This is a genomic window from Mesorhizobium sp. M1328 (assembly GCF_040318075.1).
Classification (GTDB): Bacteria; Pseudomonadota; Alphaproteobacteria; order Rhizobiales; family Rhizobiaceae; genus Mesorhizobium.
In genome coordinates, this window is sequence record NZ_JAMYLO010000019.1 from 1 (window position 1) to 110,882 (window position 110,882).

A 110,882-nucleotide genomic window follows, 5' to 3' on the forward strand; every position below is an offset into this window, starting at 1 on the left:
GTCGCCGAGGCCGGGCGCTGCGAACCCTGACCACTCCGCGCCCGGCCTCGGCTCAAGCTTCAGCCCAGGACACCGTCTGTCAGATAAAGTTTAAACTTTTACAGCTGACGAAGCGAGGCGATCTCGCTGGCCAGAAGCTTGCGCGCCTCGAAACTCTGCCTTGCGATCAAAAGCGCGCTATAGACGCCGGCATTGCCGACCGGTTTCAGCAATTGGGCATCGGCCTTGTGCGACAGTGCCCATTCGACACGCCCCGGCGCCTCGGAGCCGATCAGCGCTATCAGCGGCATCGGTGCCTCGCCCGGCTTCCACGGAAATTGCTCGTCAAAGCCGAGGTCGACGTCGAAGAAAACGAAGTCCGCCGCCAAGGCTTCGGCCGGCAGTTCCGGCCAGAAGCCAATCGCCTCAAGGCCGATGGCCGACAATTGCCTTGTGATCGCCTGCACGGTCGGATGTGGACGATGCAGGACAAAAGCCCTGGCGCCTCCAAGGTTCGGGATACGCGCCATCTTGCTCACGACACCACCCGCAGGCGTGGCCGCCCGAACGTCTCCGTCCGGTCATAGCGGGAAAGGTAGGGATCGGGTGCCACGCCCTTCGTCAGCGTGACCGTTTTGAACGATGTTCCATCGATACGTCCGATCTGCACCGGCAAGGTAGCGTGCTGCGTTTGCGGGTCGATGGCGATGTCGCCCAGCGGTGTTCGAAATGATGTTCCGGCAAAGACCTTGGGAAGGTCCGTCCATTGCGCACCGGGGTTGCGGGTGAGGATCTCGGCGAGCGTGCGCACCGAGGCATAAGCCGCCGCCTCGAAGGATGAGGCAGGCATGACGGAAGACACTGAAGCCGCTCCGCGATCCGCCCCCGAGGTGTCGTGAAAATAGGGCCCAACGGAAAGATGACCATCGCCTGCCCCGTCGAGCGCCGGCAATTCGCATTCCGTGAGATTGCAGGACAGGATCGGGCAACGCTCCGGCCTGAAATGCGGGTCGCTCCGGCCAAGCTCGGCATAGGCGGCGATAAACGCATAGGAAGACGGGCCGATGAGATTGTTCAGAATGAAATCAGGTCTCGTCGCCTGTATCTCCGCGATCAGCCGCGCAACATCGACCTCGCCGAGCGGCAGATAGCGTTCGCCCAGCACCTTGCCGCCAGCGTCCGCAATCAGGTCGCGCGCCACGCGGTTGGTCTCCCAACCCCAGATGTAGTTGGAACCGAGCAGGAAGCCGTCGGCGCCGAAACGAGGCACGACATAGGCAAGCAGCGGTACGAGATGCTGATTGGGGCAGGCGTGCGTGTAGACGACATGCTCGTTGGCTTCGAAGCCCTCGTACGGGCAGGCGTACCACAGCGTGCCGCCTGCCCTTTCCAGGATTGGAATGACCTCCTTGCGGCTCCACGAGGTGACGCAGCCAATGATGTGACGCGCGCCGCTGTTGGCGAGAATGTCCGCGCAGCCGCTTGCATACCGATCGATGTTGCCCTGCGGGTCGCGCTCGACCGGGATAAATTCGAATGGGATAGCGGGATCGGCGTTGACGTCGGCGATGGCGTTCACCGCACCCGCACGGCAGGATTCGGACACCAGCCGGTAGTTGCCGGACCGCGAATAGAGAATGCCGATCTCGATATGCCGTTTCAAGCAAAGCCTCAAAATGACAATGCCCCGCAGCCACCGCCGCAAGGCGAGGCATACGAGGCATTCTTGCCGCCCGGCGGCCAGAGCCGGTATTTGTCCTCACCGTATTACGCCCGCGCCCCCAGTCAAGAGCCGCCACACGAAACTTTGGCCAGCCGAAACGGTTCGACGTGGAGCACGCAACTCATGCCGCTGGTCGTGTAGAGTCCGCCCGGAACCAAAATTGCTGATGTCCAGGTATGAGGCCGGACAACCTGGTTCGCTACCATTCAAAGCAACGACTTTAATATCGGTTTACCTGAATCTGCTAGCAGCAATGACGCCGGTTTTCGACGGTCAAGCAAAGGGTCCACCTTGCCGCAGCAATTCAGCACTCCGTTCAGTCACCGGGGCGATCGCAACTGGTCGAGGTTGCACGGCTTCATGGGCGTCGAGTTGGAACTCGCGTCCGATGTTCTCGTGCCTCGCGTCGCCTTGGCCCGGAAGCTCGGTGGACGGGACTTTGGTGGCGGGAGCCGGGTTTGAGCGTCATTCGCGCCTTGCAAGGCGCCGACCTCCCGGCAGTCGCGAACATGTTTCAGCGCGTGCTGTTGAAGGAAAGGACCGAAGCGCCGGCCTCTCTCGTGGAATACATGAAACGGTTTTATCTGGATGCGCCCGGTTGCGGAGACGACCTCCGGTCGCTTGTCCACGTCAACAACGCCGGTCGCGTCTCCGGATTTGTTGGTGTCCACGTGCTGCCGATGACGTTCAACGGCCGACAACTACGCGCCGCCATCTGTAGCTCGCTCATGGTCGAAGACCATGAGCACGATCCGCTGGCCGGCGCCCGCTTGCTGAAAGCTTACCTGGATGGTCCGCAGGACATCTCCTTCAGCGAGACGGCCAACGATATCTCCGTGAAATTGTGGACGCGGCTGCGCGGCGTGGTCCTGCCGCAATACAGCCTTGACTGGGTCCGCGTGATGCGCCCCGCGGCCTTCATGCTCAGCCTTTCCGCCAATCGCATGGCGCTTGCCCGAATGCTCAATCCGTTGGCGCGTGCAGTCGACCGATTTTATTGCAGGAGGATGACGTCCAGCGAACGACGCTGGTCGGGTGTGGCGGTGGATGGGGCAGGCCACGGAGCATTTCGTACATCCGAAATCGACGGCCACGCATTCGCCAAGCTCATCGAGCCGTTTACCGCTCAATTCGCCCTGCGGCCGGACTGGACGGAAGACCAACTCGACCACATCCTGACCGATGCGGCACAAAAGCCGGATCTGGGCGAGCTTGTCTACGTTTGTGTGACGTCGCCAGTCGGCACCAATGTCGGCGCTTTCGCCTATTACGCACGGAAGTATGAAATCGGTCGCGTGCTGCAGATCCTCGCCCTCCCCGGCCAGGCGGGCTCCGTGATAGATTGCCTGATCGATCATGCCGCCGCGCGCGGCGTCAGCGGCCTGCGCGGACGCATTCAACCTGCACTTCTGGAGGCGATGCTTGGACGACGCATCGCTTTCCTGACCGTTGCCTCAACGGTGGTGCATTCACGCGATCCAGAGCTTTTGGACGCCATGAAGAACTCGCACGTCTTCCTGAATGGGCTTGCGGGCGAGCAGTGGAGCCGGCTGATCGGCAGCCGTTTCAGCTAAAACGGGACGCGTTCAAATCGGACCGTGCCACACCGCCCTACCTGTTTGTCAGGTGCCGATTTCCTCGACGTCATCAACGAGTTGCGGACGCTGGTGCAGATAACGCGTCGCCTTGCGTTTGGCGATGATATCGGCCCAGACGCGTTCCACTTGTGTGGCGGCCAACCCCGCCGCCTGCCCCACCACCTCAGCCGCCACGCCGTTGTTGAGACCGTAAAGGCAAAGATCCATACGGTCATAAGGAAGCGAGAAGTAGAACTCCTCCTGGGTCTGCGCCAGCGAGTAGGTATCGGTTGTCGGAGGCCGGTTCAGGATTTCCTCCGGAACGCCGAGATGGGCCGCCAGCGCATAGACCTGCGTTTTGTAGAGGTGGGCAATCGGCTTGACGTCCGCGGCGCCGTCACCGTTCTTCACGAAGAAACCCTGATCGTATTCCAGCCGGTTCGGCGTTCCAAGAACGGCGAAGTTCAAGCGATCGGCATGATAGTATTCAATCTGCTTGCGGGTGCGCTGTTTCATATTGGTAGCGGCGACGACGCCGAGATAGACAGGCAGCGGCATTCTCAGTTTCGTCTGCTTGCCTTCCGGATCCTGCACCACCAGGGATGAGATATTGTAATCCCCGCCCTCAAGGACGTTCGCGATCACGATCTTCGAGGCCCAGCCTTCGCCGTATTCCGGGACCAATTCGCGGATGAAGGCGTCGCGACGCTTGTAGCACCCCATTGCGCGCAGGATCGGCCCGATATCCTCCGTCACAGCCTCGACACCAAAAGTTTCGGCGACGAGGCGGCCGAGCCGCAGACTTTCAGGATCGGAATCGCTTTCCGGCATGAACAGGCAAAGCACATTCTTGGGGCCGACGGCTCGTGCCGCCAACGCGACCGAGACGCTCGAATCGATCCCGCCCGAAAGACCGAGCACAAGGCCCCGCTTGCGAAGCCCGCGCAACTGCTGGCGCAAGGCCGTTACGATACGGTCCGTTTCGGTGGCCAGGTCGATCGCCAGAGCCTGCGCCAGAAAGGTCCGCGCATCCTCGGTCGGGCGAACATTCATTGCGCGGCCTCCATTGTTTCTGCCGCAAGCCGACGGCTGACCTTGCCGGTATCGGTCTTCGGCAGCTCGCGGCGGAACTCGATGACCTTGGGGACCATGAAGTCCTCAAGGTGGCGTGCGCAGTGACGTATGATATCCTTTTCGCTCAGCGCCGGGTCGGACCGTACGATAACTGCGCCGATCGCATGCCCGAGCACGGGATCCGGCACACCGACAACCACCGCTTCCGCGATGCCCGGATGAGCATGAAGCACGGCTTCCACTTCCTTGGGCGCCACCTTCTCTCCCCGCGACTTTATGATGTCGTCCTTGCGGCCGACGAAATAAAGAAAGCCTTCTTCATCGGCCCTGAATAGATCGCCGGTGTAGAGAACCTTCTCCCAAGGGTTCGGACCCGGGCGCAGGGCTCGTGCCGTCGCAGTTTCGTTTCGCCAATAACCCTGCATGACGTGCGGCCCGCGAATGACCAACTCACCTGCTACGCCCGACGGCACCCGTTGCCCGTGGTCGTCGACGACAAAGGCTTCGGTGTTCGGAATGGCTATTCCGACCGAACCCGGCCGGCGGTCGAGCTCCTCGGGCGGCAGATAGGTGCAGCGCTTGCATTCCGTCAGGCCATACATCGAATAGAGCCTGACACCGGGGAAAAGGAACCGAAGGCGTTCTATGTGAGGCGGCGGCAAGGCAGCCGCCGTGTTGGAAATATAGCGAAGGCTGGGCAGGAAGCCCGGCGCCAGGTCCCTCATCTGCAGGATCATCGCTGCCATCGTGGGCACGAGCGGAAGCCCGGTGACGCCTTCCTGGCGGATGCGTTCAAATATCGCTTGGGGAAAAGCGAAGGACTTCTCGAGCACGAGCGTGGCGCCGAGCCTGACAGCCATCAGCAGCTGATAGAGGCCGTAGTCGAAGGCGAGGGGCAGAACATTCAAGATGATGTCGTCTGGCGAGTTGCGCAGATAAGTGGTGATGGAGTTGGCCGCCGCGTCGCAATTGCGGTGCGTCATCATCACGCCCTTGGGCCGGCCGGTCGAGCCCGAGGTGTAGATCAACATCGCAAGATCGACGTCAATGCCGCGATGGTCAATCTCCCTGGCTTGGAACGTCAAGCAATCCGCCAGCGATGTGGCACCTGCCGGGCATTGATTATCGGCAGCAACGGTGGAAGCCACGAAGATGCCGGTCTTGCCGGAGGACGTCTTGCCGGAGGATCCAGACGCCTCGGCGACCACGGGCATCAGTTTTGCTTGCGTGAGGATCGCGGCCGCATCGCAATCGGCGATGATGTAGGCCAGCTTTTCGGCCTTGGTGGATGCGTTGATCGGACTGAACGTCGCGCCTGCTTTAAGAACCGCGAAAATCGAAACCGCAGCCTCCCAGCAATTGTCCATGAAGATCAGCACCCGGTCGTCGCGCCTGACGCCATTCATGAAAAGGGCGGCGGCCAGGCGGCTCGAGAGATCGTCCAGCTCTTCGTAGCACAGCCTTTTGTGCTCGGTGATCAATGCCGTTTTGGCTGGATGGGCAGCGGCCTTCGCCGTCAGAAAATGTTCGATCCGCACGGACGCTCCTCGCCGATGGCGCCTACGCTGCCAACGCTTCTGCTTTTGCCTCGATGAAGGCTGAGATGCGGTCAATCGAATCCAAATTGGCCGGTACGATGTCGGCATCGACCATCGCGATGCCGAAATCATCCTCTATGAATGCCACGAGCTCCAACACGGCCGTCGAGTCGATGATGCCGTTCTCGATCAGTGATGCGGTGTCTGCAAGCTCGTAGGACGTGTCGCCGAACAGGAAGTTGTCGACGATAAAGGTTTTGACCTTGTCCTTGATTGTTACCATGATGTTTCCTTCCCTCGATTTCTCAGGCCGCTCGTGCTGCACCGACCTTTTGGCCGGTGAAAATCTTCTGCCACAGTTGCGTCGATAAGATGCCGACGAAGGCCGCATTGTCGCGGAATCCGGACGCTGGCTGCAAGCGGCATTTCTCGTGCAGGTTCGCCACCGCCTTGGCGTTGAATAGTCCTCCGGCGGCGATGCTCGCCTCGCTGAGCGAGTCGCGCACGTAGTCCAGTTCTCCGGCTCCAACGAAGGAGCGGGCTTCCGGCGCTCGGTAAGGCTGTTTGGTGCGCTCCCGGATGGCCGTCGGAAGCAGGTGCTTGGCAACTTTGCGCAGTATGTGTTTTTCCACCAATCCCTTCAGCTTCATTTCCGGCGGAAGTCTCGCCGCAAACTCCACCAAGCGATGGTCAAGGAAGGGGAAACGCCCTTCGATACCGTGCGCCATGGCCATGCGATCGCCCTGGCTGGAGAGGATGTAGCCCGGCAGGAGAAAGCGGGTTTCGAGATATTGCGCCTGATGCAGCGGATGCCACCGGGAAAACGCCTCAGGCAACCGGCTGGCCAGGTCCTCGGCCGCGTCATACCCCCTCAATGTCGCGCGCAGGTCACCGGAAAAGAACATCTTCGCCGCTGATGTGGTCTTGAAACGCGGCCGATGGGAGAACAGCGGATCGTCCAGGGCAGCGCTGCCGGTGCCGAAAAACGCGGCCAGGTACTCTACGGACTGCTGTTGCAGACCCGGCAGATAGGGATAAAGCTTGCGGAAAAGCTGTGGCCTTATGCGCGATGCTGGCTGTCGTGCGCAGAAACGGCGAACCCGCGCTTCCTTGAAGACATCATAGCCGGCAAAGACCTCGTCGGCGCCTTCGCCTGTCAGCACTACTTTCAAACCGGCCTGGCGAACGAGGCCGGACAATTGATAAAGGGGCGCCGGGGCGGTGCGGATGATCGGCCGCTCGGTAAAGCGGATGACTTCGGGAAACACACCGGCGATATCGCCGGCACGGCAGGCTATGGTTCGATGGCGCGTGCCAAGTGCTGACGCCATTTCGGTCTGGAAGGCGCTTTCGTCATGCTCAGCACTGTCGAACGTCACGGAAAATGTCTGCAGCTTAAGAGGAGTCATGCCGGCCGCGAGTGCCGAAACGAGGGATGAATCGAGCCCGCCCGAAAGGTAAGAACCGACCGGCACGTCGGCGCGCATGCGAAGCCTCACCGCGTCGGTCAAAAGGGCCTGCAGTTCTTCGGCCGCGTCATCCTCATTGGTGATCTTCGATGGCGCATCTCGATGAGGATAGTCCAGATGCCAGTATGGTTTGACCGTCACTTGCCCCTGTGTCGCGATCATCACGCTTGCCGGCTCCAGCTCGTGGATATTGCGGAAAGCCGTGCGTGGAGCGATCGGCGCCCACAGCGTAAAGATCTGGTCGAGTGCAATCGGATCGATTTCGGCCGAGATGCCGGGTACCTTCAGCAGGGCTTTTATCTCCGACGCAAAGTAGAGCACTCCGTCGCTGCTGGTGTAGAACAGCGGCCTAACACCCATGCGGTCTCTTGCAAGCACCATCCGCCGCCGCCGGTTATCCCAAATCGCGAAGGCGAAATCACCCTTCAGGAGAGACAGGCAGTCTTCGCCCATCTCGTCATACAGCTGCAGGAGAACTTCTGTATCGCTCGACGTGCGGAAGCGTCGGCCCTTGGCCAGCAGCCCTTCGCGCAATTCCACGTAGTTGAAGATCTCGCCGTTGAACGCAATCGTCAAATTGCCGGTTTCGTCGGACATCGGCTGCTGGCCATCACCAATTCCAATCACCGACAGCCGCGCATGCCCAAGTCCTGCCTCGGGCGCTACGAATTTCCCTTGTTCATCCGGCCCGCGATGGGCGATCGCGGACGTCATGCGCGCAAGCAAAGCTTCCGCATCCCGGACTGAACCGAAATAGCCCCCGAATCCGCACATCTACACAGCTCATACTGAACAGCAAGCCACGAAACATAGCGGTCATAAGCGCCTCAAAGGTTAATCGGATACTTTTCAGCGAGCATGTGGTTAACAGGGTGTTAGGACAAAATGATGCTTTTGCGGACCGACTTGTGCCCCACTCCAGATGTCACGCTTGATGGCGAGCTACTGTTGCACGAGCACCATGGGCCAGGTTCTTCAAAGCTTCGCGCCGGATCAGTTGCGGATTTAGGCCGAATGCCAGTGACATCGGTTCGCATCGAGATGGAAGACGTCACGGCGAGCGGTGCAAATTACTGTTTCGAGTACGGCCGGTACCAATCGACAAACTTCTTCAGCCCGTCCTCTATCGAAACGCTAGGCCTGAAGCCGAAATCCCGCTCCAGCGCGGTCATGTCGGCGTAAGTCTTCTCGACGTCGCTCGTCTGCATCGGCTCGTTGTGGCGGATTGCCTTGACCTCGAGCAGCCTTTCCAGAATGTCGATGAAGTCGCCCAGGCGCACCGGCCGGTTGTTGCCGACATTGTAAAGCCTGTTCGGCGGAACGTCAGCCGCCGGCGGCTTGTCGAGCACGGCGACAACCGCCTTCACAACATCGTCTATGTAGGTGAAATCGCGCCACATTTCGCCATTGTTGAAGACCCGGATCGGCTTGCCCTCGAGCATCGCCCGGGTGAACATCCAATAGGCCATGTCGGGACGGCCCCAGGGGCCGTAGACCGTGAAAAACCGCAGGCCGGTCTGCGGTATGCCGAACAGATGGGCGTAGGTGTGGCTCATCAACTCATCGGTTTTCTTGGTGGCAGCGTAAAGCGAAACGGGCTTGTCGACCTGGTCGGCTTCGCTGAACGGCACGCTGCGGTTGCCGCCATACACCGAGCTCGACGAGGCATAGACCAGATGCTCGAATGCCGGTTCTGTGCGACAGAATTCGAGCACTTCAAGGTGGCCCATGACATTGGAGCGGATATAGAGCCGCGGATTGTCGAGTGAGTGGCGCACGCCCGCCTGCGCGGCGAGATGGACGATCCTGACGATGCCTTGCCCGGCCAAAGCGGCCGCAAGCGCGCCCTGTTCGGCAATATCGATCTGGTGGAACGAAAAATCCTTATGGGGCAGAAGCCCGGCAAGCCGCCCCTTTTTGAGCGCCAGGTCGTAATAGTCGTTCATGTTGTCGACGCCGACGACCGCTTCTCCCCGGTCGAGCAGATGGTGGCAAACGTGACTGCCAATGAACCCCGCGGCTCCGGTGACAAGTATAGGCAACAAGCTTCTCCACGCGCATAGCCGGACCGGTATCTGGAGCGGCAGATCCGGCCATTTCGTCGTGCTATAGTCGAAAGCCGAGGTGGAGACCACCATTAACCTGATGCGTCAGCTTGCCTCGCGCATGGCTTCGGCCGCCTGCAGGTCGACCGACACCAGCTGGCTGACGCCTTGCTCGGCCATGGTCACCCCGAACAGCCGGTCCATGCGCGCCATGGTGATCGGGTTGTGGGTGATGATGACGAAGCGTGTCTCGGTGGTTGCGGCCATTTCGTCCATCAAATTGCAGAAACGCTCGACGTTGTGATCGTCGAGCGGCGCGTCGACTTCGTCGAGCACGCAGATCGGCGCCGGGTTGGTCAGGAACACGGCGAAAATCAGCGACATCGCCGTCAACGCCTGCTCGCCGCCGGACAGCAGCGTCATCGTCTGCGGCTTCTTGCCGGGCGGTCGCGCCAGGATCTCGAGCCCGGCTTCGAGCGGATCGTCGGACTCGATCAGTTGCAGCTCGGCGGTGCCGCCGCCGAACAGATGCGAAAACAGCCGTTGAAAATGGCCGTTGACCACCTCGAAGGCGGCGAGCAGCCGCTCGCGGCCTTCGCGGTTCAGGCTGTGGATCGCCTGCCGCAGCTTGCGGATCGCCTCGATGATGTCGTCGCGCTCGGAAACGATGGTCTCCAGCCGGTCCGACAGTTCCTTCTGCTCTTCCTCGGCGCGCAAATTGACGGCGCCCAGCCGTTCGCGTTCGACCTTCAGCCGGTCGAGCTGACGCTCGATCTCGGCCATTTCGGGCATCGGGCTGTCGGGTTCGAGGCCGGTGTGGCGGATCACAAGATGCGGCGGCGTGTTCAGCGTTTCCTGGATGCGCGCTTCGACTTCCAGCCGCCGCTCGTCGGCGGCGGTCAGCCGCTCTTCGGCGCGAACACGCGTTTCGCGAGCTTCGGCGAGCGACTGGATGGCAGCGGTCGCAGCCTTGTCCATCTCGGACTGCCGGTTCTCCGCTTCCTGCAAGCGGTCGCCCGCAGCTTTTCGCAGGCTTTCGGCCTCGGCGAGCTGCGACAGCAAGGCGCGCCGCTTGGCGTCGATCTCGTCGGGTGCGTCGGCCAGTTGCTCGCGCTCGGCCTCCGCCTCGGCCTTACGTTCGCCGAGTGCCGCAATCTGCGTCGAGGCGTTTTCGGCGCGCTCTACCCAGTTGCGCCGTTCAGAGCCGATGGCATCGAGCCGGCGCGCACGTGCCTCGGCTTCCCGCCTCAGGCCCTCGTGAACGGCACGCGCATCGGCAAGGGCGGCGCGATCGCGGGCGACGTTGGCGGCCGACTGCTCGAGCTGCAACTGCAGATCGCCGAGATCGGGCGCGTCTTGCAGCAGCATTTCCGCCTCGATGAATGCCGCCGCCGTTTCCTCATGGCTGTCGACAATGCGTGCGCGCGCCTCGTCAAGTGCGGCACGCCGGCTCGACAGTTCGCCGCCGGCTTTTTCGGCCTCGGCCAGCGTGTTGCGGGCAGCGTCGAGCCCGTGCTGGGCGTCGCGCCCGGCCTGTCGGGCATTGCGTTCGGCCTCGCTCGCCTGGGCAAGCGCCTGTTCGGCCTGCGCAAGGGCCTGTTCAGCTTCGCGCAGGGTGCGCGTCGCTTGGACTGCTTCGGCATCGAGTTCGGCCAGCCGGTTTTTTTGCGCCAGCCGCTGCGCGGCGGCGGTCGGCGCATCGGCGCTCGCGGTGAAGCCGTCCCAACGCCACAGCGCGCCTTCGCGGCTGACCAGCCGTTGACCGGGAGCAAGCAGCGTCTGCAGCCTTCTTCCGGCGGCGGCCTCGACAATGCCGATCTGGGCCAGCCGGCGGGCCAGCTGCGCCGGCGCGCGCACAACGCTGGCGAGGCTCCTTATGCCTTCGGGCAATGCGGCGTCGGCGGGCTGGATTTCGCTCTGGCCCCAATGCACCGGCGCACTGCGGTCGAGCGGCACGTCGAGATCTTCGCCAAGCGCGGCACCCAGCGCCGTTTCGTAGCCGCGCTCGACGCTGATCTGCTCCAGCACCGAGGGAAATAGATCGCCGCTGGCGGCGTTGAGGATCTTGGCCAACGTGCGGGCCTCGGTTTCGATCCGCGCCAGCTCGGCCTTTGCGTCCTGAACCGGTGGGCGGGCAGCACTTTCGCCCGCGCGTGTCTCGGCGACCGCCTGTTCGGCGGTAATGGCGGCTGCCTCGGCCTCTTCGAGCAGCGCCAGCGCCTGATCGACCAGCAGCCGCTTCTCGGCGGGATCGGGCAGGCCGGCGACCCTGGAGACGATCTCCGACAATTCGCGGTCGACATCGGCAAGCTGGCGGGCAAAGCGGTCGCGGCGCTCAGCGGTGTCGCGCAGCGTCCGTTCGATCTGGTTGCGCGAGGCGGCGGCCTCCGCCCGTTCGGCGGTCAGCGCGGCGAGCCTGGCCTCGCTCAAGGCAAGCGTCGATGCCGCCTGCTCGAAGGCCGCGCGGGTGCTGGCCTCGCGCTCGGCGGCGCCGGCGTTTTCGGCGTTGAGCGCGGCTTCTTCGGCGGCGAGACGTTCGAGGATATCCGCATTGTCGCGGACCATGCGCTCCTCGCGGGCAAGGTCGCCATCAAGCTGTTGCAGTCGGCGGTCGAGCTCAGCCTGGCGGGCGCGGATGCGGCCTGCCTCTTCCTCGATCTGCGCCTTGGCGATCGACAGACGTTGGAAGGCTGCGGCGGCGGCGGCTTCCGCATCGCGCAGGTCCGGCAGCCGGTGGGCGTTGATACCTTGTTCCCTGGCGGCAGCCATCTGGGCGGCGGCACGGTCGCCGACCAGCGCGGTGGCAATCGCCAGCGCCGAACGCGCTTCGCCTTCCTGCGTCTTGGCCAGCGTCCAGCGCAGATGCAGCAGCGTCGCTTCGGCCTTGCGGATGTCGGCCGACAGGTTCTTGAAGCGCGAGGCCTGGCGGGCCTGGCGTTTCAGGCTTTCGATCTGGCTTTCCAGCTCGCCGACGACGTCGTCCAGCCGTTCGAGGTTCTGTTCGGCTGCCTTCAGCCGCAGCTCGGCTTCATGGCGCCGTGTGTGCAAGCCGGAAATGCCGGCGGCCTCTTCCAGCAGTGCGCGGCGCGCCTGCGGCTTTGCCTGGATCAGCTCGCCGATGCGGCCCTGGCCGACCATCGAGGGCGAGCGGGCGCCGGTCGACTGATCGGCGAACAGCAGCTGAACGTCCTTGGCGCGAGCCTCCTTGCCGTTGATGCGGTAGAGCGAGCCCGCCTCACGCTCGATGCGACGCGAGACCTGCAACTCATCGGCGTCGTTGAAGGCGGACGGCGCGGTGCGGTCGCTATTGTCGAGGAACAGCGTGACTTCGGCGGTGTTGCGGGCCGGACGCGTTCCCGAGCCGGAAAAGATGACGTCGTCCATGCCGGACGCACGCATGTTCTTGTAGGAGCTTTCGCCCATAACCCAGCGCAGCGCCTCGACCAGGTTCGACTTGCCGCAGCCATTCGGCCCGACGATGCCGGTCAGGCCGCGTTCGATGACGAACTCGCCGGGTTCTACGAAGGATTTGAAGCCGAGCAGGCGAAGGCGCGAGAACTTCATTCGCGCCTGCCCATCGCCAAGTTTCGCAAAACTGTTCCGCGGTTTTGCGAGGAGAACCCGCGGCAAGACAAAGAAGTGCGCACGCCGAAGCGACGCCGCTTCGGCGCTGCCGAAACGTCAGAGCAGAGGGTCGATGATGGCCGACATTTCCGCAATCGACATCGCCCCTTTGTAGGTCTTTCCGTTGATGAAAAAGGTCGGTGTGGAATCGACCTTGAATTCGTCGGCGCCGCGCTCCTGGACGGATCTCACATCGTCCAGAAGTTTCTGGTCCGTCAAGCAGGCCTCGAAGGACTCCTGTGTAAAACCGGCAAGCTTGGCGATTTGCAGCAGTGCGTCCTTGGTATTGTTCACACCAACCCAGTTTGCCTGCTGCCTGAACAGCACGTCGACCATCGGGAAATAATTGTCCTTTGAGCAGCGCGCCAGCATGAAACCGGCCTCGGCGCTGGGATCGAACGGAAATTCGCGCAGGATATAGCGGGCCTTGCCGGTATCGATATATTTCGTCTTCAGCTCCGGGAATGTGGTTTCGGCGAAATGCGCGCAGTGCGGGCAGGTCATCGAAGCATATTCGACGATGGTGACCTTTGCGTCGTCCTTGCCGAGTTGCATGTCGGGCAGCGCGCCGGGCTTCAACAAGGCTGCCATATCCACCGTGCCCTGAGCTTCAGGCGCTTTGGCGGCGGCCGGAGCGGCCGGCTTCGGAGGTTCCGCCGGAGCCGCAGGCTTCACATCCTGCGCCTCGGCTTTCTCGCCCGAGTCGCTGCAGGCGGCAAGCAGCGCCGCTGCTGGTATTGCGGCCAGCGAAGTCAAAAGGTTTCTGCGGGACAAGGAACGGATCATACGAATCACCTGGCAATAGTTGGATTTTGCAATGCAAAGGCTACAAAAAGCGAGAGTTGGCGCGAATTAAGGCATTACCGCGCCTATTCCAATCGCCAAATCCGGGCATGCCATCACGATAGCGCGAGATCACGGCTTCTTTTGCCCGAGAATGGTGGCGCCAAGCCGCTCCAACGAGGCGCGCAGCCCGCCGTCCTCGATCAAACCGACGGTGCCGGACAGCTTCGCTTTCTCGGCCGCAGTCAATGGCCGCAAACTGGGTTTCGGCTTGTCCTTGCCCGCCATTACAGGCTTCTGCACGATCCTGATCCGGCCGATCGCATTGAAACCGAGGAAGGCATTGACCCGGTTGATGATCTCGCCGGTCTCGTGCTGCAGATGCAGTGCCGCGACACCCTCGCAGGCAATCACCAGCACCGCCGGTTCGAACGGATCGTCCTCGTGCATGCGGCGCGGCCACTGGATCTTTTCCGGGCGCGAGCGGCCCGCAAGCCGCGGCCCGGCAATTTCTTCCCATGACTGGACCAGCCCGATCGACATGCCGGCCCGCTTGCGCAGCACCGGGTCGAGGATCTCGGTTGCGAGATCGCTCACCGGAACGGGATTGCCGAAGGGCCTTTTCCCTGCCATGTGCGTTCTCCAGTCACCAGCTTCAGCACCAATGGATTAGGGCCGACCCTCGATCAATGGCACTGCACGACCAGACCCGCAAGGCCGTATCCGGAGACAATGGCGAGATCGCATCCCGGCTGCTTGGCTGGTACGACGCGCATCACCGCGACCTGCCCTGGCGCGTTCCGCCGCGCGCGCTGGCGGGCGGGGCGCGGCCCGATCCCTATCTGGTCTGGCTTTCCGAGGTCATGCTGCAGCAAACCACGGTCGAGGCGGTAAAATCCTATTTTCGGGCTTTCGTGCAGAAATGGCCAACTGTCCAGGCACTGGCGGCGGCACCGACCGAAGACGTCATGAAGGCCTGGGCCGGGCTCGGCTATTATTCCCGCGCCCGTAACCTCAAAGCCTGTGCCGATCTCGTGGCGCGGCAAGGCGGTCGCTTTCCGGACAGCGAGTCCGGCTTGAGGGAACTGCCCGGCATCGGCGCCTATACGGCGGCGGCGATCGCAGCGATCGCTTTCGACCGACCAGCCGCGGTCGTCGACGGCAATGTCGAACGGGTGGTCTCACGGCTGTTTTCGATCGCCACGCCGCTGGGCGAAGCCAAGGGCGAGATACGCGGCCAGGTCGAACGCATGGTTCCCCGGACAAGGCCCGGCGACTTCGCGCAGGCGATGATGGACCTGGGCGCGACGATCTGCACGCCGCGCCGGCCCCGCTGCATGCTCTGCCCTGTTCGCGAGGATTGCAGCGCCACAATCTCGGGCGACCCCGAACGCTTTCCGGTCCGCCTACCGAAGGGCGAGAAACCATTGCGGCGCGGCGCCGCCTTCGTCGCGGTCAGGGCTGACGGCGCCATTCTTTTGCGAAAGCGTTCGGAAAAGGGCCTGCTCGGCGGCATGACCGAGGTGCCGACGACCGGCTGGACGGCGCGCATCGACGGCGCCACCACGGAAGCGGCAGCCCCGTTCCCCGGCAATTGGCGGCAGGCCGGACGAATCGGCCATGTCTTTACCCATTTTGCGCTTGAACTCGACGTGTTCAAGGCGGAGACCGACAGTGCCGCCCCGGCCGGGCATTTCTGGTCGCTGGTCCATGAAATTTCCGGGGAAGCGCTGCCGACTGTCATGAAAAAGGTAATCGAAGCGGCGATACCGGGCGCGACGAAGAAGCAGCACCCGCATTGAACGAGAGAAGAATGACTGAAATCCGCCACATCGTTTTCGACATCGGCAAAGTGCTGATCCACTATGATCCGGACCTGCCCTTCAGCCGCTTGATCCCCGATCCCGACGAACGGAAATGGTTCTTCGACAATGTCTGCACGCATGATTGGAACATCGAACAGGACCGCGGCCGCAGCTGGGAAGAGGCCGAAGCACTGGCGATCGCGCAATATCCCGAGCACGCCGAAAACATCCGTAATTTCCGCCGGCACTGGCACGAGATGGTGCCTCATGCCTATGAGGACAGCGTTGCCATCATGATCGGCCTGATCGAGAGCGGCCACGACGTGACGATGCTGACCAATTTCGCCGCGGATACGCTTGCCGAGGCCCGCGAGCGCTTCGATTTCCTCAATCGGCCGCGCGGCGTGACCGTGTCCGGCGACATCCGCCAGATCAAGCCGGATCGCGCCATCTATGATCACCACGTCGCCGCATTCGGCCTCGAACCGTCAGCCACGCTGTTCATCGACGACAGCCAGAAGAACGTCGACGGCGCCAAGGCGGCCGGCTGGCAGTCGGTGCTGTTCACCGATGCACAGACGCTCAGGGCGGACCTTGAGCGTCTTGGGATCAAAGTGTGACTTGAATCGCTTCCAGAGGTTGGTTGAGCCTTCGCATTTACCGATCTGTGGCAACTCGGAAGCCGTCAGGCCCCTGCCCGTTCGATGCCCAGGCGTGCAATGCGGCGAAGCTCGTCGATCGGGGTCAGGCCGCCGCTGCGCTCATAATGCCAGAAGGTCCAGCCGTTGCAGGCGTCCAGCCCCTGCACTTGTGCGCCGATCTTGTGGATCGACCCGGCGCTGTCGCCGATTGCCAGCGTGCCGTCGGCACGCACCTTTGCCGCCCAGCGCTTCTTGGCATCGTAGAGCGTGGCGCCGGGCGCCACCAGGCCATTGTCGAGAAGCGTGACGAAGGCGACGCGCGGCTCAGCCCGCTTGCCGGTTAGTACCGTCAAATTGGCGCCTTCCAGCGGCCGGACCGCATCGATACGTTCCATGGCGGCATCGATATAGGCCTGCTCACGCTCGATGCCGACGAAGTGACGGCCAAGCCGCTTGGCCACCGCACCGGTGGTACCTGAACCGAAGAAGGGGTCGAGCACGATGTCGCCCGGCCTGGTCGATGCCGTCACGACGCGGGCAAGCAACGCTTCCGGCTTCTGCGTCGGATGCAGTTTGTCACCATTGTCGTTCTTCAGGCGCTCGCCGCCGGTGCAGATCGGAAATAGCCAGTCTGAACGCATCTGAATATCATCATTAGACGCCTTCAGCGCCTCGTAGTTGAATGTGTAACCCTTACCCTTTTGGTCGCGCGATGCCCAGATCATCGTCTCATGCGCGTTCTGGAAACGGCGGCCACGGAAATTGGGCATTGGATTGGTCTTGCGCCAGACGACGTCGTTGAGGATCCAGAAGCCCAGGTCCTGCATCTTGGCGCCGACCCTGAAAATATTGTGGTAGGAGCCGATGACCCAGATCGTGCCGTTGGGCTTCAGCACGCGGCGTGCCGCCAGCAGCCAGGCGCGGGTGAAGGCGTCGTAGGCCTCAAAACTGTCGAACTGGTCCCAATGGTCGTCGACGGCATCGACCTTGGATTGGTCGGGCCGGTGCAGATCGCCATCGAGCTGCAGATTGTAGGGCGGATCGGCGAAGATCACGTCGATCGACTTTTCCGGCAGCCGTTCGAGCGCGGCGACGCAGTCGCCCTTCAGGATCGTATCCAGCCACTCGGATTGCTGGGGAGCATCGGAAAGCTCGTCGAGAAGACGCACGGCAGACATTGTGACACCCAAGGCACGCGTTACTGTTTACTGTCCGTTATGGTTACCGATCAGCGTAAATATTCAGTGAAGCAGACTGCCGAATTTGCGAAGCCCGGCCTGTTGGTGTATGCCGCGCCGCCTGAGCCGTTTGGACCAAAGGGCCCTCGGCATTCCCTTCATCCCGCTTTCCGGACCACCATGCCCCAGCCAGATCTTGTCATCTTCGATTGCGACGGCGTGCTCGTCGATTCCGAAATCATCGCCGCGCGTATCGATGCCGAGCTTTTGACCTCGGCCGGCTACGAGATATCGGCCGAGGAGATTTCCGAGGTCTATGCCGGGCTGACTTTCAAGGACATCATGATGCGGGTCGAGGAAAAGTCCCGGATCCCGTTCCAGGCCTCCCTGATCGACAAGGAGGAACAGCTCGTCGATCGCCGGCTGCGCAGCGACGTGCGTGCTATCGACGGGGCGCACGAGGCTGTCGCCGCGGTAGCAGTGGCGCGCTGCGTCTGTTCGAATTCGCGTTCGGAGCGGATCGAATTCATGCTGGAGAAGGTGCAGCTTTTGCCGTTCTTTGCCGACCGTATCTTTTCCTCGCTGGAAACACCGACCGGGAAAACCAAGCCGGCGCCGGACGTGTTTCGGTTCGCCGCGGAAAAGCTCAAGGCGAACCCCGCGAACACCTTCGTCATCGAGGATTCCGTGCATGGCGTCACCGGCGCTAAGACGGCGGGAATGCGCGTCATCGGCTTCACCGGCGCGGCGCACAGCTATCCCGGCCACGCCGATGCGCTGACCGAGGCCGGTGCGGAAACGGTCATCCGCCGCTGGGCGGAACTGAAAAGCGTGATCGCCGCGCTGTCGGAATGGTCGGCGGACGCCTGAGAGGCCGCCTCCAACCGCCGTGGCGCGAATGCACAGGCTCAGTTGGTCGCGGCGGCTTTCTTCTTCTTCGGCTTGTCTGTCGCTACTTTCGGAGCGCCCTCGTCATACCCGGCATATGCCTGGTAGTCCCGCGCCGTCGGCTCCGGAACGACGACGTTGGAATCGGTGTAGACGAACTGCGTGGCACTCGAAGGATCGGTGACCTGGACTTGATAGGAGTGAAGCTGCGAATAGAGAACTTCGGTGCCGTGCATCACCGCGATGCGGATCGGCATGGTGATGGTCCCGGGGGTGAACATCGGGCCAGGCACGACCTTGCCGGCGACGGCTATCTTCATCGACAAGGAGCCGTTGGCGCGGCTGCAGTCGCGGGTCACATCGGTGATCGAAGCCTGATAGATGATCTTGGCGGAATCGTCCGGCTGATCGACGCCTGCCGCGTCCGCTGCCGGCTGGGCGGCTTCCTCGGCGGCAACATCGGTTTTTTTCTTCGGCTTCGGACCGCTCTTGGCGTAGGTATTGAAGAAGGCGGTGCCGTCACGCAACGTCACTTTCGGGCAATAGGCCTGCAGCTGGCTGGAAAGCACCTTGGGATCGGGTGGCGGTGGCGGCGTCGTATCCTTCTTGCCGAAGCCGAGAATGCCATTGTCGCTCGATTGGCAGCCTGCGGCGGCAAGCATAAAGCCGGTGAGCGCCAGACCCGCGACAAAACGACCGTTGAATGAATGAAACGCCATGAACTGCACTTCCCTCTCGCAAAGCCGGTGACGTATATCAACCGCGCGGCAAAAATGCGACTGAGCCTGCGCAGAAATCCACCACCTCGCGGCGGGCGAAAATTCCCGGCAACAATGGAAACGTGACGATGCAATATGTGAGTACCCGCGGGGAAGCGCCCGCGCTTGGATTTTCCGACGCGGTGCTGGCCGGGCTGGCGCGCGACGGCGGGCTCTATCTGCCGAGCGCCTGGCCGCATTTTTCCGCAGCCGAGATCCGCGCCATGCGCGGTCTTGCCTATCCCGATCTTGCCATCCGCGTGCTGTCGCCGTTCCTCGGTGGCGAGATCGCGGCGCCGGTGTTCGAACGGCTGGTGCGCGAAGCCTATGCGACCTTCCGCCATGAGGCCGTCTGCCCGCTGGTGCAGACCGGGCCCAACAGCTTCGTGCTGGAGCTCTTCCACGGCCCGACGCTCGCGTTCAAGGACGTGGCGATGCAGCTTCTTGCACGGCTGATGGACCATGTGCTGGCCGAGCGTGACCAGCGCGCCACCATTGTCGGCGCCACCTCCGGCGACACCGGGGGGGCCGCCATCGATGCCTTTGCGGGGCGCAACCGCACCGACATCTTCGTGCTTTTCCCGCACGGCCGCGTCTCGCCGGTACAGCAGCGGCAGATGACGACCTCGATCGCGGCAAACGTCCATGCCTTGGCGATCGAAGGCAATTTCGACGACTGCCAGGGCCTGGTGAAGGACATGTTCAACGACCACGGTTTTCGCGACCGGGTATCGCTGTCCGGCGTCAACTCGATCAACTGGGCCCGCATCATGGCCCAGATCGTCTATTATTTCTCCTCCGCGCTGTCGCTGGGCGCGCCCGACAGGCCGGTTTCCTTCACCGTGCCGACCGGCAATTTCGGCGACATCTTCGCCGGCTATGCCGCCAAGAAGATGGGGCTGCCGATCGAACGGCTGATCATCGCCACCAACGACAACGATATTCTGGCGCGCACGCTGGCGACCGGCGAATACCGCATGAAGGGGGTCTTTTCGACCACGTCGCCCTCGATGGACATCCAGGTGTCTTCGAACTTCGAACGCTTGCTGTTCGAGGCAGCCGGCCGCGATGCCTCGACCGTGCGGCGCTACATGGACGGGCTCAAGCAGTCCGGCGCCTTCACCGTCGAGGCCGGCGAAATCGCCAGGATCCGCTCCGAATTCGACGCCGGCCGCGCCACCATGGACGAGGTCGCCGCCACCATCCGCACCACACTTGCGGCGAGCGGCTATCTGCTCGACCCGCATACGGCCGCAGCCGTGCATGTGGCCGCCGGCAAGGCTGCGGGTGAGGTGCCGATGGTGGTGCTGGGCACTGCGCACCCGGCAAAGTTTCCCGCCGCCGTCGAAGCCGCCAGCGGCGTGTCGCCTGCCCTGCCTGCATGGCTAGGCGGGTTGATGAGCGCCGAGGAAAAATACACGGTACTTCCATCCGACCTGAAAATGGTGGAAGATTATCTCGGCCGCCACACGCGGGCGGCGCGTTAGGGAGTAATTGCCATATGGGTGTTGAGGTAAGCCGTCTGTCGAACGGCCTGACAGTCGCCACCGAAACCCTTCCAAGCCTCGAATCTGTTGCCCTTGGCGCCTGGGTCAAGTCGGGCGCACGCAACGAGCGTGACGAAGAGCACGGAATGGCGCACTTGCTCGAGCACATGGCTTTCAAGGGCACCAGGCGGCGAAGCGCCTTCGAGATCGCCTCGGAGATCGAGGACGTCGGCGGCGAGATCAATGCCGCCACCAGCGTCGAGACGACCTCCTATTATGCAAGGGTTCTGAGCGACGACGTGCCGCTGGCGGTCGATATCCTTTCCGACATCCTGCAGGAATCCGAATTCGATCCGCAGGAGCTGGAGCGAGAGCAGCATGTGATTCTGCAGGAGATCGGCGCCGCGCACGATACGCCCGACGATGTCGTTTTCGATCACTTTACCGAGACCGCCTTTCGCCACCAGACTATCGGTCGCTCGATTCTCGGCACGCCGGAAACCGTCAAATCCTTCACTTCGAAGCAGTTGCACGACTTCATCGAACGGCAGTACGGCGCCGAGAACATGGTGATGGTGGCGGCCGGCGATATCAAGCACGATGATTTCGTGCGCGAGGTCGAAAAACGTCTCGGCGGCTTCCGCGGCAAGGCCGACGGCACCATTCCGCAATATGCGCAATATGTCGGCGGCGATTTTCGCGAAGACCGCGACCTGATGGACGCGCAGATCGTGCTGGGTTTCGAGGGCCGCGCCTATCACGTCCGCGATTTCTATGCCTCTCAGGTCCTGTCGATGATCCTTGGCGGCGGCATGTCGTCGCGACTTTTCCAGGAAGTCCGTGAAAAACGCGGCCTGTGCTATTCGGTCTATGCCTTCCATTGGGGTTTTTCCGACACCGGCGTCTTCGGGGTCCATGCGGCGACCGGACAAAGCGATATTGCCGAGCTGGTGCCTGTGATTATCGATGAGTTGCAAAAGGCCGGTGAAAACATCCTGCAGGAGGAGCTCGACCGGGCGCGTGCCCAATACCGCGCCGGGCTGATCATGTCGGCCGAGAGCCCGGCCAGCCGCGCCTCGCAGATCGCCAGGCAGTTACTTCTGTTCGGCAGGCCGATCGCCAAGGAAGAGCTGATGGAGCGGCTGTCGGCGTTGACTGTCGAGCGGCTGACGGATCTGTCGTCTCGGCTTTTTTCGACCAAGCCGACGCTTACAGCCGTCGGGCCGGTGGGTACGCTCGCGCCCTATGAAGCGATCCTCGATTCGCTTTCGGGCACGCAGATCACTGCCCGCAAGCTCGCCGTCTAAGCCTATTCGAGCGTCGTGTTCGCGCTCCCTTTCTTTCGCCGCGACCTGCCGGCGCTGAAGGGCGACCTTGTCACGCTGCGCGTACCGCTGACCAACGACTATCGCGAGTGGTCGGTGCTGCGCGGCGAAAGCCGCGCCTTTCTTGAGCCGTGGGAACCGCGATGGACCCCTGACGAGCTCGACCGCACGGCGTGGCGGCATCGTATCGGCCGCTACCGCGAGGACTACGCGCAGGGGACGGCGATCGCTTTCTTCATCTTCGAGAAAAGCAGCGGCAAGCTGGCCGGCGGTATCACCCTCGGCAATATCCGCCACGGGGTCGCCCAAAGCGGCCATATCGGCTACTGGATCGGCGAGCGCTTCAGCGGACGCGGCCTGATGACCGATTCCGTCAAGGTGGTGACGCGTTTCGCCTTCGAAACGCTGCGGTTGCACCGGATCGAAGCTGCCTGTATCCCCGATAACGCCCGGTCGATCCGCGTGCTTGAAAAAGCCGGATTCCGGCGCGAAGGACTGCTACGATCCTATCTGAGGATCAACGGCATCTGGCAGGACCATTACCTATACGCCCGAATCGCGGACGATCCGCCGGGCGTTGGAACAAAGGACTGATTTTTGACGAATTTTCTGCGCAACGGGTCGCTGCTTGCCTTTATGCTGGCGGCAATCGTCACGCTCTGCGCGGCATCCTCGGCGTTTGCGGTCGAACCGATCAAGATTGCCCGCGACGACGTGGCGCTCGACCTTTCGGGCGCCGTCGAAATCTACCGCAACCAGGGCGAGAATTTCCAGGTCTCGACGGCACCCGGCCCAGACGGCATCGTACGGCGCATCGAGGTCGAGGCCAATGACGCGCGCTCGACCGGCGACTGGGCGGTGTTCGCGCTCGCTAACACCACCGACCAGCAGCTCGACAGGCTGATTGTCGCACCGCATTTCCGGCTGGTGAATTCCGGCCTGTTCTGGCCGGACCTCGGCTCGACCCGTATCGCCGCGATCACGCCCAGCGAAGGCTTTGCGCTCGACCGCCAGACCAGCCCCGACGCCGACGTGTTCCGGGTGACGCTCAACCCCGGAACGGTGATTACCTTCATCGCCGAACTCGCCTCGCCCAAGCTGCCGCAGGTCTATCTGTGGGACCCTGAATCCTACAAGGACTCGGTCAATTCCTACACGCTGTTTCGTGGCATCGTCATCGGCATCGCCGGCCTGCTGGCGCTGTTCCTGACCATTCTTTTCGTCGTCAAGGGGACCTCGATGTTCCCGGCAACGGCGGCCCTGGCCTGGGCGGTGCTTGCCTATATCTGCGTCGATTTCGGCTTTCTCAACAAGATTATAGAAATCTCGCCGGGCAATGAGCAGATGTGGCGCGCCGGAACGGAGGTGGCGCTTGCGGCGACCTTCGTGGTGTTCCTGTTTGCCTATCTCAACCTCAACCGGTGGCACGGCCATTTCAGCTACGGCGCACTGGTCTGGATTCTCGGGCTGGTGCTGATCGCCGGCGTCGCCATCATCGATCCGGCGGTTGCCGCCGGCATTGCCAGGCTGTCCTTCGCCGCCACCGCGCTGACCGGGCTCGGCCTGATCATCTTCCTCGGCATCCGCGGTTACGACCGCGCCATCATGCTGGTGCCCAGTTGGGTGATGGTTCTGCTATGGCTATGCGGATCGTGGATGGCGATCACAGGCATGCTCGACAACGATATCGCCCAGCCGGCGCTGGGCGGTGGGCTGATCCTCATCATCCTGCTAATCGGCTTCACCGTGATGCAGCACGCTTTTGCCGGCGGCGCCCTGCATCAGGGCCTGTTCTCCGATCTCGAGCGCCAGGCGCTGGCGGTTGCCGGATCGGGCGATACTGTGTGGGACTGGGACGTGCTGCGCGACCGCGTCGTCACTCGTCCCGACGTAAGCATCCAGCTCGGCCTTGCGCCCAACAGCCTCGGCGGCCCAGCCCGCAACTGGCTGCCGGTGCTGCATGCCGACGACCGCGACACGTTTCGTACGACGCTCGACGTCGTGCTCGAGCACCGGCGCGGCCGGGTGTCGCAAAACTTCCGCCTGCGCGGCGCCGACGGGCATTATCACTGGTTTGCGCTGCGCGCCCGGCCGGTGATCGGCTCGGACGGCGAGGTCATCCGCTGCGTCGGCACCATGGTCGACGTGACGGAGCAGAAGAAGTCCGAGGAACGGCTGCTGCATGACGCCGTACATGACAATCTGACCGGCCTGCCTAACCGCGAGCTGTTCATGAACCGGCTGGAGGCGATCATTTCGATCGCCCGCACCGAAGAGAAGGTGCGCCCGACCGTCTTCGTCATCGACATCGACCGCTTCAAGCAGGTCAATGACGGGCTCGGCATCTCGGCCGGCGACACCATCCTTTTGACCATCGCGCGGCGGCTGCACCGGCTGCTCAAGCCGAAGGATTCGCTGTCGCGCTTTGCCGGCGACCAGTTCGCGCTGATGCTTTTGTCGGAGCAGGATCCGGCTCGCATCGCGGCCATTGCCGATGCCATCAAGCACGCCATCAACAACCCGATCACCTTCGCCAAGCGCGAGATCGTGCTGACCGCCTCGATCGGGCTGATCACCTGGACCTCAACCCAGACTTCGGCCGAGGACATGGTCAAGGATGCTGAGCTCGCCATGCATCAAGCCAAGCGCTTCGGCGGCGACAGGATCGAGCCTTTCCGGCCTGCCTTCCGCACGGTCGGCACCGACCGGCTGCAGTTCGAGTCCGACCTGCGGCGCGCCATCGAGCGACGCGAATTCACGCTTGCCTATCAGCCGATCGTACGGCTGGAGGACGGCAGCGTTGCCGGCTTTGAAGCCTTGCTGCGCTGGGACCATCCGCGACGCGGCATGATCCCGCCGGCGGATTTCATCCCGGTCGCCGAAAACTGCGGCCTGATCGTGCAGCTTGGGCTATTCGCCATGCAGCAGGCTGCCGAAGACCTGGCGGGATGGCAAAAGCAGATCGGCGATGCGCCGCTGTCGGTCTCGGTCAATCTGTCCAGCCGTCAGCTCATCCGCCGCGACCTGGTCAGCGACGTCCGCTCGGTGATCGCGCGGGCCAATCTGAAACCGCGCTGCTTCCGGCTCGAACTCACGGAATCGCTGGTGATGGACAATCCCGAGCAGACCGCTCATGTGCTGACCAAGCTAAAGCAGCTTGGCATCGGCCTGTCGCTGGACGATTTCGGCACCGGCTATTCATCGCTGGCCTATCTGACGCGCTTTCCGTTCGACACCATCAAGATCGACAAGAGCTTCGTCGACGACGCGACGCCGAAACGCGCGGTGCTGCTCAAATCCATGGTCAACATGGCGCATGAACTCGGCCTGTCGGTTGTCGCCGAAGGCATTTCGGACGAGAGCGATGCGCTGGAGTTGCGGCAGATGGGCTGCGAATACGTGCAGAGCTTCATGTTCGGCGCGCCGATGCCGGGCGACCAGGTGCTGAAGACGCTGAAGGAACAGTACCCGCTCACTCAAGCGTGACAAGTTTCGGGACGTGATGAGGCTCAGGCGTGACCGGCAGCCAGGCTGAGATGCGCGAGATCGATGCCGATCGAGGCAAGGATCCGGTCGTATTTGCGGTCGATGTCGGCGTCGAACAGAAGCTCGGCACTTGCCGGGCAAGTCAGCCAGCCATTCTCGACGATCTCGTTTTCAAGCTGGCCCGCACCCCAGCCGGCATAACCGAGCGCCATCAGCGCCCGCCGGGGTCCGCGGCCGGAGGAGATGGCGCGCAATATGTCGACGGTCGCGGTCAGGCAGACGTCGTCGGACACGGCGAGCGAGGATTCCACCCGGTAGTCGCCCGAATGCAGGACGAAGCCGCGGCTGCGATCCACCGGTCCGCCATTGCGCACGACGAAGTCGCGCGCCGGCGGTGGCAGGCGGATCGCCTCCATCTCATTCATGATGCCAAGTTGTACGAGCAGGTCCGGAAACAGCATCTGCTGCGTCTGGTTGATGATCAGCCCCATCGCGCCTTCGTCGCTGTGCGCGCAAATGTAGATGACAGAGCGCGTGAAGCGGTCGTCCTTCATGCCGGGCATGGCAATCAGGAACTGGTCGTCGAGAAAGCCGGGTCCTGCGGCCGTCCTTTTATGGCGCAACAAATCCATGGCCACAGCGTAACGCGTTTCCGAAGCGTCGAAAAGATGGGCGGCGCCCGATTTGATCAGGCTCGTAAATCGAAGGTCACGCAAATATGATGCCGGCCGCGTCATGAAATCATTGTGCGGCCATCAACGGACGATCAAATCACCGTCATGCAAAGCTTGAAAATCCTGCTGCTTAGTGTGGCCATTGGATCGGCGACCGGCCTCCCAGCCTCAGCCTCCTCGTCGGCCTGGTACAACAGCGAAGGCGGCAGGGTGCGACTGGTAACGAGCGGCAAAGCCGACGAGGCCGGACGTCTCCAGGGCGTCCTCGACATTGCGCTGAAGCCCGGCTGGAAAACCTATTGGCGCGATCCGGGCGATGCAGGCGTGCCGCCACAGATCGACGTCTCGGCCAGCACCAACATTGCCGACGCGACGCTTTCGTTTCCGCCGCCGCAGCGCCATGACGACGGCTATGGCAAATGGGCCGGCTACGACCACCCGGTTTCGTTGCCGGTGACGTTCACGCTTGCCGCGCCCGGCCAGCCGGCCGTCATCGATGCGGATATCTTCCTCGGCATTTGCGAAACCATCTGCATCCCGGTGCAGACGAGGCTGACCGTCGATCCCGGCGCCGATCCGGACAACGCCGTGGACGCGGCACTGGTCAAGGCAGGCCTTGCCACCCTGCCCGCCACGGCAACGCCCGATTTCGGCATAAACGTACTGCCGGGCGACCACGAAACGCTGATTGTCGAAGCGAGCTTTCCGGGCAGTCCCGAGGCCGCCGACTTCTTCGTTGCCGGCGAACGCGACTACATGTTCGGTGCCCCCGCGCGCAGCGAAAAGGATGGCAAGCTGATCTTTACTGTGCCGATCCTCGACAGGCCGTCGACAACGCCAACCGACGGCGGCCTGCACTACACACTGACAAGTGCCGCTGGCGCGGTCGAAGGCCTGCTGCCTTTTCCGTGATGCCAACGTCTGGACGGTTGCCGGGCGCGCCTTAGTTCGCTATCGCAAGGACACTCCCTTTCCATTCTCAAGCGAGGACCATCATGACGATCTCCGTTGGCGACAAACTGCCCGATGCGACCTTCAAGACAATGACCGCCGACGGTGCAAAGCCGATCACGACGGGCGAGATATTCTCAGGAAAGACGGTCGTGCTGTTTGGGGTTCCAGGCGCTTTCACGCCAACCTGCAGCAACAATCATCTGCCCGGCTACCTGGACAATTACGACGCCATCCTGGCGCGCGGCGTCGACACTATCGCCGTCGTCTCGGTCAACGATGTTCACGTCATGGGGGCTTGGGCCCGCTTCAGCGGCGGTGAAGGCAAAATCCTTTATCTTGCCGATGGCAATGGCGATTTCGCCAAATCGGTCGGCCTCGACGCCGACCTCTCCAGTGGCGGCATGGGGCTGCGCTCGAAGCGTTTTTCGATGATCGTCGACGACGGCAAGGTCACCGCGCTCAATGTCGAGACAAAGCCCGGCGTCGACGAATCCGGTGCGGCTCACATTCTCGGACAGCTTTCCGTCTTGGCGACAGCATAGGCCAGGGACGGCGGCGGGCGCCTTCGAGCGCTCAGCGTCCAAAGGACGCTGACTTTTTGCATTGGCGCATGATCCCTCCGAAAGCCGACCCGGTTTTCGGGGCCATGCGTCGGCGCTTCGGAACTGCTTGCTTTTGGGGACCTCGATTATGTCTGACATCGTCTGGCGCAGCGTCGCGATCGGCATCGGCGCAACCGCGCTTATGGATGTCTGGGCGATTTTCCTGAACAAGGCGTTTGCTCAACCGCGGCCGAACTGGGGGCTGGTCGGCCGCTGGGTCTGGCATCTCAGGGAAGGCAAGGTCTTCCATGACGACATTGGCGAGGCCTCGCCCTACGCGCATGAATCAGTACTTGGCTGGGCCTTTCATTATGCTGTCGGCATCGTCTACGGCATCATACTGGTCGTGCTGGCCGGAACGGCCTGGCTCACCGCGCCGACCTTCCTGCCGGCCTTTATCCTCAGCATGGTCACCGTCGGCGCCGGGTGGTTTCTGCTGGCGCCCGGCATGGGCGCCGGCTGGGCCGCTTCGAAGCGGCCCAATCCGATGCAGGTCCGCGCCCTGAATCTTGTGTCGCATACGGTGTTTGCAATCGGACTGTTCGGCACCGCCCTTCTAATCCGCTGACACGCCAGTTCAACCGGATCAATAACTCTGGGTCGAGCGCCGAACCTTCTTGGCCGCCGATTGCTTGGACTGGGTGCCTTCCTTCGGCGTTACGGACGCGAGCGCGGGTTTCGCCGACTTCGTCTTGAATGGCGCCATGCCGAGCCGCGCCAATTCGTCGGCACGCTCGTTCTCGGGATGGCCGGCATGGCCCTTGACCCAATGCCAGGTGACCTGATGGCGGTTACGCGCTGCGTCGAGCTGCTGCCACAGCTCGGCATTCTTCACCGGCTGCCTGGCGGCCGTCTTCCAGCCGTTGCGCTTCCAGCCGTCGATCCAGCTGAAAATACCGTCCTTGACATAGTTGCTGTCGGTATAAAGGTCGACGACGCAAGGTTCCTTGAGCGCATTGAGAGCCGAGATGGCGGCCAACAGCTCCATGCGGTTGTTGGTGGTCAGAGCCTCGCCACCGTGGAGTTCCTTGATGGCGCCGTTGAAGCGCAGGATTGCGCCCCAGCCGCCAGGCCCGGGATTGCCCGAACAGGCACCATCGGTGGAGATTTCAACGCGCTTGGTCATGTCAGTCCATATTCGGAAGGAGAGTTGATCGCCCGGTGGAAGCGCATCCGGCGAATATACTCGGTCGGGTCGCGTTTCATCACCAGCCCGCCGTCCGGAACCGTCAGCCAGTCGTAGAGCCGGGTCAGCATGAAGCGCAGCGCCGAGCCGCGCGCCAGCATCGGCAGCGCAGCTTTCTCGTCACCGCTCAACGGCCGCACGCCTTGGTAGCCGGCAAGCAGCGCCGTGCCCTTGGTCAGATTGAAGGAAAAATCCTTCTCGAAGCACCAGGCGTTCAGGCACGTGGCAACGTCATAAGCGTAGAGGTCGTTGCAGGCGAAATAGAAGTCGATCAGCCCGGACAGTTTCTCGCCGAGGAAGAACACATTGTCCGGGAAAAGATCGGCATGGATGATGCCCTGCGGCAGACCGTTCGGCCAGTTTCGCTCGAAATCGGCGAAATCGGCATCGACCTCGGCCGCCAGTCCCGGCTCGACCTCGTCGGCGCGGGCGCGGGCGGCATTCCACAGCTTGCGCCAGCCATCGATGGCAAGGGCGTTGGGGCGGGTCATCGGAAAATCCGCGCCGGCGAGATGCAGTGCCGCCAGCGCCTTGCCGACCTCGCCGCAATGCGCAGCCGTCGGCCGCCGCAGCGACAGGCCTTCGAGAAAGGTGATAATGACCGCCGGCCGGCCGGCAAGTGTTCCGATCACACCGCCATCATGTGCGGTGACCGGGAGCGGGCACGAAATGCCCTTTCTGGCGAGGTGGGCCATGAGGCCGAGAAAGAACGGCAGGTCAGCCTTGTCGACGCGCTTCTCGTAAAGCGTCAGGATGTAGGAGCCGCTGCTGGTGTGCAGTAAAAAATTCGAGTTTTCGGTGCCTTCGGCGATGCCCTTGTAGGACAAGAGATCGCCGACCGGATAGTTGCTGAGGAACGCGCCGAGCTCGCCCTCATTGACGTCGGTGTAGACCGCCATCGTGGCTACGCAGCCCCGTTGACGAAGGCCATGTCGGCAGCCGTCAGTTCGACATCGCGCAACACCCGCATCACCGGAAAATCCTCCGTCTCCGTCGCCGTCACGGCCAGCTCGATGGTCACGTCGAAGCGCTGCCTGAACGCATCGACGATCTCGTCGACGATGATCTCCGGCGCCGAAGCGCCCGCCGACAGGCCGAGCGTCGAGATGCCGACAATGTCATTCCACGGAATTTCGGAGGCGCGCTGCACGAGAAGCGACATCGAGGCGCCGGCGCGCTCGGCCACTTCGACCAGGCGCCGCGAGTTGGAGGAGTTAGGTGCGCCGACAACCAGGAAGAGATCGGCGCCGGCCGCTGTCTCCTTGACCGCTTCCTGGCGATTGGTGGTGGCATAACAGATCGATTCCGCCGCCGGCGCGTGCAGCTCGGGAAAACGTTGCTGCAGCGCGCGGATGATACCGGCGGTGTCCTCGACTGACAGCGTCGTCTGGGTCACGAAGCCGAGCGCTTGCGGGTCTGCAGGCACGAAGCTTGCGGCGTCGGCTTCGGTCTCGATCAGAGTGACCGCGCCGTCCGGCAACTGGCCCATTGTGCCGATCACCTCCGGATGCCCGGCATGGCCGATCAAAAGCACGTGGCGGCCCAGCCGCTGATGGCGCATTGCCTGCTTGTGGACTTTCGAGACCAGCGGGCAAGTCGCGTCGAGATAGAATAGGTTGCGGGACCGGGCGTCGGCCGGCACCGATTTCGGCACGCCATGCGCCGAAAAGACGACCGGGCTCTGGCGATGCTCGGGCGGGATCTCGGAGAGCTCCTCGATGAACACCGCGCCGAGGCTTTGCAGCCCTTCGACGACGTAGCGGTTGTGCACGATCTCGTGGCGGACATAAACCGGCGCGCCGTATTTCTTCAGCGCCAGCACGACGATCTGGATCGCACGGTCAACGCCCGCACAGAAACCGCGCGGCTGGCAGAGCCGGATGGTCAGCGGTGGCTTTGTGTGAAGCATGATTGCATCTTACGCTGATTGTAGGCCGGTTGATCGGACTATGACTTCTGAGCTCAAGGCGCGAAATGAGGTGTGCGGCCCTGCCCTGTCAAGGGTAGTGGCGGCGATCATTGGTCTTTCGCCGGGCGGCGGAGCCAGGAGATCAGGACGCCGGCAAGGGCGGCGGCAAGGCCGTACCAGGTTATCGCATATTGCAGATGGCTGTTCGGCAGGTCGATGACGGTGACACCGCCAACCGGCAGCCCGCCGGGGTTGGCCGTGGCGTTCGCATCGATGAAGATCGGCACCAGCGCCGCTCCTGCTGGCAAGCCGGCGCTCGAGGCCATCGCGTCACGATCTTTCCAGTAGAAGATGTTCTTCTGCGGATCATTGTCGGGAAGCATCATCGAGGGCTTGGCCGGCAGTGGGTTGCGGGCGAGCCCCGTCACCGTCACTTCGCCCGTTACCTGCCCCTGCGGCCGCTTGGCTGGGTCCTTGAAATCGTAAGGCACGAAGCCGCGGTTGATCAGTACGAAACGGCCATCGTCGAGCTGCAGCGGCGTGAAGACATCGAAACCGGACTGGCCTTCCCAGGTGGCGAGGAAATGCCGCTCGCCTTGATGCAGGAAAGTGCCGGTCACCGTTGCCGGCGTGTAGTCCACGTCGCTAGTGGCAGCAAACCGCTTTTCGACCTCGGCCAATGGCACAGGCGCCGAATGCGTCCGCTGGTCTATCGTCTGGAGAAGGCCCTCTTTCCAGTGCAGGCGCTGAACCTGCCAGGTGCCGAGCGCCAGCAGTATCAAAAACACGACGATACCCAGGCCGAGCGCCAATGCGCGCTTCGGCCGCGACCGGCCGGCCACCAAACCTGATGCCTCGCTCATTCGCCGCGGTCCAGCCGGCCCTCGGCCGCCTTGTTGCGGTATTGCAGCGTCAGCAGGACGCCCTTGATCAACCGGAGCGCCGCCAGGCAAAGCACCAGCGTCAGCGGAATCCACAGCAGCAGATGCAGCCAGAGCGGCGGATTGAGCGTCACCTCCATCCACAGCGCCAGACCGACGACGATGAAGCCGATGATCAGGATAACGAACACCGCCGGCCCGTCGCCGGCATCGGCGAAGGAATAATCGAGGCCGCAATTGGTGCAGCGATTGCCGACCGTGAGGAACCCAGAGAACAGTCTGCCCTCGCCGCAGCGGGGGCAGCGGCCATGCAGGCCGGCCGAGATCGGATCGATTGGTGGCCAGATCGCCTTGTCGTCGCTCATGAGGTCATCCTAGGAGCATTTGCCACAAAAGATAAGGCGGCCACGTCGCCGCAGCCGCCTTGTCGATTTCCTCAGCTCGATCTCAGTGTGGTTCGATCATCGCGCCGTTCGATGCCCAGACGTAGATCGAGGCAAACAGGAACAGCCACACCACGTCGACGAAGTGCCAGTACCAGGCGGCGGCCTCGAAGCCGAAATGCTGCTTGGGCGTGAAGTCGCCCTTCATGGCGCGGATCAGGCAGACCAGCAGGAAGATCGTGCCGATGATGACGTGGAAACCATGGAAGCCGGTCGCCATGAAGAAGGTGGCGCCGTAGATTGAATCCCTGAAGCCGAACGGCGCGTGCATGTACTCGTAGGCCTGCACCATGGTGAACAGCATGCCGAGGCCGACGGTCAGCACCAAGCCATTGATCAGACCTTTGCGGTCGCCGTGGATGAGCGAGTGGTGCGCCCAGGTCACCGTGGTGCCCGACAGAAGCAGGATGACGGTGTTGTAAAGCGGCAGATGGAAGGGGTCGAGAACTTCGAGGCCCTTGGGTGGCCAGACGCCGCCGGTGAAGGCGGTACGGGCGTATTGATGGACCTCGCCCGGAAACAGGCTGGCGTCGAAGAAGGCCCAGAACCAGGCGACGAAGAACATCACCTCGGAGGCGATGAACATGATCATGCCGTAGCGCAGATGCAGCGACACGACACGGGTGTGGTGTCCCTCATGCGCTTCCTTGATCGTATCCGACCACCAGGCGAACATCGTGTAGATGACGATCAGCAGGCCGATGAAGAACAGCCATGGGTTGGCGATGTTGAAACCGAAGATCGGGAAATCGCCGCCCTTGAGATATTGCATGTAACAGACACCGCCGAGCGCGGTCACCAGCGCCCCGACGGAGCCCAGGAAAGGCCACGGGCTCGGGTCGACGAGGTGGTAGTCATGTTGTGGTTTTGCGTGTGCGTCTGCCATATCAACCCCCGAGGCTTGCTTCGGTATCTGAAATCTTGTTGCGGCGGCCGTCGGCCGGCACCGATGATGCGACCGGCTTGGTCTTGTCGACCGGGAACATCGTGTAGGACAGGGTAATCGTCTTCAAATCCTTCAGTTCCGGCGCGTTGACGATGTCGGGATCGACATAGAACACGACCGGCATGTCCAGTGTCTCGCCCGGCTTCAGCGTCGTGTCGGTGAAGCAGAAACACTCGACCTTGTTGAAGTAAGGTCCGGCCAGTTCCGGCTGCACGTTGAAGGTGGCACGTCCGGTGATGGGCCGGCTGAATTTGTTGGTCGCGCTGAAATGCGCCTCGGCGGTCTCGCCGATCTTGATGGTGATCGAGCGGGCGACCGGCTGGAATTGCCAGGGAACGCCGACGGTGTTGGCATCGAAGCGGATGGTGATGTCGCGGTCGAGCACCCGATCGGCATATTGCTGGGTCGCCCGTTTGACGGTGCCGCCGTAGCCTGTCGCCTGGCAGAACATCGCATAAAGCGGCACCGCGGCGTAGGCCATGCCGATCATGCCACCGAAGAACGCGATGCAGACGCCGGCGACGACGCGGTTCGTATTTTTCTTCGTAGGATCGGTGACTGTTTGCCTGGTCATCGTCAGCTCACATCGAGCCGGGGAAACTGTGACCAAATTTCACGATGGTCGCGACGTAGAATATGACGACCAGCGCCGCCAGCGCGAAACCGATTGCGGCCGAGCGATTGCGGCGGGCCTTCTGCTGACGTTCGGTCAGCGTGACCAGTTCAAGCTTTTTTTCGGCCATGCTCACGCTCCACCGATGGTCAGCGCGCGCGCGACGACGCAATCGCCAAGGTAGGCGGCAAAGATGGCGAAGAGATAGAGCAGCGAATAGCCAAACAAGGCCTTGGCCGGCTTCATCGCCCGGTCGTCATCGGCCATTTGCAGCACCTTCCACGCATACCAGACGAAGCCGCCGCCGAGCAGCAATGCAACGACGCCATAGGCCGGCGTGGTGAAGCCGAGAACCCAGGGCAGCACGCCAACCGGCGCGAGGACCAGCGCATAGCCAAAGATCTGGCGCCTGGTCGAGGCCTGGCCGGCGACATTCGGCATCATCGGAATGCCTGCCTTCGCATAGTCCTCCGACTTGAAGAGCGCGAGCGCCCAGAAATGCGGCGGCGTCCACAGGAAAATGATCAGGAACAGCACCAAGCTTTCGAGGCTGACCGATCCGGTTACCGCCACCCAGCCGATGACCGGCGGAACGGCACCGGCAGCACCGCCGATGACGATGTTCTGCGGCGTCCAGCGCTTCAGCCACATCGTATAGATGACGGCATAGAAAAAGATGGTGAAGGCCAGCAGCGATGCGGCCAACCAGTTGACCAGCACGCCGAGCGTCATCACCGATAAAACCGACAGCACCAACCCGAAACTCAATGCCTCGCCTGGCCGGATGCGGCCGGCCGGCACGGGACGGCCGGCGGTGCGCGTCATCACCGCATCGATGTCTGCGTCGTACCACATGTTGAGCGCACCGGACGCGCCAGCACCAATGGCAATAGCCAGGATCGCGATCACCGCCAGCAGCGGATTGATGGTCACCGGGGCGGCGACCATGCCGACAAACGCGGTGAACACCACCAGCGACATGACGCGCGGCTTCAGCAGGGCGAAGAAATCGCCCGCCGTCGCTTCCGACATGCGGAAGCCCGGCTCGTCAATCAGTCTGTCTTCGGCAAGGGCCATGCGTACTTAAAGTCCATCATTCCGTTGGCCAAAACCGCCTGTCGGCCGGCGGTTCCGTATTAAGGAGGCAACCGCCTACTTGATCTTCGGCAACTGTTCCCACTGGTGGAACGGCGGCGGCGAAGGCAGCTGCCATTCCAGCGTGGTCGCACCCTCGCCCCAAGGATTGGCGCCGGCGACCCGCTTCTTCTGGAACGCCTCGAAGACGCCGAACAGGAAGATGACGACGCCGACAGCCGAGATGTACGAGCCGTAGGACGACACCATATTCCAGCCGGCGAAGGCATCGGGATAGTCGATATAGCGACGCGGCATACCGGAAAGGCCGAGGAAGTGCTGCGGGAAAAAGACCAGGTTGACGCCGACGAAAGTGACCCAGAAGTGGGTGTTCGCGATCACGGGTGAGTACATGTAGCCGGTCATTTTCGGGAACCAGTAGTACCAGCCGGCGAAGATCGCGAAGACCGCGCCCAGCGACAGCACGTAGTGGAAGTGCGCGACCACGAAGTAGGTGTCGTGCAGCGGGCGGTCGAGGCCGGCATTGGCCAGCTGCACGCCGGTGACGCCGCCAACAGTGAACAGGAAGATGAAGCCGATCGCCCACAGCATCGGGGTCTTGAGCGAAATCGACCCGCCCCACATAGTGGCGATCCACGAGAAGATCTTCACGCCCGTCGGCACCGCGATGACCATGGTGGCAAAGACGAAATAGCGCTGGGTGTCGAGCGACAGGCCCGTCGTGTACATGTGGTGGGCCCAGACGATGAAGCCCACCGCGCCGATGGCAACCATCGCATAGGCCATGCCGAGATAGCCGAACACCGGCTTCCTCGAAAAGGTCGAGATGATGTGGCTAATGATCCCGAAACCCGGCAGGATCAGAATGTAGACCTCCGGATGGCCGAAGAACCAGAACAGGTGCTGGAACAGGATCGGATCGCCGCCGCCGTCCGGGGCGAAGAACGTGGTGCCGAAATTGCGGTCGGTCAAAAGCATGGTGATGCCGCCGGCCAACACCGGAAGCGACAGAAGCAGCAGGAAGGCGGTGATCAACACCGACCAAGCGAACAGCGGCATCTTGTGCATGGTCATGCCGGGCGCGCGCATGTTGAAGATGGTGGTGATGAAGTTGATGGCGCCAAGAATCGAGGAGGCGCCGGCGATGTGGATTGAAAGGATCGCCAGGTCCATGGCCGGTCCGGGCTGGCCCGATGTCGACAGCGGCGGATAAAGCGTCCAGCCGCCGCCGACGCCGTAGGCGCCGGGCGCGCTCGGGACGAAGGCCGAGAAAATCAGCAGGATGAAAGCCGGCGGCAGCAGCCAGAACGACACGTTGTTCATGCGCGGGAACGCCATATCCGGCGCGCCGATCATGATCGGCACCATCCAGTTGGCAAAGCCGCCGATCAGCGCCGGCATTACCATGAAGAAGATCATGATCAGCGCATGCGCGGTGGTGAAAGCATTGTACATGCTCTTGCCGCCGTCGATGGCGGCGTCACCGTTCATGCCGTAGACCATCTGCGCCAAGCCAGTGAATATCTGGATGCCCGGCTCCTGCAATTCCATGCGCATGACGACCGACAAGGCGCCACCGATGCAGCCCGCCATGATCGCGAAGATCAGATAAAGCGTACCGATGTCCTTGTGGTTGGTCGAATACACCCACCGGACCCAGCCATGATACGGCTTGTGGTCGTGGTCGTCGTGAGCTGCAGCGTCTGCCATGGTCGGCTCCGTTCCCTGAATCTTTTCTGGTCGCGGCATCAGTTGCCGGCGGCCGCTACCTTGTTCGTGCCATCGACCTCGGCCATCAGCGCCTTGTTGGCGCCGGGAAGGTCGGTCTTGGCTGCCGCCAGCCAGGTCTTGTATCGCGCATCGGAGACGACGCGAATGGCGATCGGCATGAAGGCGTGGTCCTTGCCGCAGAGTTCCGAGCACTGGCCGTAATAGAGGCCTTCCTTGTCGGCCTTGAACCACACCTCGTTGATGCGGCCCGGCACCGCGTCGGTCTTGATGCCGAAGGAAGGCATGGCAAAGGCGTGAATGACGTCGGTCGCCGTCACCAGTACGCGGGTCATGGTGTTGACCGGCACCACCATCTCATTGTCGACGGCGAGCAGGCGCGGATAAGCGGCGCGATCTTCCTTGCCGGCAGCAGCCCTGTCGGCATCCTGAAGGATCGCGGAATTGAAGGAAAGCGTGTTGTCGACCTGATATTCGTAATCCCAGTTCCACTGATTGCCCGTCGCCTTGACGGTCAGCTTGGCTTCTTCCGGCGGCGTGTATTGCGCGGTCAGCAGCTGGAACGAGGGAATGGCGAGACAGAGCAGGATGACGACGGGACCGACAGTCCAGATGACCTCGATCAGCGTGTTGTGGCTGGTGCGCGACGGGGTCGGGTTGACGCTCGCCCGGAACCGCAAAATGCAGTAGGCGATCAGGAAAAGCACCAAGGCGGTGATCACAATGATGAACGCGAACGAGTAGTTCCCGAACCACTCGATCTGCCTCATAATGTCGGTCGCCGGAGGCTGAAAACTGGTTTCCCAAGGTTGGGGCTGGGCTGCATGAGCGGATGCAGCGGCAAACAACGTGGCGGCGGCACTAGCTACGATTTTGGCGGTTGCCAGGAATTTTCTCATCGCCCTCGTCATCTCCCAGTTCCTCGCGATCGGACCGCAAGAATGTCGAACAATGCCGGGACGGGAATCCCGGACAATTCAAGGCTGGTTCAAACCATACTCTATTTGCCTCCGCAAGAAAGGAGCGCCGGAACCCGTGCGGCATTTTTGCGCGCAAGCGTGGCGCTGGCATCCTGCGGTGACGGCTCGCCGCGAATCACCGAAGCGGCGTCCGGGTAGAATGAGCCGCGCGGCGCGCGGAACAGTCGCAATTAGGGCGAAATTCGCACTGAAAAGCGCATTGTCGCCTATGTCGGGGCAGATCGCCGGGGTCTCGTCCTTTACTTGGGTTTAGTGCGGCTTAAAGTGCCGTGATTCGCAATGGAGCCGTCATGAACCCTTGGCTTTCGAGAACCTTGGCGAAGGTCATCCTTGTTGCCGCCGCAATAGCCTTGTCCGGCGGCGGCCTGGCCAATGCCGCGCAGCCAAGCGGCACGGTGAAGTCGACGCATGGGGCGTGGTCGATCATCTGCGATACGCCGGCCGGTGCTACGTCCGAACAATGCGTGATGATGCAGAACGTCGTCGCCGAGGACCGCCCGGAAATGGGTCTTTCCGTCGTCGTGCTGCGCACAGCAGACAACAAGGCCGAAATCCTTCGTGTGCTGGCGCCGCTCGGTGTGCTGTTGCCCAACGGCCTCGGCCTCAATGTCGACGGCAAGGATATCGGCCGCGCCTACTTCGTGCGCTGCTTCCAGGACGGCTGCTATGCCGAGGTCATCCTGGAAAAGCCGCTGCTCGACACGCTGAAGACCGGTACGTCCGCCACCTTCATCGTCTTCCAGACACCGGAAGAGGGCATCGGCATTCCCGTCGACCTCAAGGGTTTCGCCGACGGCTTCGCCGCCCTGCCCTGAACGCGGTGTTGTAGCACGATCCAGTGATGTTGACCGGCCGCGGTCACGGCAAAATCTCATTTCAGATTGTCTGTGGGGGCCTTCGCGCCTACATCGTGGGAAACAATCCTCCTGCGAATGGATCTGCCATGAACAGCCTGATCGGCCAATTCGACATTTCCGACGATCGCATCAAGCAGATCGTTGCCGAGACTATTAACGGCGCCGACGACGGTGAACTGTTTCTCGAATACAGCGAGAGCGAATCGCTGATGTTCGACAATGGCAAGCTGAAGACCGCGAATTTCAACACCGACCAGGGTTTCGGCCTGCGTGCCGTCGCCGGCGAAGCCAGCGGCTACGCCCATTCCAGCGATCTCTCCGAAGCCTCGCTGCTGCGCGCAGCCGACGCCGTTTCGACGGTGAAAAGCGGCTATTCCGGCACGCTTGCAGCAGCGCCTGCCCGCACCAACCGCCATCTCTACGGCGACGGAAACCCTATCCCCTCGCCTTCCTTCGAGACCAAGGCCAAGCTGCTCCAGGAAATCGATGCATGGCTGCGGTCCGAGGATCCGCGCGTCAGGCAGGTGACGGCGTCGCTCGCCGCCTCCTGGCAGCATATCGAGATCGTGCGCGCCGACGGCCAGATGGTGCGCGACATCCGTCCGCTGGTCAGGATCAACGTGTCGGTGGTGGTCGGCGACGGCGACCGCCAGGAGAGCGGCTCCTACGGCATGGGAGGCCGCAAGGATTTTGGCGAATTCCTGGTCGAGGACAGCTGGCGGCACGCTGCCAAGGAGGCATTGCGGCAAGCGCTGGTCAATCTCGAAGCGGTTCCAGCGCCTGCCGGCACTTTCGACATCGTGCTGTCGAGCGGCTGGCCGGGCGTCATGTTGCACGAGGCGGTCGGCCACGGCCTGGAAGGCGATTTCAACCGCAAGAAGACGTCGGCCTTTGCCGGCCTGCTTGGCCAGCAGGTGGCGGCGAAAGGCGTCACCGTCGTTGATGACGGCAGCATGCCCGAGCGGCGAGGTTCGCTGACTGTCGACGATGAGGGCACGCCTTCGGCCCATAACGTTCTGATCAACGATGGCAAGCTGGTCGGCTACATGCAGGACCGCCAGAACGCCCGGCTAATGGGCATGAAAGCCACCGGCAACGGGCGACGCCAAGGTTACGCGCACGAGCCTATGCCGCGCATGACCAACACCTACATGACAGCAGGCGACATGGAGCCGGACGAGATCATCGCCTCCGTCAAGAACGGCATCTATGCCGTGTCGTTCGGTGGCGGCCAGGTCGACATCACTTCGGGCAAGTTCGTGTTCGGCTGCACCGAAGCCTACATGATCGAGAACGGCAAAGTGACGCAACCGATCAAGGGCGCCATGCTGATCGGCAACGGGCCGGATGCCATGCATCGCGTTTCGATGATCGGCAACGACATGAAGCTCGACACCGGCATCGGCATGTGCGGCAAGGCCGGACAGGGTGTGCCGGTCGGTGTCGGCCAGCCGCATCTCAGGATGAACCAGATGACGGTCGGCGGCACCAGGGTTTGATGGCGGCTGTCACCTGGTTTATGTCTTGCGTTCGCTAAAAGGATGCGCCGCGATGCCTACCATGAAAGGGCTCACGACCACAGTCTCGGCAGACGGAAGCATCGTGCTGCCCAGCGCGATCCGAGAGCAGAAGCAATGGGCCACCGGCACATGTCTGCTGGTCGAAGATACTCCGGAGGGCGTGCTGCTGAAACCAGCGCGGGTCTTCGCCGAGACACGGCCCGAGGACGTGTTTGGATCCCTGCCCCACAAAGGCAGGCCGAAGACGTTGGAAGAGATGGAGGCGGGTGTGCTCGCCGCAGCTCGAACTGCCCTAAAACCATGAAGCCGGTGTTTTCGGCAGGCGATGGTCGGGATCGATGATTTCGAGACCCGGAGCATCGTTTTCGTTCCACAGCGCGACGCATGTGCCGCCGGGCGACATGAAGGACGGGTAGATCACGCCGTGCAGCCCGTCGGCAAGCAAGCGGTTTCTCAGCTGGTGCGTCTCGGGCACAAAACCTCTATCCACGATGTCACGCCATTCGCATCGGTGAATGTCCGCCGTTACACCGAGCTTCGACAGCGTATCGGCGCCTGTCAGGTCGGCCAGCCGGGCGCCTGACAGTTTCAATTGTGCAATCAGCGCCGGGTGCTGGACAAAACCCTGATTGTACTCAGCCCAAGCCGTGGACAGTTCCCGGGCGGCGTAGATCGCCGGCGTGCCAATCGGATTCCAGCGGCCGCCGAAGCGGGCCGCGCCCTCACCGGAAAGCGGCAGATGGGCCCAGCGCGGCACAAAAGCGCACCATAGGATCAGCCTGGGTTCAGGCATAGATGCCGGAGCGGACTGCCTCCAGATAGGCAAGCACCTTGTCCGTCTTGCCTTCGCGAACGAGATCCTAGGCGGTCTTTCCGGCCCAACCGGGGATCGGCTGATGCTTGAACCAGATGGCCGCACGATGTTCATCACCGGCCATCTCGCCGGCCATCACCAGGATACGGACGATGGGACTCAATGCGGCGTCGACCTTGCGCGCGCAGGACTTGGCGGCAAGCGTGTTGCGCGCGAGACCCGTAGCCCCGCCAGTTCTGTCATATTGATCCCCAGCAGTTCAGCGACCCGCCTTGGCGAGAGAAACGGCGCCCGCTCCTCGCCGAAGCGCGATGCCGAAATCTCAAAGGCTTTGGTGCTCATTGCAATTTCCTAGCACATTTTGAACAACGCACGTTCAAATGCGCTTTGTTGGTGCGCATTTTCGCGCCCCATAAATGCTGCTATCGCCTTCGTCTCGGCTTCTCCAACAGCGCCACGGCCTCGACATGCGGCGACCACAGGAACTGGTCGATCGGCGTAACGCCTTTCAGGGCGTAGCCGCCATCGAGGAGGATGCGAAGATCCCGCGCCAGCGTTACCGGATTGCAGGACACTGCGGCGACGAGCGGCACGTCGGAGCGCGCGATCTGCTTCGACTGGTCCTCGGCGCCGGCGCGAGGCGGGTCGAAGACAACGCCGTCAAAGGCATTCAACTCCTTGAATGTGAGCGGCCGCCGGAACAGGTCGCGACGTTCGCCGGTCACCCGCTTCAGGCCGCTGGCGAAACGGAAGGCCCGGTCAAGCGCCGAGAGTGCTGCCGCATCGCCTTCCACCGCATGAACCTCCGATTTTGCGGCCAGGCGCAGCGCGAAGCTGCCGCAGCCGGCGAAGAGATCGGCGACCTTTTTGGCACGAGCGAGATGCTGGCCGACAATGTTGGCCATCGCTTGTTCGGCAGCCTCGGTCGCCTGCAGGAAAGCGCCCGGAGGCACTGCGACGGCGACGCCACCAAACAGGATGACCGGTTTCTTTGGTTCGATAATGATCTCGCCGTCGACCGACAGCCTGGCTAGCCCCTCGGCGATGACGAAGTTGGAGGCGACGCGGCGCTGGTTCTCGCCGAGCTTGCCGGAATCGTGAACCGCGACATCGAGGCCGGAACCGGTCACCGTCACCGCCATGTGGAACGATTTGGTCGTGGTGCAGATCAGCCCAGCAAGCATCCTCAAACGGTCGAGCGCAGCGACGATCTGCGGCAGCGAGATCGGGCATTCCTCGATCGAGATGATCTCGGATGACAGCGCGCGGACGAAGCCGAACTGCATTCCCGCCTCGCTCCGCCGGGCGGTGAAGACGACGCGGCGGCGCGTGTGCGGCGCGCACGGCACCAGCGCGCCGACATCGCAAGCGATGCCCTTGCTCTTCAGTGCGTGTACGACTTTTTCATGCTTCCACCGGTGATAGGCTTCAGTCTCGAGATGCTGGACGGCGCAGCCGCCGCACGCGCCGAAATGCCGGCACGGCGGATCGACCCGCAGCGGCGAAGCCTCAAGCACCGACATCAAGGTGGCGCGATCTTTCTCCCGCGCGGCGGTGACGACCTCTCCCGGCAGCGCGAATGGAATGAAAACCTCGCCGGTTTCCGTCTCGGCGATGCCGTCGCCCTGCGAGCCCAATCTTGCGATCGTGAAACGGGTGCTCATCGCTTCTGGGTCTCGACGTCCTTGATGCCGCCGAGCAGGAACTCGCGGTTGCCGTCGCCGCCCTCTATCGGCGACAGATGCAGCCCAAGCGAGCGCCAGCCGGGAATGGTGTCGAGCCAGTCCTGCATCAGGCCGGCAATACGCGCCGCATCATAGGGGTCATTCAGCAGGCCGCCCTTGCCGATTGCCTCGCGGCCGGCCTCGAATTGCGGCTTGACCAGAAACACGGCTTTTGCGCCGTTCCTGGCCAAAGCAAGCGCCGGTGGCAGCGCCAGTTTCAGCGAGATGAAGCTGACATCCGAGACGATGAAATCCGGCACACGGCCGCCGAGATCGGCGGCCGACAGTTCGCGCGCATTCAGGCCTTCAATTACCGTCACGCGCGGATCGCCGGCAATGTCGGAGTGCATCTGGCCGTGCCCGACATCGATCGCCGTGACATGCGCCACGCCGCGTTCGAGCAGCACTTGCGTGAAGCCGCCGGTCGAGGCACCGACATCGAGGGCTTCGCTACCGGTGGGGTCGAGGCCGAAATGGTCGAGACCAGCCTTCAGCTTCAGTGCGGCGCGCGAGACGTAACCTTGCGCCGGATCGTCAACGACGATGTTGCACTCAGGCAGAACGGCCTGGCCCGGCTTGCGGGCGACGATGCCATCGACCGTCACGGTGCCGCGCTCGACCGCGTCACGGGCACGCGAGCGGCTGGCAAACAGGCCGCGCTGGACGAGCAATTCGTCGAGCCGCTGGCGTATGCTGGCTGGCGGAAGGGAAGTCATCGGCCTTCATGGCGAATGCCAACGATGATGGCAAGGATATTGGCGATGAGACAAGGCATAGTTGGAAAAGCGGGTGAACTCATCAGCCGCTGCGCTGTTTGTCGAACCTCGCGCCAGGCCCGACGCAATGCTAAGAAAGCGATGCCGTTTTGCCGTCGAAACGCGGAGGAGGAACATGCTGACGGGAACCTGCCACTGCGGCGCAGCCCACTGGACCCTGGAGGGCGATCCAGGTTCGATCACTGCCTGCAATTGCACACTTTGCCGTCGCTACGGCACGCTCTGGGCTTACGACTATGTCGACGAACGCATCCGCCTTGCCGGGCCCGTAAGCGCCTATCGGCGCGCCGGAAAGGCTCATCCTTCGCTTGAGATTCTCTTCTGTCCAACGTGCGCTTGCGTCCTGGCCTGGCGCGGTTTGCATCCCGATGCGGCTGGGCGCTACCGCATCGCCGTCAATGTGAGGCTTGCGCCGCCCGAGGCCGTCGCCGATCTCCCGATCGACCATTTCGATGGTCTCGATACATTCGAGGATTTGCCGAGAGATGGTCGCTGTGTGCGGGATATGTGGTTCTAGTCTAGTTTCTAGAGCCTTATCGGGATCATCCTTTAGAAGATGGTCCGCGAAGCCCGCCGTTCGACGGCCGGCGTCAGACCTTCGTTGCTGTCGCCGGACACCTGCGGGCGCGGCCGGTCAACGGAAATGGGCGCCTTCGGCAAGGTATCGCGCACGACGAATTGCGGCGCCTGTTTGTCGGTAAAGCCGCCACGGATTTCGCCGATCTTGCCGGCGACGACGCCCATCACCGCGTTTTCGAGATTGCGGTCGTAGCGCGTTTCGGCCGCGGTCGACTCGGCGAAGATGGCCGTTAGCGCGATGCCGCCCCAAAAGCGATCTCATTGGTCTTCTTTCCCCTGCCTGGTTGCCTGCTAGCAGGGCGGCGTTGAAAAATGGCCAAAGGACACGGTAAGCAAATCGCCAAACGGAAGCGTAAACAGCATGTTACGACTGTTCACCGGCAATTTGATTCAAGCAGTTGAGAATTTGATTCAGACTAGCATCTTGCAGCCAAGTTGATCGCTTTGGCGTCGCGGGAAATGCGTCTAAAAGCTAGGCGCGCTGGGCCTGCGCGGTATGCCCCAGTGCCACGAACACGGTGCGCACGATGCCGGCGCTGTCCAGCCCGGCATCGGCATACATCTTTTCCGGCTTGGCATGGTCGACGAAAGCGTCGGGCAGCACCAGCGGGCGCACCTTCAGGCCGCTCTCCAGCAGCCCTTCGTGAGCCAAGAACTGCAGCACATGGCTGGCGAAGCCGCCGACAGCGCCCTCTTCCACCGTCACCAGTATCTCGTGCGAACGGGCCAGCCGCCGGATCAGATCCTCGTCGAGCGGCTTGGCAAAACGGGCATCGGCCACCGTGGTCGAAAGCCCGGCCGCGCCAAGCTCCTCGGCCGCGGCCAGGCAATCCTGCAGCCTGGTGCCGAAGGAAAGCAGCGCAACCTTGGTGCCCTCCCTGACGATCCGGCCCTTGCCGATCTCCAACACCGAGCCGCGTTGCGGCATCTCGACACCAACGCCATTGCCGCGCGGATAGCGGAAGGCGATCGGGCCGTCATCGTAGCTTGCAGCGGTGCGTACCATGTGGCGCAGTTCGGCCTCATCGGCCGCGGCCATGACGACGAAACCGGGCAGCGTCGCCAGGAAGGTAGTGTCGAAGGCGCCGCAATGCGTGGCGCCATCGGCGCCGACGAAGCCGGCGCGATCGATCGGAAAGCGCACCGGCAATTTCTGGATCGCCACGTCGTGAACGACCTGGTCGTAGGCGCGCTGCAGGAAGGTCGAGTAGATCGCCGCGAAAGGCTTGAAGCCTTCCGTGGCAAGGCCGGCGGCGAAGGTCACCGCATGCTGCTCGGCAATGCCGACATCGAAGGTCCTCGCCGGAAACGCTTCGCCGAACAGGTCAAGCCCGGTGCCGTTCGGCATGGCGGCGGTGATGGCGACGATGCGGTCGTCCTCTCGGGCCTCCTGGATCAGGCTTTCGGCAAACACCTTGGTGTAGCTCGGCGCATTGGCGGGCGCCTTGGCCTGGGCGCCGGTGATGACGTCGAATTTGTTGACGCCGTGATATTTGTCGGCGGCCGCCTCGGCCGGGGCATAGCCCTTGCCCTTCTGGGTCACGACATGGATCAGCACCGGGCCGTCGGCATTGTCGCGGACGTTCTTCAGCACCGGGATCAGGTGCTCGAGGTTGTGACCGTCGATCGGGCCGATGTGGTAGAAACCCATTTCCTCGAACAGCGTGCCGCCAGTGACGTAGCCGCGTGCGTGCTCGACCGCGCGCTTGATGGCGCGATCGGCGCGCTCGCCGAGATAGGACGTCAGCTTCTTGCCGAAATCGCGCAAGCCCAGATAGGTCTTGCCCGACGCCAGACGGGCCAGATAGGCGCTCATCGCGCCGGTCGGCGGAGCGATCGACATATCGTTGTCGTTCAAGATGACGATCAGCCGGGCATCGAGTGCGCCGGCATTGTTCATCGCCTCATAGGCCATGCCGGCCGACATGGCGCCGTCGCCGATGACGGCAATGACATTGTTGCGGCCATCGGACAGATCGCGCGCCATCGCCATGCCGAGGCCGGCTGAAATCGAGGTCGAGGAGTGGGCTGCGCCGAACGGATCGTATTCGCTCTCGACGCGACGGGTGAAACCGGACAGCCCGCCCTCCTGCCGCAGCGTGCGGATGCGGTCGCGGCGGCCGGTCAGGATCTTGTGCGGATAGGCCTGGTGGCCGACGTCCCAGATCAGCCGGTCGTCCGGCGTGTTGAAGACGTAGTGCAGCGCGACGGTCAGTTCGACGACGCCAAGGCCGGCGCCGAGATGCCCGCCGGTATGGGAAACGACGTCGATCAGCTCGGCGCGAAGCTCGGACGCCAGCTGCGGCAGGTCGCCTTCGGCAAGCGTGCGTAAATCGGCTGGGACGCGGACCTTGTCGAGAAGCGGCGTATCGGGCTTTGCGTTCACTGTTTGCGAGCCTGGTCAGATTTTCTGTTCATCGTGAAATATGCCGCTGGCCGGCGAATGTAAATGTGGCGGTAACGCGCATCAGCTTTCGGGCAGCGGGATGAACTCTTGCTCGTCTCCGGGAACGATATCGAAGCGGCCCGTCTTCCATTCTTCTTTCGCCTGCTCGATGCGTTCCTTTGAGGACGATACGAAATTCCACCAGATATAACGTTTCGAACCGAGCGAAGCGCCGCCAAACAGCATGAAATGGGCGCCGCCCTCCGATGAGACAACGATCTCATCGCCGGGCCGGAAAACCAGCAGCCGCTCGGCCGGAAAGCTGTCACCGGATATCGAAACCGCGCCTTCCAGCGTATAGATGGCGCGCTCCTCGGCTTCGGCTGGGATTTTCACGCTGGCACCCGGCGCCAGCCTGAGATCGACATAAAGCGTGTCCGAAGCGGTGGCGACCGGGGAGCGCAGCCCGGAAAACGCACCGATGACGATACGCCCGCTGACACCCTCTGCATCGATCTCGGGCAGGCGCGGGGCCGCGGTGTTTTCGAAGACCGGCGCGACCTCTTCCTTGCCGTCCGGCAGCGCCAACCATGTCTGCAGGCCGGAAACCGACATTGGCGCGCCGCGCAATTCTTCCGGCGTGCGCTCCGAATGGACGATGCCGCGGCCGGCGGTCATCAAATTCACGTCGCCGGGCTGGATCACCATCTCGGTGCCGAGCGAATCGCGGTGCCTGATCTTGCCGTCGAACAGGTAGGTCACCGTCGACAGGCCGATATGCGGATGCGGGCGCACGTCGAGCGCCTGGCCGGCCCGCAGAACGGCCGGACCCATGCGGTCGAAGAAGATGAAGGGTCCGACCAGCCGGCGCCTGGCCGTCGGCAAGGCGCGGCGAACCTGAAATCCGCCAATATCCTTGGCGTTCGGAATGACCATCAACTCGATCTGATCGCTGGCGAAGGCATCGCCCAACTGCGGGTCGTTTCCGGGAAAGAAGCTCACGCGGTCCCCTCAGGCGAAGCGAAGTGCAGATTTGGCCTTCGCCTTGGCCGCCACCTCTTCGCGATTGCGCGGATGCTGCGTCGTCTCAAGGCTATCGAGCAATTCGCGCGCCGATGCGGCAATGGCCTCGACGGCATGGTCGAACGCATGCTGGTTCTGTTTCGACGGCCGCGTCGCTCCGCTCAGCTTGCGGACAAACTGAAGTGCGGCATCGCGAACCTCGTCATTGGTTGCCGGCGGATCGAAATTGAACAGGGTTTTGATGTTTCTGCACATCGTTCGCAATCTCCTCTCGTCCTGGAGCCGTTTCAAACGGGATGAGTTTTATCCTCAATCATGATGTCCAAAGCCGGAAAGCACAATTGTTGTTCGAGGCCGCGCCTCAATCCGCATCCAGCGGCTCTGTCCCCACCGGCTTGCCGTCGCGCGACAGCCTGATTTTCTCGACCTTGTCCTCGGCCGCTTTCAGCAGCCGGTCGCAATGCGCCTTCAGCGCCTCGCCGCGCTCATAAATGCGGATCGACTGGTCGAGCGGCACGTCGCCGCGCTCCAGATCGTCGACGATCCTCTCCAGCGCCTCGAGCGCCTGCTCGAAGCTCATCGCCTTGACGTCCTCGTTGGTCTCACCAGGCATCATCTATCCCTTCATCAGCCGCCCGACATGGGCGGCGACTGAAAATGCCAATCCCTGCAGATCGTAGCCGCCCTCGAGCAGACTGACGAGCCGGTTGCCGCTATGGCGTCCGGCGCGTTCGAGCAACTGGCCGGTTGCCCAGTCGAAATCATCCTCGGTCAGGTTGATCTCGGCCAGCGGATCGCGGTGGTGGGCGTCGAAACCGGCGGAGATGATGATGAGGTCGGGCGCAAAATTGTCGAGCGCCGGCAGGATGCGTGACAGAAAGGCGTCGCGGAACGCATCGCTGCCGCTCTGCGGCGCCAGCGGCGCGTTGACGATGTTGCCGGCGCCGGTTTCGCTCACGGCCCCGGTTCCGGGGTAAAGCGGCATCTGGTGTGTCGAGCAATAGAGCACCGACGGATCGTCCCAGAAGATGTCCTGGGTGCCGTTGCCGTGATGCACATCCCAGTCGACGACGGCGACGCGGTCGACGCCATGGTTCTTCTGGGCGTAGCGTGCCGCGATTGCCGCGGTGTTGAACAGGCAAAAACCCATGGAGGTGGTCTTTTCGGCATGATGGCCGGGCGGCCGCGCGGCGACGAAGACGTTGTCGGCACGGCCGGTGAAGACGTCGTCGACAGCGGCGTTGGCAGCCCCGATCGCAGTCACGGCAGCCTGCCAGCTCTTTGGGCTGGCGGTGGTATCGGCGTCGATACGGGCGATGCCGGTGTCCGGTATCGCTGCGCGGACCCGGTCGACGAATTCGGGCGGATGCGCGTAGAGGATGGTTGCCTCGTCGCCTTCCGGCGCCTGGACGCGATCGAGCGTCACGAAAGCCTCATCGTCAAGCACACGCTCAATGGCGCGCAGACGGTCCGGCCGCTCCGGGTGACCGGGCGGTGTTATGTGCTCGAGGAAAATCGGATGGGTGTAAAGTCTCGTAGCCATGCCCCGATATAGGCGCGCCTCACCGCTTTGGCCATGTTTTCGCGCACTGGTGACGCGATGTTCAACAGGGTTTACGCGGCCGGCCTCGGCTGGATCCAGCGCGAGCCGTCTGACATTGGCGAAAAGAATGACCTCAGGCCGGTGATCGGGCAACTTCGGGCTGCATTGCCGACGGTCGATCAGGCTGATGCAGCCTGCCGGTGCGATTGAGCAGCCCTTCCAGAAGAACCTTGAACGCCTTCACTGCCTTCTTCGATGTCGCTTCGGGATCGTTCGAATTTGCGATCCACTGCGCCGCATGCAGCGAGGCGCCGCTGACCAGCCTTGCCGCGGCTTCGGAATCGACGGCGAGAATGGTTCCGTCGTCGCTCAGCCTTTGCAGGCTCTCCGTCATCGAACGGATGCATGCGCTCTGGCTTGGCCATTGCGATGGATCGCCGAGCACCGCCGGCCCGTCGCGAAGCACGATACGCTGGATCTCCGGCTCCAGCGCCATCTCGATATAGGCGGTGCATTCGTCGACAAAGCCCTGCCAGAGATTGTCCGGCTTGGCCGAAACGACCTTCAGCCGGGCCGACATTTCGGCGTCGATCTCGGCGATGACCGCCTGGAGAAGGCCCTTCTTGTCGCCGAAGTGATGATAGAGCGCACCGCGCGTCAGCCCGGCCGATGCCGTGAAATCATCCATCGACGCTTCGGCATAGCCGAGCGTGCCGAAGGCCTGGCGCGCCGCCCCGATCAGCTTGGCGCGGGTTTCGGCAATCATCTCCTTGCGTGGTCTGTGCATGGTCTGGCCCTATTAACATACGTCTCGTATGCCAATTGACATACGAGACGTATGATCTATTTAAACTCATACGCTACGTATGTAATCGTCGGACTATCCGTTGTCGAGGAGCCAGACCATGCAAAATCCCTATTCCCAGATCTTTCGCGCTCCTGGCGCCAAAGGCTTCGCCGCAGCCGGCTTCGTTGCCCGGCTGCCGATGGCCATGGCTCCTATCGGGATCGTCGCCATGCTGTCACAGACCGATGGCGAGTACTGGCTGGCCGGCGCCGTCTCCGCGACATATGCGCTGGCCAACGCTTTCGTCGCCCCACAGGTATCGCGGCTGGTGGATCGCCTCGGCCAGACGCGGATTGTGGTGCCGACTACCGTGATTTCCACGCTCGCTTTCGCGATCCTGATTGCGGCGGCCAATCAGCATTGGCCGATATGGACGCTATTCGTCTCGGCGCTGCTCGCCGCCGTCATGCCCAGCATCCCGGCAATGGTGCGCGCACGCTGGACGGAGATTTTTCGCAACCGCCCCGAACTGAACACGGCGTTCGCCTTCGAGTCGGCGGCGGACGAACTGGTCTACATCGCCGGCGCATCGCTGTCGGTCGGACTGAGTGTCGCGCTTTTCCCGGAGGCGGGAGTGCTCGCGAGCACATTGTTCCTCGCCTTCGGTTCGACGGCCTTCATCCTGCAGCGCTCGACCGAACCGCGAGCCCGACCGGTGGAACACGGTTCGGGCGGCTCGGCAATCCGCCTGCGGCCGGTCCAGATCCTCACCTTGGCCCTGATCTTCATCGGCGCGACCTTCGCCACCACCGAGGTGAGCACGGTGGCGATCACCAAGGAGCTTGGCCAGCCGGGCGCCGCCAGCTTCGTCATCGGCGTCTACGCGCTCGGATCGTTCGTCGTCGGCATCATCATCGGCGCCCTGAACCTGAAAATGCCGCTGCAAATTCAGCTTGCCATCGCAATCGCTATCATTGCGCTTACCACGCTGCCGCTGCTCGTCGCCGACACCGTGCCGCTGCTGGCACTGGCCGTCTTCGTCAGCGGCGTGGCGATCTCGCCGACCTTCATCACGGCATTCGGCCTGATCGAACGGCGCGTGCCCGAGGCGGTGCTGACCGAAGGCGTGACCTGGGTGATGACCGGCATCGGCATCGGCATGGCGCTCGGCTCGTTCGCCGCCGGCTGGATGGTGGACGCTTTCGGCGCGCAGAACGGGTTCTGGGTATCGGTGGCATCGGGCACAATCGCGCTGGTCATCGTGCTCGCCGGCCAGCGCAGCCTTGCCGCGCCGAACTGCGACATGGCTGCATGCGACGCAGCCGCGGTCGCTGCGGAATAGTTTCCGGTGCGTCCGGCCCCGAGCAGGGCCGGACGCATACCAGCATCGTGAGAACGGCCTACAGAATCTCGGTCTTGGCGATATGGATGCCGAAGCCTTCGAGGCCGACATAATGGCGCTCGCGCGAGGCGATCAGATTGATCGAGGAAATGCCGAGGTCCTTGAGAATTTGCGCGCCGAGGCCGATCTCGCGCCATTCGTTCTCGCGCCGGCGCGCCTCTTCATGATCCTCGCGGTCGCCGGCAGCCGGCCGCTTGCGCTCCTGATGGGCGACACCAACAGAGCCTTCGCGCAGATAGACAATGACGCCGCGCTTGCGCTCGCCCATCGCTTTCATGATGGCGTCCAGGCGGTGGCTGGTGCCGAAGACGTCGCTGACCACGTCTTCGGAATGAAGGCGTACCGGCACCTCGACGCCGTCGCGGATATCGCCGAAGACGACCGCCACGTGATGCATGGAATCCCAGGGCAGCGTGTAGGTGAAGACCTGCGCCTTGCCGCCGGGCGTCTCGATGTCGGAACAGGCGACGCGTTCGACCAGCGTTTCCTTGCGTTGCCGGTAGGCGATGAGGTCAGCAACCGAGATCTGCTTCAACCCGTGCTTTTCGGCGAAGGCCTGCACCTGCGGCCCGCGCATGACAGTGCCGTCATCATTGACCAGCTCGGAAATGACGCCGACCGGCGGCAGGCCGGCGAGCTTGCAGAGGTCGACCGCGGCTTCGGTATGGCCCGAACGCATCAGCACGCCGCCTTCGCGCGCGATCAGCGGAAAGATGTGACCGGGGCGCACGAAATCGGACGCGCCGACATTGCCATTGGCGAGATTGCGCACCGTCAGCGTGCGGTCGTCCGCCGAAATGCCGGTCGTGGTGCCGTGCTTGAAGTCGACGCTGACGGTGAAGGCAGTGGTGTGCGCAGAATCATTGTCGGCCACCATCGGCGACAGGTTGAGCCGCTTGGCTTCCTCGCGCGGCATCGGCGTGCAGACGATGCCTGACGTGTTGCGCACGATGAACGCCATCTTTTCCGGCGTGCAATGGACGGCGGCGACGATCAGGTCACCCTCGTTCTCGCGCCCGTCATCGTCCATGACGACGACGATCTCGCCGCGCTCGAAGGCGCGCAGGGCTTCAACGATCTTCTTCTGGTCGTAAGGCATAAGCGCTCGTTTCACTCGCAGGGGAGTAGGGGAATAGGGCAGTACGGCAGTAGGGGAAAGGAAAAAAATTGGCTGCTTGGCGTGCACCAACATACTGCCCTACTGCCCTACTCCCCTACTCCCTTCCCGTCTGTCCCCGATGCCGCAGATAATGATCCGCAATGGCGCAGGCAACCATCGCCTCGCCGATCGGCACGGCGCGGATGCCGACGCATGGATCGTGCCGGCCCTTGGTCATGATCTCGACATCGTTGCCGTCCTTGTCGATCGACTTTCGCGGCGTCAGGATCGACGAGGTCGGCTTCACGGCGAAGCGCGCGACGATCGCCTGGCCGGTCGAGATGCCGCCGAGGATGCCGCCGGCATTGTTGGACAGGAAGACCGGCTTGCCGTCATTGCCCATGCGCATCTCATCGGCATTCTCCTCGCCGGTGATGCGGGCGGCCTCGAAACCGTTGCCGATCTCGACGCCCTTGACGGCGTTGATCGACATCAGGCCGGCGGCGATGTCCTGGTCGAGCTTGGCATAGATCGGCGCGCCAAGCCCCGCCGGCACGCCGTCGGCGACGATCTCGATGACCGCACCGACCGAGGAGCCCGCCTTGCGGATGCCGTCCAGATATTTGGTGAAAACGGCGACCGACGCCGGATCGGGAGTGAAGAACGGGTTTTCGGCGTCGCCGACAAAATTCCAGTTCCAGTTGGCGCGATCGATCGATTTTTCGCCCATCGACACCAGCGCGCCGCGCACCACCATGCCTGGCACAACCTTGCGGGCAAGCGCCCCGGCCGCCACCCGCGCCGCAGTCTCACGCGCCGAGGAGCGACCGCCGCCGCGGTAATCGCGCAGGCCGTATTTGACCTCGTAAGTGTAATCGGCATGGCCCGGCCGGAACTGGCGGGCGATGTCGCCATAGTCCTTGGAGCGCTGGTCGACATTCTCGATCAGCATCGACACCGGCGTGCCGGTGGTGATCATCGTCTCGCCGTCCTCATCGAGAATGAAGCCGGACAGGACCTTGACCTCATCCGGTTCGCGACGCTGCGTCACAAAACGTGACTGGCCGGGGCGGCGCTTGTCCAGCTCGGCCTGGATCTCGTCGCGAGTGAAGCGGATGCCTGGCGGACAGCCGTCGACGACGCAGCCCAGCGCCGGCCCGTGGCTTTCGCCCCAGGTGGTGACGCGGAAAAGATGGCCGAACGTATTGTGCGACATGGAACCAGCCCTGCCGGCGGCGGAGCCGGCCTAGCGCATGACCTCGAAAATCGGAGCGATTTTCGGAAACGATCATGCACAAAATCAAAAGTGCTACAGCGTCCTTTGCGCGTCCAGGAGGACGCGCGGCGCTGTCGCCTGCCTTCTATTGGCGTTTTCCACAGTGGTCAAACTGTGATCCGGCGGATTTAGTTTTGACACATTCGATTGGTTTCTGCTCAGTTCCGTTCCGTTGGACGAGCCGCTGTACCGGCAATGATTAAAGAGGACGATGATGCGTATCCTGATTGGCGCTGTTGCCGCCACGCTGTTGATTTCCACCGCCGCCTTCGCCGGCCAGACCGAAGGCCTGATCAAGAAGGTCGACAAGGATGCGCTGACGCTGACGCTGGACGACGGCAAGTCCTACAAGCTGAACGCCGAAACCGATCTCGATGCGCTGAAGCCGGGCATGGACATCGTCCTCGCCTATGACGTGACGAATGGCGAGAACGTCGTCACCGACATGGAACTGCCGGACACCGGATCGACCGAATAGAGTCTTTCCGGCCGATCCATCCCGAAGCCGGCGGGTGGAAACGAGCACACAGCGCCCTGAACGGCATGGGAATGCTTGTCACTGAACGGCTGAAATGGGCCGGAAGTTGACGGTCTGCTTTTGGTACTGGCTTGTCAGAAGCAGCCATTACGCTGCCGACCCAATGTGGGTCGTATAGAGTGTCATACACACCGCCGAAATACGACCTATGTCCAAAAACCCTCATCCGACTACTTCGGCTGACATCCAGACAGCCCGCTTCTGCACTCGGCTCCACCGACAGGGAAACCTTTGCGCGAGTTGACTGTTGTAGCTACAAGACAGAGGAGAAGGTTGAATGGCATCCGTCCGATACATCGTCGCGGACGTCGACGAGGCGGTCGCGTTCTATCGAGACAATCTCGATTTCAAGATCGACATGCACAATCCGGGCAAGTTCGCTGCGCTGCTGCGCGACGACCTGACGCTGTATCTCAGCGCCCCAGGTGCGGGGAGCGGTGGTCAGGCGGGCGGCGATCCGAAGCCAGGCGGGTGGAACCGATTTATGATCGTTACGAACGAGGTCGATGTCCTTATTGAGCGGTTGCGCCGGGCTGATGCAAGATTCCGCGGCGAAATCAGCGACGGCGGTGCCGGTCGCGCCATCTTGCTCGAAGATCCATCGGGCAACGTCATCGAGCTATTCGAGTTCAAAAAGGACTGAGCCTGACGTAGAGCTGGTGACGGCGGGCGGTTGGTTTTGATGCGTCTGCTCATGGTCATGTCGCGTTCCGCCACCGACGACAGATTTCTGCCGTCTTTGATCAAAAGCGGACGAGCCGGAATCCACCCCGGCGACGGTGTTCGACACGGAGTCCCGACCAATTGAGCGTAGCATTTGCCAAGGAGGAAAGCGCCGAGACAGCATCGGAAACCATCCTGCCGGCTCGCCCTATCTCCGGTCGGATCAACCTCGTCACGGACGCGGGCCTCAAGATGCTGCAGGATGAATTGGCTCGCGCTCAGCAGGCCCTCGAGGCCGCTAACGCGCTGGAAGATGTCAACGAGAGGCGATGGCAGTCGGCGGTTCCGGTTCGAGATATGCGCTATTATGCCGAACGCGTCCGTACGGCTCAGCTTATGTCGGTGCCGACGTCTAATGAAGTGATCGCCTTCGGCCACACCGTTACCTTCGAGCGTGATGATGGCCGCACTCAGACCTTCCGCATCGTCGGTGAGGATGAGGCCAACCCGTCTCAAGCTTCCATATCGCATGGTTCATCGGTTGCCATCGCATTGATTGGCAAAACCGTTGGCGACGTTGTCCAGCTAGGGCAGCGCGAACTCGAGATCCTGTCCATTTCTTAGTTGGGCATCGGGCTACGACGCTCGACCGAATTGCAGGCATGTTCTGTGACTTCGTCGCGGTCAACCGCCACCGTCACGTTTGGTACACCGTCAGGTGACGCGCGCGAGTTACACCCGTCGCCGTAACATGGAGGTTGCCAGCTTGCCGCGAGCCACCCATTCTGCGCTTAATAGCGGCAACTCAGGGGCGAGTAATGGGCCGATTGCTTACTGTCGGGTTTCAGTCGCGCTCGACGGATAGCATAATGACAGCGCAGCCGACTGCCGTCGCGTTGGCACTTAAATTGATCGACGAAGGGGTGCGTGACGGCGACTGTGAGTCCGCCTCCCGGATATCGACCGTTCTGACAACAGGCAGTCATAACCGATTGAGCATGCTCGTAAGGTCGGCTAACTTACAAACGACAGGCAATAAAAATTATTCATTGGGGGCAATCATGAATTCGATCGGGTCGGCGATCGCAAAGGGACTGTTTTTGGCTGGTCTGTTCATATCGGCGGGATCAGCGCTGGCGGCGAAGAGCGATGACGGATTCGCAGCCTTCTGGACAAAATTCAAGGCTGCCGTCGGCAAGAGCGACCAAAAAGCCGTATCGCAGATGATCAAATATCCCATCTATTACAATGACCAACGGCAAGTAGATGACTTCCCTTTGATCTGGAAGGGTGCTTTCACAATAGCGCAGCGGAATTGTCTTGCCAAGGAGAAGCCCGTCAAAGACACCAATGAAGGTAATGTCACGTATTCCGCTTTCTGCGGCTCGCTTATCTATGTCTTTGGCAAAGATGGAGCCAGCTGGAAATTGACGGACTTTGCTGAAGACGATTGATCGCCCCACTCAGACCCGCCAGCGGTTCTTAGCTTGCTGGGCCGGGCGGTGCCGCTAGCGGATCGCATTCTCTGTGCCGGGCTGGGCCTGCCGCCCACGTCGTCTCCGTAAAGGCAGACCGGACCGGTCCCTTTCGGCGGGGTGTATCTCGGAGAAGAGGTCTTCGCAGGTAAATACACTGTGCCCGCTGCGAGGTAACACGCCGCGACTCGCGCCATGACTGGACAGGTCTCGGCTGTTCAGGGACGGCTTGTCAATGATGGCCATGATCACACGGCTAAGGCTCTCAGGACTGATCGGCTTCCCGCACTGGACAATGCTGCCGAAACGCGATGGATCGCACTCCTTGCTGCAAGGCTGAACAGCGCCTTCGCGCTCGGCGTTGTGGACGCTCTTTCCATACCCAATGTTACGCAATTTGATAGCCGGATTCGTGCGCAACGTCTGCTTTCTGGCAGTCCCTAATTGCGCTTAAATGTCCGACTTTAGGCGCGAAGCGGCTATTCGCGGCTCGCCATCTGGAAGTCGGGTCACCTTGCATCGTCCCGACTGCCTTCAATGCCTGAGAAGGGGCTGATCGTTGAGAGTTTGACCCCTCAAAGCCACTCCAGGCGCCGGCCGTCCAGCCTGAGCACGCGGTCCTGCGGCACTTCCATGCTGACCGCATCTTGTTCGGACATCCCCAGCACGAAGCGGAACAGCGCGCGCATGACGCCGCCATGGGTCACGCAGACCGTCTGGCGATCGAGCGCGTCGAACCACGGCTTCACCCGTTCGAGCAGCATCTGATAGCTTTCGGCGCCCTCGCCGGGCGGCTGGAAATTCCATTTGTCGAGGCGGCGTTGCCTGGTTGAACCGGGATTGTTCGCCTCGAGTTCGGCAAAGGTGAAACCCTGCCAGTCGCCAAAGCTCAATTCTACGAGCAGCGGCTCGGTACGATAGGCATGCGGATCGAGCTTCATCGCCGCGCGCAGGCGCTCCATCGTCTCGCGCGTGCGCCGCATTGGGCTGGCAACAAAGTCGAAATCTTCGGGCTTGTCGATGAGGTCGGCCAGCCTACGCCCGTTGCGGCTAGCCTGCTCGCGGCCAAGCTCGTTGAGGTCGGTATCGGCCTGCCCCTGCAGCCGGGCCTCGGCGTTCCACGCCGTCTGGCCGTGGCGCACGATATAGACGAGCGGGTACATCAGGTCTTCCGGAAGAGATCAGGCGGTGGCGTCAGTCCTTGACCGTCGAAATATCCGGCGCGTCGACCGCCTTCATGCCGACGACATGATAGCCGGAATCGACATGATGGATCTCGCCGGTGACGCCGCGCGAAAGGTCGGACAGGAAATAGACGCCGGAATCGCCAACTTCCTCCTGCGTGACCGTCTGCTTCAACGGCGAATTGTATTCGTTCCACTTCAGGATGTAGCGGAAGTCGCCGATGCCGGATGCGGCAAGCGTCTTGATCGGGCCGGCGGAGATCGCGTTGACACGGATCTTCTTGGCGCCGAGATCGACGGCCAGATAGCGCACGCTGGCTTCGAGCGCCGCCTTGGCGACACCCATGACGTTGTAGTGCGGCATTACCTTTTCCGCGCCGTAATAGGTCAGCGTCAGCAGCGAGCCGCCGTCGGTCATCAGCGCCTCGGCACGTTTGGCGATGGTCGTGAAGGAATAGACCGAAATATCCATGGTACGCAGGAAATTGTCGCGCGTCGTCTCGACATAGCGACCGGTCAGCTCGTCCTTGTCGGAAAAGGCGATGGCGTGGACGAGGAAATCGAGCTTGCCCCAATGGCTGGCGATATCGGCGAACACCGCATCGAGGCTGGCCGGGTCGGTCACGTCGCAATGGCCGGCGACATGCGCGCCCAGTTCGGCCGCAAGCGGCTCGACGCGTTTCTTGAACGCCTCGCCCTGATAGGTCAGCGCGATCTCGGCGCCGTGGTCGACACAGGCCTTGGCGATGCCGTAAGCGATCGAGCGATTGTTGGCGATGCCAAGGATAAGGCCGCGCTTGCCGGCCATAAGGCCCCGTCCACCCGCCATGTCAGCGCTCTCCGCAAGGTTCTCTACGTTGTGGAGTGCCTATCGCACAGCCACAGTGCCCCTTCAAGCGTTCAAAGCGGACAGTTCGGGGGACAAAGCCGCTGGTCTACAGAGCCGCGCATCCTTTGGACGCGCAAAGAATGCTGTAGCACGTTGACCTTGCAGTCGTGGGCCAGTGGAAAGATCGGACACTTGGTATCGGTGTGGCACGGCCGAAGATGACCCTTTGGCCCGTGGCCGAAGTCACGCTCATGACCCAACTCAGACAATGGGACCGCTTACATCGAACGACCGCTGGTGTCGCTACCGAGTCCTTCCGTCACAGCAGAAATCCCGTCTCGAATCCTTTGCCACGTGTAGGTTTGACCTTACGGAAGCCGAGAATTACAGATAGACTTATATTAGTGGATGATATATTAGCGTACGGGGACGCGAGGGGCCGCTAGTGTACTCGGATGGCCATCCTTTCCTTAGATTGATTGGGCCATTCGCGATTGAGAGCGCGGACGGCGCGGACGTCACGCCGCATGGCAGACGGTCTAAAGCGCTCTTGGCCATGCTCGCTCTGGCACCCAACGGTACGCGGAGCCGAAAATGGCTGCAAAGCAAGCTCTGGAGCACTCGCGGCGAGGAGCAGGGTGCAGCAAGCTTGCGGCAGGAACTGTCCGAGGTTCGGAAGTCGCTCCGCAGCGCCGGCCTTGATCTAATCTCGACCGATCGTGATGTGGTTCGACTCGACGTCGCTTCGATCGGCATCGATTTGAACGATCCGCCCGAAGGCTCTGCCACGCGTGATCTGCTTGAGGGCCTCGATATTCGCGATCCAGAGTTCGAGGATTGGCTTCGTGAGCAAAGAAGCCAATGGCCCCGGCCACGCACAGTGACAGCAAACGTCTCTCCTGTTGCCGCGGCAGATCAGTTGTCCGGACAGCGAAGCGCCTCACTTCTGAATTCGTCGCGGCTATGCTTGGGCCTGCTTCGCGATGCCAGGTGGACGGAGGGCTCCGCTAACAGGGCCGTCAGCGACCTCGTCCTGGATCTGGTGGTTCGATCGATCCTGAATTTCGAAGTGGTCGACGTCGTGGATTTTCAAGCGCAGGGACCGCTGACCCAAGCGCCTGACACTGCGCTACCAGACTGGCTGTTGCAAACCAGGGCAACGGTGATGGGCGACAGCGTGGGCCTGACATTTGCATTGATTGCGCCCGGTGACAGCCGGCTCTTGTGGTCGCATACGGATTTTCTCGAGCTGGCCGACCTGACTGGCCCGACGAGCCTGAAGCTGATGTCGTTGGTCAATCAGATCGTATTTTCGATCCTCGAATTCGTTCTCGATCCTAAGTCCATCCGCGACGAGCCCCGACACCGGGCGTCTCGGCTTGCATTGACAGCGCTGCGACAGGTATTCCGCATGCGCGATACGGACCTAGATTCGGCGGAGCGCATGCTCGCTGAAGCATATGAGCTCGACCCGCGTAGCACGTATCTGGGGTGGCAGCTGTTTGTGTTTGTCACCCGCTTTGGCGAGAGACGGGTCGGCCGCTCGGACACCTTTCACGATCAGGTTCGGGAATGCGCCAGTCGCGCCGTCGAAGTGGCCCCCTTCAATCCTATCACCCTGGCGTTGGCCGCTCATGCCCATTCGTTCGTCTTTCGTGAATACGCACAGGCACTGGAACTCGCCGATCGAGCGATAGCCGCTAACCCGCTACAAGCCATTTGCTGGGACATGCGTGCCTTGACGCTCGGCTATCTCGGCGAGGTGACGCGTGGCTATGAGGATGCGATGCGCGCACGTGCACTGGGCGGGCCTCCCCTGTATCGTTACTGCATCGATACCACGTGCTGCATCTTGGCAACTCTGAACGGGCGCTTCGAGGAGGGGATACGTCACGGCGAGCGTGTCCTTGCGCAGCAACCCACATACCTACCCGCTTTGAGATACTCGGCTGCCTGCCACGGGCATCTGGGGCAGACTGTGGAAGCAGTTCGAACTGTCGAACGCTTGCGCGCCTGGGAGCCGGATTTCTCGCTCGAGCTGCTTTCAGAGGAGAATTATCCAATTGCAGGCGTACTCGGAGTTTCGGTTATCAAGAGCGGGCTGTCGCGGATAACGCTGCCAAGGTACGCACCCTAGCGTTGCGCACCGCAGGCGTCACGTCGAGGCTCCGACCACCAGTTTGGCGCGGATCGAATTAGAAGCTTTAGTTGAGGGTGGACATGATGTCGATAATTGATCTTAATAACAAGTTGTTTAACGCCCGCTTCTTAGTCAGTGGATCGGACATAAGGCAATATCCACTGATATTGGGTGACGCAAAACCTGAAAAATCTCTTGAGGAATACATCAAAAATAAAGGCGGCGAAAAACTGCATCCTTTCGTGTCTATGATGACCAAGAGCAGCCTTCTGTCGATTCAAGAAGAGCAGATCGTGATAACGATTTCTGATGACCCTGTGGAGGGTGTCATGCGCCTTTCGCCAGCCTTCCGGGCGGGGCCGAGCGCAGGTCGAGGTCGAGGCAGGGGCAGAGGGCGCGGACGAGGACGGGGACGCGGCAGGGGGCAAACGGCTTTCGAAACTGGCGAGGAGGCTTTGCCGGCGTGGCATGACAAGCGCGCCTTGCACAGGATCGGACTAAGCGTCGCCAACAAATATCTCGGCGCGATCTGGGAGGACATTCTTATCGATCCCCCGCCCGGACCTTCAGAGAGCCTCAGGGAGACAGAAGCGCTTATCGATCTGCAGAAGAGGAGGGAAGGTGACCCGCTGCGGCGCGAGGAGATCGTCCGCCAGGCATCGTTCGGGATTTTGGACTACACGGCACCGCTCGGAATAGACACTCTCGCGGGCTTCGAGGGGACATGCGCATTGATTGTTGCGATCCTTGAACTCACGGAGGAGATCGGGCTCAACTACAAAGATCGATTCAATCGGCCACGGCCCAACATCATTGAGCCGAGGCTGCGGCCGGCGCTTCCGGTTCCTTCGCACGCTTCCTACCCGTCCAACCATTCATTTCAGTCATTTGCGGTGGCGAACGTTCTGCAACGGATGTTGCCCGAGCACGCCGGCGTAACCGCGCTTTATGAGCGCGCCCGCCGGGTGGCCGAGAATAGGGAATGGGCCGGGCTGCACTACGCCAGCGACACCGATGCCGGCGAGGAACTGGCTGCGCGCATTTCTCCGTATTTGGTGGACGCGATGGATGAAACGATCCGACGCGCCCAGAGCGAATGGTAGGTAGGTGCCATGACGGACGACATCAAGAAGGGCGAAGGCCATCTTTGTTATGACTGGTATCACTACCTGTGGCACCTGATCGCAATCGGCGCCTTACGTGATCGTCCGCGCATCCCTGAAGCGCGGTTGCCGCACGAGGCCGCATACCTGCTGGAGGCCGACGCCTGGGATTTGTTGGGTACTGACAAGCCCGGTTACGGCGAGGTCATTGCCCAGATCGATACGGGGGTGAACTCAAGCCATCCCAATCTCGAGCCTCGTATCCGCGCTGCGGTCAGCTTCGCCGCTCACCCTTTCGGGTTGAGTTACGTCACACCCAAGCAACCGCCCGTCTTGCGAGGGCCGGAAAAAAAGCAGAGCAAGAGCTTTGTGAGCGACGATACCTGGGCATGGGCGGCAGGCCTGATCAAATCGAGAAACAATGCGCAGGAAGTCGAGGTTCAGAAATCGCTGCTTCGAGCACTGAAAGATGGGCGCGGCGTAATTCAGGAGACTGCTGAGACCTCGCGTATGCGCTACTCAGCGCACGGGACCGCCTGCGCTGGGCTGATGGTCGGCGCCCCTGCGGCCTCGCCCGCGAAGTTGAGGCAATTTAGCAACGGTGAAGGCGCAATACCTTATTGGGGGGTCGCCCCAGGCGCTGAACTCCTGCCGATCGAGATTTCAGCACGGCCCGACGCAGCGCAGCTCATTCTGGCGTTCCTCTATGCCCGCGACCAGAAGGTTTCAGTCATACACTTTCCCCGGGAAGTACCCGATCCATGGCGAGCGCACCGTTCCTATTCTGGATATGGCGACAGCAGATATACTTCGGTCGAACAGGCAAAGCCAATTTGGGATTATTTCGAGAAGGTTTTCGAGGCGATCAGCGAGGAAATCCCCATCATCTGCGCAGCCGGCAACAATGGCTACGACCATCTGATTTACCCGGCGAGCAAGGCGGGCGAAAGCAACGGCGTGGTTGCGGTGGCGGCCGCCACCTATCTGGCGAGACGTTCAGCATATTCCAACTACAGCGGCGATCCGACCGACAATTCCGTCACCATTTCCGCGCCGTCCGACGACCAGGAGGTGTTTACGCGCTGCCAAATACGACTGGACAGGGAGTCGCCGCGTTCACGTGACCACAATTTCGAGATCTACGAGAAGCTCCCCCAGGTTGAATACGCGCCACAGGGCGTGCTCACCACCGACATCCCGGGCCACCACGGCTATTCCGGCGGACAGCTGGAAGGGATCCAGCCACCGGGCGTCGAAAGCAGAGACCGCGCCGGGCTCTACACGGTATTTGGCGGAACATCTGCAGCCTCGGCCATCGTCGCGGGAGCAGCCGCTTTGTTGCAGTCGAAACATCGCTCCACCGGTAGGCCGCTCAACGGCATAGAGGTTAAGGCGAAGATGAGCCAGTCGGGCGCAAAGGAGGTTTCATGGGCTTGGCTTGAAAAAGCTGACGTTCCGATTCTACCGGACAGCCCTAATTGCGAGAGAAGGGTGCCTTCGTTCGATCAGCAGTTTGGAGCGGGGCTGCTTGACCTCCGTAAGTTGCTGAGCTGAGGGTCCCGCCGAATTTGACTAAAAAGGTCGGCTGCAAGCCGCTAAAGCAGGGCCCGAATGGATTTCTGACGTAATTCTGACGTGCCCGCCACGGCGGGCTTACGATCCGCCTACGCCGTCCAGTCATATTCGAGCGACGTTTGAAACCGCTCGGGGACCGGACTCCAATGCATCCGATCACTGCCTATACGAATTCACAGACTGACCGCGTGCTCCCGTCATTCGGCATGGGTGAAACGAAATTCCAGCGCGCCATCGCCACGATCATGTTTACCGACGTGGAGGACTCGACCGGCTTGGCGAGCGCGCTTGGCCTGGTCGAAACCACGCGGTTCATGATCGAGCACTTCACGTTGACCCGCCAGGTCGTGGTGGCCCAAGGGGGGATCGTCCAAAACTTTACAGGCGACGGCGTGCTAGCTCTCTGGCTGGGGAGCGAAATGACGCCCAGCGAAACGGCGCTAAAGGCGCTGGCCGCCGTCGCGGAACTGGTACCGGAAATCTCGCTCGGCAACGCTTGGAAGCGCTCAATGGGCTCCCTGTCGCGCCGCATCAGGATCGGCCTACACTCCGGCGAGGTGATGTTCGTCAACGATCGCCAGTGGGATTTCTCTTTTCTGGTCGGCTCGGAGGTAAATTTCGCCCGCCACGTCGAGCAGGCTGGCAAGAGGGAGAATGGCGCAGGCGTCGACGCGCTGGTGATGGTCAGCGGTGCGACCCTCCACCTTGCTGGCCTGGCGACTGCATCGATCGACCCCTACAAGCTTGTGCGGCTAACCCCCGCCGAACTGGCTCATCGCCAGTCGGTCGACTGGCGTCGGCCGTGTTCGCGAAGCAGAACTATGGCGCGTGCAAATGTCGGCCTTTGAGGCGTTAGCTGACGTTGAACCTACTTCGGCCAAATAGCGGCTCCTGGCGCTGGTTGCTCGTTTCCTGTCGATAATCGACGGCATGAAACCACTCATGCCCGCTTTTCGCACGCGGTATCAAGCGCTGGCCTTTTCGACCGTCAGCCCTTTCGCCGGCGCATCAGCGCCTCGAGCTCGGTGTCGCCGCCTTCCGGCAGCATCAGCCGCACATGCGCGTAGAGGTCGCCGTGACCGCCGGCCTTTTCCGGCAGGCCCCTGCCCTTCAGCCGCAGAACCTTGTCCGAGCTCGACCAAGGGGGGACATTGACCGCAATCCTGCCGGTCGGGGTTTCGACCGCCACCTTGGCGCCATGCACCGCATCGGCCAGTTCCACCGGCAGGTCGACATGCAGGTCGCGGCCCTCGACGCGGTAGCGAGGGTGCCGGCGAAAGCGGATCTTGACCAGTGCATCGCCCGGCTGCCCCGGCCCTTGCTCACCCTGGCCTTTCAGGCGGATGGTCTGGCCGTCCTCGACATAGGCCGGCAGCTTGACCGCCATCTTGCGGCCGTCGGGGAACATCGCCGTCACCTTCTCCGCGGTGGCGGCTTCCTCGATGGTGACGTCCAGCGTCACGTTCAGATCGGCGGCGGTCGAGGCCTGACGGCGGCCGCCCGTGCCGGCGCCGCGCTGCTGGGTGAAAGCATCGCCGAAGATCTGGCTGAAGATGTCGCTGTTGCCGTCGAACGGATCACCGCCGGGACGGCCCGTGCGGAATTCGAAATGCGCGCCGCCCGGCCCTTGCTGCCGGCGGAAACCGGCGAAAGGATCGGCGCCGCCAGTCGCGCCTTCGAACCCCTGGAACCGCGGTTTGCCTTCGGCATCGATCTCACCGCGATCGAAAGCCGCCCGGTTCTTCTCGTCGCCGACGATCTCGTAAGCCTGGTTGGCGGCGGCAAAACGCTCCTTTGCCTTGGGATCCGGGTTCTGGTCCGGATGATACTTCTTGGCGAGCTTCCGGTACGCCGATTTTATGTCCTTGGCCGATGCGTTCTTGGCAACGCCCAGCACCTCATAGGGGTCGCGCATGCTTACTGCCCTGGAGAAGGAGTGGAACCATGATCGCCTCCTATATGCGCTTGCATAGGAAGAAATTCCAGTGGGTTACCGCCACATCGGCGAAGGAAAATCAGAGCGCCTTGAAGTCCTGCATTCGCCAGGCGCTGCCACCGACCAGGCATACTTCGCCTTTGAACAGCGCGACGCCGTCGAAGCTTTCGCGCGACGCTGTGAAGCGACGGCATGTCTCGCCGTTAGCTCTGAATTCTGCGAGCTCGGTGATGGAGCCGCGTGAGCCGGTGTCGGCATTCGCCCAGGGAACGGCCTGCCCGGCCAGTTGCTCGACGTCGGCGGAGGACACGGCGTTGCGGATCGTGGCCTGGTCGGAAGCGCGGTCCTGATCGAGCGGCGTGACCGAGGCCGGCGTGCTCGAGGTCAGCACCGAGCGGTCGACCTCCGCCTGTTCCAGGCTGAAGCCGCCACCGCCACAGGCGACAAGCGGCAGGACGATTATCACGATCATGGCTTTGGCGCTGGCCGAAGCGATAACGCTCCATTGCCCACTGTCAAAAGCTTGCGCGATACGCGACAATCGGCAATCTCCCCAGCCGGCGACAAATTTGGGAAAACTATGAGCGAAACCGGGTTAACAAGCGGTGACTTTACCGAGGCGGCGGAGCCGTTCCGGCTTTTTGCGGCGTGGCTCGACGACGCGACGAAGAGCGAGATCAACGACCCCAACAGCGTGGCGCTGGCGACGGTCGATGCCGAGGGCATGCCGAACGTGCGCATGGTGCTGCTCAAGGGCTTCGATGAGGGCGGCTTCGTCTTCTACACGAATTTCGAGAGCGCCAAGGGCCGCGAGATCCTGGGCAGCATGAAAGCGGCGATGTGCTTCCACTGGAAATCTCTGCGCCGGCAGGTGCGGGCGCGCGGCCCGGTGGAGATCGTCACCGACGCCGAAGCCGATGCCTATTACGCGACCCGCCCGCGCGGCAGCCGCATCGGCGCCTGGGCCTCCAAACAGTCGCGGCCGCTGGAAAGCCGCTTCGCGCTGGAAAAGGCGGTTGCCGAATATACGGCGCGCCACGCGATCGGCGACATTCCGCGGCCAAAACACTGGTCGGGCTTCCGCATCGTGCCGCAGACCATCGAGTTCTGGCACGACCGTCCGTTCCGGCTGCACGACCGTGTCGTCTTTTCGCGCAACGCCGAGGGCGGCTGGGACAAGGTGAGGCTTTATCCGTAGAAAACGATGCCGCGCCGGCCGCCGATCCGCCGCGGCATCGAGGGCGTGACTGGAATGGTGCTGATCGGGCTCGGCATCCGGATCGCGACCGAGCACCGGTGACGGTTGAGTGGTTCTTGACGAACCACTTTGGTTCACACTCATCATAGTGAACCAGAAGAATGTGACCATGACCGCTTTTACCGTGCGCGTTCCAGACGAAACTGCAGACAGGTTAGGCCAGCTTGCAGAAAAGCTCGACCGCTCGTGCTCCTATGTGGCTGCGCAGGCCATCGAGGATTTTGTAGCCAGTGAAGAATGGCAACTCGCCGAGGTCGAGGCAGGATTGGCTGACGCCTCGCGCGGCGATTTTGCCAGTGCCGGCGAGGTGAAGGCGGTTGTCGGGAAATACGTAAAGTCCACCCGCCAGGCATAAGCCACCCAATTCCCACTATCACGATCTCGTGTGCGTGAAACGTTCCAGCTTGCCGCAACGAACCAGGAAAGGGCTCAACGCGCCGCTGGCGCAAATTCAGGAGGAAGCAATGCATTCACTCAGGTTGGTCACGATGGCCGGTCTTGCCTGCCTTTTCGCTTCGCAAGCCTTTGCGGAGGACGCGATGGGGACAATGACGGTGATGAAGGGTGGGGAGGTCATGGCGATCATGCCCGATGGGCATAAGGGCACTATGATGCCCGACGCGAAGATGAGCGCCGAAATGATGAAAATGGCGAAACCGATCAAGCATTGCATGATGTTGATGACCGACGCCAAAGGCAAGACATTCATGATCGACACGTCTTCGGCAAAGGCCCAGGCCGAATGTAAAAAAATGGCGATGTGACAAAGAGATCGTGGCAAGAAACCCGCCGGTTGTTGCCGGCGGGTCCACGATGCGAGACAAGGCCAGAAGGTCTAGGCCTTTTTCCTGGTCATGAAGGCCGTCAAGGCTGCGCGGGCCTCGTCGGATTTGAGCCGCTCGCGGAAATGCTGGCTTTCCTGGCCGATGCGCTCGACAAGGGCGTCGCGCGAGCCGCGCATCAGGTCGCGCGCTATCTTCAGCGCTTGCGGCGGCTTGGCGGCGATCTGGCCCGCCGCCGCCAACACCGATGCTTCGAGTTCCCCCTCCTCGACCACCTCGTAGATCAGCCCGGCGGCCTTCGCCCGCTCGGCCGAAAAGCCCTCGCCGAGGCCAAGCAGCGCGAAGGCGCCTTGGCGGCCGAGGATCTGCGGCGCGAGCAGGCTCGAACCGGCCTCCGGCACAAGGCCGAGATCGACGAAGGGCGTCCGGAATATTGTGCGCGGCGTGGCGAAGGTCAGGTCGCAATGCAGGTTGAGCGTGGTGCCGATACCGACCGCAATGCCGTCGACGCCGGAAACCATCGGCTTTTCCACCTTGGCCAGCGCCATCAGGAAATCCCAGACCTCGGAACCGCCTTCGCCGCCCGAGGCGACGACCATGAAATCGGCAAGGTCGTTGCCGGACGAGAAGGCACCGGGCACGCCGAGAAAGACATGAACACGGATCGCCGGATCGGCGTCGCCGCCGGCAAGAGCCGCCGACATCGTCGCGTACATGGCGCGGGTCAGGGCGTTCTTCTTGTCCGGACGGTTGATGCGGATGATCTGGATGGCGCCCTGGCGCTCGACGAGGATGTGGTCTGTCACGGATTCGTCCTTTGTGAATTTCGGGCCTTTGTGAATTTCGGCGCGTGCGAACGTCAGACTGAAATCAGCGCCTTGCCGGCAACGGCAAGGCTGTCGGCGCCGCCGATGACGCGCTCCTTCAGCGCGCCCACCTCGCCAAGCAGGTTCTCGGCGAAGAAGCGGCACAGCGCGATGCGGTTTTGGTCGGCAAGCGCGCCGCACGCCAGATAGGCCCCGCCAGCGGCAAGCGAGATCAGCCTGAGATAAGGTGTGGCGCCGGCCAGCGCCTCGTCCGAACGGCCTTCGGCCTGCAGGTCTTGCAGGAAACGGCTCGCCTGTGACAGGTCGTCGAGCGCCTGGTCGAGGCGATCGGCGGTGCGGCCGAAGCCTTCAAGGTTCGACGCTCGCACCGCATTGGCGGCGGCCTTGAGTTCGGCGATGTAGCCATGCACATGCCGGCCGCCGCCGAGCGGCAGCTTGCGCGTCACCAGATCGATCGCCTGGATGCCATTGGTGCCTTCGTAAATGGGCGCGATGCGCGCGTCGCGATAAAGCGCTGCGGCCCCTGTCTCCTCGATGAACCCCATGCCGCCATGCACCTGCAGCCCAAGCGAGGCGACCTCGACGCCGACATCGGTCGAAAAGGCCTTGGCCAGCGGGGTCAACAGATTGGCGCGCTCCTGCCAGTGCTTTGCATCTTCGCTGTGCGACGCAAGATCGATGGCGTGGGCGCAGGAATAGCAGATGGCGCGGGCAATCTGGGTCAGCGCCTTCATGGTCAGAAGACTGCGCTGGATGTCGGGGTGATGCACGATCGGCGCCATGCCGGCACCGCGATAGCTCGCCGCCTTGCCTTGCCGGCGGTCGTTTGCATAGGCGAGCGCCTTCTGCATCGCCGCCTCGGCGACCGCCACGCCCTGCATGCCGACGGCAAGGCGCGCATTGTTCATCATGGTGAACATGCAGGCGAGGCCCTTGTTCTCCTCGCCGACCAGCCAGCCGATCGCGCCGGGCCTGCTGCCTTCGAAGCCGTCGCCATAGATCATGGTGCAGGTCGGCGAAGCGTGGATGCCCAGTTTGTGCTCCAGCCCCGAGCAGAAGACGTCGTTGCGTGCGCCCAGCGCGCCGTCGTCGCCGACCAGGAATTTCGGCACCAGGAACAGCGACAGGCCGCGCGTGCCGGGCGGCGCGTCCGGCAGCCGCGCCAGCACCAGATGGATGATGTTGTCGGTGAAATCGTGCTCGCCATAGGTGATGAATATCTTTTGCCCGAAGATGCGGTAGGTGCCGTCGCCGGCCGGTTCGGCGCGGGTTCGCAAGGCATTCAGGTCCGAGCCTGCCTGCGGCTCGGTCAGGTTCATGGTGCCCATCCATTCGCCGGAGACCAGCTTTTCCAGATATTTGGCCTTGAGTGCCTGCGAGCCATGCTTGTCGAGTGCTTCGACCGCGCCCATGGTCAGCGTCGGGGCGATGCCGAACGCCATCGAGGCGGAGTTCCACATTTCGAGCGCGGCGACGCCGAGCATGGCCGGAAGCGCCTGGCCGCCATAAGCTTCCGGCGCGGACAGCGCATTCCAGCCGCCGCCGATCCAGCGGCGATAAAGTTCCTTCCAGCCGGGCGGGGTAGTGACGGCAGCGCCGTTGAGCACCGCGCCGTGCTGGTCGCCGACCTTGTAGAGCGGCGCCACCTCCTCGCTGGCGAAACGGCCAGCTTCGGCCAGAATGGCGTCGACGAGGTCCTCGCCGAGTTCGCCAAAGGTGCCGGCATCGAGCGCCGCCTTCAAGCCAGCGACATGCTTCAGGGTGAAGGCGATTTCCTCGACCGGTGCCCGATACATCGCGCTCGCTCCTCCTCAGTCCAGCGGATCAACTTAAGACCCGTGCCGATGCAAAACCATCTGCTTTTGGAATTCCCTGCCCATCTTCTTTTTACGTAAACGTCAACTTTTGTCACGCAGATTTTGCAGTTGCTGGCTCGCCTGCGAAATTACGCAAAGTCGCACCACGCACTTGACCTGTACGGCTATTTCCCGTACAAGTCGTCCATCAGGGGTGACGATAATGCCGAACCAACAGACCCGTACCGCTCGTCTCGAAGCTCGTATTTCGCCGGATATTCTGGACGTGGTGAAACGCGCCGCCGAAATCCAGGGCCGTAGCGTCAGCGACTTCGTGGTCGCTGCCGCTCAAGAGGCGGCTCAGCGTACCATCGAGAACACCACCATCATGCGTATTTCCGTCGAGGATCAGCGCGCCATGATGGAGGCAATTCTCAATCCGCCCGAGCCCAATGAAGCACTGCGCAAAGCTGCCGACGCCCACAAACGGCTGGTCGTCGAAACCCGGTGACTTTCGCCGTCATTATCGAACCGCTCGGCGGATTGCATGATCGCAAGGCTTTCAGCTGCGGGGTACCGGCGCTCGACCGCTACATCCGGGAGCAAGCCAGCCAAGATGTCAAACGCCGAGTTTGCAATTGCTTCGTTGCCGTGGATCGCAATGGCGGCGCGATCGCCGGATATTACACTTTGGCGGCGTCGAGCATACCAATCGCGTCCTTGCCTGACGAACAGACAAGACATCTACCACGCTACCCAGTCCTGCCTGCGATATTGGTCGGTAGGCTGGCCGTCGATGCCCGATACCAGGGGCAGCGGATCGGGTCGGCGCTGATCGTGGATGCGCTAAGACACAGCGTTAGCGCATCCCCGGCAGCCTTCGCATTGATTGTCGATGCAACGGATGACCAGGCGGTGGCGTTTTATCGCAAACATGGCTTCACCTCATTTCAGAGCCGCCCGCTATCACTGTTCCTGCCCATAGCAACAGCGTTGAAGCTATTTGGCTGACAATCGCAACCATCGCTTTGCTCTTGAGGAGCACCAAGGGTCGCTTCGCCAGCGCTCCAACTCGCCCACTCGGCACCCGAAGCATTTCCTTAACCATGGCGGCTCAGGATTGGGCTTTGGCCAGCAAGGACCTGCTGTTTGAAAACGCCGGCGCACCCTCTTATCCGCTTAGCGCTTCTCCTTGTCGCGGCCACGATGACGCTGGCGCCGGCGCCGACAAGGGCCTCGGATTTCTCCGAACCGTGGAAGGATGCGGACCGGGCGCTGGTCGTCGATGCCTACGAATACAATTCCATCGACTGGACCCGGCTAGCCGCCGACAAGCGTCTTGTCGGTTTCATCAACAAAGCTTCCGACGGAATGCCGCCACCCTATTTCTGTTTCGGCGACGAGACCGAGATGCGGCTGTGCAAGACGCTTTGGAAGCGCCATGCGATGGCACAGGAACTGTTCCAGACGCGCAAGGTGGTGGCCAAGGCGCTGGGCCTGAAATGGGGTGCCTATCATCTCGCCCGCCCCGGCAACCCCGTGGGACAGGCCAATAATTTCATCAATTTCGTGAAACCCGGGCCGGATGACCTGCTTGCCCTCGACATCGAGGACGATGATCCCACCCAATGGATGTCGCTCGAGGATGCCGAGGAATTCGTGCGCCATGTGCATCGTCGGGTTGGCCGCTTTCCAGTGCTCTACACCAACGGCACGACAGCCAGGCATATCGCCGACAACAAGTATAAATACCCGCTCCTGTCCCGGCTGCCGCTGTGGTATGCGCGCTACAAGCCAGACATCGGCGTGCATTTTCCAATGGGCAACTGGCAGGGTTATGCGCTCTGGCAGTTTTCGGCGCGAGCAAATTGCGGCCGGTTCCGCTGTCCCTATCGGGTCGCAGGCACACCCAACGATATCGACGTCAGCGTCGCGCCGATGAGCGCCACGGAATTGCGCGCGCAGTGGCCGTTCGGCGGCCTGATCGACGTGCAGCCGGATTATCTCGCCTCGATACCGGTGCCGCTCTCACGCGAGGCGGGGCTCGCCGGCACTGCCATGACCTACGCCACCGTGGCAGCACCCCCGAGCCTCGAGCAACTGGTCGCGGTATTTAGAACGCGCTTGGCCAAATTCAGCAGCGGCTTTCAAATGCCTGCGGCCAAGACGGTGCCGAGCCTTCCGCGCGGGATTGCCGAATATGTCGCCTGGACGCGAAACGAAAAAAAGCGTGCCGCCTCGGTGTCTGCAATTGCCCCCACCGCCGATACGGTCAGCACTGTCTCGACCGAATTCGACAACCGCCTGCGTTGAGGTCGAGGCCGCCTTAAACGTCAGTTCGACTGCTCGCGCGCCACTGCCAGCCAGCCAATGTCGCGGCGGCAAAAGCCTTGCGGCCAGTCGATCCGGTCGAGCGCGGCGTAGGCCTTCTTCTGCGCCTCGCCGACGGTTCGGCCTGTCGCCGTGATGTTGAGCACGCGACCGCCATTGGCGACGAGTGCGCCGCCGTTGATGGCGGTGCCGGCATGAAATATCTCGACGCCGCCACCTGCTGCCGCCTCGACGCCGCGAATGACCGAGCCCTTTTCCGGCGTGCCGGGATAACCCCTGGCTGCCATCACCACGGTGAGCGCCGCCTCGTCGCGCCAGCGCACCGAGGTGTGTGCCAGCTGGCCGTCGGCGGCGGCGTTGAGCAGGACCAGGAGATCGTCCTTCAGCCGCATCATCAGCACCTGGCATTCCGGGTCGCCGAAACGGGTGTTGTATTCGATCAGCTTCGGGCCCTTGTCCGATATCATCAGTCCGGCGAACAGCACGCCGGAAAACGGTACGCCTGTTTCAGCCATGCCGCGCATGGTCGGCTCGACGATCTCGCGCATGGTTCGGTCGATCATCTCCGGCGTCATCACCGGCGCCGGCGAATAGGCGCCCATGCCGCCGGTGTTCGGGCCGGTGTCGCCGTCACTGAGGCGCTTGTGGTCCTGCGCGGTGCCGAAGGGCAGCGCGGTGGTTCCGTCGCAGAGGCAGAAGAAGCTTGCCTCCTCGCCGCTGAGAAACTCTTCGACCACCACTTCGGCGCCGGCCTGGCCGAAGGAGCCGTCGAAACAGGCGTCCAGCGCGGCCAGCGCCTCGTCAAGCGTCATGGCGACGGTGACACCCTTGCCGGCAGCAAGACCGTCGGCCTTAATGACGATCGGCGCACCCGTCTTCTCGACATAGGCCTTGGCCGAACCCAGATCGCCGAAGCGGCCATAGGCGGCGGTCGGGATGCCGTATCTGGCGCAGAGGTCTTTGGTAAAACCCTTCGAGCCTTCCAGCCGCGCCGCTGCCTTTGAGGGGCCGAAGACGCGGATGCCCTCGGCGCGAAGGTCGTCGGCAATGCCGGCAACCAGCGGCCCTTCCGGGCCGACCACGACGAGATCTATTTCTTTCTCGCGGCAAAACCGGACCACCGCTGCATGATCCGAAACATCGAGCCTCACCAGCTCGGCTTCGCCGCCGATGCCCGGATTGCCGGGCGCCGCGTAGAGTTTGGTCAGCAGCGGCGACGCCGCCATCTTCCAGGCCAGCGCATGTTCTCGTCCGCCGGAGCCGATCAGCAAAACACGCATGCCTGGATTCCTTGCCCGTTCCGATCAGGACTGCGCTATTGCGCCCCGGGCGGCGGGTCAAGACATTTGGCTGCCGCGGCGGCGATTCCGCGCCGCGAGCGGATCCGGCCTGCTTGACGCTTGACGGCATTCGCCTCTGCTGCCACTCCAGCAAAATGGAAACCGTCCAGTCGAAAGCGGCCCAGGGCCGCGTCGCCGATGCGCCGAGCGGCCACTGGGTCTATCGCGCGCTGCCGCGGGGGTTGTGGCCCTATGCGCAGCTTGCCCGGTGGGACCGGCCGATCGGCTGGCAATTGCTGCTGTGGCCATGCTGGTGGTCGGCTGCCCTTGCGGCGAGCGCCTATCCGCGTCCGGCGGATCCGCTGCTCTCGCTGCTGCCGTCGCCATGGTATCTGCTGCTGTTTTTTCTCGGCGCGTTCGCCATGCGTGGCGCCGGCTGCACCTACAATGATTTGGTCGACGAGGACATCGACAACCAGGTGGAACGCACGCGCTCGCGGCCGCTGCCGGCCGGCAAGGTCACGCGCCGGCAGGCCTGGATGTTTGTTGTCGTACAGGCACTGGTCGGCCTTGCCGTGCTTTTGCAGTTCAACAGCTTCGCCATCTCGCTCGGCATCGGCTCGCTGGTCATCGTCGCCGTCTACCCATTCATGAAGCGGTACACCAATTGGCCGCAACTCGTTCTCGGACTTGCCTTTTCCTGGGGAGCGCTGATGGGATGGGCGGTCGAGTTCGGCGATCTCGATGGACCGGCAATCATGCTCTATATCGGCTCGATCCTGTGGGTGATCGGCTACGACACGATCTATGCGCATCAGGACAAGGAAGACGACGCCATCGTCGGCGTGCGCTCGACGGCGCGCCTGTTCGGCGACAATACCAAGGCCTGGCTGGCCGGGCTTTATGGCGGAGCGCTGGTCTGCTTCGCCATTGCCTTTGCCTCGGCGCAGGCACCCGTGCCGGCGCTGGCTGGGCTGATCGCCGCCGGCGCGCATATGGCGCGGCAGATCGCCGTGCTCGACATCGACGATCCGGACCAGTGCCTGAGGCTGTTCAGATCGAACAACCAGGTCGGCTGGCTGATCTTCCTCGGCCTGATCGGCGGCGCGGCTTGGGTGGCGCTGAAGCCGCTGGTTTAGCTACTCCCGCGAAATAAGCTCCTCGCCTCCGATGACCAGCCTGAGGCCGAGGTCGCCGGCGCGGCGGCGGGCGAGGAAGCGCGGACGGCGCATGGTCGAGACGCGGCCCTTGCGGCGGTCCTGCGCCGGCAGCGCCTTGATGGCGGCGCCGAGCGATTCTTCGAGCGTACGGGCAATGCCGTCGGCTTCGATCAGCAGCATCGGCAGGCGGTAGGCATCGGCCCAGGCGCGCCAGTCGGCGGCGACGTCGTCGAGATCGTCGGCCACCAGCAGCGGCACCGACAGCATCGGGTCGTTGTGCAGAAGCTCGAGCGTCACTGTGACATTGCCATCCGGATCCTCCATGGCGCGGGCGGCGACGCCGCGAAACGCGTTGGCGGGCAGAGCGATGATCGCCGGCACGCCACTCATCTCCAGCGTGCGGCGGATAACCGCGCCGCGCTGGTCGATGGTGAAGGTGACGTCGCCATAGTCGTCGCGCGTGGCGTAACTCACCACCTGCGGCAGGCGGAATGGGTCGAGACGCATATTGCGGCCGGCCCAGACTGGCTTCAGTCCAGTGTTCATATCGTGCCTTTCCTGTTTCTCCTGAGAGCCGGTGTTTCCGGTTCTCCGGGCCGGTTTTCCCAGCCTCGTTGTGGAGAAACATTAGCGCGAGCTTCTTATCCTCGCGCTTAAGAAAGTCGGTTAAATTTTGCTGATCCGGGGCGGATGGTTATCGGAATGCGAACCGGCGCAGGCCGGCGAAAGGATCAGATAACCTTACCCGGATTCATGATGCCGGCCGGGTCGAACGCGGCCTTCACCCTGCGCATCAGCTCGATCGCCATTGTCGGCGCCGTCGCGATCAATTCGTCCCGCTTCAACTGGCCGATGCCGTGCTCGGCCGAGATCGAGCCGTGAAACGAGCGCACGACGTCGTGCACGGCCTTGTTCATGACGTGGTAAAGGCCGAGAAACGCCTCGTCATCGCCGTCGACCGGCCGGGAGATGTTGTAGTGCAGATTGCCGTCGCCCATGTGGCCGAAGCAGACGACGCGTGCGCCGGGACTGACCGATTGCACGGCGCCGGCGGCCTTTTCGATGAAGGGCGGGATCGACGCCACCGGCACCGAGATGTCGTGCTTGATCGAGGCACCTTCCGGTTTCTGCGCCTCGGGCAGCACCTCGCGGAAATTCCAGAACGCGTCGCCCTGGGCCATGCTTGCCGCGATCACCGCATCGCCGACGATCCCTTGCTCGAGGCCTGCCTCCAGCACCTCCTCGATCAGCGCCCGTGCATCCTCGGCCGAGCGGCCCGACGAGATCTGCATCAGCACATACCACGGCCAATCGCCGGCCAGCAGCCGCACTACGCCTTGTGCGTGGCGTAGCGTGAAGTCGTAGGGCCTTTGGCCGATCAGCTCGAAGGCGGTGAGCGCTGCCCCTGCACGGTCCATCGCCAGGCTGAACAGCGACAGTGCCGCCTCCGGCGATGACAGGCCGGCAAACGCCACCTCGCGCCCCTTGGGCTTGGGGAAAAGCTTGAGCACGGCGGCGGTGATGATGCCGAGCGTACCCTCGGCGCCGACGAACAGGTCCTTCAGATCATAACCGGTATTGTCCTTCTTCAGCTTGCGCAGATCGTCGAACACTTCGCCGGTCGGCAGCACCACTTCGACGCCGAGGCAGAGTTCGCGCGCATTGCCGTAGGCAAGCACGCCGGTGCCACCGGCGTTGGAAGAGAGATTGCCGCCGATCTGGCAGGAGCCTTGCGCGGCAAGCGACAGCGGAAACAGCCGGTCGGCGGCATCGGCCGCTTCCTGCAGCGTCTGCAGGATGACGCCGGTTTCGACCGTCACCGTGTTGGACAGGGTATCGATCTCGCGGATGCGGTTTAGCCGCGACAGCGACAGCACGATCTCGCGGCCGGACGCGTCCGGCACCTGGGCGCCGACCAGCCCGGTGTTGCCGCTTTGCGGTACAATCGGCGTGCCCGTTTCGCTCGCCAGCCGCATGATGCGGCTGACCTCCTCGACGGTCCCCGGCCTCAGCACCAGAGCCGTCCTGCCATGCCAAAGTCCGCGCCGCTCGGCGAGGTAAGGCGCGATGTCCTGCTGATCGCGCAGCGCATATTTGTCACCGACGATTGTCGCAAAGCGCGCGACGACGGCGGGGTCGAGGTCGGGGGAAATGTCGTTCATAGGTGGAAACTATGGTGCCCAATCCATCTTGTCACGAGGGGCGATCTTGTCACGCGGGGCGGCGGCGCGCGAAAGCCGGTCATTGATCGCCTCGCCCAGGCCGTCGAACGGGATCGGCTCGACGGCGATGGTTTTGGCGCCGCTGCGATCGAGATCCTGCAGATGGGCGAAGAGATTGCTTGCCGCCTCGCGCAGGTCGCCGGTCTCCGACAGGTTACGCAGTGCGGCTGCATCGCGCCAGCCTTCGGCACGGCGGCCACCGAAGGCCAGCAAGGCTTCGCCCGGTGCGACCTCCGCAGCATTGAGCCGCACCGCCGCACCTGGTGCATAGTGCGAGGCGAGCATCCCGGGCGCCTCGATGACCGAAGCGCCGCGCAGCAACTTTGTCCCGGCGACCGCTTCGATCTCTTCGGCGGCAATGCCGCCCGGCCGCAGCAGCCGCAGCTTTCCAGCTTCGACCTTGAGGATGGTCGATTCCAGCCCGACCGGCGTCGCGCCGCCATCGACCACAAGCTTGATCCTGGGGCCGAGGTCGGCGGCCACGGCTTCCGCCGTCGTAGCGCTGATCCTGCCCGAGGAATTGGCACTGGGCGCCGCAAGCGCGCGGCCGAACCTGGCGATCAGCTCGCCGCCAAAGCCTTTCGGCATGCGCAGCGCGATGGTGTCCAGCCCTGCGGTGACCAGCGGATGAATGCCGTTGCCGGGCCGTTGCGGCAGCACCAGCGTCAGCGGCCCCGGCCAGAATATCTGCGCCAATCTTTCCGACAGCGGATCGAACAGCGCGATACGCTCAGCCATCGCCGGATCGGCTATATGGGCGATCAGCGGGTTGAAACGCGGGCGGCCCTTGGCTTCGAAGATGCGGGCCACGGCAACGCCATTGGTCGCGTCGCCGGCCAGCCCATAGACGGTCTCGGTCGGTATGGCGACGACATCGCCGCTCTCGAGCAGCGCCAACGCCCTTTCCATCGCCTCGCCGACGGCACGAATTTCAGCCACTGTCGTCACCTCACGGATGCGGGTGCCTAATACGGCGAGGCCGGGCGAGCAAGCCCAGGGTTGGCGAATGATAAATCGCTAAAATGCGATGTTTCCCCGCAAGCCGGCATCAATTGCCCTCGGCTAGGGTGCCGTCTTGTTGGGCAAGGGGAATTATGATGCTTTCGATGCGTATCGTTGGAGCGCTTGGTCTGGCGTTTATGGCCGGCACGGCACAGGCCTCGTCACTGGTTTTTCTTGGGCAGACGACGGGGGCGCCTTCTGTGGTTGGTGCGGTGGGCGCTGTCGAGCGCGCGAAAACACCGTCGATCGTCGCGCTCGGCGAGAAATCGCCCAACGTCAATGAAACCGTCACCGATGAAAAGGTCGCGGCAATCCCGAGCCAGCCGAGTCATGGCTTCACCGGAAGCCCGATGATCATTCGCGGCGGTATCGTCGGCGACGCCTTTGCAACGCCCGCGCCCAAAGCCGCGCAGGCCACCGCTGCCGCGCCCGCCGCGGACAGCAAAGCCGACCCAAAGGTCGCCAGCAAAACCCCCGAGCCCGTAGCGCCGCAGCCGGCGCCGCTAGCAGCTCCCGACCAGCCGAAATAGCGCCTGAAGCAGCGCCGGAAACCAGGGCCGCGCGAAAGCGCCGCCCTGGTTTACTGACTGAAGCGGCGTGAAGTCTCAGGCCGCTTCTTCTTCGTCCGTATCGTCGGCGTCGTCCGATTCGTCGCCGTCAGCGTCTTTTTCGCCGACGGCGCTTTCGGCCTTCACGCTGTCCTCGTCGTCTTCCTCTTCCTCGTTGTCATCGTCGTCGTCGTCGTCGGAGAGGGTAGCCGACTTATCGTCTTCAGTAGCTTCCTTGTCGGTGTCTTCATCGTCGCCGTCCTCGTCATCCGACAGATCGGCAGCCTCGATGGCGGCGGCAGCGGCCTCGTCGAGCGTCGTTTCGGAGGTGGGTTCAAGCGTCTCGGTCTCTTCTGTCACTTCGATGTCGTGAGCGGAATTCATGGAAGCCTCCGTGGGTTGGGAACACGTTCCTTTTGCCACGCACAGATCATCGGCGTATGACTGTAAGCCGGCTCGAATGGCCGGTAAGCGATGATTTTTTCGCCGATGTCAGCCGGCTATCTTCGAGAAGTCCGCGACCCGGTCGGTCGCCGCGCGGATGCGGGCGAGCAATGCCAGGCGATTGGCGCGCACCGCCTGGTCCTCATCGTTTACGAGGACTTTCTCAAAAAATGAATCAACCGGCTCGCGCAACAGGCTAAGCGCCAGCATGGCGGCGGAAAAGTCTTCGTTTTGAATTGCTTCGCCGGCTTGCCTCTCGGCCTGATTCACCGCCGCGAACAGTATTTTTTCTGCGTCCTCCCGGAACAGAGCCGGCTCAACGCTGCTTGCAATCGCCGTCGCCTTCTTCTCTTCGGCAGCCACGATGTTGGCGGCGCGCTTGGTGCCGGCAAGCAGGTTCCTGCCGTCCTCGGTGTCGAGGAAGGAGCCGAGTGCTTCGACCCGGCGGACGATTTGCAGCAGGTCGTCGTTTTGGCCAATCTCCCCCCTTGAGGGGGAGATGCCCGGCAGGGCAGAGGGGGGTGCCTCGCGCCGAGAGGCCGGCGGGACAGCGCCCCCCTCTGTCGGCTGCGCCGACATCTCCCCCACGAGGGGGGAGATCGGGCGCGAACCTGCCGCCAGCACCGCGTCGATCAGATCATGCCGCGCGCCCTGGTCGCGGAGGTAGACTTTCAAGCGGTCGTGGAAGAAGGAGAGGAGGTCGTGACTCAAGCGCCACGCCATCTCAGGCGTCTTTTCGGCGAAGGCCTCTTTTCCAGACAGCCCTACAAGGCGGTCATAAACTTCAGCTCTGTAAGTTGTTGTAGCAAGACCAGCTGACGTCAGTCGATCTGCGGCCTCAAGGTAAGGCTGCGATCCGTCACGTTGGAATTTCATATATGCCGCTACTATCGGAGACATCATCGAACGGAGAAGCGAAATGTTCACGCCGTTCTCAACCAAGATCCTGACCACGCCCAGCGCCGCCCTCCTCAGCGCATAGGGGTCCTTCGATCCGGTCGGCTTTTCATCGATCGCCCAGAATCCAACCAGCGTATCCAGCTTGTCGGCGAGCGCTACTGCGATCGAAACCGGATCGGTGGGAACACGATCTGACGGTCCCTGCGGCTTGTAGTGTTCCTCGATCGCGGCGGCGACAGAAGGATGCTCGCCCTGCAGCAGCGCGTATTTGCGGCCCATGGCGCCTTGCAGTTCCGGGAATTCGCCAACCACTTCGGTGGTGAGGTCGGCCTTGGCGAGGACGGCAGCGCGACGAGCGAGCGCGGTAATCTCCCCCCTTGAGGGGGAGATGTCGCCGAAGGCGACAGAGGGGGTCGGCACGTCCTGACGCGACGCTCTATCGCGGACAGAGGATGCCGGCGCTTCACGCGAAGCGACCCCCTCTGGCCTACCGGCCATCTCCCCCTCGAGGGGGGAGATCGACTGCGCCACGATTGGTGCCAGTTCTTCGGCCAAGCGCGCAATCCGTTCTACCCGCTCGCCTTGCGTACCGAGCTTGGCATGAAACGTCACATTGAGATGGTCGAGGCGGGCCATGCGCTGGTCGAGCGGCTTTTTGAGATCAAGCCCAAACTTTTCCGTCGATGCCTGCAGCTGGTCGAGATCCGGCAGGTCGCCCTGGTCGGTCTTCCAGAAATAGAGCGCGTCGGACAGGCGGGCGCGCACCACCTTGCCGTTGCCGTGGGCAATCTCCTTGCCGCCATCCTTGGCCTCGATATTGGCGGTCAGTATGAAACGGTTGGAGAGCTCTTCGCCGGCGTGCGGCCGCGTCACAAAACACTTCTGGTTAGCGCGGATGGTGAGCCGGATCACCTCGGCCGGAATGGCCAGAAAATCCTGCTCGAATTCGCCCATCAGCACGACGGGCCATTCGACCAGGCCCGACACTTCCTCCAGCAGCCCCTCGTCCTCGACGAGGTCGAGCCCGCTGGCGAAGGCAAGATTCCTGGCATCGGCAAGAATGATCTCCTTGCGCCGGTCGGCATCGAGCACGACCTTGGCTGCCTCCAGCTTCGCGACATAATCGTCGAAGCGGCGCACCGTGATGGCGCCCGGCGCATGAAAACGGTGGCCGTAGGTGACGTTGCCGGAGTGGATGCCGTCGATCTCGAAATCGACCACCACCGGCTCCTCGGTTTCGGGGCCGAAGGTACACAGGATCGATTGCAGCGGCCGCACCCAGCGCAGCGAGCCGGGCTTGGCCGAAGCCGGCCCCCAGCGCATCGATTTCGGCCAGGGGAAGTTGCGGATGATGCCCGGCACCAGCTCGGCGATGATCTGCTCCGCCGGTCTGCCCGGCCTGGAAATATGGGCGACGTAGAAGTCGCCCTTCTTCGGATCGGAATGAACATGCGCCTCGGCAATCGAGGCAAGGCCGGCCTTGCGCAGAAAACCTTGCACCGCCTGCTCGGGGGCCTTGGTCGAGGGCCCCTTGATCTCCTCGCTGATGTCCTTCGAGCGGGCGGTCAGGCCGCGGATGTCGAGCGCCAACCGGCGCGGCGTCCAATATTCGCGCGCAGCCTCATAGGTCAGCCCGGCTTCGACCAGACCGTCCGTCAAAAGCTTCTTCAGGTCGCCGGCCGCCTTGCGCTGCATGCGCGCGGGGATTTCCTCGGAACGAAGTTCTAGAAGCAGGTCAGGCATTGAAAGAGCTCACGCGACAAAAAACAGCCGCCGCTTCGCGGCGTCCTCCCCCATCGAGGCGGAGGTAAGCGGGGCATAGCAACTCGGTCGGCTGCTGTCACCCTTCCCAGCAAGATCAAGGCGTCCAACGGCGATTTCCGAAAAAATTCAGCCGCCTGTCGGACACGCGCCGGTCCGCCCGTCCTTGGATCAAAGATTTCCATGAACCGAACGCAGCGCTGAAGCGACCAACGCTCAGGCAGAGAGCTATTGGCTGGACGACCATGAAAACGGCATCGACATTCCTGCAGATCCTCGCGCTAAGCGCCTGTTTTGCAGCGCAGGCCCATGGCACGTTCACGATGCCGGGCGTCAGGCAAGCGCTGCGGACAATGGCCGGCTCCAGTGGCCAGGGCGCGTTACAAATCAGCGCTCCCGTCGAAATCGCCTGGAGCTAAGCCGCCAGCCCACCAGCGTCAGTCAGCAAAAATGCCTCGCCGCAGGCCTTGGCCAGATTGCGCACCCGCAAGATGTAACTCTGGCGCTCGGTGACCGAAATCACGCCGCGTGCGTCGAGCAGGTTGAAGACATGGCTGGCCTTGATGCACTGGTCGTAGGCCGGGAATACCAGGCGGTGGTATCCCTCCCCCTTGAGGGGAGGGTGGCCAGACAAAGTCTGGCCGGGAGGGGTCGCCCGTGCAGTGCTCGACGCCTGGCTTGTGGTGCCTTCTGAGGCGACCCCCTCTGCCCGCTTCGCGGGCGTCTCCCCCTCAAGGGGGGAGATGGGCGCGCCGGCTTGTAGCAGCGCCTTGCACTCGGCTTCGGCGTCTTCGAAATGGCGCAGCAACATCGCGGTGTTGGCAAATTCGAAATTGTGGCGCGAATATTCCTGCTCGGCCTGCAGGAAGACATCGCCATAAGTCACCTTGTCGGCGCCTTCGCGGCCGTTGAAGTTGAGGTCGTAGACATTGTCGACGCCCTGCACATACATGGCCAGCCGTTCCAGCCCGTAGGTGAGCTCACCCGCTACCGGTGCGCATTCGATGCCGCAGACCTGCTGGAAATAGGTGAACTGCGAGACCTCCATGCCGTCGCACCAGCACTCCCAGCCCAGCCCCCAGGCGCCCAGCGTCGGGCTTTCCCAGTCGTCCTCGACGAAGCGGATGTCGTGCAGCAGCGGATCGATGCCGATCGCGGCCAGCGAGCCGAGGTAAAGCTCCTGCAGATTGGGCGGATTGGGCTTCAGGATCACCTGGTATTGGTAATAGTGCTGCAGCCGGTTCGGGTTCTCGCCATAGCGGCCGTCCTTGGGGCGGCGCGAGGGCTGGACATAGGCCGCGTTCCAGCGTTTTGGGCCGAGCGCGCGCAACGTCGTTGCCGGATGGAATGTGCCGGCGCCGACTTCCATGTCGTAAGGCTGAAGGACGACGCAGCCATAGTCCGCCCAATAATTATGCAAGGTCAGGATCAGCCCCTGGAACGAGCGGCTGGGATGCATGTGGGCAGGGATATCAACGGTCACGGCGGCCTCCGGCGGGATGCGGCACCTCGTAGAGTGCCGCTCCGCGACCGTCAAGGCGATGGGGTCACCCCTTCGGCGCGGGCGCCGGCTCGGGCTTTACGTTCGGGGTTTCCTGCGCCGTGTTGGATTCGATCGGCGGCAGGCCCTTCATCAATTTCTGCTGCAAGGTGGCAAGCACATCCGGGTCCGGCTTCAGGTCGCGGGCCTGGTTCCACTGGAAGGTGGCTTCCAGCTTGCGGCCAACGCGCCAGTAGGCGTCGCCGAGGTGATCGTTGAGCACCGGATCCTCCGGCTTCAACGAAACGGCGCGTTCCATTTCGCGCACAGCGTCGTCGAACTGGCCAAGGCGGTAATAGGCCCAGCCCAGCGAGTCGACGATGTAGCCGTCGCTCGGCCTCAGGTCGACGGCCTTCTGGATCATCGCGAGGCCTTCCTTGAGGTTCATGTTCTTGTCGACCCAGGAATAGCCGAGATAGTTCAGAACCTGCGGCTGGTCGGGGTAGAGCTCCAGCGCCTTGCGGAAATTCGGCTCGGCCTTCGGCCATTCCTTCAGCCGCTCATAGGCGATGCCGCGCTGGTAGAAAATGTTCCAGTTGGCGGCGGTCGGCGTCTTCAGCACCTCTACCGCCTTGTCGTAAAGATTGGCGGCGGAGCGGAAATCCTCCTTCGAGGAATAGACGCCGCCGAGCGCCAGATACGCGCGCATGTCGTCTGGATGCGCATCGACGATGGCCTTGAGGTGAGCGATCGCCTCGTCGTTGCGGTCGAGATCGGCAAGGTTGAGGCCAAGCTGCAGGTCCGAAAGCTCCTTCAGCGGCGAACTGGCCGGAATGCGGCGATAGAGCGCGATGGCGCCCTCGCCGTCCTTCAACTGCTCGGCAACGGCGGCGAGCTGAACGAGCGCCGCGTCGTTGTCGGGCCTCAGCGCCAGCGCGTATTGCAGATAGAGCCGCACGAACGGCTCGCCGCCGCCGCGGTTGAGCGCGGTGGCGAGATCGAGCAGGATTTCCGAGGCGCCGTCCGACGGGCCGGCAGCGAAGGGTTGGATCTTTTTTTCGCCCTTGTTGATCTTGTCGCGAAGCGCTGCAATCTCGACCTTGCCGGGCGCAAACGTCTCGGCCTTGTCGAGCACCGACAGCGCCTTGGCCTTGTCGCCTTTGCGGGCGAGGAAAGAGGCATAGGCCTGCGCGCTGCGCATCCATGTTTCGGGGGCGGCACCGCCTGCCGCCGTGTCCTGCAGGGTGGCGGTGTAGAGCGCATCCGCCCTGTCGGGCAGGCCCGAGGCGTCGGCAATCAAGGCGCGGTGGAAGGACTTGAACAGGCTGAACCAGTCGGGGCCCTGCAGCTTGTCGATGGAAGCCATGGCCTCGCCGGCGTCGCCCGCACCCTGCTTGGCCCAGCCGGTCATGACGCCGGAGATCAGGCGGTCGAGATCGGATTCGAGCGACAGCTTGAGCCAGTATTCGGCCTTGGAGAAATCCTTCTTGTGGAAGGAATCGATGGCCAGCGCCAGGCGCGAGAAGCGCTCGACGTCGGGAACCGCCTTGAGCTTGTCGGCATAGACCAGGGACTCGTCGAAGCGCCCCTGCGCGATCAGCGACAGCATCAGGCTTTGCTGCAGTCCCGTATCGTTCGGATCGAACGCAAGCGCCTGCTTGTAATAGGAAATGGCGCTGTCGAGGTCGTTGTCGCCTTCGGCAATCCGCGCGGCGAGATAGGCTCCCGAGAAGGATGTGATCCTGACCGGCTCGGCGGTCTGTTTGGCATGCGCCGGCAAAGCCGAGATCGCCATGCCCGTCGCGATTGCCAGCCCCGTCAGCCAGCGCGCATATCCTTGCCGCATCATATCCCTTTCAGCCAAACGCCATCTCCGCGTCAGCGGGATCGCCGTAGACTCGATCTTTACAGGTAAAGCATGGCCTTTTTGGGGTCGTGCTTCAACCCGGCCCGAATTCACAATCGGGTCAAGCAATTAATAAACCATGCCGAAAGAGGTCGCACGACCGCATTGCCACAATCCGGCAATGAGAAACAGGCGTCACGGCCCTGAAACTCAGGACGTTTGCGAAAGCCTTGCGTCGAGCGCTTGCATGGCGACGGTGACAAGATCGTGCAGCCGCTTTTTCGGCACGCCGTCGCGTGCCTGGACCGAAAGGCCGTGCATCAGCGTGGCGTAATAGTCACCCAGCGCCTCGGCATCGGTATCCGGCTTCAATTCGCCATCGCGCACGGCCTGCTTCAACCGCTCGACGATCGATGCGGTGCGCGCCAGCCGGTGCTCCGCCAGCCATTGCAGCACGGCGTCATTTTCGACGGCGCAATTGGTGGCGGCCGTCACCACCATGCAGCCCTGCGGCCGACCCGGCCTCGTATAGATTTCGACGGCGTCGCGAAGCATGCGCTCGATGACGCGCCGGACATTTGGTTCTTCCTCTAGCGCGCGCGTGGCGAAGCCGCCCTCATTGGCTTCGTAAAGCGCCACCGCTTCGCGAAACAGGTCCTCCTTCGAGCCGAAGGCGGCATAGATGCGCGCCGATGCGAGACCAAGTGCCGATACGAGATCGGCCATCGAGGTGCCCTCGTAGCCGCGTCTCCAGAAGGCGTCACGGGCTTTCTCCAGCGCCTGGTCGCGGTCGAATTCCCTTGGCCTGCCTGCCATGGCGGTCTCCAATTTTTTGTCGATCAACAAATAATCCGCTTGACTTCGGATTGCAAATTTCAATTCTTTGTCGATCATTAAATAATTGTCGACAAGGAGACCGGCATGAGTTCACTCGATCAAGGCGCGCCGCTCGGGGCGATAACGCAAGGAGCAAGCAGGGCGAAACACGGCGCAACTCTGGCGCTCCTCGCCTTCGCGCAGCTCATCATCTCGCTCGACCTCAACATCGTGTTCGTGGCGTTGCCGGAGATCGGCGCCGGCCTCGGATTTTCAGGCCAGACCCTGCAGTGGGTGGTCAGCGCCTATACCGTGTTCACCGGCGGCTTCCTGCTGTTCGGCGGCCGGGCTGCCGACCTGATCGGCCAGCGCCGCGTCTTCATCTTCGCGCTCTGGCTCTACGCGCTTTCGTCGCTTGTCGGCGGCCTCGCATGGTCGCCGGAAATCATCATCGCGGCACGCGCGGTACAAGGCATCGGCGCCGCGTTCCTGTTTCCTGCGACGCTGTCGCTGATCAACCGCCTGTTCGCCGAGGGAGCGGAACGCAACCGGGCGCTCGCGGTCTGGGGCGGCGCAGGCGCCAGCGGCCTGACGCTCGGTTCGCTTGCCGGCGGGTTTCTGACCAGCGCCTTCGGCTGGCCGTCGGTCTTCTACGTCAACGTGCTGCTGGCTGGGATCGCCATCATCGCGGCTTTCGCCATCATCCCGCGCGATCGCAAGCCGCACGAGCAGCGCAGCTTCGATCTGCCGGGCGCACTGACCGTCACCGCCGGCGCGACGCTGCTTGTCTTCACCCTGGTTCAGGGGCCCGAATATGGCTGGGGCTCGACCGCAATCATCGTCAGCGCGGCACTGGCGGCATTCTTCCTGATCGCCTTCACCGTGATCGAGGCCAACAGCGCCGATCCGCTGATGCCGCTGCGCCTGTTCCACAACCGCAGCCTTGTCGCCGGCATGACGATCACCTTCCTCTACATGGCGACCTTCGGCGCGCTGCCCTACTTCCTCACCGTGCTGCTGCAGAACGTGCACGGCTTCACCGCCTTGCAGACGGGCCTCGCCTTTCTCGTGCCGTCGGTCGCCATCGCCACCGGCACGCAAGCCGGCGAGCGTCTGGCAACGCGTTTTTCGACACGCAGCACGCTGGTCGGCGGCATGATCGTCGGCGCGGTCGGCACAGCATTGATGGTATCAGGCGCGAGCGCGGAGAGCAGCTATCTGTCCCTGGTACCTGGCCTGATCGTCTCCGGCGTGGGACAAGGCATCGTCTGGACCGCAATGTGGATTGCCGCCGCTTCCGGTGTTGCCCATGACCAGCAAGGCGTCGCCTCGGGGATGGCTTCGACGACGCTCAATGTCGGCAACGCCATCGGCATGGCCGTGCTGATTGCGATTGCGAACAGCCAAATCGGCGAATTGTCAGGCGATGCTTTGAAAATTGCCGTCGCCGACGGCATCCAAGTCGCCTTCTGGCTCGCGGCGGCGGGCATCGTCGTCAGCCTGCTGGCAGCAATGGTGCTTCCGGCAAAGGGGCGATGAGAACAGGCGCGGGGGCGCCGACGCCTCTCAGTTCACCCGGCTGATGCAGAAATCGATGACGTCGATCAGCGCCGATTTCTGCGGCGTCGCTTCGAGCGGCGCCAGCGCGTCGCGGGCGATTTCCCCGAAATGGCGGGCGCGCCCGATGGTGTCGGCAATCGCGCCGTGGCGGAGCATCAGGCCGATGGCCTTCTCCAGCCCGGCATCGTCGGCGGCATTGTCCTCGATGGCGCGTTTCCAGAAGCTGCGCTCGGCCTTGGTGCCGCGCCGATAGGCGAGGATCACCGGCAGCGTCACCTTGCCCTCGCGAAAATCGTCGCCGACATTCTTGCCGAGATCCTTGCTGGTGCCGCCGTAATCCAGCGCGTCATCGATCAGCTGGAAGGCAAGGCCGAGATTCATGCCGTAGGAGCGGAGTGCTGCGCGATCGTTGCGCGTCGCCTGGGCGATGACCGGGCCGACTTCGGCGGCAGCGGAGAACAGCGCTGCGGTCTTGGCCTTGATCACCGCGAAATGCTCGTCCTCGGTGGTCTCGAGGTTTTTGGCGGCGGCAAGCTGCATCACCTCGCCTTCGGCGATCACCGAGGCCGCACTCGACAGGATGTCGAGCGCTTCCAGCGAGCCGACATCGACCATCATGCGAAAGGCCTGGCCGAGCAGGAAATCGCCGACCAGAACACTTGCCTGGTTGCCCCAGATCATGCGGGCGGTCTTCTTGCCGCGCCGCATGCCGCTTTCGTCGACGACGTCGTCGTGGAGAAGTGTCGCGGTATGCATGAATTCGACCGATGTGGCGAGCTTGACATGGCCGTCGCCGGAATAGCCGAACATCTGGGCGGCGGCGAGCGTCAACATCGGCCGCAGCCGTTTGCCGCCGGATGAGATCAAATGGTTGGCAATCTCCGGGATCATCTCGACATCGGAGCCGGCCTTCGACAGGATCAATTTGTTGACGCGCCCCATGTCGGCCGCGGTCAGGTCCATGAGGTCCTTTATCGAGGCGGCTTCGCGCTTCCCGTTTTCAATATTGAGAACGACACCCACGGCAAAACTCCCAACCTCGATATGCACGACGGCAACATGGTCCCTGGACAAACTCTAGGGTGTCACCCACCGGCGCGGCAAGAGGCGAATTGGCGCGCCGGCTCTGGTACATGATCACGCCTACGTTTACATCAACGCCGCAAACTGCGAGTTTCATCCGATGATAGAGCTCATCCGCACCAACGACGCCGTCATCATTTCGTTTGTCGAATCGCTGATGCGCGATGCCGGTATCGGCTGTTTCGTCGCCGACCAGAACATGAGCGTGCTCGACGGCTCGATCGGCATCCTGCCCCGCCGTGTCATGGTGGACGCAGACAAGGCCGATGCGGCACGGCGCATCCTGACGGATGCCGGCATCGCCAACGAGATCCGCCAAAAATAATGTCCGCGTCGCCCGCTGCCCTTGTCCCGGACATGCCGGCTCATACGGTCGACGCCTTCCATCGCGGTCGCTTCTGGCTGGTGCAGCCGAGAAAGGCCGGCCACCGCGCCGGCATGGATGCGATGATGCTGGCGGCTGCCGTGCCGTCCTCCTTCGCTGGGCGGCTAGCCGACTTTGGCGCGGGTGCCGGTGCCGCCGGCCTGGCGGTACTGTCGCGCTGCCCCGCTGCCGAGGCCGTGCTTGTCGAGCGTTCCCCGGAAATGGCGGCCTTCGCCACCACCACGCTTGCCCATCCTGGCAATGCGCATCTCAGCGACCGCGCCTCGGTGCTCGTCGCCGATGTCGCGCTGTCGGGCCGGGCGCGAGCGGCCGCCGGCCTCGAGGACAACAGCTTCGATTTCGTCATCATGAACCCGCCGTTCAATGCCGCAGAGGATCGCGCGACGCCCGATCCGCTGAGAAAGGCCGCGCATGTCTCGGAGGACGGGCTGTTCGACAGCTGGATCCGCAGCGCGGCCGCGGTGGTCAGGCCGAGCGGCGGGCTGGCCGTCATCGCCCGGCCGGAACAGCTCGGCGCCATCCTCGATGCCATTGCCGGCCGCTTCGGCGACCCCGAGATGCTGGCCGTCCACCCTCGCCCGGAAGCGGCGGCGATCCGCATCGTCGTCCGGGCAGCACTCGGCGCACGCGGCAAATTGTCGATCCAGCCGCCGCTGATGCTGCATGCCTATTCAGGCAATGGCCCTTCGGAGCGGGCAGAGCTGATCAATAACGGGCTGGCGTCGCTGTTCGGAGACTGATCCATTCTGATTGCCAGGGCGACGGCATTGCCGTTGGCCGGCGAATTCCTACATGCCTCAAGCAAATCGACCGGAGACCGCCCCCTCGTGAAACGTCTTTTCAACCGCCTGCTGCCGAAATCCTGGCGCTCCACCGTCGTCACCATTCCAGTCATCCGGCTGCACGGCACGATCATGCCCGGCGGCGGTCAGTTCCGGCCCAGCCTGTCGCTCGCTTCCACCGCCGGCCTTCTCGAAAAGCTGTTTTCATTCGACGCGCCGGCGGTCGCCATCTCGATCAATTCGCCAGGGGGCTCGCCGGTGCAGTCGCGGCTGATCTTCAGGCGCATCCGCGACCTGGCGAGCGAGAAGAACAAGAAGGTCCTGGTTTTCGTCGAGGACGTGGCGGCATCTGGCGGCTACATGATCGCTGTCGCCGGCGACGAGATCTTTGCCGACCCGTCCTCCATCGTCGGCTCGATCGGCGTGGTGTCGGCCTCGTTCGGCTTTCCGGAGCTGTTGAAGAAAATTGGCGTCGAGCGCCGCGTTCACACCGCCGGCCAGAACAAGGCGGTGCTCGACCCGTTCAAGCCGGAAAAGAAGGAAGACGTCGAGCGCCTGAAGGCGCTGCAGCTCGAGGTCCACGAGACCTTCATCGATCTCGTCAAGGACAGGCGCGGCAGCAAGCTCAAGGACGATCCCGACCTGTTCACCGGCCTGTTCTGGACGGCCAAGAAGGGGCTAGAGCTCGGGCTGGTCGATGCGCTCGGCGACATGCGCAGCGTGCTGAAGAGCCGTTTTGGGCCGAAGACCCAGCTCAAGCTGATCACCGCGCCGCGCGGCCTGTTCGGCCGCTTCGGCCTGTTCGGCTCGAGCTTTTCGGCGCCCGATATCGCCGCCGCCGCGGCAAGCGGCGTCATCGATGCGGCGGAAGAGCGCGCGCTGTGGGCGCGCTTCGGGCTTTGAAAAGCCGGTGAAAACGTCTAGCATAAATCATCAACCGACCCGACCGGCCGCCTTGCCGGCCTTGCGAGGGAGGAGTTTGACATGCCGCAGATCATTTTCTTCGCCGTCGTCGGCATTGCCGCCTATTTCGGCTACCGCTCCTTCGTCAGGGAAGCCGAGCGGGTGACCGCCAAGGTACGTCGGGCCGAAAAGCAGACGGCCAACGGCACCATGGGAACACTGGTCAAGGATCCGAAGACCGGCGAATACCGTCTGGCCAAGGATTGACCGTCGTCCCCCTCGCGGCCGAGCCAATGAATTCCGGGGCCAGCATTCGGGCGTCGCATGCGCATGCCAAGATAAATCTCGCGCTGCACGTCACCGGCCGGCGCGCCGACGGTTATCACATGATCGAAAGCCTGGCTGTGTTCACGCGCTTCGGCGACCGCATCGAGACGGAACTTGCCGACAGCGATGGGTTTTCGGTGTCCGGCAAATACGCCTCCGCGGTGCCGGCCGACGATAGTAACCTGGTGCTGAAAGCGCGCGACGCGCTGCGGCGGGAGGCCGGTCCCCAGCACGCGCCGGCTGTCGCCATCAGGCTCGAAAAGAACCTGCCGGTCGCGTCCGGCGTCGGCGGCGGATCGAGCGATGCGGCGGCTGTGCTGCGCGCGCTGGTCCAGATCTGGGGACTTGATGTCGGCGATGCCGAACTGGCGCGGATCGGCCTGTCGCTCGGCGCCGACGTGCCGATGTGCCTCGCCGCCAAGCCGCTGATCGCCTGCGGCATCGGCGACGAGCTGACGCTCGTGCCGGGTTTCCCGGCGCTGGGTCTGGTGCTCGCCAATCCCGGCACTGCCGTCTCGACGGCCGACGTGTTCGAGGCGCTTGGCCGCCGCGACAATGCGGGGCTGCCGCCGCTGCCGCGCAACCTCGACTTCCACAGCATCCGCAACTGGCTGGAGATCACCCGCAACGATCTCGAGCCTGCGGCGCGCGCAATCCAGCCCGCCATCGGCAAGGCGCTTTCCGTGCTGAACAAGGCCGGAGCCGGTTTTGCCAGGATGTCCGGTTCCGGCGCCACCTGCTTCGGCCTGTTCGAGACCGGCAATGTGGCCAAGCGCGCGGCCGTCGATATTCGCAGCCGCCATCCAGGCTGGTTTGTCGCGGCGACGCGAAGCGTGACATCGGAGGCTGATGCCCATGGCCAGGATTGACGAGAGCCGCCCCTTCGTTCCCGTGCGCATCGCGGTACTGACCGTTTCCGATACGCGCAGCCTCGCCGACGACAAATCCGGGCAGACGCTGGCCGACCGCATTGCCGAGGCCGGCCATATCCTCGCCGCCCGCGACATCGTCACCGACGACCGCGACAAGATCCGCGACAAGGTCCTGGGCTGGTCGAAGGACGAAGCGATCGATGTCGTCATCACCACCGGCGGCACCGGCTTCACCGGCCGCGACGTGACGCCGGAAGCGCTGGAGCCGAGCTTCGAAAAGCGCATGGACGGCTTTTCCGAAGTGTTCCACCGCATCTCCTACGACAAGATCGGCACTTCGACGATCCAGAGCCGGGCAACCGGCGGCGTCGTCAATGCCACCTTTGTTTTCGTGTTGCCGGGCTCGCCGGGCGCCTGCAAGGACGCCTGGGACGGCATCTTGAAGCCGCAGCTCGACTACCGGCACATGCCCTGCAACTTCGTCGAGATCATGCCGCGCCTGGACGAGCATTTGCGGCGCGGCTGAAGCGAGCCAAGGGGGTCAGCCGGCTGATCCCTTCAGCGAATGACCGGCTCACCGTGAAACCGGCGGCGCGAGGGCGGCGACACGCCGAAGCCAACCTCCATCATCAGCCGCGGCGTGCGCGTCGGCACGGTGCCCATATGGAAGCCGAACGGGTCCTCGACAAAGCCGAGGCCGGCCTGCCCGGTCAGCGTAACCGGGCTCTGCTCGCCATAGACGCCCAGCACCTCTTCCGCCGAATGGCCGACTAGCAGCGTCAGCTGGTGCTTCAGGATGCGGCGGTTGTGGGAGCCGCGGACATAGACATGCGGCCCGGTGTCGGCGTCGACCGGCACCAGGTAGAAAAAGAACTTCAGCATGCGCCAGTCGTCGAGGTCGAAATGGTATTTGCCGAGCGAGGCCATGTTCTTGTCGGCGTCCGAGACGCCACCGGTCGGAAAGCTCCACCAGACGCGGGTGGTGATCAGCTTGGCCTGACTGCCGAGATAGTGCGCCGCGATGTCGAGAAGCAGCGGATCGCGCTGCACGGCGACCGCAGCGCTGCAGTCGAGGACCCGCTCGAAATAATGGCCGCTGAGCAGCGGACGGCCGAAATGCTTTTCGGCATCGGCGTGTTTTTCGGGCAGGAATTCCAGCCGGCGGTCGAAATTGCCGAAGCATGGCGTGTGCTCGGCGAAGCTGGCGATCTCCTCATGGATGGCGGCCGGCAGCATCAGGCCCGAATAGAGCCCCTCCGTTTGCAGCGCGCCAACGACGGCATCGCGATCGACGCCGGCGAACATCGTTTCACCGACATTGCGCGCCGGCGGAACGGGCTTCGCACCGCGCCAGTGCAGGCGCCGCGCCGGCATGGTGCGCGCCAGCATGAACATTGGCAGCCATGCCGGATTCTCGCGAAGGTCCGAAAGATAGGTCGGAATGCGGGCGGCGATGCGGCGCAGCGTACCGCCGTTGCGTGCGATCGCCTCGAGGCTTGCAGCGCCGGACTTTTCAGGGCTTGAAAGGGTCATCGGGGTCCTCAAAATGTCGAGGGAACAGCATCGACGTTAGCCGTCGCCGCTCCGGCACACCCCAAACCCTATTCGCCCATATCGCTGGGAATGGTAACGCCCGGCCAGATTTTGTGCAATGCACAATAAACGACGAGCCGCCAGAAAATTTGCTTGGGCCCCTGAACCGGGACGGTAAGCCGTCACTTCCGCGGCGCGACCCAGATCTCGGCGTGGAGCCTCCTGGTCGCCAGGCCGCGGGCGATCGCTTCGGCGCTGCGGGCGTTCTTCGACAGCGCCGCGGCCTGACGCTTGCTGATCACCAAGCCTTCGGCGAGAGCGCGATTTCCGGCAAAGACGCGTGACAGGAAGGGCGCGCGGCTGCCGCGAGCCCGCGAGAACCGCGCCGCCATGGTTTGCCTGGCGGTATGGGCGACGACCTCGTCGATCCAGCCCTCCCCCAGCCGCGCGCCTGGTTCTAGCAAAAGCAGCCAGTCGCCCTTGGCCTGCCTGATGCCGGCGGCGATGCCGCCGCTGACATAGTGGCAGCCGGCATGTTCGGCGACGCGGTGCGTCTGATCGGTCGAGCCGGTGTCACAGACGAGAACGTCGCGCACCACGCCTTCGACCGCGCCACCGATCAGCGAGGCGAGCGTGCGGGCAAGGCCCTCCTCGTCATTCAAGGTTTCGATCAGGACGCTGAGCATGTTTAGCCGAATAGCGGAAAGCGGTGGGCAGCGCCAGTTTTTGCGGCGCGCTGCGAGAAAGTTCTTGCTTTGTTCTCATCGATGCGATAGGAATACATTCATGAGCAGAGCGATTCGACAACGGGCGGACAGTCCCTGGGAAAGGGCCAAAATGGAACAGATCGTGCGTGCCGACATTGCCGCCTTCGGCGCTGGCAGGGCAGAGATGGCGAATGCGATGATCGAGCAGAGCGGCATGCGCGTCCGCCCGGACCGCAATCGCGGCAGGTCGGCGGGCATCAATCCGTCTGGCCGTTTCGAGCCGGTCAGCCGGCATGTGTTCGACGATGGCTGGAATTCGCTGGAGGAGCTGCCGCCGTTCAAGACCGAGGTACAGGTCGAGAAGCCGCGCACCATCATCACGCGCAACGAATCGCCGGACATCTCCTTCGACCGCTCGATCAATCCCTATCGCGGCTGCGAACATGGCTGCGTTTATTGTTTCGCGCGGCCGACGCACAGCTTCATGGGCCTGTCGCCGGGGCTGGATTTCGAATCGAAGCTGTTTGCCAAGCCGGATGCGGCGCGGCTGCTCGACAAGGAATTGTCCAGGGATAATTACCAGCCGCGCACCATCGCCATCGGCACCAATACAGATCCCTACCAGCCGATCGAGAAGCAATACCGGATCATGCGCGAGATCCTCGAAGTGCTGGAGGCGCGCGGGCATCCGGTCGGCATCGTCACCAAATCGGCGCTGGTGACACGTGACATCGACATTCTGTCGCGCATGGCGGAACGCGGGCTGGCCAAGGTGGCCTTGTCGGTGACGACGCTCGACCGCATGCTGGCGCGCACCATGGAGCCACGCGCGTCGACGCCGACTAAGCGGCTGGAGGCGATCAGGCAGCTTTCGGACGCCGGCATTCCGGCCTCGGTGATGGTCGCGCCGATCATCCCCGGACTGACCGACCCGGAAATGGAGCGCATCCTCGATTCGGCGCAGGCAGCGGGCGCGCGCGAGGCCGGCTATGTGCTGCTACGCCTGCCGCTGGAGGTCGCGCCGATCTTCAAGGACTGGCTGCTGCGCCACTATCCCGACCGCTATCGCCATGTCATGTCGCTGATCCGTTCGATGCGCGACGGCAAGGACTACGATTCGGAATGGGGCAAGCGCATGAAAGGCTCCGGCCCCTATGCCTGGCAGATCGGCCGGCGCTTCGAGATCGCTGCCAAACGGCTCGGCCTCAATGCCGAGCGGCGCTCGCTGAGGACCGACCGGTTCATCCCTGCTGCCAAGGCAACCGAGCAGCTGATGCTGCTGTGACAAAGCGTCTCGCGCCAGCCGATTGAAACGGCCGGCAGCAGGCGAAAAAATCCCGTCCGGCCTGTCCTGTCCCCGGGCTTGCAGACGGTAGCCCCCTCCTGGTCCGGTGCCCCGCCCGACCCGGAGGGACTTGCGGAGAATCGGAGCCGATGCGAACCTCGCCGCACCATGGCTCGCCCGCGTTCCGATTCTCCGCTTCTCTTCGAAATCGTCGAGAGACCCGACTTCTCCTTCGAGACGAAGGCGATGGCCGAAGGCCTGTGGCCGGTGGCGGGAACGGACGAGGCCGGCCGCGGCCCGCTCGCCGGGCCGGTCGTGGCGGCAGCGGTGGTTCTCGATCCCGCCAACATCCCCGACGGCCTCGATGATTCCAAGCGGCTGACGCATTTGCAGCGTGAGGCACTGTTCCTGAAAATCCTCGGCTCCGCGCTCGCCGTATCGATGGCCTCGGTCAGCGCCGAAGGCATCGATGCCTCCAACATCCTCAAGGCCAGCCTAGAAGCGATGCGCCGTGCCGTGGCAGGCCTGTCAATCCGGCCGAAGCTGGCGCTGGCCGACGGCCGCGACGTGCCGCCTGGCCTGCCCTGCGAGGGCAGAGCGCTGATCAAGGGCGACCAGCGCTCGCAGTCGATCGCCGCAGCCTCGATCGTCGCCAAGGTGATGCGCGACCGCATGATGTGCGGCTGCGGCAGCCATCATGTGCATTACGGCTTCGAGTTGCATATGGGCTACGCCACTGTCCGCCATCGCACGGCGATCGATCTGCATGGACCAGTGGCGCGGCTGCACCGCGCCTCCTTCGCGCCGTTCCGGTTCGGCGGCACCGAGGTGCTGGAGGAAGAGGGCCTTTCGGGCCTGGATTGAGCGATCCGGCCAGGCGTAATCTCCCCCCTCGAGGGGGAGATGTCGCCGAAGGCGACAGAGGGGGTCGGTACGTCCTGGCGCGACACCATGTTGAACGACAGAAATGGCTGGCGCTCCACGCGCGGCGACCCCCTCTGGCCTGCCGGCCATCTCCCCCTCGAGGGGGGAGATTACGCGCTCTGCTTTCGCTAACAAAAAAGCCGCCAGGTTTCTCAGGCGGCTTTCGATGACTTGTTGATGCAGCCGTTCAGTTCAGCTTCGACTTCAAATCCTGCAGCGAGGCGTTGAACAGGCCGGCGCCGGCCTTGGCGTCGATCTTGCCGGCCAGCAGCGCGCGCGCGGCTTCGACCGCGATGTCGACGGCGCTGGCGCGCACTTCGCCGATCGCCTCGCGCTCGGCCTGGCCGATCTTCTGCTCGGCCAAGGCGGTACGCCGGGCGACATAGTCCTCGGTCTTCTTGTGCGCCTCGGCGGCAAGCATGTCGGCTTCGCGCTTGGCGGCGGCGACGATGGCCGCGGCCTCCTGCTCGGCTTCCTTGCGCTTGCGCTGGTATTGGCCGAGCAGCTGCTGGGCCTCTTCGCGCAACCGGCGCGCTTCCTCGAGCTCGGAGCTGATCTTGTCGGCCCGCGCATCGAGCGCCTTGGCGATCATGCCCGGCACCTTGATGTAGATGGCAATGCCGAGGAAGATTACGAGGGCAACGGTTGCCCAAAGCGTCGCGAGAGATGTGGCGTCCATGATGCGCTCCTCACCCGGCCACGGATTTGACGGCGGCCGCGATTTCGGCCTTGCTGGCCTTGCCGCCGACAAGCGCCTCGACGATGGCCGAAGCGGTGTCCTCGGCGATGGTGCCGACTTCCTTCATGGCATTGGCCTTGATGGAAGAAATACGCGCCTCGGCCTCGCCAAGCTTCTGGTCAAGCGCTGCCTCGATCGTCTTGCGGGCAGCTTCGGCTTCCGCCTTGGCCGCATCGTTGGCTTGCTGGCCGATCGCATTGGCCTTGCCCTTGGCTTCCGCCAATTCCTGCTCATAGGCGGCAACGGCGGCATCGGCCTCGCTTTTCAGCCGGGCAGCATGATCGAGATCCTGCGTGATGCGGTCGTTGCGAACGTCGATGATGCCGCCGACGCGCGGCATCACTACCCGTTTCAAGAAGAGGTAGAACAGCCCGAAAGTGATTGCCAGCCACAGCAGCTGTGACGGGTACGTCGCCGGATTGAATGGCGGGAACGTGCCGTGCGCCTCGGCAGGCACGCCGGTGGCGGCGCTGCCGCCTTCGACGGCGGGCGCGGACTCTTGCGCAAAGGCAGATGTCACGAACATGGACTATCCCCGAAATTCAGGCCCGCCGCAAGATCGCGGCCGGCCTGTTCAATTCTTCCCAATGTTCAGCCGAACAAGTATTCAGCCGAACAGGGCGAGAAGCGCGATGAGAAGCGAGAAAATACCCAGCGCTTCGGTCACGGCGAAGCCGAAAATCAGGCGGCCGAACTGGCCGTCGGCGGCCGACGGGTTGCGCAGCGCGCCCGCCAGATAGCTGCCGAAAATGTTGCCGAGGCCGATGCCCGCGCCGCCCATGCCGAGGCATGCGATGCCGGCGCCGATGTACTTTGCTGCTTCTGCGTCCATTTGTTCAACTCCTTTGGATCTAAAATTCCGTTGCAAAATCGATCCGGCGGCAATGCCGGAAACCTTGTCAGTGCCCGGGATGCAGGGCGTCGTTGAGATACATGCAGGTCAGCACGGCAAAGACGTAGGCCTGCAGGAACGCGACCAGCAGCTCCAGCGCCGTCAGCGCCACGGCCATCGCCAGCGGCAGAACCGAGCCCGCCACGCCGACCGCGCCGAGCGCGCTCAGGCTGACGACAAAGCCCGAGAACACTTTCAGCGTGATGTGACCGGCGAGCATGTTGGCGAACAGGCGAACCGAGAGGCTGACCGGACGCGAGACGAAGGAAATCACCTCGATAAGCACCACCAGCGGCAGCAGGTAGATCGGCACGCCATGCGGGACGAACAGCTTCAGGAAGCCAAGGCCGTGCTTGGTGAAGCCGTAGACGACGACCGTTCCGATCACCAGCGCAGCGAGGCCGAAGGTGACGATGATGTGGCTGGTGATGGTGAAGAAATACGGGAACAGGCCAAGCAGGTTAGCGACAAGCACGAACATGAACAGCGAGAACACGAAGGGGAAGAACTTCATGCCTTGCGTGCCCGCGGCGTCCCTCAGCATATTGCCGACAAATTCATAGGCCATTTCCGAGACCGACTGAAGGCGGCCCGGGACGAGGCTGCGGCTCGACGTGCTGAGGTAGAGAAACGCCGCTGCGACAGCAACTGTTGCAAGCATGAACAGAGCCGAATTGGTAAAAGACAGGTCGTAGCCGCCGATGTGAATCGGAATGATCGGATGGATCTGGAACTGGTGAATCGGATCGACCTTGTCAGCAGCCACTTTAAATCCCCATCAAAGCCGCAGACGGCTTCAGTATCCTGTTCAATGCGCCGGCATGCGGCGCCTCAATTCATTCTTTCGGATCGCGCGGTTTGTCGCCCGTTCCGAAATCCGACACAAGCCCGGCTGAACGCAGGACATTTAGCACGCCGGCGCCAAAACCCAGCAGCAGCCCGACTATCAGACCCCATGGCGATGTCCCCGCCACGCGATCGATAAACCAGCCGAGAGCCGCACCGACCACTATCCCGGCGATGAACTCGCTGGACAGCTTGAGCGCCTGGCCGTACCCGGCCACACTGCCCGCTTTCGCGTCGTCTTTCCCCTCGAGCCGATCCGGCCGCCTTGTCGCAAGCGATGCTTCAAGGTCGCGCCGGCGGCGCTCAAGATCGTCGTCGCGGATGTCGGCTTCATGCTGCTTGCCGCGGCCGGTTTTTCCGGTTCCGTCTGGCCCATTCTTGTCGGCCACGCAACCCCCCTGCCCGGTCAGACCGTCACCGTCCGTCCGCTTCTTAAAGTCGCCGGCAACATAGTTAGAGGGTCCGCGCCCGTCAAGCCACGGGCGGACGTTCAAGCTCAAGTATTTTTTCGTTATAAATCAGCCGCTTGCCTGGGTGCGACATCGTGCCCGACGCCGTCCCCGACGGGCTGTGGCCGAATCCCCGCGGCGATGCGTCTTCGATCGGCCGCTCTCCCGCGAAAGATGCAAGGGCTGCCTGAGCACTCAGCTCCAGCCGCCGCCATAGGTGCGGTAGAAGATGTGCAGGCCGATCCTGGTCATTTTCTTCATCGTCCTCGCCCAGCCCGGATGGACGTAGTTGGCGTAATAATGCGTCGACGAGCCGACTTCCGGAATGAAGATCTTGCCGGCTGTGACGGCCATGGCGACATCCTGGGCGGTCTGGTAGGCGGCGGGGTTGTCGATGCGCTTCTTCCTGCCGTCGCAGGCGAAGGAAAACTGGCAGCGGTTGAACCAATTGTCGTTCTGGTAGACCACGCCGCAGATCGAGTTCGGATAGGCCGGGTTGCGGACGCGGTTGAGGATGACCTGGGCGACGGCGGCCTGGCCACGCACGGATTCGCCGCGCGCCTCGAAATAGATGCCGTTGGCGAGACAGGCCTGCTCCGGTTTGGAAAAGACGCTCGCCGGCAGCGGCGTCTGCATCCAAGAATGATCGCCCTTGCTCAGCGGCGGAATGAAGCGGCCATCGTTCGGGTCCTCGTCCTGCAGCAAGGCCTCGAAAGGCGACGCCTGTGCGTAATCGGGAGCCGACGAGGCATAGGCGGTTGCCAGCACGTCGGGATGATCGTTGTTGACCAGCGCGGCAAGCATCGCCGGCACGCCGGGATCCGGCTTCTTGTCGACGCGCGTGTGGAAGGCGGCGGCGATCTGGATTTCCTTGCCTTTGATCTCGGGCTTGGCGAAGGCCATCCTCAGCCCGCTGTCCATGCTTGGGCGGAGCAGCGAAGAGGTGCGCTCGAAGATCGAGCCGGCGTTGAAGTTCTTCGGCGGCGAAACGGGCGAGACCTGGATGATGCGGCCCTTCTTGTCGGCGCGCATGATGCGTTCCTCGTCCGGCGTCGTGCCGGCGCTGCCGCCCTTGCCGCGAAACGAAACGGTGCCGATGCCGGGCAGTTGGACACCGGAGCCGGACAGCGAGCCGGTGCTGCTGGAATCGAGGAAGGGCATTTCGGCGGCGTGAACGGAGCCGGCGACGGATTTCTCGACATAGGCGTTCCAGCGGACGCTCGGCGCCTCCAGGCCGGAGACCAGGCTGGTCATGTCCTGATAGGCAACGACCGTCGGAAAGCCGACCCAGATGCCAAGACCAATAATAAACGGAGACAGGAAGGAACGCTTTTTCTCACCGGCGGCGGCGACAAGCCGCGTCAAAACACGTCGATGCACGGAACTCTCCAGAAACGCGACGGACCCCACTGGAGAGCTACAATGATGCATTAACCTTGATGGGGCGTTAACAGCTTAGAACGTTGTTTTCCCATCTCGTGTCGAAGTCAGGCGCTTTTGCGGCTATCCGTTGACGGAAGAAAGATCGGCCAGGCGATCAGCGCGCAAATAGCCGCACCCAGCCAGACGCCTGCCCACGAGCCGAGCACGAGAAGCCCGGGAATGGCGATCGGCACCAGGAAGAAGGCAATGAAGACCAGACTGTTGGCGAGGCCGAGCGCCGTTCCGGCCTGGCTCGCGCCGGCCAGCGTCGCAAGCTCGGTGTAGGCGACGCCGTGCCAGGAGGAGACGCAGATGCCGGCCACGACCAGCACCGCAACGATCGCCAGCGAAAGCATCGGCACTTGGCCTGACAAGAATTGGGCCGCCAACAAGACGAGCGCGGCAAGCACGGTGAAGGCGACCACGCTCAGCATGCTGCACAGACGCAGGAACGGCCGGCGATTGCCATGACGGTCGGTGTAGCGACCGCTCCAGACGCGCATGACCATGGCGCCGACCTGCACGGCAGCCAGGCTGGCGCTGATCACGGCTGTGCCCATGCCGGCGAAATCATGCAGGAAGACGGAAGCAAAGGTGAGCACCGCCACCTGCGGAAAGCATAGCAGGCCGATGGCTGTTGCGATGCGCCAGACGGCCGGGTTGCGCAGCGGCGCCGGGCCGGCCGGCAATGCCGTGCTGCTCGAATGCGCGCCGTCATGCGCCGGCGGCTGATGCAGCCAGCGCCAGGCGAGCGAGGTCGAGACGGCGGATGCAGCCGCCAGAAGTCCGAAGACCGCCGTGAAGCCATGGGCTGAAGCGAGCGATGGCAGCACGAGCGCGCCAAGCCCGCCGCCAAGCGGCACCGCCGTCTGCCTGATGCTCATGGCAAAGCCGCGCTCGCCTTCGCCGAACCAGGCCATGATGGCGCGGCCGCTGGAGCCGTTGACGCTGCCGCCGAGCAATCCGGTGACCAGCAGGGCAGCGGCGAGAAGCGCGACGCCGGGAATATGGGCCGGTGACGGCACCACCAGCGCGGCCATGACAAGCAGCCAAACCGCGGTTGCGCCAAGCCCGGTCAGCAGCACGCGGCGGTCGCCCCAGCGATCGGTCAGCAGCCCCCACGGCAATTCGCTCAGCGCCACGCCCAGGCCGAGAAGGCCAAGCGCCAGGCCGAGTTCGCCATTGGAGAGATGATAGCCCGAGCGCAGGAACACCGCCGTCGCCGGAATGCCGGAGAAGGTCGCGGAAAAGCAGGTGTTGGCGGCGACGCCGATGCCCAGCACCTTCCAGCGATGATTGGCTCGAAGCGCCGCCGCTTCCGACGGGGCGGCAACGGCGCCTGGGCGAAGCGGTTTGCAATCTGGTCCTGTGGCGACAGCGGACATGGTTCAGCTCCTGCATGGGCTGGTTGCGTTCGGTCTTGACGCGCTGTCTCTACCGCCATAGCTTCGTACTGAATATCAGGAAATTTTGTACGAAATGTCCCAAATATCAGGACTATTGCCATGCGACGCGTGACATTCGATCTCGACGTCCTGCGCAGCTTCGTCACCGGCATGGAGCTGGGCAGCTTCGCCAAGGCAGCCGACCGGCTCGGCCGCTCGACCTCGGCAATCAGTGCGCAACTGAGGAAGCTGGAGGAGCAGGCGGCGACGCCGATCTTCCGCAAATCGGGGCGCGGCCTGGCGCTGACGGACGCGGGGGAGACCATGCTCGGCTATGCGCGGCGGCTGATCGAGCTCAATGACGAGGCCGCCTCCGCCATCCACGATGTCGAGCTGGAGGGTTGGGTGCGGCTTGGGCTACAGGAGGATTTCGGCGAGGCGGTGCTGCCCGAGGTGCTCGGGCGCTTCGCCCGCGCCCATCCCAAGGTCAAGATCGAAGCCAGGATCGCACGCAGCCATGAGCTCGCCGAACGGATCATTTCGGGCAACCTCGATATCGCGCTTGCCTGGCACAATGGCGCGACGCTGCCTTACAGCCGGCATGTCGCCGACGTCCAGATGCGCTGGATCGGCCCGGCAAAACAGATCGAGACCAGCCTGCGCGAAGGCGAGCCGTTACCGCTGGTGGCGCTCGAGGCGCCGTGCCTGCTGCGCAGTGTGGCGACCGAAACGCTGGACCGTGCCGGCCTGGCATGGCGGATGGCCTTCTCCAGCCCGAGCCTTGGCGGCATCTGGGCAGCCGTCGCCGCGGGGCTCGGACTGACGATCCGCACCGATATCGGCCTGCCGGCCACGGTCAGGGCGATGACGCCGGAGATCGCCGGGCTGCCCGCCTTGCCCAAGATGGCGCTGTTCCTGCACCGCAAGGAGGCCGAGCCCGACCCGGTAGCGGCGCGGCTTGGCGACATCCTGCTGCAGGCGGCGCTGGAAGCGTTGCCAGGAAGTGGCGACGCGGATGGTCTGAGGAAAGCGGCCTAGCGCAGACGAGCCGAAAGGGCCGCAGGGCGCTCTATGACTTAGTCGGTCGAAGAAGCAGTAATGCTGGCGATCCCTCGCGCCCCCCTCTGTCCTGCCGGACATCTCCCCCACGAGGGGGGAGATTAGCAGCTTCGCCGTCCCACCCGTCTTTCGGCGTTGGAGATTGGCTAAAGCGGAGGGGACGGCCAATCTCCCCCAAGTGGGGGAGATGCCCGGCAGGGCAGAGGGGGGCGCTGTCCCGCCGACGTCTCGCAAGGTTCCGCGAATGATGATCTAACGGCGCTTCTTCGCCTTGCCGGCGAACGGGTTGTCCGAGGTGCGCAAGGCGATGCGGATCGGCACGCCGGGCATGTCGAAAGCCTCGCCTCTATGCTACCAACATGCTTAACGCCAGTCATCGGCGAGCGGTCTCTTGCTTCAACGAGCTTTTTCGGTGGCGTGCTGGTCCCGGTCAGGGGATAATTCCCCGAGGGCCCCGGCGTAGCTGAATCTGGCGGGTACCGCAGCATTTCTTGAACTTCATACCTGAACCGCAAGGACATTGATCATTGCCGCCGCGTTGCAGCCGGCCGACCAGGGGCAGCAGCGCTGCGGAAGGCAGGAGCGCCGCTGCAAGGGCAGCCAACTTGGCCGAGATTCCCGGTACGACGAGGCGACGACCGGATTTGAACCCTCGCCACGCCCGTTCGGCCACATACTCCGGATCCACCTTGGGCAAGATGTTGAAGAGCACCGTCTGATTGGCGCCTGACCTTGCGAGAAACTCCGTCGACACCGGGCCTGGTGCAACGCATGTGACCGTCACACCGGTTCGGCGCAATTCCTGGTGAAGCGCCTCTGAGAAGAAGCGCACGAAAGCTTTGCTAGCGAAGTACAGAGCCATATAAGGCCCGGGAACGAACCCGGCCACGGAACTGAGATTGAGCACCCCGCCCCGTCGGCGCGCCACCATCCCCGGCAGAAAATGGAGGGTCAGTTCTGTGAGGGAATGTATGTTGAGATCGATGATGCCGAGTTGACTATCAATAGGCAGCGCCGTCGTCGCGCCCCGCAGGCCATAGCCGGCGCTGTTGACCAGGACATCACAGACCAGGCCGTGTGCGGACAGGAAGCCCTCCAGGCGCGTTGGCGCATCGCCTGCCACGAGATCCAACTCGAGCGTGAATGCCTCGCCACCCCTCTCCCGAACCTCAGACGCCGCAGCGGCCAAACCCTCGGGCGAGCGGGCAACCAGCACAACCGCACCGCGCTCCCGTGCAGCGACGCTCGCAATTGCCCGGCCAATTCCACCCGAGCCGCCAATCACGACGACGGCGGGCCGGAATTCACAGTGCGAAATCATGTCGCGTTCCTCTGTCCTGCAGGAGCGGCAACACTTGGATCGAGCAGCATCACTTCATCGGCGACAATGCCGTTCAGGATCTTTTCGAATCTCTCCAGTGCTCGTGCAACGTTCGCTCCATCCATGACCCGGTGATCGTAGTGGATGCGGACATTCACCGATCCGTCTTTGCCGATCGGACCGTAGTTGAGAAGCGTGGTCAATGGTGTCAGCGGGTTGAGTGATTCGGCACCGAGACCAGAATAGACGGACAGTTGGAAGGTACCGAAGTAATTTGCCCTTTGCCGGGCGATGTTCAACCCTAGCCACATAAGCAGCCACCTGACTGGCGCGGGCGCACCTGCCATCCGCAAGGCACGCCGGAACTCCGGGACCTCCAGGATCGGCCGTGATCGAGCCGCGTGGATGGATCCCTCAAGTTCCGTGATGGAGTAGCGCTCCGGGCGCTTGATGCAGCTCAGCAGAACCGCCGGCTCGCCATCATATTCGCGCTCGTGGGCAATCGAGGCTACGCTTGCCGGATACTCGTAAAGCTGCGGCCAGGGCAACTTGACATAGGCGCGCCGCAGTTCCGGCATCTCTAGGGCGAGAAGCGCATATCCTTTCAGGAAGATCGCGGTCCACGAGGGCCTGGTCTGCTGCCCCATTCGAGCCGTTACGAGGGGGCCGAGGTTCATCTGACGCTGTACCGCGACCCGTGGCACGCCGATCGAAAACCTCATCAGGTCGCCAACAAGGCGCCGGGGCGCGGAAAGCTTGAGGGCTCGGCCTCGCATCAAACGTACCTCTAATCTCTAATAAAGATAAGGGAGTATTCGCTTGGTCTTTTCCATATAGGCACGGTATTGCGGGCCGAAATTCTCCAGCATCATACGCTCTTCCTTGTCCACTCTCAGCAGGAAAAGGACTGCGAACCCAATCAAACCCGATATGCCCGCAATCCAGTTCGGCAGCAGAAAGACCTGGCCGAGGCCCATGAGCAGGAACGAGGTATACATCGGGTGGCGGACCAAGGCGTATGGTCCGGCGCAGATGAGTTCATGCCGTTCGCGGATCTCCAGCGTAATCGACCAGTTCCGGCCAAGTTCCTTGTGGGACCTGCGAAAAACCCATAGCGCGGAGCAGAAGATGATTGTGCCGAGAGCCACGGCCCACGCGCTGGCCGGGTGGTCAGCCGCTGCGGGCATGCCGGTGACAACATAGAAGGCAGGCAGGATTGCGAGGCCAAACAGAGCAGATGCAAGCCCGACGATCTCTGAACGTGAGCGGTAGCCAGTTACAATTCGCACGCGCCTTGCCCGGCGCTCGAAGGGATACCGGATCACGTACCAAGCAACGATGCCGATCACCCAAATGACCTCGCCAAGTGAGGCTGCCGCAATGCTCACTTCAGGTCACCAGCGCCCTTTCTGCGATCGCGACTGTAGCAGCTGCCCCTGGGTATGGCCACTTCACCCATCGCCCTCGATTTCGTCACCGGCCGACCTTCAGGCGCAGCGATCCTCTCCGAGTTAGTCCGCAGACGCGAAAGCAGGAGGGGCAGTACCGATCGCATTCGGTCCCCATTCATCCCTCGAATCTTGGTTATGTATTCATCTCCCGAAGCTCGGTTATGAATTGTTGCGGCCGGAGCTGAATGGCGGGAGTCTTATATCCCATGGAATGAGCGATGTTCGCCACGAACCCGTTGCAGTTCAAGACCGTCGCCTGCCAGACATGCGAACTCGCCTGCAGCTTGCGGATGTAGGCAACGACTTTGTCGTATTCGGCCCGGGTCAGTATGATTTGCCAGCTTGCGGATCTGTATGGTTCTTCCAGATCACCGTCGCTCCACCCGGTTTCGGCTGGCACCGGCACGACATGGCCCAGAACATAGGGAACCGCACTGTTCGAAGCCGGGTGAAGGCCCGCGACTTGGGGATCGATCATTCTCCCGGCCCGGTCCACGCGCCCAAAAACTGCGTAGGTGTGGCCGTAGCTTAGGGCGTAGCGGGAGCGGAACTCGATGAAGTACCGCTCGTCGTTTTTTTGAGGCGCAGCTCCGCCATCGGCATAAGATATGAAATTCGGCTGGGGCGGCAGGTCTTTCGTCTGACATGCCGCTGCCGGGAGGGCCACCAACGCCACAAGCAAGAGACGGCTATTTACAAGCGTCATCGCCGCGTCCATTCCCGAACTTCACAAAGCACAGACTTAATAACGGCCTATGCCCGCCAACCGCGCCCTAGGCTATGAAGCCGGCCAAAGCCCCGGCTGCGTATGTATGGGGAAGGGCTTGGCACCCCTTCCCCATACAAGCCGGTCCTTACTTAATCACTGGTTGCTCTACCGGAGCGGGCGCCGGAGCTTTACCCTTTCCTTTGCCGATCCAGTCGTTCGCGCAGCCGCTCAGGCTGGCAACGGCGAGCACAGCAACCATTGCAATCAATATCCTGCTCATCAAGCAATCCTTTCCCCGGGGGCGGAATAGCCTATAGAATCGCCACAAATAAAACGATATGCAGCCCCACGAAGTTAGCTGCGATCTACACCAACGCCTAGTGCAGAAATGACACAGTTGGCACCCGGTTGTCGGCGGCACCTTTGCGGTGACGTGCTGGCAGGGTTCACCGTCCAACGGAGATCAGGCCTGCCCACCATCAAACAACCACCACCGTCGTGCCCAAAGGAGTACGGTCGTAGAGGTCAATGACGTGGTCATTTATCATACGGATGCACCCGTTCGATACCGCTGTGCCTATCGTCCATGGCTCGTTTGTACCATGTATCCGGAAGTGGGTGTCGCGCCCGTCGCGATAGAGATAAAGGGCACGCGCACCAAGCGGGTTGTTTGGTCCGCCAGGGACCCCCCCTGCATACTGCACCAGGCGCGGCTTGCGCTGCATCATGCTGGCGGTGGGTGTCCACGACGGCCAGTCCGCCTTGCGGCCGACGGTCGCTGTACCCTTGAACGAAAGTCCCTGCTCGCCGACGCCAACGCCGTAGCGCGTCGCCCACCCGTCCGTCTCGACGGCATAGAGAAAACGTTGCGAAGTATCGACGACGATCGTTCCGGCCGGCTCGTTTCCGTCGTACCGCACATGCTGCCGTCGGTAACGAGGATTCAGGCCACGCCTTGGTCCGAACGCGGATGAAATCGACGTGCATCCGGAGATCATCAGAGCCAGACTACCCAGCACGAGCCCCCGGCGCGCAATGTGGTGTTCTTCCATTTGTACCTGCTAGGAAACTGGTCATCTACCGCCGCCCTCGTCTCTACCATTCCAAGGCCTGCGGGCCAAGTCTCGCTGTGTGGTGGCAAAAATGAATTCACAGGATTAACAAGCGAATTGGAGCGAAACTTCTTGCGATAACCGTCTGCCTCTGTTCGGTTATGTCAAATGGGCATAGGACAGAGACGATGAAGCCTGACTTCCACGGTAAAGTCGCGATTGTGACCGGCGCAGGCTCCGGAATAGGGGCGGCTGTTTCACGGCAACTCGCGCAAGAAGGAGCCGAGGTTGTTGTCGCCGACCTTGATGCCGAGGCCGCGCACTGCAAAGCCGCCGAAATAAGCTCGCAAGGAGGCCGGGCCTACGACTTTGCGGTAGATGTCACGGATGCGGCAGCCGTGGAAAAGCTGATCGAGTTCACTGTCCAGAAATGCGGCGGACTGGATATGGCGGTAAACAATGCAGGTATCGACGGCGTTCGAAAAGCAACAGCAGACTATCCGCTCGACAACTGGCACAAGCTGATAAACGTCAATCTTAATGGCGTTTTCTACAGCATGAAGTACGAAATCGCCGCCATGCTGGATCGAGGCGGAGGCGCCATCGTGAACATGTCCTCCGTTCTCGGTTCCGTCGGCTTGCCAACTGCGTCCGCATACACGGCAGCGAAACACGGAGTCGTTGGACTAACCAAAGTTGCGGCGATCGAATATGCGAGGATGGGCATCCGGATCAATGTAGTCGGCCCCGGCTTGATCGAAACGCCTCTTTTATCGGAGCAAATGGAGGCATTAGCCACCCGGCGCATGGCAGGCCTGCAGCCGATGGGCAGGCGCGGGAAACCGGAAGAAGTAGCGGCTCTTGTGTGCTTCCTCTTGTCCGACCAGGCCAGCTTTATCACTGGGAGCTACCATCTGGTGGACGGAGCTTACACCGCCCATTAGGTGCAGTGGCTGTCCCCACTCGTGCTGGCTATTGTCAGGGCAATGACGCAGATCGCCGGACTGCCCACACTGCCTGAGATGGCGCTGTTCCCGCGTCGCAAGGGAGGCCGAGCCAGACCCGGTGGCGGCGCGACTTGCCGACATCCTGCTGCAGGTGGCGGTGGAATCGCCTGCCCGAAAATGTGCAGGCGCTGCCCGCGAGCGGCCGGCGGAGCGTACCTGATGCGGGCGCCCAGAAGACGTGGCGGTCAGTGGCGCTTCTTCGCCCTGCTGGCAAAAGGATTGTCCGAGGTGCGCAAGGCGATGCGGATCGGCACGCCGGGCATGTCGAAAGCCTCGCGCAGGCTGTTCGAGAGATAGCGGACGTAGGATTGCGGCATCGCATCGGGGCGTGAGCAGGAGACGACGAAGCCCGGCGGCCGCGTCTTGGCTTGCGTGACATATTTGATCTTCAGCCGACGCCCGGCGACGGCGGGCGGCGGATGATGTGCCAGGATGCCTTCCAGCCAGCGGTTGAGCTTGCCGGTCGAGACACGACTGTTCCAAACGCGATGCGTCCTGATCACCGCATCCATCAGCTTGTCGAGACCGCGCCCGGTCTCGGCTGAGACCGGCACCGCCTGCATGCCGCGCGCCTGCGGAAGAAGCCGCTCGGTTTTTTCGCGCAGTTCGGCCAGCAACTCCTGGGGATGATCAACAAGGTCCCATTTGTTGAGGGCGATCACCGGGGCACGGCCCTCGCGGATGATCAGGTCGGCGATCTGCAGATCCTGCTTCTCGAAGGGAATGGTGGCGTCGAGCACGATGATGACGATCTCGGCAAAGCGGATGGCGCGCAAGCCATCCTGCACCGACATCACTTCCAGCTTTTCGTGGATCCTGGCCTTACGGCGCATGCCGGCGGTGTCGAACAGTTTCAACCGGCGGCCATGCCAGTCCCAGTCGACCGAGATGGAATCGCGGGTGATGCCGGCCTCGGGGCCGGTCAACAGCCGCTCCTCGCCGATCAGCGCGTTGATCAGCGTCGACTTGCCGGCATTGGGGCGGCCGACGACGGCGATGCGCATCGGCTTGGTGTCGTCATAGCTCGGCTCGGCGTCCGGGTCGGTGATGTCCTCGCCGATCAGCACCTCGCTGGCGGCGACCTCCTCCTCGCCGGCCTCTTCGTCCTCGCCGAAGGCGCGCGCCTCGCCAAGTGCCGCGATCACGGCGTCGCGCAAATCAGGCAGGCCCTGGCCGTGTTCGGCCGAGACCGGGATCGGCTCGCCAAGGCCGAGCTCCCAGGCCTCCAGCATGCCGCCCTGGGCGCCCCGCGCCTCGGCCTTGTTGGCGACGACGACAACTGGCTTGCCGGACTTGCGCACGATCTCGGCGAAGGTCTTGTCGTCGGGCATCAGCCCGGACTTGGCATCGATTGTGAAAAAGATCAGGTCGGCCTCGCGGATGGCGATCTCGGTCTGGGCGCGCATGCGGCCGGGCAGCGTCGAGGCCGCCGCATCCTCGAAGCCGGCGGTATCGATGACGTCGAAATGCAGATCGTAGAGCTTGGCGGCATGGACGCGACGATCGCGGGTGACGCCCGGCGTATCGTCGACAAGCGCCAGCTTCCTTCCCACCAGCCGGTTGAAAAGGGTCGATTTGCCGACGTTAGGCCGGCCGATGATGGCGACTTTGAAGGTCATCCGTTGTTACGATACACCGCCCGAGCCGCGGATCAGCTCCGACATCAAAGTCGCCCGCTCGCGCGTGTTGCGCGGGGCGCCGTCATCGGCGGCGATCTGGTCGAACAGCTTCAATGCATCCGCCGCCTTGCCTTCCTTCCAGGCAGCAAGGCCAAGCGCTTCGCGCGCCGTATGGCGCAGTGTGTTGGTGTCGGCGGTGAGCGCCTCGACGCGGCTGGAGACATCGGCGAAAGAGCCGTGGTCGACCAGAAGCAGCGCTGCCCTGAGACGAGCCATGTCGCGAATACCGGAGGGGATCTTGGTGTCGGCGGCGACCTCGTCGAAATCCTTGACGGCGGCGTCGACGTCGCCCTTGTCCGCCTTGACGGTTGCCGCACGCATGCGGGCGAGCAGCGGATAGGCGCCGTAGCCGTCCTTCTCCAACGCCTCCAGAGCGGCAAGCGCCTCGTCGTTCTTGCCGTCATTGGCGAGCTTGAGCGCCTGCGAAAAAGCATCGCCCGAGCGGTTGGCGCGGGTCTCGTCCCAATAGCGGTAGCCGACGACAGCAGCAGTGCCAAGCACCACCAGCACGGCCAGCACGAGCAAGGCGGGACCGAAACGGTCCCACAGCGCATGCGCCTGGTCGCGACGAATCTCTTCGTTGACTTCGCGGATAAAACTGTCGTCCGACATGGATCAAAACCATTCATGCCCCGGCCGGGGCGGTTGATGAGCCCGCGTTTTAGCGAAATTTTGCCGGCATGGAAGGGGTTCGGCAGGAAAATCGCCTATTCACGAGGCAGTCGCCGCCAAAGGCGGCCGCACGGGTCGATCGTATCCGTGCCATATTTCACCGGTAGGCGGTGCTTCTACATTCCTTGATCCGGTCAGATGCCTTTGCCCCGTTTGTCCCGCGTTGTTGCGTTTTCGATTGCCGCGCTTGCAACCGGCGCGGCTTTTGCCGACCCGCCGGCGGCGCCGGCAAAACCGAAGCAGATCATCATCATCTCGTTCGACAGTGCCCGGGACATTTCGCAGTGGCAGCGCAGCCGGGCGCTGGCCCAGCGCACCGGTGCGCATTTCACCTATTTCGTCTCCTGCGTGTTCCTGCTGTCGCCCGAGACACGCAAGGAATACACCGCGCCGGGCAAGACAGAAGGCAAATCGAATATCGGCTTTGCCGCCTCCAGACAGGAAGTCGCCGACCGGCTCGAGCAGATCGACCTCGCCGCCTCCGAAGGCCACGATATCGGCAGCCATGGCTGCGGCCATTTCGACGGCAAGGACTGGAGCAAAGCCGACTGGCTGAGCGAGTTCGGCTCATTCAGGCATATTCTCGAAAACGCCTATTCGATCAACGGCATTGCTCCTGAACCGAAGGGCTGGCGCGATTTCGCCCGCAAATCGGTGGTCGGGTTTCGCGCGCCTTATCTGTCGGCAAACAAGGCGCTCTACGAGGCGCTGCCCGCGGCCGGCTTCCTACTCGACGCAAGCGGCGTCTCGCGTGGGCCGGTCGAG

Annotated in this window: 114 protein-coding genes and 1 pseudogene (1 of these 115 running past the window's edge); 45 read left to right on the forward strand and 70 right to left on the reverse strand. The window is 62.8% G+C overall.

Annotation, left to right across the window (positions count from 1 at the left end; all coding sequences use genetic code 11):
* Nucleotides 1-98 precede the first annotated feature (98 nt).
* Nucleotides 99-509: an ANTAR domain-containing response regulator gene (locus NKH23_RS26245; protein ID WP_502912380.1), complete on the reverse strand. Its 411-nt coding sequence runs from the start codon at nt 507-509 to the stop codon at nt 99-101.
* Between the two features lie 5 nt (nt 510-514).
* The gene (locus tag NKH23_RS26250; RefSeq protein WP_352912445.1) at nt 515-1,642 is read right to left on the reverse strand and encodes a transporter substrate-binding protein; all 1,128 of its coding nucleotides are present in this window, start codon (nt 1,640-1,642) and stop codon (nt 515-517) included.
* 518 nt (nt 1,643-2,160) lie between these two features.
* Between NKH23_RS26250 and NKH23_RS26255 the strand changes: the two genes are divergently transcribed.
* Nucleotides 2,161-3,276, forward strand: a complete 1,116-nt coding sequence (locus tag NKH23_RS26255; RefSeq protein ID WP_352716473.1) for a hypothetical protein — start codon at nt 2,161-2,163, stop codon at nt 3,274-3,276.
* Between the two features lie 48 nt (nt 3,277-3,324).
* On the opposite strand, the gene nadE is transcribed toward NKH23_RS26255, so the two are convergent.
* The 8 genes from nadE to NKH23_RS26295 form a co-directional block, all read right to left on the reverse strand.
* A complete protein-coding gene (nadE, locus tag NKH23_RS26260; protein WP_352463914.1) occupies nt 3,325-4,332 on the reverse strand; it encodes an NAD(+) synthase in 1,008 nt (335 codons plus the stop codon).
* Complete coding sequence (locus tag NKH23_RS26265; protein WP_352716471.1) at nt 4,329-5,891, reverse strand: class I adenylate-forming enzyme family protein; 1,563 nt, start codon at nt 5,889-5,891, stop codon at nt 4,329-4,331. The genes nadE and NKH23_RS26265 overlap by 4 nt, the downstream gene beginning before the upstream one ends.
* 22 nt (nt 5,892-5,913) lie before the next feature.
* On the reverse strand, nt 5,914-6,177 hold the full coding sequence (locus NKH23_RS26270; RefSeq protein ID WP_352716748.1) for an acyl carrier protein: 264 nt from the start codon (nt 6,175-6,177) through the stop codon (nt 5,914-5,916).
* A 19-nt stretch (nt 6,178-6,196) separates the two neighbouring features.
* Nucleotides 6,197-8,134 carry an asparagine synthase (glutamine-hydrolyzing) gene (gene asnB, locus NKH23_RS26275; RefSeq protein ID WP_352716469.1) on the reverse strand — a complete coding sequence of 646 codons (1,938 nt, stop codon included), beginning with the start codon at nt 8,132-8,134 and terminating at the stop codon, nt 6,197-6,199.
* 296 nt (nt 8,135-8,430) lie between these two features.
* A complete protein-coding gene (locus NKH23_RS26280; protein WP_352716467.1) occupies nt 8,431-9,402 on the reverse strand; it encodes an NAD-dependent epimerase/dehydratase family protein in 972 nt (323 codons plus the stop codon).
* A gap of 108 nt (nt 9,403-9,510) precedes the next feature.
* Complete coding sequence (gene smc, locus NKH23_RS26285) at nt 9,511-12,969, reverse strand: chromosome segregation protein SMC (RefSeq protein ID WP_352716466.1); 3,459 nt, start codon at nt 12,967-12,969, stop codon at nt 9,511-9,513.
* 117 nt (nt 12,970-13,086) lie between these two features.
* Complete coding sequence (locus tag NKH23_RS26290; RefSeq protein ID WP_353035748.1) at nt 13,087-13,815, reverse strand: DsbA family protein; 729 nt, start codon at nt 13,813-13,815, stop codon at nt 13,087-13,089.
* A 129-nt stretch (nt 13,816-13,944) separates the two neighbouring features.
* The gene (locus NKH23_RS26295) at nt 13,945-14,445 is read right to left on the reverse strand and encodes a DUF721 domain-containing protein (RefSeq protein ID WP_023674157.1); all 501 of its coding nucleotides are present in this window, start codon (nt 14,443-14,445) and stop codon (nt 13,945-13,947) included.
* A 56-nt stretch (nt 14,446-14,501) separates the two neighbouring features.
* Between NKH23_RS26295 and mutY the strand changes: the two genes are divergently transcribed.
* Both mutY and NKH23_RS26305 read left to right on the forward strand, forming a co-directional pair.
* A complete protein-coding gene (gene mutY, locus NKH23_RS26300; RefSeq protein ID WP_352716462.1) occupies nt 14,502-15,614 on the forward strand; it encodes an A/G-specific adenine glycosylase in 1,113 nt (370 codons plus the stop codon).
* Nucleotides 15,615-15,625: 11 nt separating this feature from the next.
* A complete protein-coding gene (locus tag NKH23_RS26305) occupies nt 15,626-16,237 on the forward strand; it encodes an HAD family hydrolase (RefSeq protein ID WP_352716460.1) in 612 nt (203 codons plus the stop codon).
* Nucleotides 16,238-16,302: 65 nt separating this feature from the next.
* Here the strand turns inward: NKH23_RS26305 and NKH23_RS26310 are convergent, their stop codons facing one another.
* The gene (locus NKH23_RS26310) at nt 16,303-17,436 is read right to left on the reverse strand and encodes a site-specific DNA-methyltransferase (protein ID WP_352716458.1); all 1,134 of its coding nucleotides are present in this window, start codon (nt 17,434-17,436) and stop codon (nt 16,303-16,305) included.
* 180 nt (nt 17,437-17,616) lie between these two features.
* Between NKH23_RS26310 and NKH23_RS26315 the strand changes: the two genes are divergently transcribed.
* Complete coding sequence (locus tag NKH23_RS26315; RefSeq protein ID WP_352716457.1) at nt 17,617-18,306, forward strand: HAD family hydrolase; 690 nt, start codon at nt 17,617-17,619, stop codon at nt 18,304-18,306.
* Nucleotides 18,307-18,344: 38 nt separating this feature from the next.
* Here the strand turns inward: NKH23_RS26315 and NKH23_RS26320 are convergent, their stop codons facing one another.
* Complete coding sequence (locus tag NKH23_RS26320) at nt 18,345-19,043, reverse strand: hypothetical protein (RefSeq protein ID WP_352716455.1); 699 nt, start codon at nt 19,041-19,043, stop codon at nt 18,345-18,347.
* A gap of 128 nt (nt 19,044-19,171) precedes the next feature.
* On the opposite strand from NKH23_RS26320, the gene thrC reads away from it, so the two are divergent.
* From thrC to NKH23_RS26340, 4 genes are read left to right on the forward strand one after another with little or no spacing between them, the layout of a single operon-like run.
* Nucleotides 19,172-20,569: a threonine synthase gene (gene thrC, locus NKH23_RS26325; RefSeq protein ID WP_352716453.1), complete on the forward strand. Its 1,398-nt coding sequence runs from the start codon at nt 19,172-19,174 to the stop codon at nt 20,567-20,569.
* Between the two features lie 14 nt (nt 20,570-20,583).
* The gene (locus NKH23_RS26330; protein WP_352716451.1) at nt 20,584-21,876 is read left to right on the forward strand and encodes a M16 family metallopeptidase; all 1,293 of its coding nucleotides are present in this window, start codon (nt 20,584-20,586) and stop codon (nt 21,874-21,876) included.
* Between the two features lie 15 nt (nt 21,877-21,891).
* Nucleotides 21,892-22,488 (forward strand): GNAT family N-acetyltransferase, encoded by a 597-nt coding sequence (locus tag NKH23_RS26335; protein WP_352716449.1) that lies wholly within the window; start codon nt 21,892-21,894, stop codon nt 22,486-22,488.
* A 3-nt stretch (nt 22,489-22,491) separates the two neighbouring features.
* The gene (locus tag NKH23_RS26340) at nt 22,492-25,380 is read left to right on the forward strand and encodes an EAL domain-containing protein (protein ID WP_292657502.1); all 2,889 of its coding nucleotides are present in this window, start codon (nt 22,492-22,494) and stop codon (nt 25,378-25,380) included.
* A 23-nt stretch (nt 25,381-25,403) separates the two neighbouring features.
* On the opposite strand, the gene NKH23_RS26345 is transcribed toward NKH23_RS26340, so the two are convergent.
* Complete coding sequence (locus NKH23_RS26345; protein ID WP_292657500.1) at nt 25,404-26,012, reverse strand: YqgE/AlgH family protein; 609 nt, start codon at nt 26,010-26,012, stop codon at nt 25,404-25,406.
* Nucleotides 26,013-26,159: 147 nt separating this feature from the next.
* Here NKH23_RS26345 and NKH23_RS26350 point away from each other — a divergent pair, with 147 nt between their 5' ends.
* The 3 genes from NKH23_RS26350 (at nt 26,160) to NKH23_RS26360 (ending at nt 28,178) form a co-directional block, all read left to right on the forward strand.
* The gene (locus tag NKH23_RS26350; RefSeq protein ID WP_353035750.1) at nt 26,160-26,966 is read left to right on the forward strand and encodes a protein-disulfide reductase DsbD domain-containing protein; all 807 of its coding nucleotides are present in this window, start codon (nt 26,160-26,162) and stop codon (nt 26,964-26,966) included.
* Nucleotides 26,967-27,049: 83 nt separating this feature from the next.
* Complete coding sequence (locus tag NKH23_RS26355) at nt 27,050-27,550, forward strand: peroxiredoxin (protein WP_292657494.1); 501 nt, start codon at nt 27,050-27,052, stop codon at nt 27,548-27,550.
* A 148-nt stretch (nt 27,551-27,698) separates the two neighbouring features.
* Nucleotides 27,699-28,178: a DUF2938 domain-containing protein gene (locus tag NKH23_RS26360; protein WP_352716445.1), complete on the forward strand. Its 480-nt coding sequence runs from the start codon at nt 27,699-27,701 to the stop codon at nt 28,176-28,178.
* A gap of 18 nt (nt 28,179-28,196) precedes the next feature.
* On the opposite strand, the gene rnhA is transcribed toward NKH23_RS26360, so the two are convergent.
* The 11 genes from rnhA to coxB form a co-directional block, all read right to left on the reverse strand.
* Nucleotides 28,197-28,736 carry a ribonuclease HI gene (gene rnhA / locus NKH23_RS26365; protein ID WP_352912446.1) on the reverse strand — a complete coding sequence of 180 codons (540 nt, stop codon included), beginning with the start codon at nt 28,734-28,736 and terminating at the stop codon, nt 28,197-28,199.
* Nucleotides 28,733-29,695: a homoserine kinase gene (locus NKH23_RS26370; protein ID WP_292657487.1), complete on the reverse strand. Its 963-nt coding sequence runs from the start codon at nt 29,693-29,695 to the stop codon at nt 28,733-28,735. The genes rnhA and NKH23_RS26370 overlap by 4 nt, the downstream gene beginning before the upstream one ends.
* Before the next feature lie 5 nt (nt 29,696-29,700).
* The gene (gene ispH, locus NKH23_RS26375) at nt 29,701-30,705 is read right to left on the reverse strand and encodes a 4-hydroxy-3-methylbut-2-enyl diphosphate reductase (RefSeq protein WP_292657484.1); all 1,005 of its coding nucleotides are present in this window, start codon (nt 30,703-30,705) and stop codon (nt 29,701-29,703) included.
* A 107-nt stretch (nt 30,706-30,812) separates the two neighbouring features.
* Nucleotides 30,813-31,568, reverse strand: coding sequence for an SURF1 family protein (locus NKH23_RS26380; RefSeq protein ID WP_352716441.1), 756 nt, complete (start codon nt 31,566-31,568; stop codon nt 30,813-30,815).
* Complete coding sequence (locus NKH23_RS26385) at nt 31,565-31,951, reverse strand: DUF983 domain-containing protein (protein ID WP_352463894.1); 387 nt, start codon at nt 31,949-31,951, stop codon at nt 31,565-31,567. The genes NKH23_RS26380 and NKH23_RS26385 overlap by 4 nt, the downstream gene beginning before the upstream one ends.
* Before the next feature lie 82 nt (nt 31,952-32,033).
* A complete protein-coding gene (locus NKH23_RS26390) occupies nt 32,034-32,915 on the reverse strand; it encodes a cytochrome c oxidase subunit 3 (protein WP_292657474.1) in 882 nt (293 codons plus the stop codon).
* 1 nt (nt 32,916) lies between these two features.
* Nucleotides 32,917-33,549 (reverse strand): cytochrome c oxidase assembly protein, encoded by a 633-nt coding sequence (locus NKH23_RS26395; protein WP_352489616.1) that lies wholly within the window; start codon nt 33,547-33,549, stop codon nt 32,917-32,919.
* Between the two features lie 7 nt (nt 33,550-33,556).
* Nucleotides 33,557-33,718, reverse strand: a complete 162-nt coding sequence (locus NKH23_RS26400; RefSeq protein ID WP_198023516.1) for a cytochrome c oxidase system small membrane protein — start codon at nt 33,716-33,718, stop codon at nt 33,557-33,559.
* A gap of 2 nt (nt 33,719-33,720) precedes the next feature.
* Complete coding sequence (locus tag NKH23_RS26405) at nt 33,721-34,665, reverse strand: heme o synthase (RefSeq protein ID WP_352716439.1); 945 nt, start codon at nt 34,663-34,665, stop codon at nt 33,721-33,723.
* A 75-nt stretch (nt 34,666-34,740) separates the two neighbouring features.
* Complete coding sequence (gene ctaD / locus NKH23_RS26410; RefSeq protein ID WP_292657466.1) at nt 34,741-36,393, reverse strand: cytochrome c oxidase subunit I; 1,653 nt, start codon at nt 36,391-36,393, stop codon at nt 34,741-34,743.
* 38 nt (nt 36,394-36,431) lie between these two features.
* Nucleotides 36,432-37,310 carry a cytochrome c oxidase subunit II gene (gene coxB, locus NKH23_RS26415; protein ID WP_352716437.1) on the reverse strand — a complete coding sequence of 293 codons (879 nt, stop codon included), beginning with the start codon at nt 37,308-37,310 and terminating at the stop codon, nt 36,432-36,434.
* A 371-nt stretch (nt 37,311-37,681) separates the two neighbouring features.
* On the opposite strand from coxB, the gene NKH23_RS26420 reads away from it, so the two are divergent.
* The 3 genes from NKH23_RS26420 to NKH23_RS26430 all read left to right on the forward strand — a co-directional run bounded on the left by NKH23_RS26420 (nt 37,682) and on the right by NKH23_RS26430 (nt 40,072).
* Entirely contained in the window at nt 37,682-38,206 is a 525-nt protein-coding gene (locus NKH23_RS26420) for an invasion associated locus B family protein (RefSeq protein WP_352716436.1), read from the forward strand.
* Nucleotides 38,207-38,334: 128 nt separating this feature from the next.
* A complete protein-coding gene (gene tldD, locus NKH23_RS26425) occupies nt 38,335-39,747 on the forward strand; it encodes a metalloprotease TldD (RefSeq protein ID WP_352912448.1) in 1,413 nt (470 codons plus the stop codon).
* A gap of 52 nt (nt 39,748-39,799) precedes the next feature.
* Complete coding sequence (locus NKH23_RS26430) at nt 39,800-40,072, forward strand: AbrB/MazE/SpoVT family DNA-binding domain-containing protein (RefSeq protein WP_352716433.1); 273 nt, start codon at nt 39,800-39,802, stop codon at nt 40,070-40,072.
* On the opposite strand, the gene NKH23_RS26435 is transcribed toward NKH23_RS26430, so the two are convergent.
* The 4 genes and pseudogenes from NKH23_RS26435 to NKH23_RS26450 form a co-directional block, all read right to left on the reverse strand.
* Entirely contained in the window at nt 40,061-40,588 is a 528-nt protein-coding gene (locus NKH23_RS26435) for an RES family NAD+ phosphorylase (RefSeq protein WP_502908386.1), read from the reverse strand. The genes NKH23_RS26430 and NKH23_RS26435 overlap by 12 nt on opposite strands.
* A pseudogene (locus NKH23_RS26440) lies at nt 40,554-40,924 on the reverse strand (antitoxin Xre/MbcA/ParS toxin-binding domain-containing protein). The gene NKH23_RS26435 and the pseudogene NKH23_RS26440 overlap by 35 nt, the downstream one beginning before the upstream one ends.
* A gap of 80 nt (nt 40,925-41,004) precedes the next feature.
* The gene (locus tag NKH23_RS26445) at nt 41,005-42,246 is read right to left on the reverse strand and encodes a class I SAM-dependent RNA methyltransferase (RefSeq protein WP_352716430.1); all 1,242 of its coding nucleotides are present in this window, start codon (nt 42,244-42,246) and stop codon (nt 41,005-41,007) included.
* Complete coding sequence (locus NKH23_RS26450; protein WP_352716428.1) at nt 42,243-43,022, reverse strand: TlyA family RNA methyltransferase; 780 nt, start codon at nt 43,020-43,022, stop codon at nt 42,243-42,245. Before NKH23_RS26450 ends, NKH23_RS26445 begins: the two co-directional genes overlap by 4 nt.
* 175 nt (nt 43,023-43,197) lie before the next feature.
* Between NKH23_RS26450 and NKH23_RS26455 the strand changes: the two genes are divergently transcribed.
* The gene (locus NKH23_RS26455; protein WP_352716427.1) at nt 43,198-43,599 is read left to right on the forward strand and encodes a GFA family protein; all 402 of its coding nucleotides are present in this window, start codon (nt 43,198-43,200) and stop codon (nt 43,597-43,599) included.
* A 32-nt stretch (nt 43,600-43,631) separates the two neighbouring features.
* On the opposite strand, the gene NKH23_RS26460 is transcribed toward NKH23_RS26455, so the two are convergent.
* The 7 genes from NKH23_RS26460 to NKH23_RS26490 form a co-directional block, all read right to left on the reverse strand.
* Nucleotides 43,632-43,826, reverse strand: coding sequence for a hypothetical protein (locus NKH23_RS26460; RefSeq protein WP_352716425.1), 195 nt, complete (start codon nt 43,824-43,826; stop codon nt 43,632-43,634).
* 307 nt (nt 43,827-44,133) lie between these two features.
* Nucleotides 44,134-46,047, reverse strand: coding sequence for a 1-deoxy-D-xylulose-5-phosphate synthase (gene dxs, locus NKH23_RS26465; protein ID WP_352516531.1), 1,914 nt, complete (start codon nt 46,045-46,047; stop codon nt 44,134-44,136).
* An 81-nt stretch (nt 46,048-46,128) separates the two neighbouring features.
* A complete protein-coding gene (locus tag NKH23_RS26470) occupies nt 46,129-47,049 on the reverse strand; it encodes a pirin family protein (RefSeq protein WP_352716424.1) in 921 nt (306 codons plus the stop codon).
* A 9-nt stretch (nt 47,050-47,058) separates the two neighbouring features.
* Nucleotides 47,059-47,325, reverse strand: a complete 267-nt coding sequence (locus NKH23_RS26475) for a DUF2277 domain-containing protein (RefSeq protein ID WP_352716423.1) — start codon at nt 47,323-47,325, stop codon at nt 47,059-47,061.
* Nucleotides 47,326-47,431: 106 nt separating this feature from the next.
* Entirely contained in the window at nt 47,432-47,683 is a 252-nt protein-coding gene (locus NKH23_RS26480) for an exodeoxyribonuclease VII small subunit (RefSeq protein ID WP_352912451.1), read from the reverse strand.
* Between the two features lie 3 nt (nt 47,684-47,686).
* Nucleotides 47,687-48,613, reverse strand: coding sequence for a histone deacetylase family protein (locus NKH23_RS26485; RefSeq protein WP_352716421.1), 927 nt, complete (start codon nt 48,611-48,613; stop codon nt 47,687-47,689).
* 133 nt (nt 48,614-48,746) lie between these two features.
* Nucleotides 48,747-49,400, reverse strand: a complete 654-nt coding sequence (locus NKH23_RS26490; protein ID WP_352716419.1) for a TetR/AcrR family transcriptional regulator — start codon at nt 49,398-49,400, stop codon at nt 48,747-48,749.
* Nucleotides 49,401-49,518: 118 nt separating this feature from the next.
* On the opposite strand from NKH23_RS26490, the gene NKH23_RS26495 reads away from it, so the two are divergent.
* A complete protein-coding gene (locus tag NKH23_RS26495) occupies nt 49,519-50,742 on the forward strand; it encodes an MFS transporter (protein WP_352716417.1) in 1,224 nt (407 codons plus the stop codon).
* 58 nt (nt 50,743-50,800) lie between these two features.
* Here the strand turns inward: NKH23_RS26495 and ribB are convergent, their stop codons facing one another.
* Together ribB and aroC are read right to left on the reverse strand one after the other, a co-directional pair.
* On the reverse strand, nt 50,801-51,901 hold the full coding sequence (ribB, locus tag NKH23_RS26500) for a 3,4-dihydroxy-2-butanone-4-phosphate synthase (protein WP_023716904.1): 1,101 nt from the start codon (nt 51,899-51,901) through the stop codon (nt 50,801-50,803).
* Between the two features lie 115 nt (nt 51,902-52,016).
* Entirely contained in the window at nt 52,017-53,117 is a 1,101-nt protein-coding gene (gene aroC, locus NKH23_RS26505; protein WP_352716415.1) for a chorismate synthase, read from the reverse strand.
* 274 nt (nt 53,118-53,391) lie between these two features.
* Here aroC and NKH23_RS26510 point away from each other — a divergent pair, with 274 nt between their 5' ends.
* The 4 genes from NKH23_RS26510 (at nt 53,392) to NKH23_RS26525 (ending at nt 55,832) form a co-directional block, all read left to right on the forward strand.
* Nucleotides 53,392-53,655 carry a DUF1344 domain-containing protein gene (locus NKH23_RS26510; RefSeq protein ID WP_023716902.1) on the forward strand — a complete coding sequence of 88 codons (264 nt, stop codon included), beginning with the start codon at nt 53,392-53,394 and terminating at the stop codon, nt 53,653-53,655.
* Between the two features lie 337 nt (nt 53,656-53,992).
* Nucleotides 53,993-54,358 carry a VOC family protein gene (locus NKH23_RS26515; RefSeq protein WP_352468309.1) on the forward strand — a complete coding sequence of 122 codons (366 nt, stop codon included), beginning with the start codon at nt 53,993-53,995 and terminating at the stop codon, nt 54,356-54,358.
* Between the two features lie 161 nt (nt 54,359-54,519).
* Nucleotides 54,520-55,002, forward strand: a complete 483-nt coding sequence (gene greA / locus NKH23_RS26520; protein ID WP_352912453.1) for a transcription elongation factor GreA — start codon at nt 54,520-54,522, stop codon at nt 55,000-55,002.
* Nucleotides 55,003-55,247: 245 nt separating this feature from the next.
* Nucleotides 55,248-55,832 carry a hypothetical protein gene (locus NKH23_RS26525; RefSeq protein WP_352977275.1) on the forward strand — a complete coding sequence of 195 codons (585 nt, stop codon included), beginning with the start codon at nt 55,248-55,250 and terminating at the stop codon, nt 55,830-55,832.
* 596 nt (nt 55,833-56,428) lie between these two features.
* Here NKH23_RS26525 and NKH23_RS26530 read toward each other — a convergent pair.
* Both NKH23_RS26530 and fabI read right to left on the reverse strand, forming a co-directional pair.
* Nucleotides 56,429-57,016: a histidine phosphatase family protein gene (locus NKH23_RS26530; RefSeq protein WP_352720577.1), complete on the reverse strand. Its 588-nt coding sequence runs from the start codon at nt 57,014-57,016 to the stop codon at nt 56,429-56,431.
* A gap of 31 nt (nt 57,017-57,047) precedes the next feature.
* Nucleotides 57,048-57,866, reverse strand: coding sequence for an enoyl-ACP reductase FabI (fabI, locus tag NKH23_RS26535; protein WP_031211054.1), 819 nt, complete (start codon nt 57,864-57,866; stop codon nt 57,048-57,050).
* A 556-nt stretch (nt 57,867-58,422) separates the two neighbouring features.
* Between fabI and NKH23_RS26540 the strand changes: the two genes are divergently transcribed.
* The 4 genes from NKH23_RS26540 (at nt 58,423) to NKH23_RS26555 (ending at nt 63,532) form a co-directional block, all read left to right on the forward strand.
* Nucleotides 58,423-60,003, forward strand: a complete 1,581-nt coding sequence (locus NKH23_RS26540; RefSeq protein ID WP_352915777.1) for a hypothetical protein — start codon at nt 58,423-58,425, stop codon at nt 60,001-60,003.
* Nucleotides 60,004-60,086: 83 nt separating this feature from the next.
* Nucleotides 60,087-61,109, forward strand: coding sequence for a phosphatase PAP2 family protein (locus NKH23_RS26545; RefSeq protein WP_352720581.1), 1,023 nt, complete (start codon nt 60,087-60,089; stop codon nt 61,107-61,109).
* 9 nt (nt 61,110-61,118) lie between these two features.
* A complete protein-coding gene (locus NKH23_RS26550; protein WP_352720583.1) occupies nt 61,119-62,663 on the forward strand; it encodes a S8 family serine peptidase in 1,545 nt (514 codons plus the stop codon).
* Nucleotides 62,664-62,830: 167 nt separating this feature from the next.
* Nucleotides 62,831-63,532 (forward strand): adenylate/guanylate cyclase domain-containing protein, encoded by a 702-nt coding sequence (locus NKH23_RS26555; protein WP_352489592.1) that lies wholly within the window; start codon nt 62,831-62,833, stop codon nt 63,530-63,532.
* 140 nt (nt 63,533-63,672) lie between these two features.
* Here the strand turns inward: NKH23_RS26555 and NKH23_RS26560 are convergent, their stop codons facing one another.
* Nucleotides 63,673-64,599, reverse strand: coding sequence for a DnaJ C-terminal domain-containing protein (locus tag NKH23_RS26560; RefSeq protein WP_352720587.1), 927 nt, complete (start codon nt 64,597-64,599; stop codon nt 63,673-63,675).
* 100 nt (nt 64,600-64,699) lie between these two features.
* Nucleotides 64,700-65,161 carry an RT0821/Lpp0805 family surface protein gene (locus NKH23_RS26565; RefSeq protein ID WP_352720589.1) on the reverse strand — a complete coding sequence of 154 codons (462 nt, stop codon included), beginning with the start codon at nt 65,159-65,161 and terminating at the stop codon, nt 64,700-64,702.
* A gap of 39 nt (nt 65,162-65,200) precedes the next feature.
* Between NKH23_RS26565 and pdxH the strand changes: the two genes are divergently transcribed.
* The 3 genes from pdxH to NKH23_RS26580 all read left to right on the forward strand — a co-directional run bounded on the left by pdxH (nt 65,201) and on the right by NKH23_RS26580 (nt 66,642).
* Nucleotides 65,201-65,818, forward strand: a complete 618-nt coding sequence (gene pdxH, locus NKH23_RS26570) for a pyridoxamine 5'-phosphate oxidase (RefSeq protein ID WP_292663882.1) — start codon at nt 65,201-65,203, stop codon at nt 65,816-65,818.
* Nucleotides 65,819-65,987: 169 nt separating this feature from the next.
* Complete coding sequence (locus NKH23_RS26575) at nt 65,988-66,233, forward strand: CopG family ribbon-helix-helix protein (RefSeq protein WP_352915782.1); 246 nt, start codon at nt 65,988-65,990, stop codon at nt 66,231-66,233.
* Nucleotides 66,234-66,366: 133 nt separating this feature from the next.
* On the forward strand, nt 66,367-66,642 hold the full coding sequence (locus tag NKH23_RS26580; RefSeq protein WP_353035754.1) for a hypothetical protein: 276 nt from the start codon (nt 66,367-66,369) through the stop codon (nt 66,640-66,642).
* Nucleotides 66,643-66,713: 71 nt separating this feature from the next.
* Here NKH23_RS26580 and NKH23_RS26585 read toward each other — a convergent pair whose 3' ends face one another.
* Both NKH23_RS26585 and NKH23_RS26590 read right to left on the reverse strand, forming a co-directional pair.
* On the reverse strand, nt 66,714-67,466 hold the full coding sequence (locus NKH23_RS26585) for a crotonase/enoyl-CoA hydratase family protein (RefSeq protein ID WP_352720591.1): 753 nt from the start codon (nt 67,464-67,466) through the stop codon (nt 66,714-66,716).
* 53 nt (nt 67,467-67,519) lie between these two features.
* Nucleotides 67,520-69,283 (reverse strand): acyl-CoA dehydrogenase family protein, encoded by a 1,764-nt coding sequence (locus tag NKH23_RS26590; protein ID WP_352720593.1) that lies wholly within the window; start codon nt 69,281-69,283, stop codon nt 67,520-67,522.
* A 223-nt stretch (nt 69,284-69,506) separates the two neighbouring features.
* Here NKH23_RS26590 and NKH23_RS26595 point away from each other — a divergent pair, with 223 nt between their 5' ends.
* The 3 genes from NKH23_RS26595 to NKH23_RS26605 all read left to right on the forward strand — a co-directional run bounded on the left by NKH23_RS26595 (nt 69,507) and on the right by NKH23_RS26605 (nt 71,596).
* Nucleotides 69,507-69,794 (forward strand): type II toxin-antitoxin system TacA family antitoxin, encoded by a 288-nt coding sequence (locus NKH23_RS26595; protein ID WP_292664465.1) that lies wholly within the window; start codon nt 69,507-69,509, stop codon nt 69,792-69,794.
* Complete coding sequence (locus tag NKH23_RS26600; protein WP_352915785.1) at nt 69,791-70,294, forward strand: GNAT family N-acetyltransferase; 504 nt, start codon at nt 69,791-69,793, stop codon at nt 70,292-70,294. Before NKH23_RS26595 ends, NKH23_RS26600 begins: the two co-directional genes overlap by 4 nt.
* Before the next feature lie 195 nt (nt 70,295-70,489).
* Complete coding sequence (locus NKH23_RS26605; RefSeq protein ID WP_352720597.1) at nt 70,490-71,596, forward strand: glycoside hydrolase family 25 protein; 1,107 nt, start codon at nt 70,490-70,492, stop codon at nt 71,594-71,596.
* A gap of 20 nt (nt 71,597-71,616) precedes the next feature.
* Here the strand turns inward: NKH23_RS26605 and purD are convergent, their stop codons facing one another.
* The gene (gene purD / locus NKH23_RS26610) at nt 71,617-72,894 is read right to left on the reverse strand and encodes a phosphoribosylamine--glycine ligase (protein WP_352720599.1); all 1,278 of its coding nucleotides are present in this window, start codon (nt 72,892-72,894) and stop codon (nt 71,617-71,619) included.
* A gap of 155 nt (nt 72,895-73,049) precedes the next feature.
* Here purD and ubiA point away from each other — a divergent pair, with 155 nt between their 5' ends.
* On the forward strand, nt 73,050-74,033 hold the full coding sequence (gene ubiA / locus NKH23_RS26615; protein WP_352720693.1) for a 4-hydroxybenzoate octaprenyltransferase: 984 nt from the start codon (nt 73,050-73,052) through the stop codon (nt 74,031-74,033).
* Here ubiA and NKH23_RS26620 read toward each other — a convergent pair whose 3' ends face one another.
* The 3 genes from NKH23_RS26620 to NKH23_RS26630 form a co-directional block, all read right to left on the reverse strand.
* Nucleotides 74,034-74,600: a DUF6101 family protein gene (locus NKH23_RS26620; protein WP_023674094.1), complete on the reverse strand. Its 567-nt coding sequence runs from the start codon at nt 74,598-74,600 to the stop codon at nt 74,034-74,036.
* A gap of 185 nt (nt 74,601-74,785) precedes the next feature.
* A complete protein-coding gene (locus NKH23_RS26625; protein ID WP_352720601.1) occupies nt 74,786-76,216 on the reverse strand; it encodes an FAD-binding oxidoreductase in 1,431 nt (476 codons plus the stop codon).
* Between the two features lie 9 nt (nt 76,217-76,225).
* Nucleotides 76,226-77,215 carry an L-threonylcarbamoyladenylate synthase gene (locus NKH23_RS26630; protein ID WP_352720603.1) on the reverse strand — a complete coding sequence of 330 codons (990 nt, stop codon included), beginning with the start codon at nt 77,213-77,215 and terminating at the stop codon, nt 76,226-76,228.
* Nucleotides 77,216-77,370: 155 nt separating this feature from the next.
* Between NKH23_RS26630 and NKH23_RS26635 the strand changes: the two genes are divergently transcribed.
* Nucleotides 77,371-77,808, forward strand: coding sequence for a hypothetical protein (locus tag NKH23_RS26635; protein ID WP_352977277.1), 438 nt, complete (start codon nt 77,371-77,373; stop codon nt 77,806-77,808).
* A 75-nt stretch (nt 77,809-77,883) separates the two neighbouring features.
* Here the strand turns inward: NKH23_RS26635 and NKH23_RS26640 are convergent, their stop codons facing one another.
* Nucleotides 77,884-78,186, reverse strand: coding sequence for an ATPase (locus tag NKH23_RS26640; protein WP_352720607.1), 303 nt, complete (start codon nt 78,184-78,186; stop codon nt 77,884-77,886).
* A gap of 132 nt (nt 78,187-78,318) precedes the next feature.
* Entirely contained in the window at nt 78,319-80,913 is a 2,595-nt protein-coding gene (gene glyS / locus NKH23_RS26645; protein ID WP_352720609.1) for a glycine--tRNA ligase subunit beta, read from the reverse strand.
* Nucleotides 80,914-81,176: 263 nt separating this feature from the next.
* On the opposite strand from glyS, the gene NKH23_RS26650 reads away from it, so the two are divergent.
* On the forward strand, nt 81,177-81,350 hold the full coding sequence (locus NKH23_RS26650) for a hypothetical protein (protein ID WP_352720611.1): 174 nt from the start codon (nt 81,177-81,179) through the stop codon (nt 81,348-81,350).
* Here the strand turns inward: NKH23_RS26650 and NKH23_RS26655 are convergent.
* The 3 genes from NKH23_RS26655 to NKH23_RS26665 all read right to left on the reverse strand — a co-directional run bounded on the left by NKH23_RS26655 (nt 81,347) and on the right by NKH23_RS26665 (nt 85,073).
* Complete coding sequence (locus tag NKH23_RS26655) at nt 81,347-82,414, reverse strand: glycine--tRNA ligase subunit alpha (protein ID WP_352720613.1); 1,068 nt, start codon at nt 82,412-82,414, stop codon at nt 81,347-81,349. The genes NKH23_RS26650 and NKH23_RS26655 overlap by 4 nt on opposite strands.
* Before the next feature lie 64 nt (nt 82,415-82,478).
* Nucleotides 82,479-84,257 (reverse strand): tetratricopeptide repeat protein, encoded by a 1,779-nt coding sequence (locus tag NKH23_RS26660; RefSeq protein ID WP_352720695.1) that lies wholly within the window; start codon nt 84,255-84,257, stop codon nt 82,479-82,481.
* 210 nt (nt 84,258-84,467) lie between these two features.
* Nucleotides 84,468-85,073 carry a TetR/AcrR family transcriptional regulator gene (locus tag NKH23_RS26665; protein WP_352720615.1) on the reverse strand — a complete coding sequence of 202 codons (606 nt, stop codon included), beginning with the start codon at nt 85,071-85,073 and terminating at the stop codon, nt 84,468-84,470.
* A gap of 105 nt (nt 85,074-85,178) precedes the next feature.
* Here NKH23_RS26665 and NKH23_RS26670 point away from each other — a divergent pair, with 105 nt between their 5' ends.
* Nucleotides 85,179-86,612, forward strand: a complete 1,434-nt coding sequence (locus NKH23_RS26670; RefSeq protein ID WP_352720617.1) for an MFS transporter — start codon at nt 85,179-85,181, stop codon at nt 86,610-86,612.
* A gap of 27 nt (nt 86,613-86,639) precedes the next feature.
* Here NKH23_RS26670 and NKH23_RS26675 read toward each other — a convergent pair whose 3' ends face one another.
* Nucleotides 86,640-87,656 (reverse strand): polyprenyl synthetase family protein, encoded by a 1,017-nt coding sequence (locus NKH23_RS26675; RefSeq protein ID WP_352469050.1) that lies wholly within the window; start codon nt 87,654-87,656, stop codon nt 86,640-86,642.
* A 160-nt stretch (nt 87,657-87,816) separates the two neighbouring features.
* On the opposite strand from NKH23_RS26675, the gene NKH23_RS26680 reads away from it, so the two are divergent.
* The 6 genes from NKH23_RS26680 (at nt 87,817) to moaB (ending at nt 91,511) form a co-directional block, all read left to right on the forward strand.
* Nucleotides 87,817-88,041, forward strand: a complete 225-nt coding sequence (locus tag NKH23_RS26680; protein ID WP_023674082.1) for a putative signal transducing protein — start codon at nt 87,817-87,819, stop codon at nt 88,039-88,041.
* Nucleotides 88,041-88,841 (forward strand): tRNA1(Val) (adenine(37)-N6)-methyltransferase, encoded by an 801-nt coding sequence (locus NKH23_RS26685; RefSeq protein WP_352720619.1) that lies wholly within the window; start codon nt 88,041-88,043, stop codon nt 88,839-88,841. Before NKH23_RS26680 ends, NKH23_RS26685 begins: the two co-directional genes overlap by 1 nt.
* Before the next feature lie 87 nt (nt 88,842-88,928).
* Nucleotides 88,929-89,786 (forward strand): S49 family peptidase, encoded by an 858-nt coding sequence (locus NKH23_RS26690; protein ID WP_352456850.1) that lies wholly within the window; start codon nt 88,929-88,931, stop codon nt 89,784-89,786.
* 81 nt (nt 89,787-89,867) lie between these two features.
* Nucleotides 89,868-90,053 carry a hypothetical protein gene (locus NKH23_RS26695; protein ID WP_292665400.1) on the forward strand — a complete coding sequence of 62 codons (186 nt, stop codon included), beginning with the start codon at nt 89,868-89,870 and terminating at the stop codon, nt 90,051-90,053.
* A gap of 26 nt (nt 90,054-90,079) precedes the next feature.
* Nucleotides 90,080-90,982 carry a 4-(cytidine 5'-diphospho)-2-C-methyl-D-erythritol kinase gene (locus tag NKH23_RS26700; protein WP_352720621.1) on the forward strand — a complete coding sequence of 301 codons (903 nt, stop codon included), beginning with the start codon at nt 90,080-90,082 and terminating at the stop codon, nt 90,980-90,982.
* Nucleotides 90,969-91,511 (forward strand): molybdenum cofactor biosynthesis protein B, encoded by a 543-nt coding sequence (moaB, locus tag NKH23_RS26705; RefSeq protein WP_352720623.1) that lies wholly within the window; start codon nt 90,969-90,971, stop codon nt 91,509-91,511. The genes NKH23_RS26700 and moaB overlap by 14 nt, the downstream gene beginning before the upstream one ends.
* Nucleotides 91,512-91,543: 32 nt before the next feature.
* Here moaB and NKH23_RS26710 read toward each other — a convergent pair whose 3' ends face one another.
* A complete protein-coding gene (locus tag NKH23_RS26710) occupies nt 91,544-92,518 on the reverse strand; it encodes a phytanoyl-CoA dioxygenase family protein (RefSeq protein WP_352720625.1) in 975 nt (324 codons plus the stop codon).
* A 182-nt stretch (nt 92,519-92,700) separates the two neighbouring features.
* A complete protein-coding gene (locus NKH23_RS26715; protein ID WP_292664385.1) occupies nt 92,701-93,204 on the reverse strand; it encodes a glycosyltransferase in 504 nt (167 codons plus the stop codon).
* A gap of 151 nt (nt 93,205-93,355) precedes the next feature.
* On the opposite strand from NKH23_RS26715, the gene NKH23_RS26720 reads away from it, so the two are divergent.
* Entirely contained in the window at nt 93,356-94,510 is a 1,155-nt protein-coding gene (locus tag NKH23_RS26720) for a PA0069 family radical SAM protein (protein ID WP_352720627.1), read from the forward strand.
* 168 nt (nt 94,511-94,678) lie between these two features.
* Entirely contained in the window at nt 94,679-95,374 is a 696-nt protein-coding gene (gene rnhB, locus NKH23_RS26725; RefSeq protein WP_352720629.1) for a ribonuclease HII, read from the forward strand.
* Between the two features lie 247 nt (nt 95,375-95,621).
* Here rnhB and NKH23_RS26730 read toward each other — a convergent pair whose 3' ends face one another.
* The 7 genes from NKH23_RS26730 to NKH23_RS26760 form a co-directional block, all read right to left on the reverse strand.
* The gene (locus tag NKH23_RS26730; RefSeq protein WP_352915794.1) at nt 95,622-96,113 is read right to left on the reverse strand and encodes a F0F1 ATP synthase subunit B; all 492 of its coding nucleotides are present in this window, start codon (nt 96,111-96,113) and stop codon (nt 95,622-95,624) included.
* Between the two features lie 10 nt (nt 96,114-96,123).
* Nucleotides 96,124-96,699: a F0F1 ATP synthase subunit B gene (locus tag NKH23_RS26735; protein WP_352720631.1), complete on the reverse strand. Its 576-nt coding sequence runs from the start codon at nt 96,697-96,699 to the stop codon at nt 96,124-96,126.
* An 81-nt stretch (nt 96,700-96,780) separates the two neighbouring features.
* Nucleotides 96,781-97,005 (reverse strand): F0F1 ATP synthase subunit C, encoded by a 225-nt coding sequence (locus tag NKH23_RS26740; RefSeq protein ID WP_006206606.1) that lies wholly within the window; start codon nt 97,003-97,005, stop codon nt 96,781-96,783.
* A 67-nt stretch (nt 97,006-97,072) separates the two neighbouring features.
* Complete coding sequence (locus tag NKH23_RS26745) at nt 97,073-97,831, reverse strand: F0F1 ATP synthase subunit A (protein WP_352469059.1); 759 nt, start codon at nt 97,829-97,831, stop codon at nt 97,073-97,075.
* A gap of 70 nt (nt 97,832-97,901) precedes the next feature.
* Entirely contained in the window at nt 97,902-98,300 is a 399-nt protein-coding gene (locus NKH23_RS26750; RefSeq protein ID WP_352720635.1) for an AtpZ/AtpI family protein, read from the reverse strand.
* Between the two features lie 255 nt (nt 98,301-98,555).
* Nucleotides 98,556-99,740, reverse strand: coding sequence for a cell wall hydrolase (locus NKH23_RS26755; protein ID WP_352720637.1), 1,185 nt, complete (start codon nt 99,738-99,740; stop codon nt 98,556-98,558).
* A 107-nt stretch (nt 99,741-99,847) separates the two neighbouring features.
* The gene (locus NKH23_RS26760; protein ID WP_352720639.1) at nt 99,848-101,167 is read right to left on the reverse strand and encodes an MFS transporter; all 1,320 of its coding nucleotides are present in this window, start codon (nt 101,165-101,167) and stop codon (nt 99,848-99,850) included.
* Between the two features lie 120 nt (nt 101,168-101,287).
* Here NKH23_RS26760 and NKH23_RS26765 point away from each other — a divergent pair, with 120 nt between their 5' ends.
* Nucleotides 101,288-102,205: a LysR substrate-binding domain-containing protein gene (locus NKH23_RS26765; protein WP_352915797.1), complete on the forward strand. Its 918-nt coding sequence runs from the start codon at nt 101,288-101,290 to the stop codon at nt 102,203-102,205.
* A 451-nt stretch (nt 102,206-102,656) separates the two neighbouring features.
* Here NKH23_RS26765 and NKH23_RS26770 read toward each other — a convergent pair whose 3' ends face one another.
* The 6 genes from NKH23_RS26770 to NKH23_RS26795 form a co-directional block, all read right to left on the reverse strand.
* The gene (locus NKH23_RS26770) at nt 102,657-103,547 is read right to left on the reverse strand and encodes an SDR family NAD(P)-dependent oxidoreductase (RefSeq protein ID WP_352915800.1); all 891 of its coding nucleotides are present in this window, start codon (nt 103,545-103,547) and stop codon (nt 102,657-102,659) included.
* The gene (locus NKH23_RS26775; RefSeq protein WP_352720645.1) at nt 103,544-104,323 is read right to left on the reverse strand and encodes a hypothetical protein; all 780 of its coding nucleotides are present in this window, start codon (nt 104,321-104,323) and stop codon (nt 103,544-103,546) included. The genes NKH23_RS26770 and NKH23_RS26775 overlap by 4 nt, the downstream gene beginning before the upstream one ends.
* An 18-nt stretch (nt 104,324-104,341) precedes the next feature.
* On the reverse strand, nt 104,342-104,929 hold the full coding sequence (locus NKH23_RS26780; protein ID WP_352720697.1) for a protein-S-isoprenylcysteine O-methyltransferase: 588 nt from the start codon (nt 104,927-104,929) through the stop codon (nt 104,342-104,344).
* A gap of 202 nt (nt 104,930-105,131) precedes the next feature.
* Complete coding sequence (locus tag NKH23_RS26785) at nt 105,132-105,704, reverse strand: hypothetical protein (protein ID WP_352720699.1); 573 nt, start codon at nt 105,702-105,704, stop codon at nt 105,132-105,134.
* 148 nt (nt 105,705-105,852) lie between these two features.
* On the reverse strand, nt 105,853-105,987 hold the full coding sequence (locus NKH23_RS26790; RefSeq protein ID WP_292659957.1) for an ABC transporter: 135 nt from the start codon (nt 105,985-105,987) through the stop codon (nt 105,853-105,855).
* A 199-nt stretch (nt 105,988-106,186) separates the two neighbouring features.
* Complete coding sequence (locus tag NKH23_RS26795) at nt 106,187-106,759, reverse strand: L,D-transpeptidase (protein ID WP_353035757.1); 573 nt, start codon at nt 106,757-106,759, stop codon at nt 106,187-106,189.
* A gap of 188 nt (nt 106,760-106,947) precedes the next feature.
* Between NKH23_RS26795 and NKH23_RS26800 the strand changes: the two genes are divergently transcribed.
* Nucleotides 106,948-107,703 (forward strand): SDR family NAD(P)-dependent oxidoreductase, encoded by a 756-nt coding sequence (locus NKH23_RS26800; RefSeq protein ID WP_352720648.1) that lies wholly within the window; start codon nt 106,948-106,950, stop codon nt 107,701-107,703.
* 248 nt (nt 107,704-107,951) lie between these two features.
* Here NKH23_RS26800 and der read toward each other — a convergent pair whose 3' ends face one another.
* Entirely contained in the window at nt 107,952-109,385 is a 1,434-nt protein-coding gene (gene der / locus NKH23_RS26805) for a ribosome biogenesis GTPase Der (RefSeq protein ID WP_353035759.1), read from the reverse strand.
* A 6-nt stretch (nt 109,386-109,391) separates the two neighbouring features.
* Complete coding sequence (locus NKH23_RS26810; RefSeq protein WP_023674063.1) at nt 109,392-110,057, reverse strand: tetratricopeptide repeat protein; 666 nt, start codon at nt 110,055-110,057, stop codon at nt 109,392-109,394.
* A gap of 204 nt (nt 110,058-110,261) precedes the next feature.
* On the opposite strand from NKH23_RS26810, the gene NKH23_RS26815 reads away from it, so the two are divergent.
* Nucleotides 110,262-110,882 carry the 5' portion of a polysaccharide deacetylase family protein gene (locus NKH23_RS26815; protein WP_352720701.1) on the forward strand. 372 nt of this gene lie beyond the right edge of the window, so the window shows 621 of its 993 coding nt (coding positions 1-621); its start codon is at nt 110,262-110,264; its stop codon lies beyond the right edge, outside the window.

Excerpts from the sequence above, each read along its gene's own strand:
- NKH23_RS26245 (WP_502912380.1), bottom strand. The coding sequence starts at position 509 with ATGGCGCGTATCCCGAACCTTGGAGGCGCCAGGGCTTTTGTCCTGCAT.
- nadE (WP_352463914.1), bottom strand. The coding sequence starts at position 4,332 with ATGAATGTTCGCCCGACCGAGGATGCGCGGACCTTTCTGGCGCAGGCT.
- asnB (WP_352716469.1), bottom strand. The coding sequence starts at position 8,134 with ATGTGCGGATTCGGGGGCTATTTCGGTTCAGTCCGGGATGCGGAAGCT.
- smc (WP_352716466.1), bottom strand. The coding sequence starts at position 12,969 with ATGAAGTTCTCGCGCCTTCGCCTGCTCGGCTTCAAATCCTTCGTAGAA.
- NKH23_RS26290 (WP_353035748.1), bottom strand. The coding sequence starts at position 13,815 with ATGATCCGTTCCTTGTCCCGCAGAAACCTTTTGACTTCGCTGGCCGCA.
- NKH23_RS26295 (WP_023674157.1), bottom strand. The coding sequence starts at position 14,445 with ATGGCAGGGAAAAGGCCCTTCGGCAATCCCGTTCCGGTGAGCGATCTC.
- mutY (WP_352716462.1), top strand. The coding sequence starts at position 14,502 with ATGGCACTGCACGACCAGACCCGCAAGGCCGTATCCGGAGACAATGGC.
- NKH23_RS26305 (WP_352716460.1), top strand. The coding sequence starts at position 15,626 with ATGACTGAAATCCGCCACATCGTTTTCGACATCGGCAAAGTGCTGATC.
- NKH23_RS26310 (WP_352716458.1), bottom strand. The coding sequence starts at position 17,436 with ATGTCTGCCGTGCGTCTTCTCGACGAGCTTTCCGATGCTCCCCAGCAA.
- NKH23_RS26315 (WP_352716457.1), top strand. The coding sequence starts at position 17,617 with ATGCCCCAGCCAGATCTTGTCATCTTCGATTGCGACGGCGTGCTCGTC.
- NKH23_RS26320 (WP_352716455.1), bottom strand. The coding sequence starts at position 19,043 with ATGGCGTTTCATTCATTCAACGGTCGTTTTGTCGCGGGTCTGGCGCTC.
- thrC (WP_352716453.1), top strand. The coding sequence starts at position 19,172 with ATGCAATATGTGAGTACCCGCGGGGAAGCGCCCGCGCTTGGATTTTCC.
- NKH23_RS26330 (WP_352716451.1), top strand. The coding sequence starts at position 20,584 with ATGGGTGTTGAGGTAAGCCGTCTGTCGAACGGCCTGACAGTCGCCACC.
- NKH23_RS26345 (WP_292657500.1), bottom strand. The coding sequence starts at position 26,012 with ATGGATTTGTTGCGCCATAAAAGGACGGCCGCAGGACCCGGCTTTCTC.
- NKH23_RS26350 (WP_353035750.1), top strand. The coding sequence starts at position 26,160 with ATGCAAAGCTTGAAAATCCTGCTGCTTAGTGTGGCCATTGGATCGGCG.
- NKH23_RS26355 (WP_292657494.1), top strand. The coding sequence starts at position 27,050 with ATGACGATCTCCGTTGGCGACAAACTGCCCGATGCGACCTTCAAGACA.
- NKH23_RS26360 (WP_352716445.1), top strand. The coding sequence starts at position 27,699 with ATGTCTGACATCGTCTGGCGCAGCGTCGCGATCGGCATCGGCGCAACC.
- rnhA (WP_352912446.1), bottom strand. The coding sequence starts at position 28,736 with ATGACCAAGCGCGTTGAAATCTCCACCGATGGTGCCTGTTCGGGCAAT.
- NKH23_RS26370 (WP_292657487.1), bottom strand. The coding sequence starts at position 29,695 with ATGGCGGTCTACACCGACGTCAATGAGGGCGAGCTCGGCGCGTTCCTC.
- ispH (WP_292657484.1), bottom strand. The coding sequence starts at position 30,705 with ATGCTTCACACAAAGCCACCGCTGACCATCCGGCTCTGCCAGCCGCGC.
- NKH23_RS26380 (WP_352716441.1), bottom strand. The coding sequence starts at position 31,568 with ATGAGCGAGGCATCAGGTTTGGTGGCCGGCCGGTCGCGGCCGAAGCGC.
- NKH23_RS26385 (WP_352463894.1), bottom strand. The coding sequence starts at position 31,951 with ATGAGCGACGACAAGGCGATCTGGCCACCAATCGATCCGATCTCGGCC.
- NKH23_RS26390 (WP_292657474.1), bottom strand. The coding sequence starts at position 32,915 with ATGGCAGACGCACACGCAAAACCACAACATGACTACCACCTCGTCGAC.
- NKH23_RS26395 (WP_352489616.1), bottom strand. The coding sequence starts at position 33,549 with ATGACCAGGCAAACAGTCACCGATCCTACGAAGAAAAATACGAACCGC.
- NKH23_RS26400 (WP_198023516.1), bottom strand. The coding sequence starts at position 33,718 with ATGGCCGAAAAAAAGCTTGAACTGGTCACGCTGACCGAACGTCAGCAG.
- NKH23_RS26405 (WP_352716439.1), bottom strand. The coding sequence starts at position 34,665 with ATGGCCCTTGCCGAAGACAGACTGATTGACGAGCCGGGCTTCCGCATG.
- ctaD (WP_292657466.1), bottom strand. The coding sequence starts at position 36,393 with ATGGCAGACGCTGCAGCTCACGACGACCACGACCACAAGCCGTATCAT.
- coxB (WP_352716437.1), bottom strand. The coding sequence starts at position 37,310 with ATGAGAAAATTCCTGGCAACCGCCAAAATCGTAGCTAGTGCCGCCGCC.
- NKH23_RS26420 (WP_352716436.1), top strand. The coding sequence starts at position 37,682 with ATGAACCCTTGGCTTTCGAGAACCTTGGCGAAGGTCATCCTTGTTGCC.
- tldD (WP_352912448.1), top strand. The coding sequence starts at position 38,335 with ATGAACAGCCTGATCGGCCAATTCGACATTTCCGACGATCGCATCAAG.
- NKH23_RS26430 (WP_352716433.1), top strand. The coding sequence starts at position 39,800 with ATGCCTACCATGAAAGGGCTCACGACCACAGTCTCGGCAGACGGAAGC.
- NKH23_RS26445 (WP_352716430.1), bottom strand. The coding sequence starts at position 42,246 with ATGAGCACCCGTTTCACGATCGCAAGATTGGGCTCGCAGGGCGACGGC.
- NKH23_RS26450 (WP_352716428.1), bottom strand. The coding sequence starts at position 43,022 with ATGACTTCCCTTCCGCCAGCCAGCATACGCCAGCGGCTCGACGAATTG.
- NKH23_RS26455 (WP_352716427.1), top strand. The coding sequence starts at position 43,198 with ATGCTGACGGGAACCTGCCACTGCGGCGCAGCCCACTGGACCCTGGAG.
- NKH23_RS26460 (WP_352716425.1), bottom strand. The coding sequence starts at position 43,826 with ATGGGCGTCGTCGCCGGCAAGATCGGCGAAATCCGTGGCGGCTTTACC.
- NKH23_RS26475 (WP_352716423.1), bottom strand. The coding sequence starts at position 47,325 with ATGTGCAGAAACATCAAAACCCTGTTCAATTTCGATCCGCCGGCAACC.
- NKH23_RS26480 (WP_352912451.1), bottom strand. The coding sequence starts at position 47,683 with ATGCCTGGTGAGACCAACGAGGACGTCAAGGCGATGAGCTTCGAGCAG.
- NKH23_RS26485 (WP_352716421.1), bottom strand. The coding sequence starts at position 48,613 with ATGGCTACGAGACTTTACACCCATCCGATTTTCCTCGAGCACATAACA.
- NKH23_RS26490 (WP_352716419.1), bottom strand. The coding sequence starts at position 49,400 with ATGCACAGACCACGCAAGGAGATGATTGCCGAAACCCGCGCCAAGCTG.
- NKH23_RS26495 (WP_352716417.1), top strand. The coding sequence starts at position 49,519 with ATGCAAAATCCCTATTCCCAGATCTTTCGCGCTCCTGGCGCCAAAGGC.
- ribB (WP_023716904.1), bottom strand. The coding sequence starts at position 51,901 with ATGCCTTACGACCAGAAGAAGATCGTTGAAGCCCTGCGCGCCTTCGAG.
- aroC (WP_352716415.1), bottom strand. The coding sequence starts at position 53,117 with ATGTCGCACAATACGTTCGGCCATCTTTTCCGCGTCACCACCTGGGGC.
- NKH23_RS26510 (WP_023716902.1), top strand. The coding sequence starts at position 53,392 with ATGCGTATCCTGATTGGCGCTGTTGCCGCCACGCTGTTGATTTCCACC.
- NKH23_RS26515 (WP_352468309.1), top strand. The coding sequence starts at position 53,993 with ATGGCATCCGTCCGATACATCGTCGCGGACGTCGACGAGGCGGTCGCG.
- NKH23_RS26525 (WP_352977275.1), top strand. The coding sequence starts at position 55,248 with ATGACAGCGCAGCCGACTGCCGTCGCGTTGGCACTTAAATTGATCGAC.
- NKH23_RS26530 (WP_352720577.1), bottom strand. The coding sequence starts at position 57,016 with ATGTACCCGCTCGTCTATATCGTGCGCCACGGCCAGACGGCGTGGAAC.
- fabI (WP_031211054.1), bottom strand. The coding sequence starts at position 57,866 with ATGGCGGGTGGACGGGGCCTTATGGCCGGCAAGCGCGGCCTTATCCTT.
- NKH23_RS26540 (WP_352915777.1), top strand. The coding sequence starts at position 58,423 with ATGCTCGCTCTGGCACCCAACGGTACGCGGAGCCGAAAATGGCTGCAA.
- NKH23_RS26545 (WP_352720581.1), top strand. The coding sequence starts at position 60,087 with ATGATGTCGATAATTGATCTTAATAACAAGTTGTTTAACGCCCGCTTC.
- NKH23_RS26550 (WP_352720583.1), top strand. The coding sequence starts at position 61,119 with ATGACGGACGACATCAAGAAGGGCGAAGGCCATCTTTGTTATGACTGG.
- NKH23_RS26555 (WP_352489592.1), top strand. The coding sequence starts at position 62,831 with ATGCATCCGATCACTGCCTATACGAATTCACAGACTGACCGCGTGCTC.
- NKH23_RS26560 (WP_352720587.1), bottom strand. The coding sequence starts at position 64,599 with ATGCGCGACCCCTATGAGGTGCTGGGCGTTGCCAAGAACGCATCGGCC.
- pdxH (WP_292663882.1), top strand. The coding sequence starts at position 65,201 with ATGAGCGAAACCGGGTTAACAAGCGGTGACTTTACCGAGGCGGCGGAG.
- NKH23_RS26575 (WP_352915782.1), top strand. The coding sequence starts at position 65,988 with ATGACCGCTTTTACCGTGCGCGTTCCAGACGAAACTGCAGACAGGTTA.
- NKH23_RS26580 (WP_353035754.1), top strand. The coding sequence starts at position 66,367 with ATGGCCGGTCTTGCCTGCCTTTTCGCTTCGCAAGCCTTTGCGGAGGAC.
- NKH23_RS26590 (WP_352720593.1), bottom strand. The coding sequence starts at position 69,283 with ATGTATCGGGCACCGGTCGAGGAAATCGCCTTCACCCTGAAGCATGTC.
- NKH23_RS26595 (WP_292664465.1), top strand. The coding sequence starts at position 69,507 with ATGCCGAACCAACAGACCCGTACCGCTCGTCTCGAAGCTCGTATTTCG.
- NKH23_RS26605 (WP_352720597.1), top strand. The coding sequence starts at position 70,490 with ATGACGCTGGCGCCGGCGCCGACAAGGGCCTCGGATTTCTCCGAACCG.
- purD (WP_352720599.1), bottom strand. The coding sequence starts at position 72,894 with ATGCGTGTTTTGCTGATCGGCTCCGGCGGACGAGAACATGCGCTGGCC.
- ubiA (WP_352720693.1), top strand. The coding sequence starts at position 73,050 with ATGGAAACCGTCCAGTCGAAAGCGGCCCAGGGCCGCGTCGCCGATGCG.
- NKH23_RS26620 (WP_023674094.1), bottom strand. The coding sequence starts at position 74,600 with ATGAACACTGGACTGAAGCCAGTCTGGGCCGGCCGCAATATGCGTCTC.
- NKH23_RS26625 (WP_352720601.1), bottom strand. The coding sequence starts at position 76,216 with ATGAACGACATTTCCCCCGACCTCGACCCCGCCGTCGTCGCGCGCTTT.
- NKH23_RS26635 (WP_352977277.1), top strand. The coding sequence starts at position 77,371 with ATGATGCTTTCGATGCGTATCGTTGGAGCGCTTGGTCTGGCGTTTATG.
- glyS (WP_352720609.1), bottom strand. The coding sequence starts at position 80,913 with ATGCCTGACCTGCTTCTAGAACTTCGTTCCGAGGAAATCCCCGCGCGC.
- NKH23_RS26650 (WP_352720611.1), top strand. The coding sequence starts at position 81,177 with ATGAAAACGGCATCGACATTCCTGCAGATCCTCGCGCTAAGCGCCTGT.
- NKH23_RS26660 (WP_352720695.1), bottom strand. The coding sequence starts at position 84,257 with ATGCGGCAAGGATATGCGCGCTGGCTGACGGGGCTGGCAATCGCGACG.
- NKH23_RS26665 (WP_352720615.1), bottom strand. The coding sequence starts at position 85,073 with ATGGCAGGCAGGCCAAGGGAATTCGACCGCGACCAGGCGCTGGAGAAA.
- NKH23_RS26670 (WP_352720617.1), top strand. The coding sequence starts at position 85,179 with ATGAGTTCACTCGATCAAGGCGCGCCGCTCGGGGCGATAACGCAAGGA.
- NKH23_RS26680 (WP_023674082.1), top strand. The coding sequence starts at position 87,817 with ATGATAGAGCTCATCCGCACCAACGACGCCGTCATCATTTCGTTTGTC.
- NKH23_RS26685 (WP_352720619.1), top strand. The coding sequence starts at position 88,041 with ATGTCCGCGTCGCCCGCTGCCCTTGTCCCGGACATGCCGGCTCATACG.
- NKH23_RS26695 (WP_292665400.1), top strand. The coding sequence starts at position 89,868 with ATGCCGCAGATCATTTTCTTCGCCGTCGTCGGCATTGCCGCCTATTTC.
- NKH23_RS26700 (WP_352720621.1), top strand. The coding sequence starts at position 90,080 with ATGAATTCCGGGGCCAGCATTCGGGCGTCGCATGCGCATGCCAAGATA.
- moaB (WP_352720623.1), top strand. The coding sequence starts at position 90,969 with ATGGCCAGGATTGACGAGAGCCGCCCCTTCGTTCCCGTGCGCATCGCG.
- NKH23_RS26710 (WP_352720625.1), bottom strand. The coding sequence starts at position 92,518 with ATGACCCTTTCAAGCCCTGAAAAGTCCGGCGCTGCAAGCCTCGAGGCG.
- NKH23_RS26715 (WP_292664385.1), bottom strand. The coding sequence starts at position 93,204 with ATGCTCAGCGTCCTGATCGAAACCTTGAATGACGAGGAGGGCCTTGCC.
- NKH23_RS26720 (WP_352720627.1), top strand. The coding sequence starts at position 93,356 with ATGGAACAGATCGTGCGTGCCGACATTGCCGCCTTCGGCGCTGGCAGG.
- rnhB (WP_352720629.1), top strand. The coding sequence starts at position 94,679 with ATGGCTCGCCCGCGTTCCGATTCTCCGCTTCTCTTCGAAATCGTCGAG.
- NKH23_RS26730 (WP_352915794.1), bottom strand. The coding sequence starts at position 96,113 with ATGGACGCCACATCTCTCGCGACGCTTTGGGCAACCGTTGCCCTCGTA.
- NKH23_RS26735 (WP_352720631.1), bottom strand. The coding sequence starts at position 96,699 with ATGTTCGTGACATCTGCCTTTGCGCAAGAGTCCGCGCCCGCCGTCGAA.
- NKH23_RS26740 (WP_006206606.1), bottom strand. The coding sequence starts at position 97,005 with ATGGACGCAGAAGCAGCAAAGTACATCGGCGCCGGCATCGCATGCCTC.
- NKH23_RS26760 (WP_352720639.1), bottom strand. The coding sequence starts at position 101,167 with ATGTCCGCTGTCGCCACAGGACCAGATTGCAAACCGCTTCGCCCAGGC.
- NKH23_RS26765 (WP_352915797.1), top strand. The coding sequence starts at position 101,288 with ATGCGACGCGTGACATTCGATCTCGACGTCCTGCGCAGCTTCGTCACC.
- NKH23_RS26770 (WP_352915800.1), bottom strand. The coding sequence starts at position 103,547 with ATGATTTCGCACTGTGAATTCCGGCCCGCCGTCGTCGTGATTGGCGGC.
- NKH23_RS26775 (WP_352720645.1), bottom strand. The coding sequence starts at position 104,323 with ATGCGAGGCCGAGCCCTCAAGCTTTCCGCGCCCCGGCGCCTTGTTGGC.
- NKH23_RS26785 (WP_352720699.1), bottom strand. The coding sequence starts at position 105,704 with ATGACGCTTGTAAATAGCCGTCTCTTGCTTGTGGCGTTGGTGGCCCTC.
- NKH23_RS26790 (WP_292659957.1), bottom strand. The coding sequence starts at position 105,987 with ATGAGCAGGATATTGATTGCAATGGTTGCTGTGCTCGCCGTTGCCAGC.
- NKH23_RS26795 (WP_353035757.1), bottom strand. The coding sequence starts at position 106,759 with ATGGAAGAACACCACATTGCGCGCCGGGGGCTCGTGCTGGGTAGTCTG.
- NKH23_RS26800 (WP_352720648.1), top strand. The coding sequence starts at position 106,948 with ATGAAGCCTGACTTCCACGGTAAAGTCGCGATTGTGACCGGCGCAGGC.
- der (WP_353035759.1), bottom strand. The coding sequence starts at position 109,385 with ATGACCTTCAAAGTCGCCATCATCGGCCGGCCTAACGTCGGCAAATCG.
- NKH23_RS26810 (WP_023674063.1), bottom strand. The coding sequence starts at position 110,057 with ATGTCGGACGACAGTTTTATCCGCGAAGTCAACGAAGAGATTCGTCGC.